The 115,343-nt window shown below is 66.7% G+C and carries 105 protein-coding genes and 1 pseudogene (2 of these 106 only partly in view); 47 read left to right on the top strand and 59 right to left on the bottom strand.

All coding sequences use genetic code 11. From position 1 onward, the window contains the following. From FB384_RS17590 to FB384_RS17580, 3 genes are all read right to left on the bottom strand, one after another. Positions 1-151, bottom strand: partial view of a sodium:solute symporter family protein gene (locus FB384_RS17590; RefSeq protein ID WP_183784462.1) — the beginning only. 1,349 nt of this gene lie to the left of the window's left edge; the window shows 151 of its 1,500 coding nt (coding positions 1-151); it begins with the start codon at positions 149-151; its stop codon lies beyond the left edge, outside the window. Next, on the bottom strand, positions 139-348 hold the full coding sequence (locus tag FB384_RS17585; RefSeq protein ID WP_221212777.1) for a hypothetical protein: 210 nt from the start codon (positions 346-348) through the stop codon (positions 139-141). Before FB384_RS17585 ends, FB384_RS17590 begins: the two co-directional genes overlap by 13 nt. 323 nt (positions 349-671) lie before the next feature. After that, positions 672-1,493, bottom strand: coding sequence for an IclR family transcriptional regulator (locus tag FB384_RS17580; RefSeq protein WP_258937673.1), 822 nt, complete (start codon positions 1,491-1,493; stop codon positions 672-674). A gap of 157 nt (positions 1,494-1,650) precedes the next feature. Between FB384_RS17580 and FB384_RS17575 the strand changes: the two genes are divergently transcribed. Both FB384_RS17575 and FB384_RS17570 read left to right on the top strand, forming a co-directional pair. Next, positions 1,651-2,886, top strand: coding sequence for a CaiB/BaiF CoA transferase family protein (locus FB384_RS17575; protein ID WP_183784458.1), 1,236 nt, complete (start codon positions 1,651-1,653; stop codon positions 2,884-2,886). Between the two features lies 1 nt (position 2,887). Then, entirely contained in the window at positions 2,888-3,811 is a 924-nt protein-coding gene (locus FB384_RS17570) for a hydroxymethylglutaryl-CoA lyase (protein WP_183784456.1), read from the top strand. A gap of 103 nt (positions 3,812-3,914) precedes the next feature. On the opposite strand, the gene FB384_RS17565 is transcribed toward FB384_RS17570, so the two are convergent. Further along, positions 3,915-4,973 (bottom strand): Lrp/AsnC family transcriptional regulator, encoded by a 1,059-nt coding sequence (locus FB384_RS17565; RefSeq protein WP_221212776.1) that lies wholly within the window; start codon positions 4,971-4,973, stop codon positions 3,915-3,917. 103 nt (positions 4,974-5,076) lie between these two features. Here FB384_RS17565 and FB384_RS17560 point away from each other — a divergent pair, with 103 nt between their 5' ends. Further along, a complete protein-coding gene (locus FB384_RS17560) occupies positions 5,077-6,303 on the top strand; it encodes a M20 metallopeptidase family protein (protein ID WP_183784455.1) in 1,227 nt (408 codons plus the stop codon). Continuing rightward, on the top strand, positions 6,300-7,685 hold the full coding sequence (locus FB384_RS17555; protein WP_183784453.1) for an MFS transporter: 1,386 nt from the start codon (positions 6,300-6,302) through the stop codon (positions 7,683-7,685). Before FB384_RS17560 ends, FB384_RS17555 begins: the two co-directional genes overlap by 4 nt. Positions 7,686-8,001: 316 nt before the next feature. On the opposite strand, the gene FB384_RS17550 is transcribed toward FB384_RS17555, so the two are convergent. From FB384_RS17550 to FB384_RS17510, 9 genes are all read right to left on the bottom strand, one after another. Next, positions 8,002-8,274, bottom strand: coding sequence for a DUF4242 domain-containing protein (locus FB384_RS17550; RefSeq protein ID WP_183784451.1), 273 nt, complete (start codon positions 8,272-8,274; stop codon positions 8,002-8,004). Between the two features lie 345 nt (positions 8,275-8,619). Continuing rightward, positions 8,620-9,996 (bottom strand): L-serine ammonia-lyase, encoded by a 1,377-nt coding sequence (locus tag FB384_RS17545; RefSeq protein WP_183785695.1) that lies wholly within the window; start codon positions 9,994-9,996, stop codon positions 8,620-8,622. 449 nt (positions 9,997-10,445) lie between these two features. Continuing rightward, on the bottom strand, positions 10,446-10,895 hold the full coding sequence (locus FB384_RS17540; protein ID WP_183784449.1) for a MaoC family dehydratase: 450 nt from the start codon (positions 10,893-10,895) through the stop codon (positions 10,446-10,448). Position 10,896: 1 nt separating this feature from the next. Then, positions 10,897-12,093: an MFS transporter gene (locus FB384_RS17535; RefSeq protein ID WP_183784447.1), complete on the bottom strand. Its 1,197-nt coding sequence runs from the start codon at positions 12,091-12,093 to the stop codon at positions 10,897-10,899. Then, positions 12,090-12,509 carry a Zn-ribbon domain-containing OB-fold protein gene (locus tag FB384_RS17530; RefSeq protein WP_183784445.1) on the bottom strand — a complete coding sequence of 140 codons (420 nt, stop codon included), beginning with the start codon at positions 12,507-12,509 and terminating at the stop codon, positions 12,090-12,092. The genes FB384_RS17535 and FB384_RS17530 overlap by 4 nt, the downstream gene beginning before the upstream one ends. After that, positions 12,506-13,057 (bottom strand): thiolase C-terminal domain-containing protein, encoded by a 552-nt coding sequence (locus FB384_RS17525; protein ID WP_183784443.1) that lies wholly within the window; start codon positions 13,055-13,057, stop codon positions 12,506-12,508. The genes FB384_RS17530 and FB384_RS17525 overlap by 4 nt, the downstream gene beginning before the upstream one ends. Positions 13,058-13,315: 258 nt before the next feature. Next, complete coding sequence (locus FB384_RS17520) at positions 13,316-14,485, bottom strand: alpha-hydroxy-acid oxidizing protein (protein ID WP_183784441.1); 1,170 nt, start codon at positions 14,483-14,485, stop codon at positions 13,316-13,318. Positions 14,486-14,685: 200 nt separating this feature from the next. Then, positions 14,686-15,510 (bottom strand): SAM-dependent methyltransferase, encoded by an 825-nt coding sequence (locus FB384_RS17515; protein ID WP_258937665.1) that lies wholly within the window; start codon positions 15,508-15,510, stop codon positions 14,686-14,688. Between the two features lie 340 nt (positions 15,511-15,850). Beyond that, positions 15,851-16,432 carry a PadR family transcriptional regulator gene (locus tag FB384_RS17510; RefSeq protein ID WP_183784439.1) on the bottom strand — a complete coding sequence of 194 codons (582 nt, stop codon included), beginning with the start codon at positions 16,430-16,432 and terminating at the stop codon, positions 15,851-15,853. A 110-nt stretch (positions 16,433-16,542) separates the two neighbouring features. Between FB384_RS17510 and FB384_RS17505 the strand changes: the two genes are divergently transcribed. From FB384_RS17505 to FB384_RS17495, 3 genes are read left to right on the top strand one after another with little or no spacing between them, the layout of a single operon-like run. Then, entirely contained in the window at positions 16,543-17,676 is a 1,134-nt protein-coding gene (locus FB384_RS17505) for an aromatic ring-hydroxylating dioxygenase subunit alpha (protein WP_183784437.1), read from the top strand. After that, on the top strand, positions 17,676-18,671 hold the full coding sequence (locus FB384_RS17500) for a PDR/VanB family oxidoreductase (protein ID WP_183784435.1): 996 nt from the start codon (positions 17,676-17,678) through the stop codon (positions 18,669-18,671). The genes FB384_RS17505 and FB384_RS17500 overlap by 1 nt, the downstream gene beginning before the upstream one ends. Before the next feature lie 35 nt (positions 18,672-18,706). Then, the gene (locus FB384_RS17495; protein ID WP_183784433.1) at positions 18,707-20,041 is read left to right on the top strand and encodes an MFS transporter; all 1,335 of its coding nucleotides are present in this window, start codon (positions 18,707-18,709) and stop codon (positions 20,039-20,041) included. Between the two features lie 244 nt (positions 20,042-20,285). On the opposite strand, the gene pqqB is transcribed toward FB384_RS17495, so the two are convergent. From pqqB to pqqA, 5 genes are all read right to left on the bottom strand, one after another. Then, a complete protein-coding gene (gene pqqB, locus FB384_RS17490; RefSeq protein ID WP_183784431.1) occupies positions 20,286-21,167 on the bottom strand; it encodes a pyrroloquinoline quinone biosynthesis protein PqqB in 882 nt (293 codons plus the stop codon). Further along, positions 21,164-22,249: a pyrroloquinoline quinone biosynthesis protein PqqE gene (gene pqqE, locus FB384_RS17485; protein ID WP_183784429.1), complete on the bottom strand. Its 1,086-nt coding sequence runs from the start codon at positions 22,247-22,249 to the stop codon at positions 21,164-21,166. Before pqqE ends, pqqB begins: the two co-directional genes overlap by 4 nt. After that, positions 22,240-22,491: a pyrroloquinoline quinone biosynthesis peptide chaperone PqqD gene (pqqD, locus tag FB384_RS17480; RefSeq protein ID WP_183784427.1), complete on the bottom strand. Its 252-nt coding sequence runs from the start codon at positions 22,489-22,491 to the stop codon at positions 22,240-22,242. Before pqqD ends, pqqE begins: the two co-directional genes overlap by 10 nt. Next, complete coding sequence (pqqC, locus tag FB384_RS17475) at positions 22,488-23,168, bottom strand: pyrroloquinoline-quinone synthase PqqC (RefSeq protein ID WP_228726059.1); 681 nt, start codon at positions 23,166-23,168, stop codon at positions 22,488-22,490. The genes pqqD and pqqC overlap by 4 nt, the downstream gene beginning before the upstream one ends. 106 nt (positions 23,169-23,274) lie before the next feature. Continuing rightward, a complete protein-coding gene (pqqA, locus tag FB384_RS17470; RefSeq protein WP_183784423.1) occupies positions 23,275-23,373 on the bottom strand; it encodes a pyrroloquinoline quinone precursor peptide PqqA in 99 nt (32 codons plus the stop codon). A 771-nt stretch (positions 23,374-24,144) separates the two neighbouring features. On the opposite strand from pqqA, the gene FB384_RS17465 reads away from it, so the two are divergent. Beyond that, positions 24,145-24,351 carry an RNA-binding S4 domain-containing protein gene (locus tag FB384_RS17465; RefSeq protein ID WP_183784421.1) on the top strand — a complete coding sequence of 69 codons (207 nt, stop codon included), beginning with the start codon at positions 24,145-24,147 and terminating at the stop codon, positions 24,349-24,351. Positions 24,352-24,456: 105 nt separating this feature from the next. On the opposite strand, the gene FB384_RS17460 is transcribed toward FB384_RS17465, so the two are convergent. The 9 genes from FB384_RS17460 to FB384_RS17420 all read right to left on the bottom strand — a co-directional run bounded on the left by FB384_RS17460 (position 24,457) and on the right by FB384_RS17420 (position 34,502). Further along, entirely contained in the window at positions 24,457-26,418 is a 1,962-nt protein-coding gene (locus FB384_RS17460; RefSeq protein WP_183784419.1) for an FAD-dependent monooxygenase, read from the bottom strand. A gap of 178 nt (positions 26,419-26,596) precedes the next feature. After that, positions 26,597-27,394, bottom strand: a complete 798-nt coding sequence (locus FB384_RS17455) for an IclR family transcriptional regulator (protein WP_183784417.1) — start codon at positions 27,392-27,394, stop codon at positions 26,597-26,599. A 385-nt stretch (positions 27,395-27,779) separates the two neighbouring features. Next, the gene (locus FB384_RS17450) at positions 27,780-28,544 is read right to left on the bottom strand and encodes an SDR family NAD(P)-dependent oxidoreductase (protein ID WP_183784415.1); all 765 of its coding nucleotides are present in this window, start codon (positions 28,542-28,544) and stop codon (positions 27,780-27,782) included. Beyond that, complete coding sequence (locus tag FB384_RS17445; RefSeq protein WP_183784413.1) at positions 28,541-29,965, bottom strand: MFS transporter; 1,425 nt, start codon at positions 29,963-29,965, stop codon at positions 28,541-28,543. The genes FB384_RS17450 and FB384_RS17445 overlap by 4 nt, the downstream gene beginning before the upstream one ends. Positions 29,966-30,133: 168 nt before the next feature. Then, positions 30,134-31,102, bottom strand: a complete 969-nt coding sequence (locus FB384_RS17440; protein ID WP_221212775.1) for a Gfo/Idh/MocA family protein — start codon at positions 31,100-31,102, stop codon at positions 30,134-30,136. A gap of 11 nt (positions 31,103-31,113) precedes the next feature. Next, on the bottom strand, positions 31,114-32,025 hold the full coding sequence (locus FB384_RS17435) for a sugar phosphate isomerase/epimerase family protein (protein ID WP_183784409.1): 912 nt from the start codon (positions 32,023-32,025) through the stop codon (positions 31,114-31,116). After that, the gene (locus FB384_RS17430; protein ID WP_183784407.1) at positions 32,025-32,564 is read right to left on the bottom strand and encodes a VOC family protein; all 540 of its coding nucleotides are present in this window, start codon (positions 32,562-32,564) and stop codon (positions 32,025-32,027) included. The genes FB384_RS17435 and FB384_RS17430 overlap by 1 nt, the downstream gene beginning before the upstream one ends. Further along, positions 32,561-33,550 (bottom strand): LacI family DNA-binding transcriptional regulator, encoded by a 990-nt coding sequence (locus FB384_RS17425; RefSeq protein WP_221212774.1) that lies wholly within the window; start codon positions 33,548-33,550, stop codon positions 32,561-32,563. Before FB384_RS17425 ends, FB384_RS17430 begins: the two co-directional genes overlap by 4 nt. A 1-nt stretch (position 33,551) precedes the next feature. Next, positions 33,552-34,502 carry a Gfo/Idh/MocA family protein gene (locus FB384_RS17420; protein ID WP_323985304.1) on the bottom strand — a complete coding sequence of 317 codons (951 nt, stop codon included), beginning with the start codon at positions 34,500-34,502 and terminating at the stop codon, positions 33,552-33,554. A 195-nt stretch (positions 34,503-34,697) separates the two neighbouring features. Between FB384_RS17420 and FB384_RS17415 the strand changes: the two genes are divergently transcribed. Both FB384_RS17415 and FB384_RS17410 read left to right on the top strand, forming a co-directional pair. Continuing rightward, positions 34,698-35,339, top strand: coding sequence for a bifunctional 4-hydroxy-2-oxoglutarate aldolase/2-dehydro-3-deoxy-phosphogluconate aldolase (locus FB384_RS17415; protein WP_183784403.1), 642 nt, complete (start codon positions 34,698-34,700; stop codon positions 35,337-35,339). Next, a complete protein-coding gene (locus FB384_RS17410) occupies positions 35,332-35,925 on the top strand; it encodes an AAA family ATPase (protein WP_221212772.1) in 594 nt (197 codons plus the stop codon). Before FB384_RS17415 ends, FB384_RS17410 begins: the two co-directional genes overlap by 8 nt. 429 nt (positions 35,926-36,354) lie before the next feature. Here FB384_RS17410 and FB384_RS17405 read toward each other — a convergent pair whose 3' ends face one another. From FB384_RS17405 to FB384_RS17395, 3 genes are read right to left on the bottom strand one after another with little or no spacing between them, the layout of a single operon-like run. Then, positions 36,355-37,074, bottom strand: a complete 720-nt coding sequence (locus FB384_RS17405) for a hypothetical protein (RefSeq protein WP_183784399.1) — start codon at positions 37,072-37,074, stop codon at positions 36,355-36,357. Next, positions 37,062-37,658, bottom strand: coding sequence for a TetR family transcriptional regulator (locus FB384_RS17400; protein WP_183784397.1), 597 nt, complete (start codon positions 37,656-37,658; stop codon positions 37,062-37,064). Before FB384_RS17400 ends, FB384_RS17405 begins: the two co-directional genes overlap by 13 nt. Then, positions 37,651-38,709, bottom strand: coding sequence for an NAD(P)H-dependent amine dehydrogenase family protein (locus FB384_RS17395; protein WP_183784395.1), 1,059 nt, complete (start codon positions 38,707-38,709; stop codon positions 37,651-37,653). Before FB384_RS17395 ends, FB384_RS17400 begins: the two co-directional genes overlap by 8 nt. 1,253 nt (positions 38,710-39,962) lie before the next feature. On the opposite strand from FB384_RS17395, the gene FB384_RS17390 reads away from it, so the two are divergent. The 7 genes from FB384_RS17390 to FB384_RS17360 all read left to right on the top strand — a co-directional run bounded on the left by FB384_RS17390 (position 39,963) and on the right by FB384_RS17360 (position 47,805). Next, entirely contained in the window at positions 39,963-40,907 is a 945-nt protein-coding gene (locus tag FB384_RS17390; RefSeq protein ID WP_183784393.1) for a LysR substrate-binding domain-containing protein, read from the top strand. Positions 40,908-40,999: 92 nt separating this feature from the next. Continuing rightward, the gene (locus FB384_RS17385) at positions 41,000-42,190 is read left to right on the top strand and encodes a cytochrome P450 (protein WP_183784391.1); all 1,191 of its coding nucleotides are present in this window, start codon (positions 41,000-41,002) and stop codon (positions 42,188-42,190) included. A 31-nt stretch (positions 42,191-42,221) separates the two neighbouring features. Then, positions 42,222-42,548 (top strand): 2Fe-2S iron-sulfur cluster-binding protein, encoded by a 327-nt coding sequence (locus tag FB384_RS17380; protein WP_183784389.1) that lies wholly within the window; start codon positions 42,222-42,224, stop codon positions 42,546-42,548. After that, the gene (locus FB384_RS17375; RefSeq protein WP_183784387.1) at positions 42,526-43,794 is read left to right on the top strand and encodes an NAD(P)/FAD-dependent oxidoreductase; all 1,269 of its coding nucleotides are present in this window, start codon (positions 42,526-42,528) and stop codon (positions 43,792-43,794) included. Before FB384_RS17380 ends, FB384_RS17375 begins: the two co-directional genes overlap by 23 nt. Positions 43,795-43,819: 25 nt before the next feature. After that, on the top strand, positions 43,820-45,019 hold the full coding sequence (locus tag FB384_RS17370) for a cytochrome P450 (protein ID WP_183784385.1): 1,200 nt from the start codon (positions 43,820-43,822) through the stop codon (positions 45,017-45,019). 82 nt (positions 45,020-45,101) lie between these two features. After that, positions 45,102-46,499: an MFS transporter gene (locus tag FB384_RS17365; RefSeq protein ID WP_183784383.1), complete on the top strand. Its 1,398-nt coding sequence runs from the start codon at positions 45,102-45,104 to the stop codon at positions 46,497-46,499. Between the two features lie 328 nt (positions 46,500-46,827). Further along, positions 46,828-47,805, top strand: coding sequence for an AraC-like ligand-binding domain-containing protein (locus FB384_RS17360; RefSeq protein ID WP_183784381.1), 978 nt, complete (start codon positions 46,828-46,830; stop codon positions 47,803-47,805). A 29-nt stretch (positions 47,806-47,834) separates the two neighbouring features. Here the strand turns inward: FB384_RS17360 and FB384_RS17355 are convergent, their stop codons facing one another. Continuing rightward, a complete protein-coding gene (locus FB384_RS17355; protein ID WP_183784379.1) occupies positions 47,835-48,137 on the bottom strand; it encodes an EthD family reductase in 303 nt (100 codons plus the stop codon). Beyond that, the gene (locus FB384_RS17350; RefSeq protein ID WP_183784377.1) at positions 48,137-49,396 is read right to left on the bottom strand and encodes a styrene monooxygenase/indole monooxygenase family protein; all 1,260 of its coding nucleotides are present in this window, start codon (positions 49,394-49,396) and stop codon (positions 48,137-48,139) included. Before FB384_RS17350 ends, FB384_RS17355 begins: the two co-directional genes overlap by 1 nt. A gap of 335 nt (positions 49,397-49,731) precedes the next feature. On the opposite strand from FB384_RS17350, the gene FB384_RS17345 reads away from it, so the two are divergent. From FB384_RS17345 to FB384_RS17325, 5 genes are all read left to right on the top strand, one after another. Beyond that, entirely contained in the window at positions 49,732-50,232 is a 501-nt protein-coding gene (locus FB384_RS17345) for a flavin reductase family protein (protein ID WP_183784375.1), read from the top strand. Between the two features lie 651 nt (positions 50,233-50,883). After that, positions 50,884-52,506: an amidohydrolase gene (locus FB384_RS17340; RefSeq protein WP_221212771.1), complete on the top strand. Its 1,623-nt coding sequence runs from the start codon at positions 50,884-50,886 to the stop codon at positions 52,504-52,506. 20 nt (positions 52,507-52,526) lie between these two features. Next, a complete protein-coding gene (locus FB384_RS17335) occupies positions 52,527-52,946 on the top strand; it encodes an ester cyclase (RefSeq protein ID WP_183784373.1) in 420 nt (139 codons plus the stop codon). A gap of 131 nt (positions 52,947-53,077) precedes the next feature. Then, positions 53,078-54,280, top strand: a complete 1,203-nt coding sequence (locus FB384_RS17330) for an MFS transporter (protein ID WP_183784371.1) — start codon at positions 53,078-53,080, stop codon at positions 54,278-54,280. Between the two features lie 66 nt (positions 54,281-54,346). Next, entirely contained in the window at positions 54,347-55,489 is a 1,143-nt protein-coding gene (locus tag FB384_RS17325) for an MBL fold metallo-hydrolase (RefSeq protein WP_183784369.1), read from the top strand. A 136-nt stretch (positions 55,490-55,625) separates the two neighbouring features. On the opposite strand, the gene FB384_RS17320 is transcribed toward FB384_RS17325, so the two are convergent. Then, entirely contained in the window at positions 55,626-56,273 is a 648-nt protein-coding gene (locus tag FB384_RS17320) for a TetR/AcrR family transcriptional regulator (protein ID WP_323985262.1), read from the bottom strand. Between the two features lie 112 nt (positions 56,274-56,385). On the opposite strand from FB384_RS17320, the gene FB384_RS17315 reads away from it, so the two are divergent. The 6 genes from FB384_RS17315 to FB384_RS17290 all read left to right on the top strand — a co-directional run bounded on the left by FB384_RS17315 (position 56,386) and on the right by FB384_RS17290 (position 63,244). Further along, positions 56,386-57,342, top strand: coding sequence for an AraC-like ligand-binding domain-containing protein (locus FB384_RS17315; protein ID WP_183784365.1), 957 nt, complete (start codon positions 56,386-56,388; stop codon positions 57,340-57,342). 627 nt (positions 57,343-57,969) lie between these two features. Next, entirely contained in the window at positions 57,970-59,280 is a 1,311-nt protein-coding gene (locus FB384_RS17310) for a flavin monoamine oxidase family protein (RefSeq protein ID WP_183784363.1), read from the top strand. A gap of 16 nt (positions 59,281-59,296) precedes the next feature. Beyond that, positions 59,297-59,593, top strand: a complete 297-nt coding sequence (locus FB384_RS17305; RefSeq protein WP_221212770.1) for a hypothetical protein — start codon at positions 59,297-59,299, stop codon at positions 59,591-59,593. Positions 59,594-59,879: 286 nt separating this feature from the next. Next, positions 59,880-61,328, top strand: a complete 1,449-nt coding sequence (locus FB384_RS17300; RefSeq protein WP_183784359.1) for an APC family permease — start codon at positions 59,880-59,882, stop codon at positions 61,326-61,328. A gap of 39 nt (positions 61,329-61,367) precedes the next feature. Continuing rightward, the gene (locus tag FB384_RS17295; RefSeq protein ID WP_183784356.1) at positions 61,368-62,177 is read left to right on the top strand and encodes a MoaF C-terminal domain-containing protein; all 810 of its coding nucleotides are present in this window, start codon (positions 61,368-61,370) and stop codon (positions 62,175-62,177) included. 239 nt (positions 62,178-62,416) lie between these two features. Next, on the top strand, positions 62,417-63,244 hold the full coding sequence (locus FB384_RS17290) for an SDR family NAD(P)-dependent oxidoreductase (RefSeq protein WP_183784354.1): 828 nt from the start codon (positions 62,417-62,419) through the stop codon (positions 63,242-63,244). Positions 63,245-64,514: 1,270 nt separating this feature from the next. On the opposite strand, the gene FB384_RS17285 is transcribed toward FB384_RS17290, so the two are convergent. From FB384_RS17285 to FB384_RS17255, 7 genes are all read right to left on the bottom strand, one after another. After that, positions 64,515-65,945, bottom strand: coding sequence for an aldehyde dehydrogenase family protein (locus tag FB384_RS17285; protein ID WP_228726056.1), 1,431 nt, complete (start codon positions 65,943-65,945; stop codon positions 64,515-64,517). A gap of 408 nt (positions 65,946-66,353) precedes the next feature. After that, a complete protein-coding gene (locus FB384_RS17280; RefSeq protein ID WP_183784352.1) occupies positions 66,354-68,321 on the bottom strand; it encodes an FAD-binding monooxygenase in 1,968 nt (655 codons plus the stop codon). Positions 68,322-68,375: 54 nt separating this feature from the next. Continuing rightward, entirely contained in the window at positions 68,376-69,842 is a 1,467-nt protein-coding gene (locus FB384_RS17275) for an NAD-dependent succinate-semialdehyde dehydrogenase (protein ID WP_183784350.1), read from the bottom strand. Next, on the bottom strand, positions 69,839-70,912 hold the full coding sequence (gene hpaD, locus FB384_RS17270) for a 3,4-dihydroxyphenylacetate 2,3-dioxygenase (RefSeq protein ID WP_183784348.1): 1,074 nt from the start codon (positions 70,910-70,912) through the stop codon (positions 69,839-69,841). Before hpaD ends, FB384_RS17275 begins: the two co-directional genes overlap by 4 nt. 29 nt (positions 70,913-70,941) lie before the next feature. Continuing rightward, on the bottom strand, positions 70,942-72,435 hold the full coding sequence (gene hpaE / locus FB384_RS17265) for a 5-carboxymethyl-2-hydroxymuconate semialdehyde dehydrogenase (RefSeq protein WP_183784346.1): 1,494 nt from the start codon (positions 72,433-72,435) through the stop codon (positions 70,942-70,944). Further along, positions 72,432-73,391 (bottom strand): 4-hydroxy-tetrahydrodipicolinate synthase, encoded by a 960-nt coding sequence (dapA, locus tag FB384_RS17260; RefSeq protein WP_183784344.1) that lies wholly within the window; start codon positions 73,389-73,391, stop codon positions 72,432-72,434. Before dapA ends, hpaE begins: the two co-directional genes overlap by 4 nt. Continuing rightward, positions 73,388-74,884 (bottom strand): fumarylacetoacetate hydrolase family protein, encoded by a 1,497-nt coding sequence (locus FB384_RS17255; protein WP_183784342.1) that lies wholly within the window; start codon positions 74,882-74,884, stop codon positions 73,388-73,390. Before FB384_RS17255 ends, dapA begins: the two co-directional genes overlap by 4 nt. A 114-nt stretch (positions 74,885-74,998) precedes the next feature. On the opposite strand from FB384_RS17255, the gene FB384_RS17250 reads away from it, so the two are divergent. Further along, positions 74,999-75,676 carry a GntR family transcriptional regulator gene (locus tag FB384_RS17250; protein WP_221212769.1) on the top strand — a complete coding sequence of 226 codons (678 nt, stop codon included), beginning with the start codon at positions 74,999-75,001 and terminating at the stop codon, positions 75,674-75,676. Between the two features lie 263 nt (positions 75,677-75,939). Here the strand turns inward: FB384_RS17250 and FB384_RS17245 are convergent. The 6 genes and pseudogenes from FB384_RS17245 to FB384_RS17220 all read right to left on the bottom strand — a co-directional run bounded on the left by FB384_RS17245 (position 75,940) and on the right by FB384_RS17220 (position 81,614). After that, a pseudogene (locus FB384_RS17245) lies at positions 75,940-76,576 on the bottom strand (maleylpyruvate isomerase family mycothiol-dependent enzyme). A 250-nt stretch (positions 76,577-76,826) separates the two neighbouring features. After that, complete coding sequence (locus FB384_RS17240; protein ID WP_183784340.1) at positions 76,827-77,627, bottom strand: crotonase/enoyl-CoA hydratase family protein; 801 nt, start codon at positions 77,625-77,627, stop codon at positions 76,827-76,829. A 54-nt stretch (positions 77,628-77,681) separates the two neighbouring features. Further along, positions 77,682-78,959: a TRAP transporter large permease gene (locus FB384_RS17235; RefSeq protein ID WP_183784338.1), complete on the bottom strand. Its 1,278-nt coding sequence runs from the start codon at positions 78,957-78,959 to the stop codon at positions 77,682-77,684. Beyond that, positions 78,956-79,654 carry a TRAP transporter small permease gene (locus FB384_RS17230; RefSeq protein WP_221212768.1) on the bottom strand — a complete coding sequence of 233 codons (699 nt, stop codon included), beginning with the start codon at positions 79,652-79,654 and terminating at the stop codon, positions 78,956-78,958. The genes FB384_RS17235 and FB384_RS17230 overlap by 4 nt, the downstream gene beginning before the upstream one ends. Beyond that, the gene (gene dctP, locus FB384_RS17225; RefSeq protein ID WP_183784336.1) at positions 79,651-80,742 is read right to left on the bottom strand and encodes a TRAP transporter substrate-binding protein DctP; all 1,092 of its coding nucleotides are present in this window, start codon (positions 80,740-80,742) and stop codon (positions 79,651-79,653) included. The genes FB384_RS17230 and dctP overlap by 4 nt, the downstream gene beginning before the upstream one ends. 122 nt (positions 80,743-80,864) lie before the next feature. After that, positions 80,865-81,614: an IclR family transcriptional regulator domain-containing protein gene (locus tag FB384_RS17220; RefSeq protein WP_183784330.1), complete on the bottom strand. Its 750-nt coding sequence runs from the start codon at positions 81,612-81,614 to the stop codon at positions 80,865-80,867. Positions 81,615-81,763: 149 nt separating this feature from the next. Between FB384_RS17220 and FB384_RS17215 the strand changes: the two genes are divergently transcribed. The 3 genes from FB384_RS17215 to FB384_RS17205 are packed head-to-tail and all read left to right on the top strand — an operon-like array spanning position 81,764 to position 85,229. Further along, positions 81,764-82,906 carry an acyl-CoA dehydrogenase family protein gene (locus FB384_RS17215; RefSeq protein WP_183784327.1) on the top strand — a complete coding sequence of 381 codons (1,143 nt, stop codon included), beginning with the start codon at positions 81,764-81,766 and terminating at the stop codon, positions 82,904-82,906. Further along, entirely contained in the window at positions 82,906-84,018 is a 1,113-nt protein-coding gene (locus FB384_RS17210) for an acyl-CoA dehydrogenase family protein (RefSeq protein WP_221212767.1), read from the top strand. Before FB384_RS17215 ends, FB384_RS17210 begins: the two co-directional genes overlap by 1 nt. Next, positions 84,015-85,229: a CaiB/BaiF CoA transferase family protein gene (locus tag FB384_RS17205; protein ID WP_183784325.1), complete on the top strand. Its 1,215-nt coding sequence runs from the start codon at positions 84,015-84,017 to the stop codon at positions 85,227-85,229. The genes FB384_RS17210 and FB384_RS17205 overlap by 4 nt, the downstream gene beginning before the upstream one ends. A 696-nt stretch (positions 85,230-85,925) precedes the next feature. On the opposite strand, the gene FB384_RS17200 is transcribed toward FB384_RS17205, so the two are convergent. The 3 genes from FB384_RS17200 to FB384_RS17190 are packed head-to-tail and all read right to left on the bottom strand — an operon-like array spanning position 85,926 to position 87,644. Beyond that, entirely contained in the window at positions 85,926-86,759 is an 834-nt protein-coding gene (locus FB384_RS17200; protein ID WP_183784324.1) for an SDR family NAD(P)-dependent oxidoreductase, read from the bottom strand. Continuing rightward, a complete protein-coding gene (locus tag FB384_RS17195; protein ID WP_183784322.1) occupies positions 86,756-87,496 on the bottom strand; it encodes an SDR family NAD(P)-dependent oxidoreductase in 741 nt (246 codons plus the stop codon). Before FB384_RS17195 ends, FB384_RS17200 begins: the two co-directional genes overlap by 4 nt. Beyond that, a complete protein-coding gene (locus FB384_RS17190) occupies positions 87,486-87,644 on the bottom strand; it encodes a hypothetical protein (protein ID WP_183784320.1) in 159 nt (52 codons plus the stop codon). Before FB384_RS17190 ends, FB384_RS17195 begins: the two co-directional genes overlap by 11 nt. Before the next feature lie 194 nt (positions 87,645-87,838). Here FB384_RS17190 and FB384_RS17185 point away from each other — a divergent pair, with 194 nt between their 5' ends. Then, on the top strand, positions 87,839-89,719 hold the full coding sequence (locus tag FB384_RS17185) for a helix-turn-helix domain-containing protein (protein ID WP_183784318.1): 1,881 nt from the start codon (positions 87,839-87,841) through the stop codon (positions 89,717-89,719). Between the two features lie 651 nt (positions 89,720-90,370). Beyond that, positions 90,371-90,667 carry a hypothetical protein gene (locus tag FB384_RS17180; protein ID WP_183784316.1) on the top strand — a complete coding sequence of 99 codons (297 nt, stop codon included), beginning with the start codon at positions 90,371-90,373 and terminating at the stop codon, positions 90,665-90,667. 291 nt (positions 90,668-90,958) lie between these two features. Here FB384_RS17180 and FB384_RS17175 read toward each other — a convergent pair whose 3' ends face one another. From FB384_RS17175 to FB384_RS17165, 3 genes are all read right to left on the bottom strand, one after another. Beyond that, entirely contained in the window at positions 90,959-91,228 is a 270-nt protein-coding gene (locus tag FB384_RS17175) for a hypothetical protein (RefSeq protein WP_183784314.1), read from the bottom strand. A gap of 242 nt (positions 91,229-91,470) precedes the next feature. Beyond that, complete coding sequence (locus FB384_RS17170; RefSeq protein ID WP_183784312.1) at positions 91,471-92,775, bottom strand: PucR family transcriptional regulator; 1,305 nt, start codon at positions 92,773-92,775, stop codon at positions 91,471-91,473. Between the two features lie 314 nt (positions 92,776-93,089). Continuing rightward, positions 93,090-94,742 (bottom strand): CocE/NonD family hydrolase, encoded by a 1,653-nt coding sequence (locus FB384_RS17165; RefSeq protein ID WP_183784310.1) that lies wholly within the window; start codon positions 94,740-94,742, stop codon positions 93,090-93,092. A 294-nt stretch (positions 94,743-95,036) separates the two neighbouring features. Between FB384_RS17165 and FB384_RS17160 the strand changes: the two genes are divergently transcribed. The 9 genes from FB384_RS17160 to FB384_RS17120 all read left to right on the top strand — a co-directional run bounded on the left by FB384_RS17160 (position 95,037) and on the right by FB384_RS17120 (position 103,170). Next, positions 95,037-96,254, top strand: a complete 1,218-nt coding sequence (locus FB384_RS17160) for an acyl-CoA dehydrogenase family protein (RefSeq protein ID WP_183784308.1) — start codon at positions 95,037-95,039, stop codon at positions 96,252-96,254. Between the two features lie 59 nt (positions 96,255-96,313). Next, positions 96,314-96,745, top strand: a complete 432-nt coding sequence (locus FB384_RS17155) for a nuclear transport factor 2 family protein (RefSeq protein ID WP_183784306.1) — start codon at positions 96,314-96,316, stop codon at positions 96,743-96,745. A gap of 41 nt (positions 96,746-96,786) precedes the next feature. Then, on the top strand, positions 96,787-97,341 hold the full coding sequence (locus tag FB384_RS17150; RefSeq protein WP_183784304.1) for a flavin reductase family protein: 555 nt from the start codon (positions 96,787-96,789) through the stop codon (positions 97,339-97,341). Continuing rightward, positions 97,338-97,970, top strand: a complete 633-nt coding sequence (locus FB384_RS17145) for a 3,4-dihydroxy-2-butanone-4-phosphate synthase (RefSeq protein WP_183784302.1) — start codon at positions 97,338-97,340, stop codon at positions 97,968-97,970. Before FB384_RS17150 ends, FB384_RS17145 begins: the two co-directional genes overlap by 4 nt. 45 nt (positions 97,971-98,015) lie before the next feature. Beyond that, complete coding sequence (locus FB384_RS17140) at positions 98,016-98,894, top strand: dioxygenase family protein (protein WP_183784300.1); 879 nt, start codon at positions 98,016-98,018, stop codon at positions 98,892-98,894. A gap of 36 nt (positions 98,895-98,930) precedes the next feature. Continuing rightward, complete coding sequence (locus FB384_RS17135; protein ID WP_221212765.1) at positions 98,931-100,076, top strand: CaiB/BaiF CoA transferase family protein; 1,146 nt, start codon at positions 98,931-98,933, stop codon at positions 100,074-100,076. Beyond that, complete coding sequence (locus FB384_RS17130; RefSeq protein WP_183784296.1) at positions 100,069-100,851, top strand: citryl-CoA lyase; 783 nt, start codon at positions 100,069-100,071, stop codon at positions 100,849-100,851. Before FB384_RS17135 ends, FB384_RS17130 begins: the two co-directional genes overlap by 8 nt. Positions 100,852-101,469: 618 nt before the next feature. Beyond that, complete coding sequence (locus FB384_RS17125; RefSeq protein ID WP_183784294.1) at positions 101,470-102,726, top strand: NAD(P)/FAD-dependent oxidoreductase; 1,257 nt, start codon at positions 101,470-101,472, stop codon at positions 102,724-102,726. 57 nt (positions 102,727-102,783) lie between these two features. After that, positions 102,784-103,170, top strand: coding sequence for a RidA family protein (locus tag FB384_RS17120; RefSeq protein WP_183784293.1), 387 nt, complete (start codon positions 102,784-102,786; stop codon positions 103,168-103,170). A gap of 51 nt (positions 103,171-103,221) precedes the next feature. On the opposite strand, the gene FB384_RS17115 is transcribed toward FB384_RS17120, so the two are convergent. Together FB384_RS17115 and FB384_RS17110 are read right to left on the bottom strand one after the other, a co-directional pair. After that, a complete protein-coding gene (locus tag FB384_RS17115) occupies positions 103,222-104,646 on the bottom strand; it encodes an amidase (RefSeq protein WP_183784291.1) in 1,425 nt (474 codons plus the stop codon). Beyond that, a complete protein-coding gene (locus tag FB384_RS17110; RefSeq protein ID WP_183784289.1) occupies positions 104,643-105,938 on the bottom strand; it encodes an Nramp family divalent metal transporter in 1,296 nt (431 codons plus the stop codon). The genes FB384_RS17115 and FB384_RS17110 overlap by 4 nt, the downstream gene beginning before the upstream one ends. A gap of 135 nt (positions 105,939-106,073) precedes the next feature. Between FB384_RS17110 and FB384_RS17105 the strand changes: the two genes are divergently transcribed. Then, the gene (locus FB384_RS17105; RefSeq protein ID WP_183784287.1) at positions 106,074-107,051 is read left to right on the top strand and encodes an Lrp/AsnC family transcriptional regulator; all 978 of its coding nucleotides are present in this window, start codon (positions 106,074-106,076) and stop codon (positions 107,049-107,051) included. A gap of 259 nt (positions 107,052-107,310) precedes the next feature. On the opposite strand, the gene FB384_RS17100 is transcribed toward FB384_RS17105, so the two are convergent. From FB384_RS17100 to pdhA, 4 genes are all read right to left on the bottom strand, one after another. Continuing rightward, positions 107,311-107,481 carry a hypothetical protein gene (locus FB384_RS17100; protein ID WP_183784285.1) on the bottom strand — a complete coding sequence of 57 codons (171 nt, stop codon included), beginning with the start codon at positions 107,479-107,481 and terminating at the stop codon, positions 107,311-107,313. A 201-nt stretch (positions 107,482-107,682) separates the two neighbouring features. Then, positions 107,683-109,023 (bottom strand): dihydrolipoamide acetyltransferase family protein, encoded by a 1,341-nt coding sequence (locus FB384_RS17095; RefSeq protein WP_183784283.1) that lies wholly within the window; start codon positions 109,021-109,023, stop codon positions 107,683-107,685. Beyond that, positions 109,020-110,006, bottom strand: a complete 987-nt coding sequence (locus FB384_RS17090) for an alpha-ketoacid dehydrogenase subunit beta (RefSeq protein ID WP_183784281.1) — start codon at positions 110,004-110,006, stop codon at positions 109,020-109,022. The genes FB384_RS17095 and FB384_RS17090 overlap by 4 nt, the downstream gene beginning before the upstream one ends. Beyond that, positions 110,006-111,082: a pyruvate dehydrogenase (acetyl-transferring) E1 component subunit alpha gene (pdhA, locus tag FB384_RS17085; RefSeq protein ID WP_183784279.1), complete on the bottom strand. Its 1,077-nt coding sequence runs from the start codon at positions 111,080-111,082 to the stop codon at positions 110,006-110,008. Before pdhA ends, FB384_RS17090 begins: the two co-directional genes overlap by 1 nt. Positions 111,083-111,242: 160 nt before the next feature. Here pdhA and FB384_RS17080 point away from each other — a divergent pair, with 160 nt between their 5' ends. Further along, complete coding sequence (locus FB384_RS17080; protein ID WP_228726053.1) at positions 111,243-111,695, top strand: Lrp/AsnC family transcriptional regulator; 453 nt, start codon at positions 111,243-111,245, stop codon at positions 111,693-111,695. Positions 111,696-111,814: 119 nt separating this feature from the next. Here the strand turns inward: FB384_RS17080 and FB384_RS17075 are convergent, their stop codons facing one another. Beyond that, positions 111,815-112,348: a GbsR/MarR family transcriptional regulator gene (locus tag FB384_RS17075; RefSeq protein WP_221212764.1), complete on the bottom strand. Its 534-nt coding sequence runs from the start codon at positions 112,346-112,348 to the stop codon at positions 111,815-111,817. Positions 112,349-112,485: 137 nt separating this feature from the next. Between FB384_RS17075 and FB384_RS27330 the strand changes: the two genes are divergently transcribed. After that, entirely contained in the window at positions 112,486-114,051 is a 1,566-nt protein-coding gene (locus FB384_RS27330) for a GMC family oxidoreductase (RefSeq protein ID WP_183784275.1), read from the top strand. Between the two features lie 32 nt (positions 114,052-114,083). Then, positions 114,084-115,343, top strand: partial view of an aldehyde dehydrogenase family protein gene (locus FB384_RS17065; RefSeq protein WP_183784273.1) — the 5' portion only. The gene runs 165 nt beyond the window's last position; only the first 1,260 of its 1,425 coding nucleotides appear in the window; the start codon lies at positions 114,084-114,086; the stop codon falls past the right edge of the window.

Below are 115,343 nucleotides of genomic sequence, written 5' to 3'. Positions count from 1 at the left end.
CGAGATTGCCCCCGGCCAGGTAGTAATTCTTCATGCTGTGCCGCATATTCGGCTGGCGACGGCCGGAGAAGTAGCCGATGAGCAACATGAGAACGGCGAAACCCAGCAGAACGCCGATCCCCGTCCAGCCGCCGAAGGTCAGGTTCTCCACGACTCGCTCCCGTCCGTCGATGCCTCCGCGGTGTCGGCTTCCTCGGCGTCTTCCACCAGGTTCCAGTGCTTGGACAGGGCCCAGTGCAGGAAGCCGCACACCCCGATCGACGACGCCACCGCGACCAGCGTCCACACGGGCAACCCGAACACGAGCGGGTGCAGCGTTCCCGGCGGTAGATACCACGGGATGCCCACCAGAACGATCGCGAGGAGGCCGATCCAAATCCACGGATTACGGATCGGCTCCCTCCGCCGCGATGGGGCCGATTGAGACACAAGGACTCCTCTCCTGCTCGGACTGACGCTGTCCGGCGGGCGGATCCATCACAGTCCTGCACTACGGGTCACGCGGAACGTCGAACGTGACCTCGCAACCGACGCCACCGCGTTACTGCCGACGACTAGCCCGCGATGTGAGCTAGCACTCCATGATGTAGGGGGTTAGCATGCGGCGATCGGGACCTGTAGTCAAGGCGCAATCTTCTCGCAACGTCGACGGCCGCGTCCACAATGCGGGACTACTCGCGATAGCCGATGCTCGCCGACAGCCGCTTCGCTGCGCTGATCACCAGTGGTGCGATCCGTTCGGCGTCGGCCTCGGTGAAACGTTGGATCGGTGCGCCGATTCCGACAGCCGCGGCGATGGTGCCCGCCATGTCGAAGACCGGAGCGCTCAGCGAACCGGCGCCGGCGGCGCGCTCCTCGAACGTCGCCGAGTAGCCGGCTTCGCGAACCTCGGCCACTTCACGCTGCAGGTCTTCCAGCGACACGACCCGGTTGTCCTCGGGACTCCGCAGCCCGCTGTCGATGGCGTCGCGCCACGCGTCCGGGTCGTGCGCGAGAAACACCTTGCCCGCCGAGCCGACGTGCAGCGGCATGACCATCCCGACCATGAACCGCCGGATCACCACGTTCCGGACCTCCGAGAGCGACACGATGGTGCGATGGGGGCCGTCGCGCACCTGCAGGAAAGAGGTCTCACCGGCGGCATCGCGCAGCTCCTCCAGAACCGGACCGGCGAGCTTGACGAGGTCCAGCCCGTATGTGCCGGGCGCGGCCCAGCGCACCATCCCGAGCCCGATGCGGTAGACATCGCCGTCCTTGCTCAGAAAGCCCTCACTGACGAGGTTCTGGACCAGTCGCTGACACGTGCTCGGCGGCAGCCCGGTGCGGTTGACGATCTCGCGCAGTCCGAGCTCGGGTTCGTCGAGCGTGAAGCATTCGAAGATCCGTCGAAGCTTCTGCAGCACCAGGATCGGGCGCGCCGAGCCTGCGGAGGTCTCCGTTCCGCCGGAGTCCGTCCCGCCGGGGTCCTCGGGCGCGTTCGCGGCGTCGGTCACGGACTCTCCTCCCCATGGGCTGCGGTGCCGACCGTACCGCAATGTGGGATTGCCATGACGAACGACGACGTCACCCACTCCCATTGACACCCAGAAGCAACCTGCATTCTAATTCAACAACCCACATTGTGAGCACGACGCCCGGAAGGGTGGTCCGATGGACGACTCCGCAACGTCGCAATCCGATTCCCGGTCGGGTCCGCTCGCCGGTATCACCGTGCTGGAGATGGGCAACTTCATCGCCGCACCGTCGGCAGGTCGGTTGCTCGCCGATTTCGGCGCCGAGGTGATCAAGATCGAACGCCCTGGTACCGGCGACGAACTGCGCAGTTGGCGGCAGCACGGGGCGGACACGTCCCTGTTGTTCCGGGTTCTGGGCAGGAACAAGAAGTCCGTGACCCTCGACCTGCGTACCGAACAGGGCCGCGACATCGCGCTGCGACTGGCCCGGCGGTCCGACGTTCTGTTGGAGAACTTCCGGCCGGGAACCCTGGAACAGTGGGGCCTCGGCCCCGACCGGCTGCACGAGATCAATCCGGAGCTGGTGGTGACCAGGGTGTCGGGGTACGGCCAAACCGGACCGTACCGGGATCAACCCGGCTTCGGCGGTGTCGCCGAAGCCGTGGGCGGCCTGCGCCACCTCACCGGCTATCCGGGCATGCCACCGGTACGGGTGGGAGTGAGCCTGGCCGACTCCGTCGCCGGGCTCTACGCCGTCATCGGCACCCTGATGACACTGTTGCGGCGCCATCGCGGCGGCTCCGGTGCGGAGATCGTCGACGTCGCGCTCTACGAGGCCGTCTACAGCCTGACCGAATCGCTGGTACCGGAGTTCGAGGCCTTCGGCGTGGAACGCGGCCCGTCCGGCAGCACCATTCCCGGGGTGGTCCCGTCGAACAGTTATCTCTGCTCCGACGGGAAGCACATCGTGATCGGCGGCAACAACGACGGCATCTTCCATCGCCTCATGCACCTGATCGAACGGCCGGACCTGGCCGACGATCCACGACTGCAGGACAACCGCGGGAGGGTGGCCCACGTCGAGGAGGTCGACGACGCCATCGAGGCGTGGACCGGGCAGCGCGACCTGGCGGGCGCACTCGACGAGCTCCGCTCCGCGTCAGTCCCTTGTGGACCCATCTACACCGCACAGGAGATCGTGAACGACCCCCATTACACGGCGCGGGGCATGCACGAACAGCACACCGTACCCATCGACGACGAGCACAGCACCGACATCTCGGTACCCGGTGTCGTGCCGAAGCTCGCGGGGACGCCGGGTGGAACCCGGTGGCTCGGCCCCGAACTCGGCCGTCACACCGCCGAAATCCTGGCGGGAATCGGCATCGAGGAGTCCGAACAGGACGAACTTCGTGCGGCGGGAGTGATCTGACGTGGCCGACGTACTCATCACCGAGACGGCGCTGCGCGACGGGTTGCAGAACGAACCCGGGATCGTGCCGACGGCCACCAAGGTGCAGCTCGCCCGGCTGCTGGTGGAGGCCGGGTTCACCTCGCTCGAGATCGGCGCCTTCGTGCGCCCCGACCGGGTCCCGTCGATGGCCGACACCGACGAGCTCGTCACCGCTCTCGGCGCCGTTCCCGGTGTGGCGCTGCACGCTCTGGCCTTCAACTCGGCCGGTGCCGAGCGAGCGGTGGCGTGTGGAGTGGACAGCGTGAGACTCACCGTCTCGGCCAGTGACGGGCACAGCCAGGCCAACACCGGCGCCGCCACGGCACGGGCGCTGGAACGGTTGGAGCGGTGCGCGGGGACGCTCACCACCGCCGGTGTCCGGGTGGAAGCAGCCGTCGCGACCGCATTCGTGTGCCCGTTCGACGGCGATACCGACCCTGCGCGGGTGTCACACGTGGTCGGCGAGCTCCTCGAGATGGGGGCCGAGCGGATCCACCTGGCCGACACCATCGGCGCCGCGCACCCGGCCCAGGTCTGCCGCACGATCGCCACGGTCCAGGACGCCTACCCCGAGCTGGAGCTGGGCTTGCACCTGCACAACACCTACGGCATGGCACTGGTGAACGCCCGTGAAGCCCACCGAGCGGGCATCCGCAGGTTCGACGCCGCCGTCGGCGGGATCGGCGGCTGCCCGTTCGCTCCCGGCGCAGCGGGCAACATCGCCACCGACGACCTGGTCAACCTGTTCCACCACGACGGCATCGACACCGGAATCGACCCGGCTGCACTCACCGAAGCTCGAACGCAGCTACGCACGGCGGTCGGCCGCGAACTCGACTCGGCCCTGGCGGCCGTACCCGCGGCACCCGTGCCCCGGCCGTTGCGCGGCGTGGGTGCCACATGACATGACCGCCGAATCCACTGTCGTTGTCAGATATCCGCAGACGTGACCGCACGTGGAGGTATCGGCTCCACGCAATGAGGACCCCCGCGCACTCCCGGTCGCGTCAGCCACCGCCGGGCTCCGGCCGGACGAACGGCGCGACGTACGACTTCGCACGGCCGTGCTCGTCCAGCACCCAGCCGAGCCGCTTCGGCGTACGCAACACGAGCGCCGATTCCACCACCGTCAACGGCGCCAGGTCCTGCTCCAGGTACTCCTGCATCTGCATCGACTCCTCGATCGAGCGCATCCAGGTGGTCACCAACAGGTTGGCCGGACCGGGCAGGCTGACGATCTGCCGCACCGTCGACAGCGTCCGGAGCTGGTTGACGCATCCGGGGACGTGCCCGACCGGCACCCGGCACCACCAGTTGTGCACGATCGGCGATGGGGTGTGTCCCTGAGCGATCTCGCATCGGAACGTGGTCGCGTCGGCGGCGAGGAGCCGGCCGAGCTGGCGCCGCACGGTCGCGACCGGACGCCCGACGAGCCGGGCCAGCTGTGCCGCGTTCCGGCGCCCGTCCATTCCCAAGGCCTCGGCTAGGTCGGCGTACGGCCGCTCCCAGGGCGTCACGCTCGCCGGTCGATCCGCTCCGCCCTGGCCCCCGCCGGAGGCCGGAAGGGTCGTCAGTGCCTGGACGCGCGCCTTGTCCAGCGCACCCACCCGCCAGCTACTCCCCTCCAGATGCATACGCGCGGCCAGATGGGAACGGGTGTTGAGGACCCCGGGAAGGCTGGGGAGTTGGTCGAGCAGCAGTGCGGAGAGCTCGGCCATCCCGCGCCCGAAGAGGGTGAGCACCAGGCTGTATTCCCGAGAAGACTCCTCGATGGTCATGACCGCCGGCCATCGGACGAGTTCCTCGACCAGCTGTCGCACCTGCCCGCTGGCGCACCGCAGCTCCACGTAGGCGACGCGGAGCTCGTAGTACACGCTCACCCGCGGATAGGCGGTCACCCACGCGCTGCCGTCGTTGCGCAGCCGCTCCCACCGACGCGCCAGTGTCACCGGCGCGACGTCCAACACGGATCCGAGCTGGGTCCAGGTGGCCCGCGGCCGCACCTGGAGAGCGTGGATGAGCGAAAAGTCCTCTTCATCGAGATGCGCGTCCACTTTCTCTCCCAAGCCTCTCCATCAGTGAGCGGATCCATCGATTTTACGTTCCTTACGACGTGGATTCTCACACTCGAGGGCACCCCGTCCACCGACGAACGAGGAGCGCGACACCGTGGATCTCCACGACGACGCACGAGGCCAGCAAGACGAGCTCGAACGCCTTCGCCGCGAACTGCACCGCGAACCCGAGGTCGGGCTCGACCTGCCCCGCACCCAGGAGAAGGTGCTCAGCGAGCTGGACGGCCTCGGCCTCGAGGTCACCACAGGGGACAAGACCACCTCGGTCACCGCGGTGCTGCGCGGCACGGGTCCGCGCCGGGACGCGGCTGACCCGAGGACGGTGCTGCTGCGCGCCGACATGGACGCCTTGCCCGTGGCAGAAGCAACCGACCTGGAGTTCGCCTCCCGCAACGGCGCAATGCATGCCTGCGGGCACGATCTGCACACCACCTCGTTGGTCGGTGCCGCGCGGCTGCTCCACAGCCACCGCGACCGGATCGACGGCGACGTGGTGCTGATGTTCCAGCCCGGCGAGGAAGGCTACGACGGCGCCGCGGTGATGATCGACGAAGGCGTCCTGGACTCCGCAGGCCGCCGGGCCGACGCGGCGTACGCCCTCCACGTGTTCTCCTCGACGCTGCCGAGCGGCCAGTTGGCCGGCCGCCCCGGCCCGATCCTGTCGGCGTCGAACCGGCTGCGCGTCGTGGTCCACGGCGCGGGCGGGCACGGTTCCATGCCGCACCGCGCCCAGGACCCGGTGACGGCTGCGGCCGACATGGTCGGCGCCCTGCAGACCATGGTGACCCGGCGCTTCGACATCTTCGATCCGGTCGTCATCTCCGTCGGGGTGCTCCGCGCCGGCACCGCCCGCAACGTCATCCCCGACCACGCCGAGTTCGAGGCGACCGTGCGGTGCTTCTCCACCGAGACGATCGCCCGGCTCGACGAGATGATCAACGAGACCCTCGGCGGCGTTGCCCGCTCCCACGGCGTCACCGCCGACATCCGGTTCGACGCCGAGTACCCGGTGACCGTCAACGACGCCGACGAGGCCGGCTTCGCCGCAGGCGTGATCCGCGAGGCGATCGGCGAGGAGCACTACACCGAGTTGCCGACCCCGGTGGCCGGGTCGGAGGACTTCTCCCGAGTGCTCGACGAAGTTCCCGGCGCGTTCCTCGGTCTCGGCGCCACCATGCCCGGCCTCGACCCGGCCGACGCCCCGAACAACCACAGTCCACACGCAACATTCGACCCGGCCACGCTCTCCCGCGCGGCCACCGTCTACGCCGAGCTCGCGATCCGCCGGCTGGACCGCTTCACCGAAGGAGCACCGCGATGACCGACTCCCCCGTCTCCCCCACCGGCGGACACGTCACCGAAACCGACGACGACACCGTGCCCGACCGCGCCCGTACCCTGTTCGGCCTCGGCGCAGGCAACGCCATGGAATGGTTCGACTGGACCGTCTACGCCACCTTCGCCTCGTTCTTCGCCGGGCAGTTCTTCAACAACGAGGACTCGGTCTCGGCGCTGTTGAGCACGCTGGCCGTCTTCGCGGTCGGCTTCGCAGCCCGCCCGCTCGGCGGCTTCGTGTTCGGCTGGGTCGCCGACCGCAAGGGCCGCCAGGTCTCGATGGCGCTGTGCCTGGCGTTGGCGGCAGGCGGCAGCCTGGTGATCGGACTGTCGCCGACGTACGAGCAGATCGGGCTCGGCGCCTCGGCACTGCTACTGCTCGCGCGACTGGGCCAGGGCCTCGCGCACGGCGGTGAACTGCCGGCGGCGCAGACCTACATCGCCGAGGTCGCGCCCCGGAAGCGCCGCGGCCTCTGGTCGAGCCTGATCTACTTCTCCGGCACGTGCGGTGTGCTCGCCGGAACCCTGCTCGGAGCGCTGCTCTCCGGGGTGCTCACACAGGAGCAGATGTACAGCTACGGCTGGCGGGTGCCGTTCATCCTCGGCGGTGTCTTCGGGCTCTACTCGCTCTACGTGCGGCTGCGGATGCGGGAGACCGAGGTATTCCTCGCCGAGAACGACGAGGAAAACTCGGCGGAGCCCAAGGGCCGGATGTGGGACACCATCAAACAGCACCCGAAACTGCTGTTCCAGGTGATCGGGATGACCGTCGGCGCCACCGTTCTCTATTACGTGTGGGCGATCTCCGCGCCGTCCTACGCGATTTCGGTGCACGGCATCGATCCGACCAGCGCGCTCTGGGCCGGAGTGGGCGCCCAGGTCCTCTTCCTGATCTCCCTGCCGTTGTGGGGCATGCTCTCGGACCGGATCGGCCGCAAGCCGGTGCTGTTCATCGCGTCCGGCGGGCTGCTGGTCACCTCGATTCCGCTGGATGCGCTGCTCGGCGACCAAGCCTGGCAACTGTTCCTGGCCATGTCGATCGCGCTGCTGCTGATGGGCGGGTTCTCGTCGATCGCGCCGGCGATCTACGCCGAGATGTTCCCGACCAGGATCCGGGCGGTAGGCCTGGGGCTCCCGTACGCGATCGCGGTGGCGGCCTTCGGCGGCACCGCGCCTTATCTGCAGACGCTGTTCGCCGACCTCGGAAACCCTTCGCTGTTCCTGTTCTACGCGATGGGACTGATGGTGATCACCATCCTGGTGCTGTTCACCCTTCCCGAGACCCGCGGCATCGACCTGAGCAGCGACGACGTCGGTGCCCACGGTCGACGCAAGTCGGCCGTGGGCGCTCACGCCGGTACGCGGTGAGGGACGGCTGATTCCGCGAGGAATCCGGCGGTGGAAGACTGCGTGCGTCGGCGATCCCGGGAGGGCTCGGTTCTCCCGGGATCGCCGAGTTGTCCCGGGAGGACCGACCGCCGGTATCGCTGATCGCTCGACGGTCCGTTCGGCGGACCCGGCTAGGGCTGATCGTCTCCCCGTACGACCCCGTTCACCGAACGCGGCCGGGAGGACCCGGCCGCCTCGAACGGCAGTCACCACCACGGCAACCGCACCACCCATCGTGAGACCGGGCGCGGCATGCCGGTGACACGCGCCGCGGCGGGGAAACCCGGGCGCTGCCTCAGGATCCGGTTCCCGGGTTGATGACCCCGCGTACCGGAGCGACCTGGTCGCAGGGAAAACCGCCGCGCCTGGCGTGTTCTTCGATCAGTTCGGGATCAGTCGCGTCGTAGACGCAGTAGAGCTTGTCGTCGGTCACGTACGACTCGACCCAGCTCACGTCCTCTCCCATCTCGGCGAGCACCTCGTTCGACTTCGCCGAGACGTCACGCAGCTCCTGGTCGGTCAGTTTTCCCGCTCCGGGCAGTGTCCGCTCCACAACGTAGCGACCCATGGCGGCTCCTCCGGTCTCGGTGACGTCCGATGTCCGTGATTCCTCCCCGTGCCGGGCTTGTGACACGCGGCAACTGTGAACGTTAATCGGCGCGGCGGATGTCGTAACCGACCGAACGGTCGCCCCGACCTGCCCGAGCGGGCAGGCCCCGGCCCATGAGCGTTTATCTGCTCCGGCACGCCGAACTCGGCTCGGAGGAGGGATCTTCCGCGGGCCGCGGCATCGTTCGTCCCTGCCGGCTGGGATTCGGCGGGAAAACCGCGGAAAGAGGCCGCGGATGAGGCCGCACCGCACGGTGTCGACGACGTGGCGACGGGTTCGCCGCAGCGCAAGGTTCGCCGGCCGTCAGCACTCGATGACGTTGACGGCGAGGCCGCCGAGCGAGGTCTCCTTGTACTGCGAGGCCATGTCGGCACCGGTCTGGCGCATGGTGGCGATGACCTGGTCCAAGGAGACCCGGTGTTCACCGTCGCCGTTGAGGGCGAGCCGGGCGGCGTTGACGGCCTTGACCGAGGCCATCGCGTTGCGCTCGATGCACGGGACCTGAACCAGACCTGCCACCGGGTCGCAGGTCAACCCGAGGTTGTGTTCCATCGCGATCTCGGCCGCGTTCTCGACCTGGCGCGGGGTACCGCCGAGCACCTCGCACAGCCCGGCCGCCGCCATCGACGAGGCCGAGCCGACCTCACCCTGACAACCGACCTCGGCACCGGATATCGACGCGTTGCGCTTGTAGAGGCTGCCGACCGCGCCGGCGGCAAGCAGGAATCGGCGTACGCCGCCGGCGTCCGCACCGTCGCAGAACCGCACGTAGTAGTGCAGCACCGCGGGAATGATGCCGGCCGCGCCGTTGGTCGGTGCGGTCACGACCCGCCCGCCCCCGGCGTTCTCCTCGTTGACGGCGAGAGCGAACAGGTTGATCCAGTCCACGACGCGTAGCGGATCACGGTCCGCGCCCTCGTCGGTGAGCCGCCGGTACAGCTGCGGCGCCCGCCGGCGTACGGCCAGCCCGCCGGGGAGGGTTCCCTCCGTCGCGCAGCCGGCATCGACGCAGTCCTGCATCACCGACCAGACCCGGTCGAGGTGAGCGAGCACGTCGGCCTCCGAGCGAAGGGCGCACTCGTTGGCCAGCATCACCGCGCTCATCGGCAGCTGCTGGGTAGCGCACCACCCGAGCAGTTCACCCCCGGAGGCGAAGGGGTAGGGCGGCGCGTCGGCCTCGGCGGAATCCCCACCGGCGTCGTCCTCGGAGCCGCCCTCCACCACGAAACCGCCGCCGACGGAGTACATCGTCGCCTCGTGCACCGCGTCCCCGCCTGCGGTGTATGCGGTGAACCGCATGCCGTTGGGATGCCGCGGCAACGTCTCGCGGGCGAGCATGACCAGGTCATGGTCGATCTCGAAGCCGATCCGTTCGGTGCCGAGCAGGTCGAGTTGTCCCTGCTGGCGCACCAGGGTCACCACCGCGGCGGCCCGGTCCGGCTCGACCGTCTCGGGATCCTGGCCGGCCAGGCCGAGCAGTACCGCCCGGTCGGTGCTGTGGCCGAGCCCGGTCGCGGCCAGTGAACCGAAGAGCTCGACCTGTACGCGAGCCGTCCGGGTGAGCAGACCGTGGTCGGCCAACGCCGTGACGAACCGTCCGGCGGCCCGCATCGGGCCCACCGTGTGCGAACTGGAAGGCCCGATGCCGATGCTGAACAGATCGACCACGCTGACGTTCATGGGGGTATTCAACAACGCCTCCTCACCCGATCGCCAGCACGGCGACAGCCGCGATCTTCGCGCACCCAGAGATGCGACCACGGCCTCACGCACATCGGCAGCTGGATGCCGACACGCTCTCGGAACCTGACACCGGCATCGCGCCACAGCCTCCGCGTCGGGCACCCACACAGGATTCGCGTCGACATGCGCCTCCGGCTGGCCTCATTGGCCTCCGCGACGGACACCAACGAACCTAGGGGCGGTGGATGAGCGTGTCAGTGCGGGGAAACGAGCCGCCGGTTCTTGCCGAACTCACAGGGTCCCCCCGACCAGCGGTCGTTCTTCATGCCGAGCACGATCTGGTCGGGCACAAGGTTTCCCGCGCGGTCTGTGGCGTCGATCGAACGCAGCCTCCCCCGAACCGGCCGACCGGCGTGCGCGCCGCCGAGAGCAGCACCACTCGCCGATCAGACATCATCGCCGCCTCGCCACTCCGGCATCGCCATCGTCCAGCACACGGCGGTGCCTTCCAGTGCCGTGGTCCCGTCGTCGCGGATCACCTGCGTGACCAGCCTCGTGATCGGCTTGTCATCCCTGACCTCGGTCACCTCGACGCGGCCCGTGATCGTGTCGCCCGGCCGGACCGGGGCCGTGAAGTTCCACGACACGCTCAGAAAGACCGTCCCCGGGCCGGGCAGTTTCTCGGCGACCACCGCGTTGAGGACGGCACTGGTGATCCCGCCCTGCACCACGATCTCGCCGAAACGGGACGACTCGGCAGCGGCCTCGTCGTAATGCAGCGGGTTGCGATCGCCGCTCAGCTCGGTGAACAGGGGGATGTCGTTCGGACTCACCCGACGGGACAGCTCCGCGCTGGAACCCACCTCTGGCTTGCCGTTCGGCCACACAGCGGACATGTCACTCCTTTGTGGATAGAATCGTGGGGCGGGTTCGGGAACCGTAGGAACGCATGGCCAGCACACCGATCACCGGCCCGGGCACCAGGGCGAGGAACGCGAACTGCCAACCGACCACGGCTGCGGCCAACGGCACCACCTGGATACTGACCACGGTCAGCGCGAAGCCGATCGCGGTCTGGGCGGTCAGCGCCGTCCCGACGTAGCGGGAGTCGGCTGTTTCGCTCAACGACACCGAGAACACTCCCGAGTCGGCGATGACGGCAGCACCCCACACGGCGCAGAACGCCACCAGCACCGCCGACGGCGCGGCGAGCGCCAGGGGCGAGAGCAGGCAGCACGCGCCACTCACGGCCAGCGCCGACACCGCGGCCGGGGACCGGCCGAACCGGTCGGATATCCAGCCACCGAGAAAGCAGCCGGCCGCACCCGCGACACCCATGGTCGCGAACACCACGAGCTCGACCACCTGTGGCGCGTCCGCCGCGTCGCGTGCCAAGAGGAAGGTCGGGATCCAGGTCCACAGTGCGTACAGCTCCCACATGTGGCCGAAGTAGCCGAGGTTGGCCAGCCGCGGCCCGCGTTCGGTGAACATCGTGAGGGCGTAGCGCGGATTCGGGAGCGGGCTTCCGGCACCGAGATGCGGCCCAGGCCGCACGATCGTGATCGCGACGAGCGCACCGAGACCGCCGAGCGCCGCTGCGGCCAGCAGCACCGAGCGCCACGGCAGCGAGCCGAATCCCGCGATCAGGTGGGGCACGGACGAGCCGACGGTCAGCGCGGCGATCAGCATCCCCATCGACATGCCCCTGCCGGACTGCCCCGACCAGGACACCATCAGCTTCATGCCCACCGGGTAGACACCCGCCAGGAAGACACCGGTCAAGAACCGCAACGGGAGCGCGGCCGCCATGCCGCCGGCCAGCAGTGCCAACACCAGCGTGCAGAGCGCCGCCAACGCCGCACTAGCCGCGAGAAGCAGATGCGGCCGCACCCGATCGGCGAGGTTCAGCGCGGCCGACCCGACCGCGCCCACGACGAACCCGATCTGCACGGATGCCGTCAGCCACACCGCCGCGGCGGCCGAGATGCCCCACTCGCCCCGGAGCGTGGGCACCACCGCCGACATGGAGAACCATACCGCTAGGCCGAGCACCTGCACGGCCGCGATCGCGATCCTGCGCTGCAGCGGCGTCATGACTCGGCGGGGACGAAGTAGGGAATCGGGCCCGTCGGGTCGCCGTTGGCCTCGGTGACCGCGCGCACGCGTTGGCCGATACGGACGTCGTAGGCGCGCTGTTCCAGCAGTCCGCTGAGTAGTCGCGGACACTCGTCGAGTTCGACGATCACCACGGCGTACGGCGTCATCGACCGCCACGCCGGGTGGCCCGGAACCTCGATCACCGTGAATGCCCACACCGTTCCGGCACCCGCGGCCTCGTGCCACCCGAGGTCTTCCGACCAGCAGCGCACGCACATCGAACGCGGGTAGAGCTGCCGGTGACCGCAGGTCCGGCACGTCCGGAGGAGTAACCTGCCCTCGGCCGCGGCTCGCCAGTACTCGGCCGTCACCGGGGTCGACAATCTGCCGGGCCGTGGCACTGCCTCGTTCATCGCTCCGCTCCCATCACCAGCGCCACCTCTTCGCCGAGCGTCGCGCCGTTTCCGGTGACCAGCGCCAGTTCCGCGTCCGGCACCTGCCGCGGGCCACCTTCGCCACGCAACTGTCGCACGGCCTCCACGAGGTGGCTCATCCCTCCGGCCAGGTCGGCCTGCCCGCCGTGCGTGTTGGTCGGCACGTTGCCGGTGTGGGAGAAGTCCTGCTCCAACAGCCACGGCCCGACCTCGCCCTTCGCGCACAACCCGGCGTCCTCGAACGTGAGTGCGAGCATGATCGAGTAGCAGTCGTAGAGCGCGAACAGGTCGATGTCACCGACCGATGTGCCCGACATATCGCAAACGTCCGAGATGGCCGCAGCCAGCGGTGTCGCCGTCAGCCCAGGTGACAACACGTCATCGACCTCGGCCGGTTCCAGCCCCGCATCGGCGACGGCGGCCGCGGCCAGCCTGCCGATCAGTCCCAGCGTGGTCTGACCCGGGGTCGTCCGTCGTGCTGCGAGCACCGACGCGCCGGTGACGGCGCAACCACCCGACAACGTCATCCGAACCGTCCTGGCCTCACCGGCGAAACCTCCATCGGCCTGCCTCGCTCGCGGATGACGGTAACCACCGGTAGCCACCCGCGAAACTGGTGAGAACGAGAACTCACGGGGCCGAACCTCGTATGATCTACAAGCCACGATGCGCCACGATCGTCGACGTCAGCGCGCCGGACACCGAGTGCGCCCGAGGTCCGACTGCCGACGGCCACCGGTGGGGTCCGCGCTATCGCGGGATCGGGTTTCCGAGTCCCGTTACCGTCAGTGCACGCGTTCCAAGCCCGCCGCGCGGAGCCTGTCCAGCGTCGGGTAGCCGTCGATGGCCATCAGCAGATCGGCCTCGGCCAGGAACGAACGGAGATGATGCACCACACCGTCCTCCCCGCCGACCGCGAGCGCGTGCACGTACGGCCGTCCCGTGCCTACCGCCGTCGCCCCCATCGCCAACGCCTTCACCATGTCCGAACCGCTCCGCACGCCCGAGTCGAACAGCACCGGGATCTCGTCGGCGGCGGCCTCGACCACCTTGGGCAGGGTCTGCAACGCGGGAAGTCCGCCGTTGGCCTGACGGCCACCGTGGTTGGAGCAGTAGACGCCGTCGACCCCCAGGTCCCTGGCCTTGCGCACATCGTCGGGATGACTGATGCCCTTGAGCACGATCGGCAGCGACGTGGCCTCCCGGATCCAGTCGAGGTCGGACCAGGACGTCGCGTAGCCGAACACGCTGGCCCACAACGCCGCCGTGGCCAGCGGATCGGCGTCGGGATCATTACCGAGTCGGGAACGGAAGTGCTCGTCGGTCACGTAGTTGGCCAGGCAGTATCCGCGCAGTTGCGGGAAGTTCGCCGTGTTCAGGTCGCGGGGGCGCCAGCCGGTGACCCACGTGTCCAGCGTGACCACGAGGGCCGAGAACCCCGCGCGCTCGGCCCGCTGAATCAGACTGATCGCCAGGTCCCGGTCGTTGGGCGGGTACAGCTGGAAAAACCCCGGCGTGTCACCGAGCTCGGCCGCGATGTCCTCCATCGGATCCTGCGACAGCGTCGAGGCGACCATGGGAACCCCCGTGCGCGCGGCGGCGCGGGCGGTGGCCAGGTCACCGTGGAAATCCTGCGAGCAGATCCCCAGCACGCCGATCGGGCACAGGAACAACGGGTGCTCCAGCTCGATACCGAACAGGGTCGTCGACAGATCCCGTTCGTAGGCGCCCTCCATCATCCGCGGAACCAGACCCCACTTGGCGAAGGCCTCGACGTTGGCGCGCTGCGTACCCTCGTCCCCGGCACCCGATTTCACGTACGACAACACCCAGGGCGGCAGCGCCTCGGCCGCGCGTCGTTCCATCGTCGCTGCGTCGGCCGGATACCGGGGCTGCAGACCCCGCATCCCGTTCAGGTAGATCTCCAGCTGGTAGTCGCCGTAACGCGGGGACATGACCCGACCTCCCGAGCACACCGCCCACGATCGCGGGCGAACGAACCGTCCTACGCGCATGGCCGCGCGGTGTCCCCAAGATCGCCGGTGCGGTGCCACCCGTCAACCGCGACCGCTCGGACCGGTCTCCGGCACCGCCGCGATCGCGCCCCACGGACTCCGGGCACGTGCGCCTGTGCACCACGGGCGCGGTGCCGGCGTCACGACGTGTAGCCGACCACGGCGAGCACACCGGAGAGTTCGGGTGTCTCGCCGACGTCCTCCGGGGAGTCCGGGTGCCATTCCGGGGTGAACACGATTCCGGGCTCGACGATCTCGAATCCGGCCATCAGTTCGTGGACGTCGTCGCGACTTCGCAGGTGGATGGGTTCGCTCGTGTCCTTGCTCAGCTCGACCGCCCGGAACATCTCCTCGTCCTGCTGCTCGTCGGTGAAGCTCGACAGCGCGAGGTAACTGCCGGGAGCGAGCGCGTCGCGGTAGCGGGCGATCATACTGCCGGCATCCCGCTCGTCCGGGGAGAAGTAGTGCACGAGCGCCGACATGAGCACCATCACCGGCCGGTCGAAATCCAGCAGCCGCTTCGTCGTCGGGTGGGCCAGGACCTCGTCGACCCGCTCGGCGTCGGCGCCGATCATCTCGGCTCGGTCGTTGCCTTCCAGCGCGATCTCACTGTGCGCCACGGCGATGCGCTCGTTGTCGACGTAGACGACGTTCGACTCGGGGGCGACCTGCTGCGCGATCTCGTGCACCTGTCCCACGGTCGGCATGCCCGAGCCCAGGTCGAGGAACTGCCGAATCCCCTGCCGCGCACCGTAGCGCACGGCACGGCGCAGCCAGTAGCGATTCAGCACAGCCGTATCGCGCGCGCGTGGCATGGCGGCCAGGACCTCGTCCACGAGCCTGCGGTCCATCGCGTAGTTGAGCTCGCCGCCCAGGACGTAGTCGTACATCCGCGCAGGATTCGGCTTGTCCAGCTCGAGATCCTTACCCGCGAACCTGTCAGCGTCGCTCCCGCCCGCTGTCACCGGCACCCCACCCTTTCGATTCCGGCATCGTCGCCGCACATCGTAGAGATATCACTCGGACGGTCGAATGCGCAGCCACCCTGCAGCGACCGGATGCGATCGTCACCGGCGCGCCGCTCCGTCGGTCGCAGCCGAAGCCGAGGGATCGACCAGGCGCCACAAGTCGCGGTTTCTCCGCTCCCAGCCGTGCGTACAGCTGTCCCGTGTGGACGCACAGCTTGCGGACGTCGGTGTCGTGCAGCACCCGACTGCTCGACGACGGCTGCGACAGGGCCTTCGAAATCCGTTCGGCCCGCGCCGAGGAGGCAACAACCCACGCGACTCCCGCGGCGGCCTGTGCTCAGCCGTACAGCTCGTCGACCAGTGTGAAGCCGTCGTCGATCCACGCCAGCTCGGCGCGCGCGCGAGCGATCAACCCGTCGTACGCGTAGATCTTGCAGCGGACCGCGAGTTCGGCCTCGCGCTCGTTCAGCTTCTCGATTCTCGCCGCCAGCGTGGGATGGCTGCGGTCGACGAGGCTCGCCCGGGTGCGCTCGAGCATCGCCAGGTGGTCCTCCCAGTACGCCTGTTGCTGCCGCAGTTGCTCGCGCACCGCCGCCGGGTCGGCGAAGTCGAAGTAGGCGGCCTTCAGATAGGCCGGGTCTCGCTGGCGCTGCGGCACCAGGGGCGATTCCATCCACTCCCGGAACTCGGCGAGCCCCTCGTCGGTGACGTGGTACTCCTTCTTGGTGCCCTTCTTCCCCCAGGGAACCTCGACCGAGGTGAGCAGTCCGTCTCGCTCCATCCGGTTGAGCTCGGGGTAGATCTGCGAGTCCGGAGCGTGCCACACGTGCGCGACCGACGTACTGAAGCTCTTCGAGATGTCGTAACCGGTCATCGGACGACCCGTCAGCAGCGCGATCAGCGCCCACCGCAGCGACAAGGTCCCCTCCTCTCCGAGTCAGTCACGCTATCCACTCTTGCCAACTCACTATATAGATAGATACTTTGTGGCTCGCGCAACAGATACCTATATCCATAGGGAGTTGACCAATGACGCTCACTTCTCCGCCGCCGACAGCGGCCGCAGCACCGACCACAGCCGCAGCCAAGATCTTCAACCACCCCCGCAACGCCTGGTATGTCGCAGCCTGGGACCACGAGGTCACCGGCAAGCAACCGCTGGCACGCACCGTCGCAGGCGTTCCGCTAGCGCTGTGGCGCAACAGCGAGGGCCGCGCCGTCGCACTCGCCGACGCCTGCTGGCACCGACTGGCACCTTTGTCGCAGGGCAAGATCCTCGGCGACGAGCTGCAGTGCCCCTACCACGGTCTGCGCTACAACTCGACCGGTCGCTGCACCGCCATGCCTGCGCAGGAGACCCTCAATCCGAGCGCGGTCGTGCCCTCGTACCCCGTCGTCGAGCGCTACCGATACGTCTGGGTATGGGTGGGCGATCCCGACCTGGCCGATCCGACGACCGTGCCCGACATGCACCAGATGGACGACCCGTCATGGGCAGGCGACGGCGAGACGATTCACGCCGACTGCAACTACCAACTCGTCCTCGACAACCTGATGGACCTCACCCACGAGGAGTTCGTGCACTCCTCGAGCATCGGCCAGGACGAGCTCTCCGAGGCCGAGTTCGACGTGACACACGAGGGCGACACGGTCACCGTCACCCGCTGGATGCGCGACATCGATGCTCCGCCGTTCTGGCTGAAGAACCTGCGCGACAAGTTCCCCGGCTTCGAGGGCAAGGTCGACCGCTGGCAGATCATCAGGTTCCAGGCGCCGGGCACGATCTGCATCGACGTGGGTGTCGCCAAGGCCGGCACCGGTGCCCCCGAGGGCGACCGCAGCCAGGGCGTCAACGGGTACGTGATGAACACGATCACGCCCGAGACCGACCGCACCTGCCACTACTTCTGGGCTTTCATGCGTAACTACTGCCTGGACAGCCAGACCATCACCACCCAGCTGCGCCAGGCCGTGCACGGCGTCTTCGGCGAGGACGAGGACATGCTGCGCGCCCAGCAACGTGCGATCGACGCCAACCCCGAGCACGAGTTCTACAGCCTCAACATCGACGCCGGCGGGATGTGGGTACGCCAGATCCTCGAGCGGATGCTGGCAGCCGAAGGGCGGCCCTCGACGGCTCCCGCTGCAGGGAAGGGGGCCTGATGGCGGTCCAGGCCCAGTCCCGCTGGCAGCAGGCACGGGTCGTCGAGACCGACGACGCCGCCGACGGCGTCCGCCGGATCGTGCTGGAGGTCGAGCACCCCGAAGCTGCGGCCCCCGGTACGCACCTCGATGTCGCTCTGCCTACCCCTGACGGGCGACTGACCCGTTCCTACTCCATCGTCCGATCCGAGGACGGCGGCCGCCTGCTCACGCTCAGCGTGCAGCTCTCCCCCACCTCGCGCGGCGGTTCGAAGGCGATGCACACGCTCGCCGTCGGTGACGAGCTGACCGTCACCGGCCCGCTGCAGAACTTCCCGCTCGCGGTCGGCGCCGGTCGTTACGTCCTCGTCGCCGGCGGCATCGGCGTCACGGCACTGGTCGCCATGGCCACCTCGCTGCGCCGCCGCGGCGCCGACTACGAACTCGTACTCGTCGGCCGCAGCCGCCGCCTCATGGCCTACCTCGACGAACTCTGCGCCGAGCACGGCGATCGGGTCCGCGTTCACGTCGACGACGAAGGCACGCCGCTGTCGGTTCCCGACCTGGTCGGCGACATCGCGGCAGCGCCGAAGACGGCCGAGCTCTACATGTGCGGTCCGATCGGGCTGATGGACGCGATCAGGTCGAGTTGGCACGAGCACTCGCTGCCGGAGACCAACCTGCGGTTCGAAACCTTCGGCTCCAGCGGCCGGTTCGGCGCCGAGGAGTTCCGGGTGCGTCTTCCCCAGTTCGACCGCGAGGTCGTCATCGCGCCCGACACCTCGATCCTGGACGCCCTGAACGCGGCCGGGATCGACACGCTCTCGGACTGCCGTAAGGGCGAATGCGGGCTCTGCCTGGCCAAGGTCGTCGAAGTGGACGGGACCATCGATCACCGCGACGTCTTCCTCAGTGAAACGCAGAAGGAAAACTGCGCCAACCTGTGCCTCTGCGTCTCCCGCGCGGTGGCCGGCGACAACGCCGACCGTGCCACCGTCACCCTCCACCTCACCTGAACCGGCTCACCGGTCCCTCACATCTGGACGCCTGCATGAACATCACTGAACGTATCGGCGCGGCGCCGATGTCCGGCTATCAATGGCTGATCGTCGCGCTCTGCACCTTCATGAACTGTCTCGACGGCTTCGACGTCATGGCGGTCGCCTTCACGGGTCCCTCGGTAACCGACGAGTTCGGCCTGAGCGGTTCGGAGTTCGGGCTGCTGGTCTCGGTCGGGCTGATCGGTATGGCACTGGGTTCGATGCTGCTCGCGCCCTTCGCCGACCTGATCGGCCGTCGCCCGCTCATCCTGATCAGCCTCGCCCTCGGCACGATCGGCATGTTCGGTGCCGCCATGGCCCCGTCCATGCCGGTGATGGGCGTGTTCCGCCTGGTCACCGGTATCGGCGTCGGCGGTATTCTGGCCAGCTCCAACGTGATGACCAGCGAGTTCTCGAACACGAAGAATCGCGGGCTCGCCATCGGCATCTTCACCGCCGGCTACGGCATCGGCGCCACCGTGGCGAGCGTGGTCGCGAAGGCGGCAGTGGGCGGTGACTGGCGGATCGTCTTCTACGCAGGCGGGTTCGCCACCCTGCTCGCTCTCGTGGTGATCGCACTCCTCCTGCCCGAATCGGTCGCCTACCTCGAGCAGCGTCGCCCACAGGGCGCTCTGGAACGCATCAACCGGACGCTGGCACGGATGAAGATGGGTTCCGTCAGCTGGGCCGAACTCGACGAGGCCGCCTCGGCGCGGGAGACCGCCGGGCGGACCGGCTCGGGGTGGCTCAAGCAGTTGCTCACCCCGACGATCCTGCTCTGGGCTGTCTTCATCACGATCATGTTCGGCTTCTACTTCGTCAACAGCTGGACTCCCACCCTGCTGGTCGAGGACGGGCTTTCGGAAAGCGCCGCGGTCACCGCCGGGATGGCGATCTCGATCGGCGGCACTGTCGGCTCGGTGCTCTACGGCGTCGCCGCCCGGATACGTACGCCACGGGTCGTCCTGATCGGGTTCTCGCTGCTCGCCGCCGCGATGATGGTCGTCTTCATCTTGAGCACCTCGGTCCTGTGGCTCGGGTTCGGAATCGGCGTACTCGTCGGTGCACTCATCAACGGCTGCATCGCCGGTGCCTACACCGTCGGACCGCCGCTGTATCCGGCACACCTCCGCAGCGTCGGCATGGGCTGGGCGCTCGGCATGGGCCGGATCGGCGCCATCCTGTCGCCGACCGTCGCGGGGATGCTCAACGACGCGGGCGCCTCGGCGACCCAGCTCTACGTCGGTGCCGCCGCCGTGGTTGCGATCTGCGCCATCGTCCTGGTCGGGCTACGCCGCCACGACCCGGAGTCCGCGCCGGCGATGAAGGAACGCGATGCGGTCTGAGTTCCGGCGACCGGCGGAACGTCACCTCTGATACCGCCGGTGAGGTGCCTCGGGCCGAACGCGGTCCGAGGCACCTCACCGGACGAGGTTCCCGTGTTCGTCGACGCCGGTGCGCGTCTGCCGGACCGCCGCGCGTGGAACAGCGAGCGGCGGCGGGAGGCACCCGGCTCAACGGCGGGCGCGATCGGACGGGTCCGGCACCGGGCGACTAGTCGGCGGCTCCGACAGCCGAGGGGTATTGCGGTCAGAGGATCAGTTCCGTGCCGTCCGGTGGCAGCTCGGCGCCTGCTTCGACAAGGGCCGCGTGCTCCGGCGACGCCGGGTTCAGCACCGGATTCGTGTTGTTGAGGTGCGTGTACAGCCAACGGGTGCCCCGCGAACGCCGGATGCGTGCGAGGCTGCCGTGCTCGCCCGCCATCGGCAGGTGACCCATCGCGAGCTGGGCGCCGGAGCCGACGCCCCCGGCCGTCGCGCCCGCCATCTCGTCCGGGGCGAAGAAAGAACCGTCCAGCAGCACACAGCTCGCCCCCGCACAGAAGTCGTCGAACCCGGCGGGCCACTGCGCCACGCACGGCGCGTACACGAGCGAGCCACCGGTCGCCGGGTCCTCGATCCGGTACGCCACGACCCACGGACCGTCGAGGGTCGATTCCCCGGCGTACTTCGGGCGTTTGTCGCTCACCGGCAGCACCGTGACCACCAGCTGGTCGAGTTCGAACTTCTCCTCCAGCCGAGGCCATTCCCAGCCGTGGTAGCGCGCCACGATCTCCCTCGCCGGCACGGTCGCCGCTACCGCGTCGGGGGCCCACACGCGGAGGCCGGCGGCTTCCTTGAGCTGGAACAGTCCCAGCGTGTGGTCGAGCTCGCCGTCGGTGAGCAACACTCCCCGCAGCGGCGTCTCCCTCGGCCCCGGCCCCGGCCGGAAGGCCGCGCAGGAGGTCAGCTGCGTGCGGATGTCCTGCGACGCGTTCAGCAGGTACCAGGCTCGGCCGTCGGCGCTGACCGCGAGACAGTCCTGCGTGCGGGCCGGGGCACTCCCGTCGCGCACGGCCTCGCAGTTCGCGCACGCGCAGTTCCATTGGGGGACCCCGCCGCCCGCGGCCGTGCCGAGCAGGACCGCTCTCACCGCATACCCCGCATCACGAACTCGTTGGAGCCGTGCGGCGCCTCCAGCAGCGCGTCCACCAGTCCGCGGTCGGGCGAGCGGCGGCACACCGGGTCGGCCGCCGCCGCGTCGCCGGTGAGCTGGAACGCCTGGCAGCGGCAGCCACCGAAATCGATGGTGCGCCGCTCGCACGTTCGGCACGGTTCGCGCATCCAGTCCTCACCCCGATAGGCGTTGAAGGACTCCGAGTCGTACCAGATCTCCGCCAGCGGCCGCTCCCGCACGTTCTCCAGCGACAACGTCGTGATGGTCGTGGCCGCGGGGCAGGGCAGCACGGTGCCGTCCGGAGCGACGGTCAGCTGCTGCGCGCCCCAGCCGGACATGCACGGCTTGGGGTACTGCTCGTAGTAGTCGGAGAGCACGTAGACGACCTGCATCGAGCCTCGGAGCCGCTCGGTCGCGGCCCGCACCACCGGCTCCGCAGCCGCGAGCTGCTCCCGGGTCGGCAGTAGCGCGTCGCGGTTGCGCAGGGCCCAGCCGTAGAACTGCGTGTTTGCCAGTTCGAGCCGGTCGGCGCCCATGCGCTCGGCGAGCGCGATCATGCCCTCCAGCTGGTCGTGGTTGGCCCGGTGCAGTACGACGTTGACGCTCAGCGGCAGCTCGAACCGCTTCACCAGTTCCGCGGCGGTGAGCTTGTGGTCGTGGGCCTTCGTGCCCGAGAGCAGGTTCGCCCGCTCGGCGTCGGCGCCCTGCACGGACAGCTGGACGTGCGCGAGTCCCCGGTCCACGAGGTCGGCGAGGCGTGCCTCGGTGAGCCCGAGCCCGCTGGTCACGAGGTTGACGTAGCAGCCGAGGTCGGACGCGCGGGTGACCAGCTCGGGCAGGTCGGGCCTGGCCAGTGGCTCGCCGCCGGACAGGTGCACCTGCAGGACGCCGAGGTCGCGAGCCTGATCGAGCACCGAGCACCACTCGTCGGTGCCCAGTTCCCGTTCGCGCGTGACCAGTTCGACGGGGTTCGAGCAGTACGGACAGTGCAGCGGGCAGCGGTGGGTCAGCTCGGCGAGCATGCCCAGCGGCGGCTGCACCCCTTCGGTCACGCCCATTCGACCACCCGCCGATCGACGAGCCTGGCGAGCACGTCGCCGACGTCGTCTTCGCGCACCTCCGCGTAGCGCTCGCCGAGCGCCGCGGCGATGTCGGGCACCGTCCGCTCGCCGTCGCACAGTTCGAGTACGGCGGCCGCGGTCGCGTTGGGCATCAGCACCCCCTCGGGGAACAACAGCACGTGGGTCTGCCTGGTGTGGTCGTAGGTCAGCCGCACGCCGCGGCACAGGCGGGGCGTCACGCTTTCCCCGCCGCGTGCTCGATGGCGGTGAGCATCGACCACAGCACATCGCACTTGAACGACAGTGCCGCCACGGCAGCCTCCTGCTGTTCGCGGGTGACGCAGTGGGCCACGACGATCGCGAGTGTCTCCTCGCCCTCGCCGCTCACGGCGTCGATCCGGTTCGTGAAGTAGGCCAGGTCCTCGCTGCGGATCCACTCGTAACGCGCCAGCATGTCGCCGACCCGGCGGCGCATGAGGTGCCCGGAGAACATCTCCGTGAGCCCGGAGGCGACGGCCTCGACCCATGGCTTGGTGCGCGCGAAGTTCACGTACGCGTCGACGGCGAACCGCACGCCCGCCGCGACGTGGCGCTCGTCCAGCACCTCCCCACGGTCGAGGCCGACCGCCGAGCACAGGCGCAGCCAGCGCTCGGCTCCGCCCTCGCCCTCGGCGCGGCCGTCGTGGTAGACGATTCGGTCGAGCCACTGCCTGCGCACCTCCGGCAGCGGGCAGTTGCTGATGATCGCCGCGTCCTTCTGCGGCAGCATGCGCTGGTAGTACCAGCGGTTGGCGGCCCAGATCCGCAGCTCGTTCTCGGTCAGCTCACCGGCGTGCATCCGGTGATGGAACGGATGGGCGCCCCAGTAGCGGTGCGAGAGTTCCTTGAGCTCCGCGACGAAGGCCTGCTCGGTCATCGGTGACTTCGGCTCCATCGGCCGCACTGCCGTCCTTCCGGGTCGGTGAGGCGTGGCCGACGGGAAACTTGTAAGCGCTTTCCTGTCGGCCACGCCAAAACACTCGTCACTCCATACGGCCGAAGTATGCCGTGACCTCCGGCGAGGTCTCGTACTCCTGGAAGTCCGGAGTGGTCCAGACCTGAAGCTCGCCCGACTCGACCATGGTGCGCCTCCCTCCATTGGGATTCTTGAGAACGCCGCCAGCGTAACGGGATCATCGCTGAAAGCGCTATCCCTCGGGCGGCAGATACTCCGACCGAGCCACCACGCAGGAGTGGTCCGTACCGGGGCTATCGTGCGAACGCGGCAGTTCACAAGGGTGGACCGGATCAGACTTGCACCGACGGTGTTGCGAGCCGCCCGCAAGTTCTACCGCGGCGCCGACGAGACGCCGGCGTGGTGGTTCACGCCGACCGTGACTGGTCCAGGCGAACCCACCACTCATCACCGTCCAGCACAGCACGCGCACTCACAGCCTGTGTCAACGAGCCGGACGGCGCCCTCTGGTTCACCATCGGTGTTTCCCGGCGAGCTGAGGATCAGCAGTGCAAACGCCTCGGCGGCCAGGAGTATGCCGGCGGCGACGAGCAGGGCCGTTCCGTAACCGGCGACGAGCGCGTTCGCGGTGTCGAGAGCTTCGTTCCGCGGCTGCGCGGTGACGGTCGCGGCGACACCGGCCAGGACAGCAAGGCCAAGTGCAACCCCGATGTGCTGCGCAGAGTTGAGGATCGCCGAGGCGATTCCGGCCCTGTCGGGGCGACGCGATAGACGGCAGCTTGGGTGAGTGCTGTGATCGACGTGATCCCGGGCGAGATCGCCCCCGCGCTGTCGGCCGGTTGCACGACGGTTCTCAAACCCACAGCCGAAAACACCCTCACGGCGCACGGACCGGCCCTGCCGAGAACCGGCACCAGGTGCGCGAGATGATGACCGAATGGAAGACGTTCCGGTCAGCACCGACTCCATCCGACTCGGCCAGTTCCTGAAACTCGCAGGCCTGATCGACATCGGTTCCGACGTGCGATCACTCCTGGAGGACGGCCGCATCCACGTCAACGGCGAAACCGAACACCGCCGCGGCAGACAACTCGTGCGCGGCGACATCGTCACCGTCGACGACACCGAACTCCGCGTCGCGTGACTCACCGAGCACACCCGGAAACTCCTCGACGATCCACATCCGGCACGCCCTCCCGCGATCCCCACGTCGTCGCCTCCGCAAGAAACGACACCGCCGACCTGGCCGTCAAGACGTTGTCACTGCGTCGAGCTCGTCCTGGCCGGACGGAGCCATCGGCGTTGCGACCTCGACCAGCGCGGAGCGGAGGAACTCGATGAGTTCGTCGTGTGCGTCGAGAGGCAGGACGTTGGCGACGTACTGATCCGGCCGAACGACGACGAGGGCTCCGCGATCCCGGTCCAGGCCGCGCAGGTCGAAGATGTCGTCGGCCGAATCGGCGCAGAAGACCTTCTCGTAGTCGACGAGCTCGAACGGCCCCTTGCGGGGCAGGAAAACCGGCGGCAGATCGTCGACGGTGACGTCGCGATGCCCTTGCTGCAGCACGGCACGGACATCGATCACCGAGTCGGGGTCGGCGCCGGGCGGCGTGAACCGGGTGATCGGCGATTTCGCCGAGGCCAAGAACCCGGCTACATCCCGCAGCCGTGAGTCGGAGCTGGCCGGGTGTGCCCGGTCGGCGAACACGTAGAGGCGCCACGCACCGTCGGCACGGGCCGCGTGCCCGAGGTGCACGGGCTTGGCGTCGGCCAGCCGGATGACCGGCGCCGAGTGGAACCGCATTCCCAGCGAGAACCCGTCCGCCAAGCTCTGGTGAGGTGATGCCGCGGTGAGGATGGACGGCCCGTAGCGCACCGCGACCCCGGCGGTGAACCGGCCCTGCTCTCGGAAATAGCGCTGGAAACGCTCCGGGTCCGCTCCGCCCTCGCCGTCATCCGAGTGGGCGCTGAACAACGCCGCGAACTCTCGGTCGAAATCGATGAGCTGCTGAGCAACCCGCTGCCGCTCCTCGGAGTAGGTGCGCAACACCTCGGCGGGTGACGTCCCGCGCAGCACCGTCCCCAGCTTCCACCCGAGGTTCCAGGCGTCGGCCATCGACACGTTCATGCCCTGCCCTGCCTTCGCACTGTGCGTGTGGCAGGCGTCGCCGGCGATGAACACCCGCGGCAGACGGGTGCCCGATTCGCCGTCGGGGACGTCGTCGAACCGGTCGCAGAGTCGCTGGCCGATCTCGTAGACCGCCCACCAGCCGACGTGCTTCACGTCGATCGAGTACGGGTGCAGGATCCGGTTGGCGACCGCGGCGAGTTTCTCCGGCGTCGCGCTGCGATTGCGCAGCATCTCGCCGTCGCGGTCGTTGTCGAGCTCGATGTAGAGCCGGACCAGGTACCCACCTTCTCGCGGAATGATCAGGATGCTGCCCTGCTCGGAGTGGATGGCCGACTTGAGCCGGATATCGGGGAAATCGGTCACGGCGAGGACGTCCAGCACACCCCAGGAGCTGTCGGTGGCATCGCCCTCGAGGCGGCGCCCGATGGCTTCCCGGGTCCCATTGCGCGAACCGTCACAACCGACCACGTATTTCGCGCGGATCGTCGACGTCTCACCGGTCGGCTCGAGATTCTCGACGTGCTGCAGCTCGACTGTGACCGGGTGCTCATCGGCGTCGGCGGTGTCGACACGCACGTCGGTCACGTGCAGCCCGTAGAACGGCTCGGCGCGGGCAGCCGACCGGCGCATGTGCTCACGCAGGTAGGCCAGCATCCGAGCCTGGTTGACGATCATGTGCGGCATCTCGGAGATGCCCTCCTCCACGTCGTCGACCCGGCCGGTGCGCACGATCGACCCGCTGCGCTCGGGGTCCGGCCGCCAGAACGTCACCTCGTTGACCTGGTACCCCTCGTGGACCAACCGGTCGGCCAGCCCGAACGCCTCGAACATCTCCACCGTGCGGCAGGCGACCCCGTCCGCTTGGCCCACCTCGAGCGGTCCGTCCCGCCGGTCGACGATCACCGTGCGCAGCTCGGGGAACTGGGCCAGTTGAGCCGCCAGCACCAACCCGGCAGGACCACAGCCGATGATCACCACATCAGCTTCCTCCGGCAGGCCGGACGGGCGCTCGGCCACCGACGGATGGGGCTCCTCGACGAACGGATCCCCCGGCTTGTAGCCGTCAAGATAGAACTGCACTGGACTGAACTCCTCCTGGCATCCAACCCCGCGGAACCCCGAGCGAAGGGGCCGCAGTGCTGCCTACGAACTACCGGATGGCTCGGTCCATCCTCCGCCGGTTACGCACTGAGGAACAGAGAGTTCTGCTGTAAAGAACTACCACGAGGGCCTGCGAACGCTGAACCGACCCGACGCCTCACTGACGATGCGCCGACTCCTGGCGTTGTACCCGTAGCTGCTCGTGCAGGTCCGCTTCCAGCGCACGCACGGCCGAGGAGAGGTCCGCGACGATCGCGCGCAACCGCCGCCGGTCGTACCGCACGCTCGGCATCGACACCGACACCCCCGCGAGCGCTGCGCCGTCCGGAGAGCGAACGGGCACGCCGACGGCGACGACTCCGCGCTCCGAACGGCCCTGGTTGAGCGCAAATCCGTTGCGGCGGACCTTTGCCAGCTCCCGGCGCAGCTCGTCCATCGCGGGTACCTCGCCGCGCCCCGCTCCGGCGTAGACGGAATCGAGTTCCTCGTCGGTGAGCTCGGCGAGCAGCAGCAGTCCCGCGGTGGTCTGGTGCGCGGGGAAAACCATGCCCTCCCGGGAACCCACCCTCAGGGCCTGCTGGCACTCGACGCAGGCGATGAACCGAGCGGTGTCACCGGTGCGCACCGTCAGGTTCACCGACTCCCCCAGCCTGTCGACCAGCTCGCGCAGCTGCGGCAACGCCGCCCGCCGCAACAGCGACACCGTCGAGTGCGAATGCGAGCCGAGTTCCAGGACAGGACCCGCACGATAGACCTTCGTGTCGTCCTGCACTGCGAAGTCCCGGTAAACGAGCATCGCGAGCAGCCGGTGGGCGGTCGATCGCGCGACACCCAGGCGGGCAGCCGCGTCGGCCACGCTCAGGCTTCCTTCGAGCTGGAGGATCGTCGCAAGCCTCAACGCGTGATCGACACTGGCGATGGCGTAAGGCGGGGGCTGTTTCATCTCCGTCGCCATCGAACCTCCCAGCGTACTGATTCTGGCGTGCAGAATACTGGATTCTCCAAGTGCTGCTGCTCGCGGGAGCCTCGAGCTCGCAGCACGTGCGGGCCGGACCGGGCACCGGACGTCTCAGCCGCCACCGTGCGGTACTGGATACCGCACCGGCGCAACGGAAAAGGCATCCGGCAGGAACAGGCCATCCGGCGGGAACAGGCAGTGCGCGCAGGGTCTGCGCCGGCATCTTCTCGTTGCCCCGCCGATGGTTCGGCGCAACTCGCAGAAACGGCGGGTCTCGCCCGGACGTGAACGGCGCAACATGTCCCTCGCGCAACCCACCGTCGATCCCGCCGCAAAGCTGCGGCGGGATCGACGTCACCAGGACTCAGGTGTATTCGGTCCCTCAGCTGCCCATTCCGAGTCGGGCGCCGCCGGCGACGTCCATGCTCAGTCCGGTGAGGTACCGGTTCGCCGGGTCGGTGAGGAACGCGATGGTCGCCGCGACCTCGTCCGGCTCGGCGAACCGGCCCATCGGAATCTGCGCCGCCCGGGCTCGGCGGGCCCGCTGGTCCCCTTCGGGGGCTCCTTCGCCGGCGCGGGTGGCGAGCTGATCCCACATGGCGGTGTTGACCGGCCCGGGGCACACGGTGTTGACCGAGACGTTGTCGGGACCGAGTGTCAAGGCCAGTGACCAGCAGACGTTCAGCACTGCGGCTTTGCTGGCGTTGTACGGCACGTAAGCATGGCGGGCCTCCTTCGCGGCGACCGAGGCCACCGCGACGATCGAGCCGGATCGCTGGGCCTGCATGACCAACCCGACTTCCCGCAGCACGGAGAAGGACCCTGTGGCGTTGATCGCCATCACCCGGGCGAACTCACTGCTCGGCGTGGCCAGCAGGTCCGGGACCTCACCGAGGACTCCGGCGGCGTGAACCAGAACGTCGATGGCCCCATAGTCCTCACGGATCCCGGCAACGGTGGCTTGCACGGCCTGTTCGTCGGTGACGTCGAGTTCGCGGAAGTCCGCGAGCCACGGTGGCCGCTCGTCGGGTGCGGTGCGGTCACACCCGACGACAACCGCACCCGAGCTGTGCAAGCGCTCGGCGGTGGCCGCACCGATACCTCCACTGGAGCCGGTAACCAACGCGATCCGAGACGCGGCTGTCATCGGGTCTCCTTCTCCGTCGACGTCGTCGTGTCCGAGTCGGCGGTCGCATCCGAGGCATTCGACGCCTCGGCCGGCGCAGCGGTGGGGCGCTTCGCGGCGGTGCCTGTCTCCGGCAGCGTCACGTACACGATGAGGCAGAGCAGGACGACGATCGTCATGTACACCGCCACGCCCATCGGGTGCCCAGCGTCGACGAAGGCACTGGCGATGAGTGGGGCCGTTCCACCGAACGCGGCGATCACGAGTTGATGGGCGACACCGATACCGGACACCCGCACCGATGCGGGGAACAGGTCTGCCTGGATCGTCGGGTATACCGCCTGCCAGATCGCCAGGACCACCCAGCCCGAGGCCGTCACGATCACGTACACACCGAACCCGGGCTGCTGCAACAACAACAGCAGCGGGTAGAAGAGCACCACCATGCCCGCGGCACCGATGATCGGGAAGGGCTTGCGCCGGCCGAGACGGTCGGACAGGGCTCCGCACGCCGGCACGATGATCACCAGCAGACACAACCCGATGACGTTCCCGGTCAGAGTCGAGCCCAGATCACGCCCGGTGGTCAACTGCGCGTAGGTGGGCAAGAAGGTTGCCCATGTGTAGTAGGCAACGGCAGGGGCCGACAAGGCCGCCGTTTGCAACAGCGCCTTGCGGTGATCACGCAGTAGTACTCGCAGTCGTGAACGGGCCGGCCGTCGACCGCTGCCGGAATCCTGGGCAGCCTCTTCGAATTCCGGCGATTCGTCTGCTCGCGACCGCAGCAACAGTCCCACCAGACCGAGAACACCGCCGATGGCGAACGGGATTCGCCAGCCCCAGGTGGCGAGGTCATCGCTGTCCAATGTCGAGGTGACAATCGCCGCCGCCCCGGTAGCCGCCAGCGTCGCCATGCCGCTGGCCACGTTCGACAGCGATCCGAACAGCCCACGCCGGTTGGTTGAGCCGTTCTCCACCATGTAGGCGATCGCGCTCTGAATCTCACTGCCGGCCGAGATTCCCTGCAGCACACGGGCGAACAGGAACAACAGGGGTGCGGCGTAGCCGATGACGGCGAACGGCGGAGTGAGCGCGATGATCAAGCTGCCGGCTGCCATACCGCCGATGGTGACGGCCAGGACGGCACGGCGGCCGTAACGGTCGGCCAGGGGCGAGATGATGATGCCGCTCATCGGCCGCACCACGAACCCGATCGCGTAGGTGATCAGTGCGGCGAACAGCGATGTGAGCGCGCTGCCGCTCGGAAAGATCTGGTCTGCGAACACCGCAGCCAGCAGGCCGTAGATGTACCAGTCGTACCACTCGACGAAGTGGCCGATGGTGCCTGCCAGAACATTGAACGACCTGCGGCGTTCCGGGATTCCCGGTTGGTTGGTATCCGATGGGGACCCCGGTGAGGTCGTTTTTCGTGCGGTCGCCATTGAGCGCTCCTCTGGGGAAGGGGATTGTTTAGCGAACGGGCGATCAGGTCACTGCGGACCGAGCGAGATGGTTCGACATTTCAGGACGGCTTCTGACGTGTTCTTTCACGATCGCTCTCCACGGCGCCGGCAGCGGCGTCGTCGAGGCCGGTCGAGGCTGCTGGAGGGTCAGCGTGTCGCGTGGCTGGACCACGTCCGCCCAACCTGCTCTTCCGTGGGTAGGCCGGCGGCCCGGAGAATCCGGTCGAGCAGCGCTTGGGTGCGCGCGGCTTCCCGCCCCGATGTCAGTGGTGTGGCGCGGTCACGTACGCGGTCGAGGAAGTGGTGCACAGCAGCGGCGAAACCGAAGGTCTTCGTCGCCGTTGCCCACCCGAAAGCCTCGGGGCTCATTGAGCGGACGCTGCTGACTCCGTCGCGGGTCAAGGTAACCGTGTCCGGAGCGACCACTTCGGCGGTGCGCTCGGCGCCGTAGGCATCCAGTTTCTCCGCCCACGATCCCGCGTTCCGCGCCGCCATCAAGACGCCCGTACCGCCGCCTGCGAACCGCACCAAGGCCGACACGCCGTCCTCCTGCCAGGGGTCGTCACCCGCGGAGTGGGCCGAGACATCCACCGGTTCACCCGGGCAGAACCAACGCAGAAGGTCCACCATATGGATGGCGTTCTCGAAGGTCGCGCGGTATTCGCTACCGCGACGGTTTTTCTGCGCCACGCAGAAGGAGGCACCGGTGTCCCCGAACTGTTCACGGGCGGCGACGTAGGTCGGCGCGAATCTGCGGTTGAGTCCCACCATCAGCACGCGTTCGCGCTCGTCGGCGAGGTCGGCGAGGCGTTCCGCCTCCTTGGTCTCGGTCGCGAGTGGCTTCTCGCAGAAGACGTCGACTCCCGCCTCCAACGCGCGACTGACCCCCTGCACGTGCTCCGACCTCGGGGTCAGGACGAACAACGCGTCCAAGTCGCGCTCAAGCGCTTGCTCGACGGAGGAGACCGCCGTGGTGAATCCCCAACGGCGGACCAATTCGGACGGATCCTCGCGCCGGGAGACCAGAACGTCGAGGACGACGTCCTCTCGCTCCACCAGGGTGGGCAACTGTGCGACGTGCGCGATGTTCCCGGCACCGACCACACCGACGCGCAAGGTAGTACGGCTCATCGTGGGTCCTCCGCTCCTACGAGCCCAGCCGCCTCGGCGACGAGCGAACGCAGCACGCGCGCCGACCGGGCGAATCCTTCCGCCGGCTCCGGGAGGTCCTGGGGGTGCCAGCGATACTCGTACTCGAGACTCAGGACGTCGCCGTAGCCCTGCTGCTCGACGGCGTGCAGGATGTGCGCCCAGGGCAGAATGCCCTCCCCCACGACGCGGGAGCGCACGGCACGCTCTTCGGCTTTCACCCGGGCGGTCTCGGAAGCGACGAAGGGCGCGTTCGGATCAGTGAAGACGAGATCCTTCACGTGCACGTGCCCGATCAGGTCGCCCTGCTCGTGCAACGCCTCGGGCCAGGCTTCGTCGTGTGTGAAGGTGAGGTTGGCCTGGTCGTAGAGCACCCGAACTGCGGGCGAGTCGACCTCACGCACCAGCCGGGCTGTCTCCCTGGCCGATTGCGTCATGGTTCCGAAATGGTTCTCCACGCACAAGGAAACACCGGCATCGGCAGCGCGAGGTGCCAGTTCCACCAGCGCCGAGCGCAGCCGCTCCCAATGCCCGGCGTGATCACTCCGGTCCGGCGCCCAGGAACCCGCGTACACCCGGATCCGGGTCGCGCCCACTCGATGAGCGCAGTCCACCGCTGCTCGCAGTTCATCGATCGCGGCGCGGCGTTGCGTGGCATCCGCGTGGTTGATGCCCGTGGTGTAGGGAGCAAGCCCCACGACCGGCACGCCGAGATCGTCCGCCACCCGGGCAACCTCGGCCGCGGCGTCATCGTCCCCGACCGGAAGTCCGCTCAGGTAGTCGTCTTGATAGATGACCTCCGCACCGTCCAACCCCGCGGCGGCGAAGAGTGCGAGCGCCTCGGGGACGGAATGCTCCGGTGTGCCCAAGGTATGGCCAGCGATGCGCACTACGAGTCCTTTCCAGTGACAGCGGGGTCGGCCCATTCCGCGGGTCCGACCAACGGTGGCGGGTTCTTCACCCGTGACCGGTCGACCAATTCCAGAAGCAATCCCCACGGAGCCTGCAGGTAGGTCCACCGGTTTCCGGCGACGACAGGGCTGTCCGGGCCGACCTCCTTGGTTCCGCCCAACACCCGGGCGCCGTGTGCCTGAAGATGCGCGACGGCTTCATCCACGTCCTCGACCGCGAAGCACAGGTGGTGGCCGCCGAGATCGCAATGACGCGGCAAGTCCCGCCGTTGATCCGTGGTGTGCCACTGGAACAGCTCCACGTTGAGATTCGGCGGCATGCGCAACATGACCAGTTCCAGACGAGCATCGACCGGAACCGCGAAGTGCTCAGGCATGAAGTCGGCGTCGGGCCCTCGCTCCGAGCGGTAGAGCTCCTCCGCCCCCAAGGCGTCGACGAAGAACGTGACGGCCTCCGTGAGGTCGGGCACCGTGAAGGCGACGTGATCGACATACCGGAACCCCTTGGGAAGACTCATCGAGGTACCTCCGCGGTCGAGGCGCGGATCAGCAGATCCGGCGTGAGAACGACATGTTGCGCTTCCCCGTCGTTGAGGAGCTGTTCGGCCAGGTCGATCGCGATGGCCCCCATGTCGGCGATGGGCTGGCGCACCGTGGTCAATCGCGGATTGGACCGCGAGCCGAGCTCCAGGCCGTCGAAGCCCATCACCGACACCTCGCCCGGGATCGATACGCCTCGAGCCCCAAGGGAGGAGATGAGCGCGAACGCGACCATGTCGTTGGCCGCGATCACCGCGGTTGGACGCTGCTCGCGCGGCATGTCCACGAAAAGCTCAGCGGCCCGCTCCCCAACCTCGGGACCGGTACCCGCATCCAGGATCGTCGCCGGCATTTCCAACTTCTCGGCCAGCCCTTCGTAAGCAGCCAACCTGTCCCTGGACGTGTACGTTCCGGAGATGCCGGAGACGTAGGCGATGCGCCGGTGACCCAAGCCGCGCAGGTGATCCACCGCGAGGGCGATTCCTTCAGCGCTGTCGACCGTCACCGTCGGCACGTTGGCCTTCTCGACGCGGTCGACGACGACGACTCTGCTGCCGAGCGCGACACTTTGCAGCTCGTCGAGATCCACACTGGTCGACGGCGCGACGATCCCGAACGGCGCGTACATGCCTTGGAGCGCTGTCAGGTACCCGCTCGTCTGCGCCACCTCACCGTCGGTCACGCACAACACCAACTGATAGCCCTTCCCTGCCGCGGCTGTGGCCATGGTCTTGGCCAGCTCGCCGTAGAAGGGATTGGTGATGTCCGGCACGATGAGCGGGACCAGGTTGCTCGTCTTGCGGCGCAATGCTTGGGCCAGCGGACTCATCTGGTAACCCAGGCTCTCGGCGACTTCCAGGATGCGTTGCCTGGTCGTCGGGTTCACGGCTTCCGGCCGGGAGAACGCGCGGGACACCGTGGAGCGATGGACTCCCGCTTCGGCGGCGACGTCGTCAATGCTCATCTCAGCCAAGGCTGACCTCCTGGGACGGAACGGAAGACCGCCCATACGCGGTCCAGATGAGCTCCATTGTGTCGCCGAGGTCGGCCAGACTCGGCAGCCCGGCGAAGTCGTCCTCCCAGGTATCGGCCACTCGTCGGACGAACGAGTCGTACAGCGGGTCGCTGTCCACGTCGATCACGCTCGGCTCGCAGACGCCGTCGGAGGCGCGCGTGAACGAGATCTGCCCCGAGGTGGCTACATCGACGAATCCGCTGCTGCCGACGCTGGTGTACGAGCTGTACCGCTTGGCAGGGCTCGCCGGGAAGGCGTAGCCAACCTCGATGATCGCCTCGCTGCCGTCGTCACCTGCGAGTATCAGGGTGGCGTGGTCCTCGACGTCGCTGCCGTGCAGGCTTGCCGAAAGCCGGGCCTGCACGAGCTCGACATGCCTGGCACCGCTGCGCTGCAGGAAGAGATCGACGAAATGCGGCGCCAGGTTGACCAGGCACCCACCACCGGAGCGACCGGGCTGGAGCATCCAGGAGCAGCCCGCCTCTCGATAGCGCTGCGGCGGGCCGGCCACGAAACTCGCGCGGTAATACGTCGGGGTGCCGGCCAGAGACAAGGCGTGATCGACCGGCCCGCCGCGTTGAACGAACGGAACGGTCGCCGCGACGCCCGCCGAGGCCGCTGCCTCCCGAACCCGCTTCAGATCAGCAGAGCCCAGACCGCCCGGCTTCTCGACCACGAACGCCACGCCACGCTCGATCAAGGCCATGCAGGCGTCGGCCATGCGGTCGTGCGGCCCGAAGACATAAGCCACGTCCAGCGGCCCGGCGTCCAGTGCGGCCTCGACCTCCCCAGACACCGGCGCGCCGAGACGTCGTGCGATGTCGGTGACCTGGTCTGGTTCCTCGTCCTGGACCGCCACGACATCGTGCGTGTCACCCCAGGCATCGAGGTACAGGGGCACATGCCAGTGGCGAGCACCCAGAACTGCTGTACGCGGACGTCTCACCGCGCGCCTCCCCACTGCGTCGTGGATCTGTTACTGCTGCTCATCGTACTGAGATCGATTGCTGCAATCGGTTGCTGAGATCGGTTGCATTACCGAAGCAGAAGGCCCTAGGGTCTGTCAACACCGACGACAACCCAGCGAGGTGACTCGATGCGCAAGATGCGCACCCTGACTGCCGTGCACGACACCGGAACCGTGCTGATCGTGCGTCTCCCCACGGCCGAGGAGTCCTACGAGGTGGCCCGCGAGGCCATCGCCGGTGGGATCCGGGCGGTCGAAGTAACGCTCACGACGCCGGGGGCGTTGGACGTGATTCGCCGGCTGAGTTCGGAGCACCCGGATGCCGAAGTCGGCGCCGGCAGCGTGCTCGACGCCACCTCGGCGTACGCAAGCATTCAGGCCGGCGCACGTTTCCTGGTCAGCCCCCACCTCGACCACGGCATGCTCGAGACCGCCGGCCGCTACCAGGTCGTCAGCATCTGCGGAGCGGCCACGCCCACCGAGATCGTCCAAGCAGCCACCGCGGGAGCCGACCTGGTCAAACTGTTCCCGTCGTCGGTGCTCGACCGCGACTACGCCCGCGCAGTACTCGAACCGCTCGGCCACATCCCCCTGGTCCCGGCCGGTGGGGTCTCGCCGGACAACGTGTCCGACTGGTTCGATGCCGGAGTCGCAGCGGTCGGCGTCGGCAGCTTCATCACCAAGGCCGCACGGCGGGAAACCACCGAGCAACACCCTGTACGTGCTGCGGCCCGGTCGTTCCTCGAGGCGGTGGCCGATGCCCGTGCCTGAGCCACCGCACACGATCACCGAGCCGCCACCGGCTTTCGTCACGATCGGACCCGCGGGTTCGGGAAAGTCCCATGTGGCCCAGGAACTCGCGCGCAAGTTCCGCGCGGTCTATCTCGACAAGGACTCGATAGCCGGCGAGATCGTCGACGCAGCACTCGAACTCGCCGGCCGACGAGCCGGAGGACGGGAAGACGACCCGACCTACGTCGAACAGCTCATGCCTGCCGAGTACGCAGCCCTGTTCACGACCGCGGCCGACAACCTCCGGCTCGGACTCCCGGTCGTCCTCGACGCTCCGTTCGCGGCCTACCTCGGCGACCCGGATTTCTTGACCACCTCCGCGGACCGAGCCTCGTGGCCCGCGCGAACACCTGTCGTCGTGGTCGACGTGCGGGCTTCCGCAGAGACGGTCCGAGCACGCCTCACGCGACGAGCTCTGCCACGTGACAAGGCCAAGCTCGCCGCCTGGCCCGCATTCTGGCAACGACTGGGAACCCGAGACTGCGCGTGGTCCGGCGCTCAACGCGTCGTTGTCGACAACGACGGCGAACCCGACCTCGACGCCGTCGTACGGCTCACCAGGTAGTCGGGGGCTGCCGCGGACGGTGCAGGCAAACGGAGAAACAATGTCGTTCCGCCGGTTGGCCCGGCCCGTATTCAGGACCAACGGGGCGGTTCTCCACGGGGCTCGTGCCGCCGAAGAGGTGCGCCGGACAGGCCTCCGACACTGCCAACGGCGTTTCAACAAGTGCCGACGCGCCGGTGACTTCCGCGGACGACCATTTCGGAAAGCCGGCATAGTCGAAGCGGCCTCACCTCCATGACCGCTTCAACCTCGTTCAACCGTCTGGAAAGTGCCGGTCATACGACGTCTCCGCCGGACTTCGATACTGGCGGGTGCCGTTCCGTGTGGCGCTCCAGGTCGGTAACGGAGCCTCCCGTCGACCATGAGGCCGATGTATCCGTCGTGGGTCACGATGCGGGCGAGTAGGGACTGTGGTGACGGCGTGTGTGCTTATCGGAGGAACTCGTAGGAACCGGTGTCGATCAGGACGATGCTGGCGATCAGTCCCCATGTCGGCGCGAAGATCCACAGGCTGTTCGTCCCGCCGATGAAGATCGCGAGGTTGCGTTTGGTGTGCCCGACGTATTCCTTGTTGAAGAAGTAGGCGGCGTAATAGATGACCGTGCCGTAGAACATCATCCAGAAGATGATCAGCCCCATGATCCCCAACGTGCGCGCCGGCATGATGTCGAAGGTGAGACCGTAGATGAACAGCAGCGACGGGATCAGTGTCACGTACCCGTTGCCGGAGTCGACCCAGAATCCGAACGACTTGCGGTTGGCATAGGCGGGATCGAACAGCGAGTACGACGACCAGACCTGCGCCCAGGTGCTGGGCCGCACGATCTCGCGGAGTCGGATGGGGGCGTTGAAGAAGTCGATCACCCGGTCGAGTTCGCGTCCGCGGTAGTCCGCGGCGAACTGCGTGTGCTGACGTTCGACCAGGGAGATGCGGAGGTTCAACGAGATCTCCCACAGGGCGATCATCACGTTGATCCAGGTGAACGTCACCAGAATGATCTGCCCGACGTTGAGGCCGTATCGCGCGATATGCAGGGCGATCGGTACCGCGGCGCCGGCCAGGACGAACGCGGCAACCACCATCCAGACGCGGAGAATACCGGCGCTGCGCACAGGGTGCGCCGCCGTGGACTCGGTTACTTCCAACATTGGGTCCGGGCTCCTTCGAGTGCTTGTTCGGTGAGCTGATGCAAGGTGGGGCCACGGGGATCGTCGGTGTCGAGCCAGCGCAGGAGGGCGAACTCGGCGGCAGCGAGCACCGTGTGGACGAGCAGGCCGGGCCGGATGTCCTCGTCGGGGCGCGCGCCCATCCGGTCGCCGAGAAGCTTGGTCAGCTGCGCGCGCTCGAATGCGCCGACCACCGCGACTCGGTCGAGTACATGCGGTGCCCCCCGAATCGCCGCACGCCAGTTGCCCAGTGCCTCCTCCTCGGCGATGAATGCTCGGCTCCACCGCAGGCTCGCCTGGCACAGCGCTTCTTCTGCCGACTCGCCGCGAGGTCGTGCCTGCAGGTTGTCGACGATGGCCGCACCTGCCCGGCGCAGAATGCCGAGCAGCAGGTCGTCCTTGCTGGTCACATAACGGAAGTAGGTGCTGTGACCGATACCTGCGGCCGCCGCGATCTCCTCGGTGGTCACCGCGTCGAAACCGCGCTCGGCGAACAGTCGCACCGCTGCCCGTTGAATGTCGCCGCGGATCTGTGCCTTCTGTCGGTCTCGTAATGATTCAGACACGCGCGACCCCCAGATCCGGATGTGCACGCCCGGCGACAACGGGCAGGTCCAGGCTGGATTTGATCCCGGGTGCGGCTGCGCACACGTACGGGATCGAGTTGACGCAGCGGTTCGCGGTCGCCACGATGCCGGGATTGCGTCTCAGCCCTTCCGCGACGGTCCCGGGCTGCCAGCCCCGAATGGTCACGAAGGTGTCGGGATCTCCCCTGATCTCGATCTCGTAGCGGTCCCCGTCGGACCCGAACTCCCAGGCCGGCTCCAGGTTCTGGTCTCCCATCAGCCAGTTGACTGCGATCCGGACGACCGGCTGATCGCCGGCCGTCGCGTCCCACCCGAAGCGTTGCCCTGCGACCTGGCCCGGCTCGATGATCCCTATCGGGGATTCGATCGGCGCAGTGGCCACGGCGATCTCGTGGGAGGTCTGGATCGGGGCCCCGGCGATTCCGAGTGTGTCCAGACACATCCGCATCGACTGGGTGAACCCACCGGTCAGCAGACCGCGCATCGGGGATTCGCGCGCCTGCTCAGGGGTGCCACCGAAGCCCATCACCCACCGCAACACGTCGGGGGCGTCGTAGCCGCGCATGTCGGAGAACTCCTCGGCGCGCACGAACGTCACCTTCGACGACATCGCCGAGAACACCAACGGATGCAGATCGGTCGTCCCACCGGGGTTGATGCCGATGCCGTGCAATGTGACGCCGCCGTCGATGCACGCCCGTGCCAGTTCGGCATCACGGTCGCTCGGATAGAACCAGCCGATCGGGGTGACCACGTTCTTGCCTGATCGCAAGATGCGCGCCACCTCACCGGCGTTCGGGATCAGCGGGGCATACACCACCGCGTCCGCGTCCAACGCCAGGACGTCCTCGACGTCGTCGGTGGCGATTACACCCACCTGCTGCGTGCCGAGGATGTCACCGACGTCCAAGCCGCGCTTGGCTTCGGAATGGACGTAGCAACCGACCAGATCCAGCTCGGGATGAGCCCACACCGCTTCGATAGCGGCCTTGCCGACTCCGCCCGTGGCCCACTGGGCAACCCGCAACACAAACCCTCCTCGAAAGAGAGGCTCTCAACATGAGAGAGTCTCTCTCAGAGGGTCGTGTATCGCAACATGTCGGAGCCAAAGCAGCTCCTTGGCTCGGCCGCGTGCCTGTGGTTGGCACGGAGAACCTGCCTGAGCGAGCACGACAGCCTTCGCCCCACCGCGCGGACCCGCAGGTCCGGACGTTCGGCACTCACAGCGCGAGCCCGCCGCCTACGATCAACTCTGCGCCGTTCGTGAACGGGCAATCCTGTGCCGCCCCAGCGGAGCCAGAAACGCCAGCCTCCTCGATCCCGGTCACGACATGAGCGAGACCAGCGTCCACAACTTCGACCGGCACTATCGGTTCAACCAGCTCGGGGGTGTTCCTCGGTATGCGTGCGGTCCTGAGCCGGCGAAGCGCGCGAGGGCACGGACAAACGACCGTGACCTCGCGAGTCGCGTCATGACCATGCAGGGTCACAAGGATGGGCCGGATCGGACTTGAACCGACGGCCAACGGCCTACGAGGCATCCGGCACACGTCGCGCAGCAACCTCACCAGCAGAAACACTGGTATGAGACGTCGCGGTGGGTGCGAACGAGGCACCACGGCGAATCGTTTCGTACCCAGATCCGCAACCACGTCGTTCCTGTGCCCGAGCTTCGGCAGCAGCTTGCCTAGCGACCTTGTCGAAGATCCAGCTGCCCGCTCACGTAGCTCGGACAGATAGCGGTCCGACGTACGCACCGACATGACTCCGTCGGATCCGCCTGCACTGCCTGCACCTTCGGGCGGAGCAGGACGACGAGATTGGCCCTCGCAGCTTCCAGTCCGAGGATGGAGCGCAGGTCAGCATCTTCCGGAGATGACAGTCCGGCCGCGGCACCGGCGTCCTCGGATGACGCAGATGGTCAGCACCGTCATGAGCGTTGACGTGCAGGTTCCAGCTGTGACTCCCATGGGGTTGTTGACGCGTGCGACGGGTGATTGTGGTTGTCCGCCGAGCACAGCGTGGTGGAGCCCGTCGCTAGCGAAAGCCCGTGGCGAAGCGGGACCGGTTGGCTTGCGACGACCGCCATCTGCGCTGCACGAGGCGCATAGCCGCGCCCCGTCTCGATCGAGCGACCTTGCAGCCAAGACACGCTACGGCTGCGACCGATTCGGACGCGCGAGGCCGAGGGCAGCAGCCACCATGGCCACGAAAGTCGACCGGATAACGTTAATTCCGCACCGTGCTTTCAAAGACGAAGCCGACCGAACACCTGAGGTTCACATGCCGAGCTATACGCTGCGCCAGCTCGAGTACCTTGTCGCCGTCGCGGATGCGGGTTCGATTTCGGCGGCCGCGGGCGCACTCCACGTCACGCCGACGGCCGTCGCCTCGGCGATCACCGAGCTCGAACGCACGCTGCACACGCAGCTGATGGTCCGGCGCAAGGCTCACGGGGTCGTCCTCACCCCGACCGGGACGTTCCTCTACAACCGCGCCACCACGCTGCTCCGAGACGCCGACGAGCTACAGCTCGCAACGGCGAGCGGCGGGGCCGAACTGGTCGGCCCTCTGGTCCTGGGCTGCTACGCCACGCTGGCGCCCACCATCGTTCCAACTCTGATGCGATGGGTCGCTGAGCAGCACCCTTCCGTCGACTTGACCGTCGTCACGGGCAGTCAGGCAGAGCTGCCACACCGGCTGCTCGCCGGGTCGCTGGACCTGGCGGTCGGCTACGACATGGGCCTGCCGGCGGGACTCGACTCGGTCGTACTGTACGAAGCACCGCCGTACGTGCTCCTGCCGGAGAATCACCCCGCCGCGTCGGCGGAGTCGGTCAGCCTGGCCGACCTCGCCGCGGAGCCGATGATCCTCCTCAACTTCCCGCCCGCACAGGAGCACACGCTGATGCTCTACGCGGACGCGGGAGTCACGCCGACCATCGTGCAGCGGACCACAGACTTCGAACTCACCCGCTCGCTGGTCGCACACGGTTTCGGGTACACGATCCTCATCCAGCGGCCCGCTTCACCCACGACGTACGACGGCATGCCCCTGGCAGTCCGGGAGATCAGCCCCTCCGTCCGACCCGCCGTCGTACGAATGATGTGGCCCCATGACGTGCGGTTGACCGATCGGGCGAGGGCTCTTGTGGACTTCGCTCAGGCGAACGGTCACCTGCTGGACCCGCGCACTCGCCAGACCCGGACCGCCGTAAACCAAACCTGAAGTTCGGTCCTTGCCAATTTTTTGGAAGTTTACTTCGGGAGGCAGTCGAATTCACACTTCTGACCAACGGAGTCAGAAGGGACACGTCAACGATGACCGTGGACACGACGCACCCGCGATCCATTCCCTCGGCGGACTGGGTCACCATCCCCGATCTCTACGCGGACCCGTACCCGATTTACCGGCGCCTCCGTGCCGAGGCGCCCATCCACTGGGTCCCCGCGGTCAATCGCTACCTGGTGATCGGGTACGAAGCCTGCCACACCATCGAGCTCGATCAAGAACGCTTCACAGCCGACGAGACCAACTCGCTCATGAAGCGTTCGATGGGGCACAGCATGCTCCGCAAGGACGACCCGGAACACGACGTCGAACGTAAGGCCTACGGCGGCGTACTCCGCCCCAAGGCGATCAAGCACGAGTGGAGCAGGGTCTTCGAGCAGAGTTTCGCGACCTACCTGGAACGGCTCCGCGAGGCCGGCCCCGGCGCGGACCTGGTCACGGAGTTCGCCGCACCGTTCGCCGCGGAGAATCTCCGCGTGATCATGGGTTTCGAGAACGCCACGCAGGAGGACGTCCAGCGGTGGTCGCAGACCATGATCGACGGAACCGGGAACTACGCCGACGACCCCGATGTCTGGGCCGCGGCCGAACGCTCGTCCCACGAAGTCGATGTGGCCATCGACGAAATGCTGCCGATCCTGCGCGACCGTCCGAACGGCAGTTTGTTGTCGGCGCTCGGCGCGTCCGGTATGCCGCTGGAATCGTTGCGAGCGAACTTCAAGATGACGATCGGCGGCGGGCTCAACGAGCCTCGGGACGCGATCGCGACGACGGCGTGGGCTCTCCTCGGCCAACCCGCGCAGCTCGCCTCCGTGGTCGCCGACGGGCGCTGGTCCGATGCCTTCGAGGAGTCGATCCGCTGGGTGGCCCCCATCAGCATGTACCCGCGAGAGGCAACCCGGGATACCGAGCTTTCCGGCCTGCACATCCCCAAAGGCGCGCGCCTCGGTGTCGCGGTCGGCGCTGCGAACCGTGACCCGGAGATCTTCGTCGATGCCGAGTCCTACGACATCGACCGCCCCAGGAAACCACACCTCGCCTTCGGTGGCGGCAACCACTTCTGCGCGGGGGCCTGGGTCGCCCGCGCCTCCGTGGTGAATGTCGCGCTGCCGGGGCTGTTCACCGAACTGTCCGGCTTGCGGCTCGATCCCGCCCGACCCGCGGTCTGCGGCGGCTGGGTGTTCCGCGGCGTGACCTCGCTGCCCGTTCTCTGGGACTGACCGCCGAACCCGATCCTCTCGAGGAGTTCCCGTGCCCAAAGTGATCTTTCACCGCGACAACGGCGAGACCGATGTTGTCGAATCGCCCGACGGCGCTTCCGTGATGAAGGTGGCTCTGCAGAACAACGTCGCCGGCATCGTCGGTGAATGCGGCGGCCAGGCCATGTGCGCGACCTGCCACGTCTACGTCCGCGACGACTACCTGGATCGGCTACCGGAAATCAGCGAGGACGAAGAAGAGATGTTGGAGTGCACGGCCGCACCGCGGGACGAGACCCACAGCAGACTCGGGTGTCAGGTGGTTCTCGGCCCAGATCTCGAGGAGGTCGAGGTCGATGTGCCCGGCTCACAAGTCTGACGCGGCCACTACGAGCGTTGTCGTGATCGGCGCCGGCCACGCGGGCGTCCAGGTAGTCGAGGCCCTCCGAGCAGCGGGGCACACCGGCCCGCTGACGCTGGTCGGTGACGAGCCGAGCCCGCCCTACCAACGGCCTCCGCTGTCGAAGGAACACCTCGGCACGGCCGGCATTGAACTCCTTCCCTTGCGGGGCACGCAGTTTTTCGCCGAGCAGCGGATCGAGCTGTGCACGGGCGTGTCGGCCACGATGATCGACCGGTCAGGCAGAAGGGTTCACCTGTCCGACGGGCGCGAGCTGCCCTACGACAGCCTCGTCATCGCGTGCGGTGCCGCGAACCGCGGCCTGCCGGTACCCGGCTCCGACCTCGAAGGCGTCCACTCCTTGCGCACCCTCGCCGATGCCGAGGCCGTACGAGCCGCGATGGCCGGGTGCGAATCCGCGCTCGTCGTCGGGGCTGGGTTCATCGGGCTCGAATTCGCCGCCGCCGCCCGGAAGCGCGGCCTCCCCGTCACCGTGGTGGAGGCAGCCGAGCGGCCCTTGGGCCGTGCGCTGTCGGCCGAGATGGCCAACCACATCGCCGAGGCTCACCGCAACAACGGTGTTGACCTGCGGCTCGGCACGGGCGTGACCGCCTTCCTCGGCGACAACGGTCGCGTCCGCCGCGCGATCGGGACGGACGGCACCGAGTACACGGCCGACCTGGTCCTCGTGGGCATCGGTGTCGTCCCTCGGGACGACCTCGCCACAACGGCGAGGTTGGCAGTGGACAACGGGATCGTTGTCGACGAGCACCTTCGCACGAGCGACCCCGACATCTACGCGATCGGGGATTGCGCCAGCTTCCCGCATCCGTTCACGGGCACCCGGATTCGTCTCGAGTCGGTTCAGAACGCAACCGACCAGGCCCGGCACGTGGCGGCGGCGATTCTGGGCCGCGAGGAACCCGGCGGATATCGGGAGCTGCCGTGGTTCTGGAGCCATCAGGGGTCGATGAAGCTGCAGATCGCCGGCCTCCGGCGGCCCGACGACCGTGCCCTCGTCCTCGGTGATCCAGCCGACGGGAAGTTCTCCGTGTGCTCCTACCGCGGCGAACGGCTCGTCGCAGTGGAATCACTCAACCGGCCTGCCGACCACATGGCCGCCCGCAGACTGCTCGTCGAGGGACGCGCACCCGCACCGGAACAACTGGACGATCCCGGCTTCTCGCTGAAGACCTTCGCTCGAGCGCTCACCCCCACACCCTGAGCACATCACACCACGAGGAACCGCTATGACGACGACCACGGCCGCGGCACCCATCGCCGACTGGGTCGATCCCGCGGATCTGATGCTTGACCCCTACCCCACCTACCGGCGGCTTCTGAGCGAGGCACCCGTTGCCTGGGTGCCCGTTCTCGGCAGGTATCTGGTGACCTCGTCCGCGGCCTGCCGCGCCATCGAAGAGGACCAGGAGACGTTCTCCGCGGCGGTACAGGGCGGCGGCGCGACCATGGCCAGAGCCATGGGCTCGACCCCGATGCTCCGCAAGGACGACCCCGACCATGCCCGGGAGCGGAAAGCGATCAACGCCTCACTGCGCCCGAAAGGTCTTCGGGCGCACTGGACTCCGATTTTCGAGCGGAACGCCCGGAACCATCTGGAGACCCTGCTCTCGCACGGCCCCGACGAGGCCGATCTCAACGGTGACTACGCAGCCCCGGTGGCATCGCAGAACCTCATCGACCTGCTGGGGCTCGCGGACGTAACCGTCGATGATCTCCGCCGGTGGTCGCACGCGTTCGTCGCCGGCACGGGAAATCTGCTCGACGACGCAGAGATATGGCGTCGCTGCGACGCCGCACAAGACGAGGTCGACGCGCTGCTGAACGAGCTCATCCCCTTCTATCGCGAGGCTCCCGACGGATCCATCACTTCGGCGCTGATCGCGAGCGGCCTCCCTTCCGAGCAGGTCGCCGCGAACGTCAAACTGGTTATCGCCGGCGGCATGAACGAGCCGCAGCACGCCGTGACGAACACGGTGTGGGCACTGTCCCGCTACCCCGAGCAGCGCCGACGTGTCCTTGCCGACCCGTCCCTGTGGGCGTTGGTCTTCGACGAGGCGGTCCGCTGGCAGTCCCCGATCGGCATGTATCCGAGGGAGACCACGCGGGCGGTCAAGCTGCAGGGGGTAGAACTTCCGGCCGGAGCACCCGTCGGGGTGGTCGTCGGTGCGGCGAACCGCGATCCTGCGGCGTTCGAGCATCCCGACGAGTTCGACATCGACCGTGAACGCAGGCCGCACCTCGCGTTCGGCAGCGGCGTACACCTCTGCGCCGGCCACTGGGCCGCCCGGATCGCCATCGGTGAGGTCGCGGTGCCGTTGCTGTACGCAGAGCTCCCCGGCTTACGCACCGACCCGAGGCGCCCCGAGGTCTGGGACGGCTGGGTCTTCCGCGGCTTGACCACGCTGCCCGTGACCTGGGACGCGTGACAGCGCGCCCCGCACATCCCCTTCTGTCGTCCGCCGGGACCCACCGGTGGCGCCGTTTCGCCTCAACGAAGAGGAACAGAAAATGACGACATCCCCACCCACTGCAAGCGCGACAGCACGAAACTCGCGGCGAGTCGCCTTCGCGACGGTCATCGGTACGACCATCGAATGGTACGACTTTTTCATCTACGGCACGGCCGCCGGGCTCGTGTTCTCCCAGCTGTTCTTCGCTCCGGCGGGATCGGAGATCGGACTGTTGCTGGCGTTCGCGACCGTCGGTATCAGCTTCGTCTTCCGGCCGCTGGGCGCCTTCCTCGCCGGCCACTTCGGCGATCGCATCGGCAGACGCGCGATGCTCGTCGTCACCCTGGTGATGATGGGCGGCGCGACGACCCTCATCGGCCTCCTGCCGACCTATGAGAACGCAGGCGTTCTTGCCCCGATCCTGCTGCTACTTCTTCGCATCTTGCAGGGAATCTCGGCCGGCGGAGAATGGGGCGGCGCCGTCCTGATGGCCGTCGAGCACGCGCCGCGGCATCGCCGCGGTCGAGCCGGCGCGTTCCCGCAGATCGGGGTGCCGCTCGGAATGCTCCTCGCTTCCGGTGTCACTGCGTTGATGACCGGCGTCATCGCGCCCGGACAAGCCTTCCTCGACTGGGGCTGGCGGATCCCGTTCCTGCTGAGCGCGGTGTTGATCGGCGTGGGCTACGTGGTCAGGCGCTCCGTTGACGAAAGCCCGGTGTTCGCCGAGATGGCGGCGAAGCGGCAGCAGACCAAGGCCCCGATCATCGAGCTGTTCCGCAGGCATTGGTTGCTCATCGTCCTCGCGGCCCTCGTCTTCGCGGGAAACAATGCTGCGGGCTACATGACCACCGGCGGCTTCATCACCAACTACGCCACCGACCCGGAAGGAGCCGTGGCCCTCGAGCGAACCCCCGTCCTGCTTGCCATCACCGGTGCCGCCGCCCTGTGGACACTCACGACGTTCCTGTCGGGCATCATGGCCGATCGACTCGGACGCAAACGCACATATCTGATCGGCTATGCGAGCCTGATCCTGACCGTGGTCCCGATGTTCGCCCTGGTCAACACCGGCCACATCTGGCCGCTCTTCCTTGGCCTCGCACTGTTCACGGTCGGACTGGGTCTCGCGTACGGTCCTCAGTCCGCGTGGTATGCCGAGATCTTCCCGGCTTCGGTCCGGTTCTCCGGCGTGGCGATCTCGTACGCACTCGGCGCGATCCTCGGCGGCGCATTCGCACCGATGATCGCCACAACGCTCGTCCAGGCGACCGGAAGCATCTACTCGGTCGCCGCCTATCTGCTCGCCATGTTCGCACTCGCCGTCGTCGCTTGCTCACTCCTGCGGGACCGCAAGGGAATCGACCTCGGCGTGGACAATCAAGCCGAGCAGGAGCGCGGAGCAACCGTGTTCTCGGCGGCACACCTATCGACCGACGAGCCCGCGCACGTGCGATGAGAGCCGGGCCGCCCCGCCAGGTACACGCCGACATTGCCGACGTCTGGGCGCGAACACCACGAGCGCGGTGGGCTCACGGTGCCAGGCCGAGCCTTCCAGGACGTTTGCCTTGACCAGCGGACCCGGCCTGGCGGCCCCTATTGGACACCGACACGCCGACCAGGGTGCCGACGATGTGACCGCGGCGCGTGTAACGGGAAGCATCACGGTGCCGGCCCGTTCCAGGGCGGCCAACGACGGTCTCGGCGCTCACCGCGGCGCCGAGACCGGTCGTGCGCGATATTGTCCGAGCTCAAGCGCCAGCGTTGTCGCCATGGAAGGAGGGTGCATGCCCGGATCACCGGTAGCAGGCCCGCGCCTCGAATCGCCCCTGCCCCCGATTGCGTTCGCCACCGAATCGGTGCTCGCCTGGCAACGTGTGGTGTCGTCGTCGTTCGTGCCCCTGGTGGTCGACGACCTCACCGACGGGCGATTCGCAGGCACCATTCGCGGCCGGGTCATCGACGGCGTGTTCTTCTCCCGACTGCGTGTCAGTCCGCACGAGGTGCACCGCACGCCGGCCCTCATCGACGCCTCCGAGCGGCTCTTCTACAAGATCATGCTGCTGGTCAACGGCAGCGGCGAGCTCACGCAGGACGCGCGCAGCGCGACGATGGTGCCGGGAAGCGTGAGCGTCTACGACACCGCGCGGCCATACGATCTGCGCTTCCCGGATCACGTGGACGCCGTGGTGATCATGTTCCCGCGCGATCTGGTCGACCCGAGCCCCGACCACGTCCGCGCCATCACCGCGATCTCGCTGGGCCCGGAGGAACGGCTGACCAGACTCGTCACCCCGCTGTTGACTGAGATATCCAGCGACTTCACCGCACTCGAGGGGCCCGTCGCCGCGCGGGTGGTGCGCACCGCCATGGAGCTGATCTCTGCGCTGCTGAGCACCGCGGCCCTGGCGCACACCGCGGAAGCAGACCACGAGCATCTGTCGCTGATGCTGCGCATCCGCCAGTACATCACGGACAATCTGGGCGACACCGACCTCAATCCGGACAGCATCGCCCGCGCGGTCTACATCTCCACGCGTCACCTGCATGCCCTGTTCCACGAACAGGGCACGACCGTCTCAGCCTGGATCCGCCAACAGCGCATCGAGGCAATCCGGCGCGAACTGGCCGATCCGCTGCACGCCAACCGGCCGATCGCCGACATCGCGACGAGCTGGGGCTACCCGGACGCGTCACACTTCTCGCGCACCTTCCGGCAGCAAGTCGGCGTATCCCCCAGCGCGTTCCGCCGCGCCGCGCGGTAGCACGCGCGGCGCGGCGAACCACTGCCGGCTCAGGGAGAGGTCACCGGATAGTCGAGCACGATCGCGCCACCGGTGGCGTAGTTGGGCACATCGGCCTGCACCGCTTCGCCCTCCGGTGAGGACAACGCGGCCGCCAGCGTCTCGGCGTCGGGGAAATCGGCTTCGAACACGGCGAAATAGGTTTCCTCCGACGCCGAACGCACAGTGAAGCTGTAGCGCCAGTCGAGCAGTCCCGGCAACTGCGCAGCCAGCGGCAGGTGGGTGTTCTCGTAGTACGACCGAAACGCCTCGGGGTCGGTCGGGTGCGGATAGAGGACCAACAGTTTGTGCATCAGTGCGCCTTCGCGTCGGTGGGGTCGTGGCCGATCTCGGTGTGCCGGGCGATCGCGGCGTCCACTCGCTCGGGAGTGGCCACCAGGTCGCCGTTGCGGTGCGGATAGCTGAAGTTCTCGGTGAATTCGTCGCACAGCGTGCGCATCTGCGACATCGCGCCGATCAGCTTCTGCAGATGCGGCGGTGTGGGCGTCTCGATCATGGTGTTCACCCACGTACTCAGCCCGTCGACGCGTTCCCTGCGGCGCAACGCGACCTTCTGCGCGAAACGCTCGTCGACCACGCCGTCCTCGATGATCGCGTCGGCAGCCACCTGTGCCTCGAACGAAGCGGAGTTGGCGCCCTGCCCCGTGACCGGGTCCACGGTGGCGTGCGCGTCGCCCAGCGCCAGCACGACGGTCCCGTCCGTCAACGTCCGGTAGTCCTCGCGCACCACCGGACGCACCGCACCCTGCAGGATATCGCCGGGACGCATCAACGCGAACCGGGATTCGTCGATGCGTTCGTGCACCGTCGGGTGGTGCTCCTTGAGCTTCTCCAGGGTGAGCCTGCGGTAAGCCTCGGGGTCCTCGGACTCCTTCTGCGTCATCAGCACCTCGAGATCGCCGCCAGGAACGTTCTCGCACAGCAACGCGCTGGCCCAGCCGTCGAAGGTGGTGATGGGCAGGTCGAGCAGTTCGCCGTGGCCCGGCGAGATGCTCATGGTCACCGCGCGCGGTTCGGTCTGCGCCACGCCGTCCCAGAAGCCCACCGCCAGGTGCCGCTGCGGCTTCGCGTACGGCGAGACGTCCGGCCGTTCACCGAAGTACTCCGCGAACGAGCGTTTGCCCGCGGCGACCACGATCAGGTCGTGCCTGCGGGCGAGCTGCTCGAAATCGGCCGGTTCGACCGAGCGCTGTTCGATGGTGCCGCCACGCTCCTCGTACTCGGCCATCAACCGCGGCAGATAGATCCGGTAGTCCAGCACCCGCGAGGGGCGCAGGAAGTCACCGCGGAACACGGGAGGACCGTCCGGAACGTTCAAATGGTGGTAATGCACCTGGTACCCGTACTCGTCGACGGGCCAGAAGTTCACCCCCATCGCGTTCTCCCTGGCGATGGTCGGCGCGTGGTGCGAGACGCTGTTCTGCGGCGGTCCCGACGCGACCTGCTCGGCGGTCTGATTGGTGTAGATCCGGGTGGGAACCCCGGCCTGCTGGAGCAACAGGGCGAGGTGCAGCCCCGCCGTACCCGCTCCGATGATCCCGATGTCTGGCATCTGCGTCTCCTCGTTGAGCCGTGCCCGTGGTAGCGCCGACGTGGTCGGCTCGTGTCATCCTCGCGCACGGGAAGCCGCGGCTCACAGCGTCGCGGAGCCCTGTTCGCTCAGGCGCAGAACCGATGCACTGGCTGTCAACTCACCGATCCGATCAGCGGGGACGGTCTGAGACGCACTGTCCAACGGGCGCACGAGTCTGTGCAACCGCGGCAAGGTGCCGTTACCGGGGTACACGGCCGTTGCCGCCGGTTTCGGGCGCTGCCTAACGTCGGTGTACATCCGGCGCCGAGCCCACCGAATGTCGGCGACCCCGAACAGACGAGGAGCGATCGACGATGACCGCACCTTCCACTGCAGCTGCTGCCTACGAGGACCCGGCCGAGCTCGCGCAGGTGCTGCGCGGCTGCCTCGGCCGGTTCGCCACCGGCGTCGCCGTCGTCACCTTCGACGGCGTGTCCAAACGACACGGCTTGACGGTCAACTCGTTCACCTCGGTCTCGCTGGACCCGCCGCTCGTGCTGGTGGCCATCCAGCGTTCGGTGCGCGCCCATGCACTGCTGAGCGGCAGGCCATTCACGGTCAACGTGCTCGGTGCCGACCAGCGAGATGTGGCGATGCACTTCGCGGGGAAGCCGAACATGGAACCCGACTGGGTCGAAGGTGCATACGCTCCCCGGTTGGCCGGCCCTGCCTCGTGGTTCGAATGCAGCCCGTGGACCGAACACGAAGGCGGCGACCACACCCTGTTCTTGGGCCGCGTCGAGCACTTCGGCCATCGCAGCGGCGATTGTCTGGCTTTCGTCGACGGTGGCTTCGTGACAATCCCCGAGCCGTGAACACACGGAAGTCCCCGGCACGCGGTGCCGGGGACTTCCGTGTGTCGGCGCTCGGTCACCCGCTGATGACCTGCGGCTGGCCGATACGCGGCAGAACCGTCGACCACGCCGCCGCACCCGGTAGTACCGCAACTTCCGGTGTTACCTTCCTACGGAACGGCGTTCACACAGCTGAAGAAGCCCCTGCAGACAGAGCTGCCGAACCTGATTGCCCCATCCCAGCGAGCGCCGGCCGGCCATGCCGGAACGCCCCACGAATCCCCGACGCACAAGTGCTGCACACCGCCGCCTTTGACGTCCCATCACCGGTGGCCTGTTGACGTAGCCACCATCGAACAAGGACTCCGCGGATAGAAGGCACACCTCCTCAGGTGCTGACGCCGGAAGCCGCATCGACGGCCGAGCTTCGAACGAAGAAAACGGGCGACACGGGCGATGCCCTGTCGCCGACTACCAACCTCTGCGTGCCCGGTCAATCATCATGCCGGTGTCGTCAACCACAGGCTGTGCGTCGCCAGCACCCTGTGGAGACGCTGCACAGCGCGCCGCTGCAGGCCAGTTGCGCTGAGGAGTCCGCAGATGAAATACCACCGATGCGGTTGATCGGCCATGCCGAACCAGCCTCACACATCCGCGCTTAGGGGAGGAACAATGGCTACCGCGTTGCTCAACGGTCGCATCTACACCGTCGACCCAACCACCCCCTGGGTCGAGGCCGTGCTGATCGAAGACGGTTCCTTCACTGTCGTAGGTTCCGACGACCAGATCCGTGCCGCTGCGCCGCACGACACCGAGTTCATCGATCTCGACGGTCACCTCGCGATGCCCGGTCTGCACGACGCCCACACCCACCTACTCTTCAGCGGGTTGAAGTTCCGCTATGAGGCCCGCCTAACGCCGAACGGCACGACAGCTGAGATCGTGCACGATCTTCAGCAATGCCAGTGTGGCAAGCTCGTCGACCAAGGGGAACAGGCCTGGATTGTTGGCGGGGAATTTGTTCCGTCGGTATTCGCGGATCAAGAACTGGACCGTTCGTTCCTGGACAAGGCGTTTCCCGACCAACCCGTATTTCTCTATGACTACACAATCCACCACGGTCTGGCCAATTCCAAGGCACTCGAAATCGCCGGCCTCTCCGATGACACGCCCGACCCACCCGGCGGTCGATTGGTCCGTCGAGCGGACACGAACGAGCTCACCGGTGAGCTCGTGGAACAGGCCCGATGGCCTGTAATGCGGGCCATACCGGACTACCGGGCTGAGGTTTACCGGGACGCCGTGAGCTGGGCGGTCTCGACCTGCCACCGCTACGGGATCACATCGGTCCAGGAGGCGTCCGCGTCCCCACAAGCACTGGCCGCGTTCCGGAACCTCGACGATGCCGACTCCTTGAACTTGCACATCGCCGCGCACCTGGTCTGGCGAGAAGAAGGTTTCGGCATGGCCACGACCGCCGAACTCGACCAGACCATCGTGGACCGCGCCTCGTACGCGAGCGCGCACGTAGACACCGCTCGCATCAAGATCTGGCTCGACGGTGCACCGTTGCCGCCGCACATGACCCAAGCAGACCTGGACGTGAACGGGAACACCGATCCCCGCAACATCCTGGTCGCGCCGGACGAGCTCACCGAAGCGTTGTGCAGGTTCGATGCAGCGAAGATGTCGGTCAAGATCCACTGCGCCGGAGAGGGGTCCGTTCGCGCTGCGCTAGACGCCTTCGAAGCCGTCCGCAGCATCAACGGAAACCGCGCGACCACCCATGAGATCGCCCACTGCACTTTCATCCAGGACCAGGATTACGAAAGGTTCGAACGCCTCAACGTAGTGGCCGAGATGTCACCGGCGATCTGGCACATACCCGATTACGGACTCGACGACGGCTTCAAGTTCCGCACAGCACTTGACTCCGGCGCAACCATGACAATCGGCTCCGACTGGATCATCACTCCCAATCCGAACCTCTTCCCCGCACTCCAAGGAATGCTGCAACGCGGACCGGAGTCCATCGACCTCACCACAGCCGTACAGCTACTCACCCTCGACGGCGCAAAGGTGGTCGGCCGGGCAGACCGGCGAGGAAGCATCAGCCTCGGAAAGTCCGGTGACCTGATCGTGCTGGACCGCAACATCTTCGAGGTACCTACCGACGAGATCAGCGCCACCCGCGTGCTCCGCACGATCTTCGAAGGACGCACTGTCTTCGTCGCCGATGAAGCTCAATCGCGAGCCACGATTGACGCCCCCGGCGACCGTGCACGGCGCGGTTAACCACAACCCTAGGAGTCACCGTGTCCGACAAGGACGCCGAGGTCGTAGCCAAGTTGTACGAAGCGTGGAACAGTCGAGATATCGGCAGCTGGGTGGATTGCTTTTCGCCGGACGCGACCTGGACCAACCTCCCCACCGGCGAGGTGCACACCGGCCACGATGGCATGGCACGGAATTACCACAATTGGGACGGACCATTCCCTGACGGCAAGTGCGCCGAACTGACCATCAGCGGCGGCTTCGGACTGGTCGTCGCCGAATTCACCGCCATCGGCACGCACACAGGGACGATGGCAACACCGGACGGATGCATCGAACCGACAGGGCGCACCCTCCTGGTTCCCTTTTGCGATGTGCACCACCTCGAAGCGGGCCGAATAACCGAGACCCGGCGATACTGGGACCAGCTCACCGTCAGCGCCCAATTGGGCCTTTCCTAGGGCTCCTCGCCCGTTCCACGCCGAGCTGCGGCTCAAGTCCGGACCCCCGGAGCCGAGCTCTTTTCATCGCACCCATTCCCAGTAACATCCTCCCCGGAACGGGGTCCTCCCACAGCCGAAGGAATACTCCGATGCCTCGCACCCTGGATGAGCAACGAACACCAATCGACGAAAGCGGACCGAACTCAAAAGGCCGGTTGACACTGATCGTCCTCTTCTCATCCGTGGTCGGCACGCTCTTGCTCATGGCACCAGCGGTAGCTGGCCAACTCCAAGAACAGCTGGGTCTGACACCGTCTCAGACTGGTGATCTGTTCTCGGCCGAACTCGGCGCGATGAGTCTCGCCTCCATCCCCGCGCTGTGGTGGATGAAAAGGCTGAACACCCAGAAGGCATCGATCTTTTTCGCGGCGGTCTTCGTTGTGGGCAACATAAGCTCTGCCTACATCGACCAGTACGGCCTCCTGCTGGCGACACGGTTTCTGACGTCCCTCGCAGGCGGATCGCTAATGGTCCTGTGCATGTCGCTAGCCGCGCAGGCGGACAATCGCAACCGTGTCTACGGACTCTGGGTGATGGGACAACTGCTGTTCGGTGCAGTCGGGCTTGCGGTCCTCCCGCACTTCTTCAGCTCTTTCGGTATTGGGATCGTGTACTGGGTCCTAGCCGTGATGATGGTTTTCGTCCTGCCGCTGGCCCGCTTCTTACCGAAGCGCGCGGTAGTGATCGAAGCCGCAAGAGGCCAAACCCGGCTCAATACCGGCTACGCCCTGCGAGCGACGCTCGGCCTGCTGGCCGTGCTCGCCTTCTACATCAGCCTCAGCGGTATTTGGACGTTCGTCAGCGGTGTAGCGAGCACGTCGGACATCGACGCCCAGACGTCGAGCTTCGTCCTATCCGTCGCCACCGTGCTGGGGATCGCGGGCTCGGCCGTGGCCACAGTCCTAGGAGCACGCCCCGGAACGCGCACCAATCTTTTGGTCGGGTATCTCGCGATGGCGTTGTCGCTCGGATTGCTGGTCGACGTACCAGGACTGGTGCGATTTACGGTAGCCGCTCTGCTGTTCAAGTTCACCTGGACATTCATCCTTCCGTACATCTTGGCCACACTGTCGGAACTCGATCGCTCGGGCCGACTGGTGAACGTGGCGAACATCGCGATCGGCGGCGGGTTTGCCCTCGGCCCGCTGATGGGTGGCCGACTGGTCGAGAACACAGGTGGATACGGCGCGCTGATCGCGGTGAGCACCGCCGGACTGCTGCTTTCTTTGGCCATGATCCTCGCCGCCCAACCCCGTAACTCCTCGAACTTGAACTGCGAAACAGCCAGGTGACCTCGGCACCGCCGATGATCAGCTCCCTCCCCGAAAGTGCAATAGATCGAGCAAAAGGAGAATTGGATGCCGCCCCGCAGCGGACCTTTGTCGCGACGTACCGTTCTCGCCTCGGCGGGTGTCGCAACAGCCTTTCTTGCCGGCACCCCGGCCGGGGCCGCTCCGGCGGCAGCGCCCGTTCGCCCACCCACAGGCACCGGGCCGCACGCGTTGCTGCTCGGCGTGTCTGGCGGCCCAGGTTGGTACCCAGGCACCACTCCGGCAGGGATCTCGACCGCTGTCGTTGTCGGTGACGCCGTCTACCTTGTCGACGTGGGCAACCGTGCACTCGAGCAGCTATTCCGCGCCAATCCGACGGGGACGGCCACGTATCAGGAACTTTCCCAGGTTCGAGGTGTTTTCCTCACCCACCTGCATTCCGACCACATCATCGACTACGGCCAGTTGCTCGTGATCGCGTGGTGGCAGGGACTACAAGCGATGTCGACCCCGCTTCCGGTGCGCGGCCCGGGCAGGCGCGACACGTTGCCGCCGGTTTTCGGCGACAGACCCGAACCGCCTGTGGTGCATCCCGACAATCCAGGCCCGGGCACCGAGGACATGACCGCCTCGTTGATCCAGGCCTACGCCACAGATATCAACGACCGCATTCGTGACAATCACTTCCCGGATCCCCGAACGCTCATCGATGTCCGGGACATCGGTATTCCAGGGCATCGTCCAGAGTGGGAGCACGCGCAGCCGATGCCGAGAATCGATCCGTTCGTGGTCTTCGAGGACGACCGAGTCCGCGTAAGCGCCACCTTGGTCGAGCATCAGCCGGTCTACCCGGCATTCGCCTACCGATTCGACACTGACGAGGGCTCGCTGGTTGTATCCGGCGACACTGGTACGAGCGACAACCTCGTCGCGATGGCCACAGGTGCCGACCTGCTGGTTCACGAAGTGATCGACGAGGAGTACGTCGATGCCGAGTATGGCGATGACGAAGCTGTCCGCAACCACCTCCTGACCGCCCACACGCCCGCGAACAAAGTTGGGCAGGTGGCTCAAGCGGCCGGCGTGCCGCACCTCGCCCTGAACCACCTAGTGCCGGCCCAGCCACCGGTCTCGCGTTGGCGCAACGCCAAGCGAGGCTATGACGGCCGTCTGACCGTCGGAGAAGACCTCATGTGGCTTTCGTTCAATCGCCGCAGACCGACAAGCTGAGTCCCCGCTTCGAAGGGCTCCCACCCGGACGGGCGCGTAGATAGGACGCTCATCGGCCTCCGCAGCTGCCGTTTCATCGTGGCAGTCGCAGAAGCCGATGAGCGTCTTTCGTCTGGCGCCCCGATTGCATACCCGGTCAGGTTCTGGCGCTGGCGCTCAGCAGCGAACGAAGATGCTGCAGAGAACGTTCGGTATTCTCGCCACTGCCGACTGCGAGCTGGGCGAAGACGAGCCCGTCGGCGGCCGCGTAGACGAGTCGGCTCAACGCCTCATCAGGTTGCGCACCGGCGCGTTCCAGTTCGATGTGAATCGCGCCAATGTAGGCCTCGTAGATGGCCTCGACGTAGGGGCGCAGTTCGGTACGACGCCTGGATTCGAGAATCAACTCATACTGGAACGCCAGGTCATCCGGGTACTCCTCGATGAAGCCGGACAAGCCGTCGAAGAGCGCATCCAGGTCCCCGCTACCGGGTTTGGTACTGATGGATGCCACGCTGTTGTTCAGGGAGAAGCGAAGGGCTTCGGTCAGGAGCGAGTCACGGTCACCGAAGTGGTGGGCGACCAACGCGTGCGACACCCCGGCTTCGCGCGCCACTGATCGGTACGTCAGATTGCGCAGGCCTTCGTTGGCGACGACGTGGACTGCGGCACTGAGTAGGGCGGCACGTCCCTCGCCGTACCCGCGCGAGCGATGGGAACCGGTCACGCGCACCGACGCGGAACCATCGTGCGGCGTTCCCACCGTCGACTGCCGGGCGTCACTTCCTTGACCAGAAGGATTCACAGGTGCATAGTACTTGCCACCCACTAGAACTGTCCACCTGTTCAGTTTGAAACTGCCTCCGCCTCGTCGGCGAGGCAACACGGGGAAGACATGTGACAAGGAGGTCTCTGTCATGACTACCGTGCTCGCTCCCGAGGCTGACCGGACTCTCGAGTTCGACACGTTCGCATCGACAGTGTCCAAGGCGTTCGTTCCACTCGAGACAAGGGATGCCGCCCCCGGATTCCGCGGCCGCGTGCGGGGGGTCCCCGCAGGCTCGTCGCACGTATCCGAGGTAACAGCCGACGCGCACACGGTCCAGCGCACCCAGCGCACGATCAGCACCTCGGACCCCGGCTATCTGAAGGTCGGGCTCCAGGTCCGCGGCCACGGATTCGTGACGCAAGGAGATCGTCTCGCATGCCTCAGGCCAGGCGAACTCGCGCTGTACGACACTGCCCGCCCCTACCGGCTCCGATTCGACCAATCATTCGAAATGCTGGTGCTGATGTTTCCGCGCCAGCTGCTCCGCCTATCGGACGGCGAGCTCTCGTCGCTCACCGCTAGGCCGATGGGCGGCGAGAGTGGCCTCAACACTGTCGCAGTACAACTACTGCGCAGACTGTCGGACAAAGTCACCCGACCCGATCCAGCGGTGGCCGCTCATCTCGCAGACTCGGCCATCGAGCTACTTGCGGCACTGTTCGTCGAGCACCTCGGTCGCACGCCCGACGTCGAGCTATCTAGGCCGCACGGTGCTCTTCGTGCTCGCATTGGCGCCTTCATCGAGGCCAACCTGTGCGATCCCGACCTGGATGTACCGACCGTCGCGGAAGCCCATCATATCTCCGTGCGTCAGCTGCAGAAGATCTTCGAAGGAGAGCACGCCACCGTCAGCGGCTGGATTCGCGAACGACGTCTCGAACGATGCCGACGCGACCTCACCGACCCAAGGCTGGCACACCTGCCGATCTCAGCCGTTGGCGCCCGCGCCGGGTTGCACGACTCTGCCCATTTCGTGCGCGTGTTCAAGGCACGGTACGGCGTCACGCCAGGCGCCTTCCGACGGAGCCAGCAACCCTGCACCTAGGGTGCGTCTTCGAATACCAACTCCTGCGCCTCCGGTCAACGGCTGTGCCGGTGCTGTCAACAGCAGCGCACGGGGCCCGGGCACTCTTGCGAGGCACCGCATTGCACATCAATGCGGGCCAGGATTAGAGGGAGTTCGCGCATGCAGACCCGTGAACAACTGTTGATCAACGGCTTCGGCTTCTCTCGGTCTGCCGCAGGCCGCCACCGCAGGCCGTCACCAGCTCGTCGTTTCACGGTCGCACCACGACGACCCCGTCGGGACCCATCAGGACGTCGCCGTCTCGCCGTGTTCTCCGGTACCACAACGACCTGGCCGTTGCCCATGCGAAGCATTTCGAGGGCGAGTTATCGATCGCGTTGTACACGACCGTACACGACCTCGCTCTGACGGCTCGCTGAGCACTGCTTTCCTCCGACAACCCTCCACAGTGACTCGGTTCGACGACCTGTCCGCACGCGGCAGCCAGATCAGTTGCTCTTTCAGAGATCGGGTCACACCAGGGGTATTTCGGGGGCAAGGCACTAGATGTGAGACATGCGCGAACGCGGTCCCTAAATGCATCAATTCTCAACGGTGTTTGGCTCACCTTGTCCTGATCCTGCCTTCGACGCGAGGAGAAACAGCATGCAGAATGACAGCGACGTCATCGTCGTCGGCGGCGGATTCGCCGGCGTATGCGCTGCACGCGAACTGTCTCGCGCCGGTCTGCGCACCACGGTCCTCGAAGCCCGCGACCGGCTCGGTGGCCGAACCTGGACCCGCCACTCCACGCTCGGTCGCGAGCTCGACATCGGCGGTACGTGGGTGCATTGGATCCAACCGCATGTTTGGTCCGAGATCACGCGGTACGGCCTGGATCTGATCGCCAGTCCTGAACCTGAGAGGGCCTACTGGCGCATCGGAGACGACCTACGGAGCGGTCCTGCTGATGACATGCTTGCCTTGCTGGACGCTCCCATGACCGAGCTCCTCGACCGGGCACGGGCCGTTTTGCCTCAACCCTATGACTACCTGCCCAAGTCCGACGAGCTACGGGCCCTGGATCACATCAGCGTCGCTGACAGGATCGCCGCACAGGGCCTCGATCCCGAGCAGTCCGCGCTGTTCGACGGGATGTGGGCGTTGAACTTCAGCGGTGTCCCGAAGCGCGGCGCGTACACGCAGGCACTGCGTTGGTGTGCACTCGCGGGCGGCGACTGGCGGTTGATGTTCGAGGCGTGCGCGACCTACAAGCTGGCCGGAGGTACCCGCTCGTTGCTAGACGCCATCGCAGCCGACGCGGCACGAACCGATATTCGGCTGAACACGACCGTCACTCGGATCCGCGAACACTCCGGTGGCGCCGAGGTGACGTGCGCCGATGGAACCCGAATGCGCGCTTCGCGTGTCATCGCCACGATCCCGATCAACGTCCTGAACAGGATCGACTTCGAACCACCGCTCAATCATGACCTCCACAGAGTGGCCGCCGAGGGACAGGCATCCACCGGTCTCAAGGTCTGGATCCGCGTGCGTGGTGACACCGGCCGGTTCGTGGCACTCGCCGACAGCACCGCACCCCTCAACTTCCTGCAGTACGAGTACGCCGACGACGGTGACAGCCTCATCGTCGGATTCGGCCCATGCTCCGACGCCCTGGACTTTCACGACCCGCAGGCCGTCCAAGCCGAACTTCACAAGTGGCGCCCCGACCTGGAGGTCCTGGGTGTGGACGGGCATGACTGGACCGCCGACCCACTCTCAGGCGAGACCTGGCCAATGCTGGCACCTGATCAACTCATGCCGGTGCAAGAGGCCGCCGCCGACATAAGTCGAGCCGTGCGGCTTGCGGGCAGCGACTACGCCCGCGGCTGGGCCGGCTTCATCGACGGAGCAATTGAGTCCGGGCTGCGCGCCGCGCGGCAAATAACAACCGAGATCGAATGCGAGAAGTGAAACAATGGGCTACTGCGTGGAATTCGTTCGATTTACAGTCGCCGAGAGTGATGTCGACACCTTTCTGGCTCGTCGACAGGAGGCCATCGGGGAGGTCAAGTCAGCGCACCCCGAACTGTGGTCAGTACCGCTGTGCTCGCTCCGCGAGGACGGTACGTGGATTGATGTATGGATCTACACCAGTAAGCAGGCCGCCGACGCCGCCAACGCCGACGTCGAGAACCTTCCCCGATTCCGAGCCATGGTCGAATTGCTCGACAATCTCGAGATCGAGGCGACCGACATGCCGGAGCAGGCAAAAAGCGACATCTAACAGAGCCAACGTCCACCTGGACGCGTCGCCACTCTCAGGAAAACTGACAATCCGGCATGCATCACTACAACTCGGGAACCGAAGTGCGCGGGCGGTCAATGGCAGTGCCGCTCAAGTCAACTGCACTTGCTGCCGCACAACGATACTGGCGAAACCGTCCCCGGCCTACCACGCACCATTCAACGCAGGAGGGCCCCTGATGGCTCCCGTTGAGGGCCCTCGAAGCTTCGGGGGAATTGAAGCGATGCCGTCCTAGCAGGATGGGCTTCGAAAGGACCGACCAGCCATGAAGCACACCGAATCATCACTGACGGCGGGCGACACGACACCTGGTACGCAGGATGCAACCCCGGGATTGCGCCCGAACCGGCTGGGCGTGGTCGCGATCGCGTTCTTCGTTATTGCCGCGGCGGCACCCATCGCCGCTGTGGTCGGCGCGAGCCCTGTGCTCTTCTCAGCGATCGGCCCAGCAACACCGGTGATCTACACGGTGGCCGCCCTGGTGATCGCGCTCTTCTCTGTCGGATACCTGCGGATGAGCCGCGACATCACAAACGCCGGCGGATTCGTCGCCTACATTGCGACGGGTTTGGGTACACGATGGGCTACCGGCGCCGCAGGTGTCGCCGTGCTCACCTATGTCTGCCTCCAGGCCGGCCTGTGGGCGCAATTCGGTGTCTTCGCAGATCAGCTCCTCACCGATCTGGCGGCTATTGACCTGCCCGTCTATGTGTGGGTCGCCCTCCTGCTCGCCCTGACAACGCTGCTCACCATGCGGGGTGTCGACGCAAGTCTCAAAGTTCTCGGCGTACTGATCGTGGGCGAGACGTGTGTGATCGGCGTTCTTGTCGCCTCGACGATCGCGCAGCAAGGGTGGGAGATCTTCTCCTTCGGAGGGTTCACGACAGAGCACCTTCTCGCGCCGGGTTTGGGTATCTCACTTCTGTTCGCCTTCACCTGCTTCACCAGTTTTGAAGCAACGGTGGTGTTCGCCGAGGAGGCCAGGAACCCCCGCAGAACGATTCCCCGTGCGCTCTACCTCGTCATCGCGTTCGTCGGGTTCTTCTACGCCATCTCCACCTGGGCGATCAGCGGCGCAATCGGTATCGACAACATCCAGACCGCAGCCACTCGCGACCCATCCGGCTTCATCTTCCGGCTCGCCAGCCACGATGCAGGGCAATGGCTCAGTATCGCCATGCAGATCCTGATCGTGACGAGCTTCGTCGCTATGCTGCTGGGCCTGTCGAACATGTTCGCCAGGTACCTCTTCGCCCTCGGACGAGCTGGGAGCCTACCTCGCAGGCTCTCCACCACGAGCCCTACCGGAACACCCACCAACGCTGCACTCGCGAATGGCATTGCGATCCTGGTGGTGATCACAGCCTTCTTTGCTCTGGGAGCCGACCCCATCACGACCGTCTACGCCTGGCTGGTTGCACTCGGCACCGCCGGATTCATCACCATCCTGATTCTCGCCTCGTTGGCGATCATCGTCTACTTCGCTCGTCAACGACCGAGGACTGAGATTTTGGCGACGGCGATCGCCCCCATCCTATCCTGCCTCATCTTCATCGTGATCGGATACCTCACGATCTCCAACTACGACGCGTTGCTCGGCGGGTCTGGAGGCATCGCCATGTGGCTCCTGCTGCTCATCCCCGCTTCCTTTGCCGCGGGACTGATCGTCGCGTCGTTCAAGAAGTCGATCAGTTACGACTCCTCCGGCATCTAAGCCGCACCAAGATTTGCACTTACACCAGAGAGGGAAACAATGAGCTCCACGCCCATCATCGACTACGTCCCGGAGGACGAATGGCCCACAGTCTCAACGATGCTCGACGGGTTCGGACAACAGACACTCGAGGCGTCGTCTTCCCTGTCCGGCACATCGCTCGTTCTCATCGATGAGAACGGTTCCTCCACCGAGTACATCTTCGAAACGGGCACCACACTGCGCTGGAGGAGCGACGCCACGCACGGCGCACCGACGGGGACGGCCACCTACAAAGCCATCGAAGCCCGGCAGGGCATCTTCATCGTCGACTTCGTCGTCGGCGACGGAGTCGACGCCCGGAACACCACGTTCGTCTACGACACGAGCACAGGTGTCGCAACGAGCGGCTTGTCGACTTTCTTCAAGGGTGAGGACAAGGTCCGCGGCAACACAGAATTCATCCATGCCACCACACCAGACAGTACGAACGCCCCCGCCCACCGGCGTTCCAGCAAGCTCGTCGGCAAACGCATCTACTACCGATACAGCGACACCGAGGCCTACGAACACATCTACCTCACACCCGGTGCATTCACCTGGCACTGCATTCGCGGCGGTGAACAAGGCCTGGCTGACACAGAGCGATGCATGGTCTTCGACGTAGCTGAAGACCTCTATCTGTTTTTCTGGACCGAGAAGGTCATGGCGGTCGAGGCCGTCTTGCTGGTGGACCTGGGGGAGGAACGCTCAATCGGGCGTATGTTCGGCTGGGACGACAGCTCTCACGAGCCAGTGATCTTGCCGTTTAACTCCCGCCTTTCAATCTTGAACACCACCAACTACCCCCAGGACCACAACAAACACTAATCGATTTCTGACGAAGCAGAATTCTCAGGTTAGCCACAAGCCACAACGCCGCAGGCGTGCTGCCCACATGCGACGCCGCGGACTGCTAGCAACTGCAGGATCGTGCGCGCACACCCCGTAGTTCTGAATACCTACGGGGTGTGCGCCTCAGCGTGAGCCCCTGTGATCCCCGCCGTGACTCGGCGTCGACCACGCTTATTGAGTGGACATACTAAGGACCTCTGAAAGGCAAGCATTTCATGGCCGACAGCGTCGCCTCTCCTACCCGTGGCAGCAACCCTGTGATTCTCATCACCGGCGGAGGAAGCGGCATCGGCGCAGCGGTTGCCAGAGCGCTTGCAGCGATGAGCTGGACGGTCGTCATTTGCGGACGCCGATCAGCTGTCCTCGAGCAGGTAGCTGATTCGCCCAGAATCCATCCCGTAGTCACAGATATCACGGATACGGACGCCGTGCGTACTATGGTCGACGGAATTGTCGACCGATTTGGCAGGATAGACGGCATTGTCCTCAACGCCGGTCTCGTGCGCTCTGCACCAGTATCGGAACTTAGCGAGCGCGATTGGTCCGCCATGTTGGAGACAAACCTGACGGCACCGTATCGACTATTGCATCTCACGCTTCCACACCTCGTGAAATCGCAAGGGGCTGTCGTTGGCGTGTCCTCGGTCGGTGCACTCCGCGCTTCCGAGGGTAACTGTGGCTATAACGCCACCAAGGCTGGCCTCAACATGCTGTTGCAGTCAGTTGCCGTCGACTACGGACCGCAAGGGGTTCGCGCGAACGTGGTCTGTCCAGGATGGACTCGAACCGAGATGGCTGACGAGGAGATGGCCGACCTAGCACAGAAGCATGGCCTTGACGTTGATCAAGCATACGACCTCACCACCTCTCTCACGCCGCTTTCTCGTCCAGCGACATCCGCGGAGGTGGCTGCTGTTATCGCCTGGCTGCTATCCCCAGCGGCTTCTTACGTAAACGCCGCTGTGTTGCCGGTAGACGGCGGGCACAGCGCCGTCGATGTGGGGACCGTCGCGTTCAACTCACGATTCTCAGTGCACCCATGACCCCGCGCTTATCCGAGAATCCCGATCGGTTGGGAGTTGTCGGGGCAGCCACTCCGCTCCTGTATCCAGAACTCCATCGTGGCCAATTCGACCTCTTCGTGCTGGTGCGCCCCTTCGGGAACTAGCGGAGTTGAGCGCCTGGCGAGAACGTTTAACAGTCACACATCATCCCAACGGCACACGGCGAGCACTGATCAACCAGCTGAGCCAGTTCAGCGTTCCTCTCCGATGTCGAGCTCCACGGTCGATAACTTGGGTCTGCGTCTTCGGCCCGTTGATCTGGTGCCGGTCGGCCCCCAGCCCGGACGTGTCATGACGCGTTCTCCCGACCTGTTCGACATGGCCCACATTTTCGGAGCTCACCTCGTGTTGGCAGACTCCGTCGCCCGCTGGGTTTGGTCCCGGGCGACCGAGTACGACCCGGATCATCTGGAGGGGCCGGCGGGGAGTGGAATCCGAGCTGGCGCGGCACGACCACGCCGGCGTTTCCCGCAACGAGCTCCAGGCTGCATCGACTCGGGAGACACATTTCCCGACGACGAGCACCTCGAACAGCGAGCCGCTCAGGGCCCAGCCACCAAGAACCAGCTCGGGTCTAGGTCCTTCGGCAGCCATCGACCGGAGCGACCTCGCCGGGAATGACTCCAGGTGAACGACCCTACCGTGCCCCGTTACCTTTTTCGTGGCTCCTGGTCGGGGGCTGTGGTCGCTAGGTCCGGCATGGCTGATGCCCCATTCGTAGGATGATCCGAGGTGGTGCCACCGGGCCTGGTGGCACCGAGGGACCGCTGAATAGGGACACGACGGCCTTGGGCAGGTCTCCTCGCAGGCGTGGGTGCCGGCCGTCGATACTCAGGCTTGCGACCACCTGCGACGGACGGAAGGCCCGGCAAATGACCAGCGGTTATGGCGTGGTCCTCGGGTTGGATGTCGGCAAGGGCGACCCATGCGATGGGCCCTGAGCCCTGCCGGACGGCGGCTGCGTGACGGACTGCTGTCCAACAGCGAACCCAAGCTGCGGGCGCTGTTCGACAAGCTCGGTTCCCACGGGCCGCTTGGTGATGGTGGTCGATCAGTCGGCCACGACCGGTGCCCCGCCGGTCATGGTGGCGCGGGCTTCCTATACGCCATGCTTCGCAACCACACCCACTACCGACACCCCAGCCCGTCCCCACCGCCGCGGCCGCAGTTTGACCAACCACATAGGGACACCCCCAAACTCAATGCGAGGGCCCAGAATCCTCGTACTCACCGGGCAAAGCGCCGCGAGCTAGTAGCTAATGACCTGCGGTTGGGCGAGGTGCTTGAGCCCTTCGACCCCGAACTCCAGTCCGTAGCCGGACTGCTTGGCACCGCCGAACGGGATGCGGGGGTCTACTGCACCGTGCTTGTTGATCCACACGGTTCCGGCTTCCAATCGGGCCGCTACTGCGAGCGCGCGATCCCGGTCCGACGACCACACAGACGAACCGAGACCGACCTCGAGACTGTTGGCCATTTCCACAGCTTCGTCAATCGTCGAATACTTGATGATCGGGAGAGCCGGACCGAACTGTTCGCGGGTCACGAGCGGGTTTTCGTTGCTGATATCCGCGACGAGGGTCGTCGGATAGAAGTAACCCGGCTGGTCGTCGGCGGGGTTTCCACCGACGACGACTCGGGCGCCCTCATCCTTTGCCGACTCGACGAGCTCGGCAACGATGTCGTATTGGGCCTTATTTTGCAGCGGGCCGAGCACGTTCCCCTCGTCGAGGCCGTTTCCCATCGACATGGTCGCGGCCACCTGAGCAAGAGATTCGACGACCCCTTCGTACACATCCTCGTGAACGTAGAGTCGCTTGAGCGCTGCGCAGGTCTGACCGGTATTGATGAACGCGCCCCAGAACAGGTCCTCGGCGACGGCCGCAGGGTCGACGTCGGGCAAAACGATGCCGGCGTCGTTGCCGCCGAGTTCGAGGGTCAACCGCTTCACGGTGTCTGCGGAAGAACGGATGATGGCCTTGCCGGCGGCGGTCGACCCAGTGAACATGACCTTGTCGATGCGGGGATGGGAGGCCAGCGCCTGACCCACCTCGCGTCCACCGGCGACCACGTGAAGTACATCTTCCGGTAGTGCGGAATTAAGCACATGTGCGAGGCCCAGCACTGACAGCGGCGTGTTCTCGGACGGTTTGATTACCACCGTGTTGCCCATCCGCAGCGCCGGGGCGAGCTGCCAGATGCTGATCATCATCGGCCAGTTCCACGGGCCGATCGCACCGACTACCCCGAACGGCCGGTAGTGCAGCTCCGCGCGTCCGCCATCGTCGTCGACCACCAACTCCGGCGCGAGTTCGAACGCTGCGGTGGTCCGTAGCCACGCTGCACAGGCACCAACCTCGAAGCGAGCGTTCGGTCCGTTGAGTGGCTTGCCCTGTTCTCGGGACAACAGGACAGCAAGCCCCTCGGCATTCGCCTCGACCGCGTCCGCAGCACGGTTGAGGCAGGCGCTGCGCTCGGAGTGCCCCAGTGCTGCCCAGCCCGGCTGGGCAGCGTGGGCAGCAGCAATGGCGCTGTCGAGGTGCCCTTCCTCATGTTCCGGGGCACGTCCGACGGTCTCACCGGTGGCCGGGTCCTTGATCTCCTTACCACCGGCCTCCGCCTGGATAACCCGCAGCAGCTCGTCGAAGGCCATCTGCTCGATACCGGTATGGGCGACCATCTCTGCACTCCCCTGTCGTAGCCCGACGTCTCGGCCGGGCGTCCCTCGTACATCTCGTATGATGAACCAAAGTGGGCGTTCTGACCTTGCATTACTACGCACACTTCTAGTCGTCTCGTGCACGCTGCTTGGAGATGACTACACCTCGCCGCAGCGCACACACTCGACGAGGACAGCGCTGAAGGGCCCGAGGGTGCTGGTTCTCTGAGTGTCCTGTGGACCCACCACGAGATGAAATCCGGCGGCCACCACCTGACAGTGGCCAGCCTCGGGACGAACGCCTCCATGGCCACCGTCCACGTCCCGGCCTCCTCACCGAGGCAGTGGTCGCCACTCGCCTCATGCACACCGCGACAGGGGCGCAGTACACCTACGGCGCCTCATCCCTACACCGCATCGCCGCGATGTTCACGACATCGTTCGAGCTGACACGAAGTGGGTGTCGTCCTTTCCCCCGGCTTTTGCCGTAGTGCTCACATCGGGAGTGTGTCCCTTGGCTCCGAAGATGCCGGCGAAGAACAGCGCGAGTTCGTCGGTGGACTCCAGCGGCAGCACATGGGCGACATAGTGGTCGGGGCGCACGACCACGAGCGCGCCGTCCCGGTCGATGCCGCGCGCGTCGAAGATGTCGTCGGTCGTATCGGCGGCGTAGACCTTCTCGTAGTCGACGACGCCGTAGGGGCCGACCTTCGGCAGGTACGCCCGGGGCACCGATGCCAGGTCGACGGCGGCGTAGTCCTGCTGGTAGATCACCTTGACGTCGAACCAGGCGTCGACGTCGGCATCGTCGGGTGTGTAGGCGAGCGGCGACTGCGGCGACCCGGCGATCCACTCGGCGAAGTCCCACGCCCTCGAGGGCTGTCCCGCCTGCGGGCGGTCAGCGAAAACGTAGATCCGCCAGCGCCCGTCCGCACGGTGGTGGTGACCGAGGTGCACCGGGTTGGCATCGCACACCCGCGTCACGGGGTGAGATTTGAAGCGTTTGCCAACCGGAAACCCTGTTGCCAGTTCCTGGTGCGTGGCCGCGCAGGTGATCAGCGACGGTTGGTACTGGGTCATCAGTCCCGCAGGGAACTCGGCGGTCTTGACGTAGAAGTCGGCCAGTGCCCCGGGTTCACCGAGCTCTTCGGGTTTGGCGGCCATCATGCTGGACCATTCTCGGTCGAAGTCGATCAAGTTCTGCGCGATGACCTGGCGTTCGGCGGAGTAGGTGTCCAGCAGCGATTCCGGGGCGCGGCCGTCGAGCACGTGTCCCAGTTTCCATGCGATGTTCCATCCATCCTGAATGGACACGTTCATGCCCTGTCCGGCCTTTGCACTGTGGGTGTGGCACGCGTCGCCGGTGATGAACACGCGCGGCGTTCGGGTACCCACGAGTTCAGCGGGGACGTCGTCGAACTTGTCGGCGAGCCGGTGCCCCACCTCGTAGACGCTGCGCCAGGCGACGTGCTTCACCGTCAGGGTGTAGGGGTGCAGGATTCGGTTGGCCCGCGCCTCCACCTCAGCCTGGGTGGTCTCGCGGACCTTGCCGTGGTCGACCTCGGCGACCTCGCCGAGGTCGACGTACATCCGGAAAAGGTGGTTGCCCTCGCGCGGGATGTGCAGGATGCTCCCTCCGTCGTGGGACTGGATGGCGCATTTGGTGCGGATGTCAGGGAAGTCGGTCTCGGCGAGCACGTCCATCACACCCCAGGCGTGGTTGGCCTGGTCGCCGACCAGTTCCCGTCCGATCGACTCGCGCACCCGGCTGCGCGCGCCGTCACAACCGACCACGTACCTCGCGCGCACGATCCGCTGCTCGCCCTCGTTCGGGCCCGTGCTGCGTCGCAACGTCACCGTGACCGGGTACTGCCCCTCGTCGACGACCTCACAGGTGACGAACTCGTAGCCGTAGTCGGGTTCCAGCCTCGCCGGTGCGTTGCGCGCGGCCTCGGCGAAGTAGTCCAGCACGCGCGCCTGGTTGACGATCAGGTGCGGGAACTCGCTGACGCCCGTCGCGTCGTCGGGAGCACGGGATGTACGCACGATGTTCTCGGGGTTGTCCGGGTCCGGCGCCCAGAAGCACATCTCTGTGATCCGGTAGGCCTCTTCTGTGATCCGCCCAGCGAACCCGAAGGCCTGGAACGTCTCGACGCTGCGCGCCTGAATGCCGTCGGCCTGCCCGACCTCCAGTCGCCCCGGTCGACGTTCGACTACCCGCGTCACAATATGTGGGAACTGGGCAAGCTGAGCGGCGGCGATCATCCCCGCGGGACCACTGCCCACGATGAGGACGTCGACCTCGTCGGGAAGCTCAGCTGGACGATCCACACCGGTCCCGGCAGCCGGCTGAACGCGGGGATCACCCGACACGTAGCCGTGGTGGTGAAACTGCACGATTTCTCCTCACGTCATTGCGAGAAAGTCGGTCCTTCCGCGATGGAACAGGCCTCACGCGTAGGGGCTGGGCATCAGGGTGTACTTGGTTTCCAGGTACTCCAGGATTCCTTCCCGGGCGCCCTCGCGGCCGAGACCGGACTGCTTGACTCCACCGAACGGCGCGGCCGCGTTGGAGACCACTCCGACGTTGAGGCCCATCATCCCGGTCTCGATCTCTTCGATCAGGCGTTGACCGCGGCGGGTGTCACGTGCGTAGGCGTAGCCGACGAGGCCGTAGGGCGTCGAATTGGCCAGTTCGATCGCTTCCCCCTCCGAGGCGAAGGTAGCGATCGGCAGCACCGGTCCGAAGATCTCCTGCCGCATCACCTCCGCGTCCGGTGGCACGTCGGTGAGCACGGTCGGAAGGTAGAAGGTGCCCGGGCCCTCTCCTCGAGCCCCACCGGTGCGGACACGAGCGCCGCGATCGACCGCGTCGTCAACGAGGGCTGCAACGCCGTCGACAGCCTTGGGCTCGATCAGCGGCCCTATGTCGACGCCGTCGTCTGTGCCGCGTCCCGTCTTCATCGCTGCGACGCGCTCGGTGACGCGCCGGCTGAACTCCTCCGCAATGGTCTCGTGGACGTAGAACCGGTTGGCTGCGGTGCAGGCCTGTCCGATGTTGCGGAACTTGGCGGCCAGCGCGCCGTCGACCGCCGCGTCCAGGTCGGCGTCCTCGAAGACCAGAAACGGCGCATTGCCGCCGAGTTCCATGCTGGTGCGCAGCACTCCCCCGGCCGCCTGCTCCAGCAGCCGCACGCCGACCTCCGTAGAGCCGGTGAACGACAGCTTCCGCAGTCGCGGATCGCTTATCAACGGCCCGCACACCGCACCCGACTTCGTCGTCGTCACCACGTTGACCACACCCTCCGGCACTCCCGCCTGCTCCAGCAGCCGGGTCAGCATCAGGGTGGTCAGCGGAGTCAGGGCGGGTGGCTTGACCACGACCGTGCAGCCGGCGGCCAGGGCCGGTGCGATCTTGCGCGTCGCCATCGCCAGCGGGAAGTTCCACGGCGTGATCAGCAGCGAAGGACCGACCGGCCGATGGGTCACCACCATCTGACCGTTGCCCTCAGGGCTGGCACCGTAGCGGCCATCGATGCGGACCGCTTCCTCGCTGAACCAACGCAGGAACTCGCCGCCGTAACCGACCTCGCCGCGTGCCTCCTGCAGCGGTTTGCCCATTTCCAGGGTCATCAGCAGGGCGAGGTCTTCGGCGTGCTCCTGCACCAGGTCGAAGGCGCGGCGAAGGATCTCGGCGCGGCGCCGCGGTGCGGTGCGCGCCCAATCCCGTCCCGCGCCCACAGCAGCGTCCAACGCGGCGGCACCATCCGAGGGTGCGGCATCTGCGACCTGGGCAAGCACCACGCCGGTCGCGGGGTCGTGCACCGGAAAAGTGCCGCCACTTCCCGGGAGCCATTTTCCGGCCACGAACAGTTCGGTGGGAATGCGTCCGAGGAGGTCGCTCTCTGTCGCGTTCATAGCGAGGTTCCCAGCTTGAAGCCCTTGTCCTCGCCGCCCTTGCGGGTGTAGGAGAACCCATCAGCACCGACGGTGACGGCCATCTCGCTGCTGTCGGTGCGCTCCTTCAGTGGCTGGGGGTTGCCGTCCAAGTCCAGCACCGGGGATGCCTCGGTGTACCAGGACGGCACCACGGGATTGCCCCACCAGTCGCGGCGCTGGTTGTCATGGACATCCCAGGTCACCGTCGGGTTGTCGGGGTCACCCGTGTAGTAGTCCTGGGTGTAGATCTCGATCCGGTGACCATCGGGGTCGCGGATGTAGAGGTAGAAGGCATTGGACACCCCGTGCCGTCCGGGACCGCGTTCGATGACGTCCGACATCCGCAGTGCGCCCAGCTTGTCGCAGATCGACAGGATGTTGTGCTTCTCGTGCGTGGAGAACGCGATGTGGTGCAGCCGCGGCCCGTCGCCGCCGGTCAGGGCGGTGTCGTGCACGGTGTCCTTGCGCCGCAACCACGCCGCGTAGGTGGTGCCCTCGTCGTCCTGGATGTCCTCGGTCACCCGGAAACCCAGGTCCTCCAAGTACTTCCGCCCCGTCGGGACGTCGGGGGTGACCTGGTTGAAGTGATCCAGCCGCACCAGTGCACCCGGGGTGTAGAGGTCGTAGCGCCACGCGAGCCGCTCGACATGCTCGACGTCGTAGAAGAACTCGTACGGGAACCCGAGCGGATCGGTGACGCGCACCGAGTCGCCGATGCCCTTGGCGAACCCGTCGGCCCGGCGCTCGGTACGGCAACCACGCGCGGCGAACCACTGCTCGGCGCGGTCCACGTCCTCCGGCGTACGCACCCGGTAGGCGAACGCCGCGGCGGCCGCGACCGGTCCCTTACGCAGCACCAGGTTGTGGTGGATGAACTCCTCCAGCGTGCGGAGGTAGATCGCCTCGTCGTCCTCCTCGGTGACAATCAGGCCGAGCACGTCGACGTAGAACTCGCGCGCCTTGGCCAGGTCGGTGACCACCAGGTCGAGGTAGGCGCAGCGCACGATGTCGGGAGGAGCCAGCTCCGCCGGAGATTCCGAGACAGTCATCGTTGAACAGTCCTTCGCATGCGTGGCGCTCAGGCGCCGAACTTGGGGGTGTGGGCGGGAGCCAGCGAGATATGCATGGCCTGCTGGTCGGAGTAGAAGTCCAGCGAGCGGTAACCGCCCTCGTGGCCGAGGCCGGAGGCCTTCACGCCACCGAACGGGGTGCGCAGATCCCGGACGTTGTGCGAGTTCAACCAGACCATGCCCGCATCGACGCGCTGGCCGAAATTGTGGGCCCGCTCCAGGTTCGTGGTCCACACATAGGCGGCCAGCCCGTACTTCACGTCGTTGGCCAACCGCAGCGCTTCCTCGTCGGTGTCGAACGGAGTGATCGCCACGACCGGACCAAAGATCTCTTCTTGGAAGATCCGCGCCGTCGGCGGCACGTCCACGAACACCGTGGGCTGCACGTAGTTTCCGGACTCCGAACCCGCTGGGCGTCCACCGCCGGCGGCCAGCGTGGCTTCGGTCTTGCCGATCTCGATGTATTCGGTGACCTTCGCGTAGTGCTCAGGGTGCACCAACGCACCGATCTCAGTGGCCGGGTCGTGCGGATCGCCGACCTTGATGTTCTTCGCACGTTCGACGTACCGGCGCACGAATTCGTCATAAACGCCGCGTTCAACCAGGATCCGGCTGCCGGCGGTGCAGCGCTCGCCGTTGAGCGAGAACACTCCGAACACAGTCGAGTCGATCGCGGCGTCCAGGTCCGCGTCGGCGAACACCACCGCCGGGCTCTTACCGCCGAGTTCCATCGACAGGCCCTTGAGCGTCGGAGCCGCGTTGGCGAAGATCAGACTGCCGGTGGCCGATTCGCCGGTGAACGAGATGAGCCGCACGTTCTCGTGCTTGACCAGCGCGTCCCCGGCCTGCTCGCCATAGCCGTGCACGATGTTGAACACCCCGTCGGGAACTCCGGCCTCGCGGAAGATCTCCGGCCACAACCCGGCCGACAGCGGCGTGAACTCAGCGGGTTTGAGCACCACCGTGCATCCGGAGGCCAGTGCCGGTGCGAGTTTCCAACTCTCCAGCATGAACGGCGTGTTCCAAGGAGTGATCAGCCCGGCCACGCCCTTGGGCTTGCGGTTGACGTAGTTGATCTGCTTGCCGGGCACCTTGTAGGTGTCGTCGGCCTGCGCCACGATCAGGTCGGCGAAGAACCGGAAGTTCTCCGCGGCCCGCTTGGCCTGCCCGAGCGCCTGAGTGATCGGCAGGCCGGTGTCGAAGGTCTCCAGCTCAGCGAGCCGCTCGTTGCGGGTCTCGACGATGTCGGCGATGCGGTTGAGGATCCGGGCGCGTTCCCGCGGCAACATTCCCGGCCACGGCCCCTCCTCGAATGCCTGGTGGGCGACGGCGACGGCGCGGTCGATGTCGGCCTGCTTGCCAGCGGACGCTTCCAGGTAGGTCTGGTTGGACACCGGGTCGAGGACCTCGAAGGTGTCGCCGTCGAGGCTGTCGACGAATTCCCCGCCGATGAAGTGCTGAATACGCTTGGGCAGGTTCTCCGGTACGTGCTGAATACTCATGCTCGGTTCCCTCCGGCGATGGTGTCGGTGTCCTCGACCGGCGACAGATAGTCGGCGCCCTCGTCGAGCAGGGCGCGGATCTTGTCCTTGCCCGCATCGGTCGGGGTGATCAGCGGCGAGCGGACGTGGCCGGAGCGAATCAGGCCGCGCTGGGCCAGCACCCACTTCACGGGCGCCGGGTTGGTCTCGACGAAGATCAGGTCGACCAGCGGGTGCACGCCGTAGTGGATGTCCAGTGCCTCGTCCATGCGTCCACTGTGGAATGCCTCGTACATCTTCTTCGTCGCCCCAGGCGCGATGTTGGCCGTGGCGCTGACGAAACCTGTGCCGCCCAGCGCCAGCAGCGGCAGGCACAAGAGCTCGATACCCGACCACACCAGCAGATCCCGACCGGCCGCCTTGATCACCCGCGAGAAATGCTCGAAATCCTTGGTGGTTTCCTTGATCCCCACGAAGTTCGGGACGTCCCGGTGCAACCTGGCCACCGTCTCCGGCGCGATCTCCACCGCCGTCCTGCTCGGCACGTTGTAGGCGATGATCGGCAGCTCGGGGTATTCCTCGGCGACAGTCTTGTACCAGACGTACAGCGCTTCCTGGGTGGGACGCGCGTAGTACGGCGTGATGATCAGCGCCGCGTCCACGCCCGCCTCGTAGGCCGCGCCGGTGAGCTCGATCGTCTCGTCCAGCTTGGCCGATCCGGTTCCCGGCACGACCGGTGCGCGCCCGTCGACGGTCTTGAGGACGGTGCGGATCGCATCGGCGCGCTCGTCGATCGTCTGCGCGCTGGGTTCGCCGGTGGAACCACCGATGGAGATCCCGTCGGAGCCCTGCTTGAGCTGCCAGTTCACGAGGTTGGCCAGGGATTCGTGGTCCACCGCACCGTCGTCGGTGAACGGGGTGATCACCGGGGCGATCGATCCTGTCAGTTGCTCGGGGCGGGTGCGCCAGTTCGTCATTGCGTTCCTTCCTGTCCTGTTCGCTCCGCCTCGTAGCGGCGACGCCATTCGCCGGTCAGCGGATAGAGCCCGTCGACCGCCGCGCCTTCGGCAACACGGGCGGCGATCCACTCCTCTTCGGCCTCCTGCTCGAGGGCGGCGTCGAGTACGTCGTCGAGCAACTCGGGCGGGATGACCAGTACGCCGTCGTCGTCGCCGACGATGACATCGCCCGGCTGCACGGTCGCGCCGCCGCAGGCCACGGTGATGTCGCTGTCCCACGGCACATGCTTTCGCCCGAGTACCGCGGGGTGCGGACCGTTGGAGAACGTGGGGATCTGCAGATCGGCGACGGTGGTGTAGTCACGCACACCACCGTCGGTGACGATGCCCGCCGCTCCCAACACCTGCGCACGCAATGCGAGGATGTCACCGACCGTGCCGCTGCCGCGTTCACCTCGCGCCTCGACGACCAGCACGTCACCCGACTCCAATGAGTCGAACGTGCGTTTCTGCGCGTTGTAACCACCGCCGTGATTGCGGAACAGATCCTCCCGGGCGGGGACGAAGCGCAGCGTGCGAGCACGTCCGATGAGCTTGTTGCCGGGCTTGTTGGTGCGTACGCCGTCGATGGACAGCTGGTTGTAGCCGTGCTTGCGCAGCTGGGCCGACAACGTGGCCACCGCGACCTTCTGCAGCTTCGCCCGAATCTCGTCGGTGAGTTCGAACGGAGCCGGCAGGCCGGCGGCCTCGCCACTTCCCCACGCCTCGGCGCGCTGGTGGTCGTCGACCGCCGGCTGTGCGCTGAACTCCGGCAGCCGCTCGGTCCCCTCGACGACGGTCGTGCGCAGCCTGCCGGTCGTGTAGTCGGTGCCGGGCACGTCCACCTCGACCTCCACGACGTCACCCGGCTCGACCACCGACGCACCGGCGGGCGTGCCGGTGAGCACGACGTCGCCGGGTTCGAGGGTGATCAGCTGGGACAGATCGGCAACCAGTTCTCCGAACGGAAACACCACGGTGCCTGCTGAGTCGTCCTGGACCTGCTGGTCCCCGACCCAGGTGCGCACCCGCAGGTTCGTCGGGTCGATCTCGGCGGCGGGGATGAGATCCGGACCGAGCGGTGTGTAGCCGTCGCCGCCCTTGGAACGCAGGTTCGACCCCTTGTCCGCGGCGCGCAGGTCGTAGAGGCCGAGATCGTTCGCCGCTGTCACGGCCGAGACGTACGTCCAACCGTCCTGCTTCGACACCCGCCGGGCGGTCCTACCGACGACCAGCGCGATCTCACCCTCGAAGGCCAACAGCTCGGCACCCGCCGGGCGTTCCACGGACTCACCGGTGACCGCCAAGGAGGTCACCGGCTTGAGGAAGTACGACGGCTTCGACGGCACCCGTCCCCGCTGGGCGATCCGCGACGGGTAATTCAGGTGCACCGCGATGACCTTGCCCGGCCGCCCGACGAGCGGGTGGTGAGCGAGGCCATCAGCTGGAGAACGAACTGCATCGGACGACATGACACAGGATCGTATACGATGACATATCTGATCTCAACAGGAGATGGACACGCATCTCCGGGCACGGACCACGGTCCGGCAAAATGGAGCGTCACATCGTCGAAATGAGGGCTCATGACTAGCGATGCACCGGCCGAAGGCATGACCGCGAGCAAGTCACAGCTGGCTTACGAGTGGCTCCGCGACCGGATCGTCTCGCACCGCTTCACGCCCGGCTACCGGTTGGTGCTCAGCCAACTCGCCGCCGAACTGGGCGTGAGTACCGTCCCGGTCCGCGAGGCTGTCCGCCGGCTGGAAGCCGAGGGACTGGTCACCTACGAGAAGAACGTCGGCGCACAGGTCGCCCTGGTCGACGAGGGCGAGTACGTCACCACCATGCAGACTCTCGCGGTCGTCGAAGGCGCCGCCACCGGATTCTCCGCACCACTGCTGACCAGCGACGACGTCAGCAAAGCGCGCGAGATCAACCAGCGCATGCGTGACAGCCTCGAGCACTTCGACCCGCGCCGCTTCACCGAGCTCAACGAAGAGTTCCACAAAGCCCTGTTCCTGCACTGCCCGAACGAGCACCTGATCAGCCTGGTGCACCGCGGCTGGAGCCGGCTGCGCATGCTGCGCAGCTCGACCTTCAGCTTCGTTCCCGGCCGCGCAGTCGAATCAGTCGCCGAGCACGACGAGCTGGTCAACCTGATCGAGAGCAAGGCCGACCCGATCGAGATCGAACTCGCCGCCCGCCGCCACCGCACCGCGACCATCGACGCCCTGCTGAAATTCCAGCACGCCCCGAGCTAGCGCTACGTCACCGAGCCCGAGGCCGCCGGGAGTGCTGCCGGTGCCGTTGCGCCCGGTGCAACCCCATGAACACGATGCCGGTGGATCCGGTGACCCGCGGTCGTCGACCGTCTCGATGGCGCTTTCAGTCGTGGCAAGCCGCTCCCCGCAACGAGGACACGGCAGCTGGAGCTCGGACGGAACACTCGCGGGGCCATGCACGCGCGGACCACCGCTGCCGTGATCGTGTCCAGCCTCGGTTTCTTTCCGGAAGCCGCGATGCGCTACGGCTCCGACCGGGGCACAACCACGCGGGAACCGTGGGCAGATCCGGGCGAGGCACCCGCCCCGTCAGCCAGCCGGCGAGCTGCCGTTTCCGTGACGGTGGATCCCGCCGGGGCGTCACCGAGGTCCCAGCTGGTCGAACGGTCCTCCGGCGCCAATGTCAGGTTCGGACACCCTTCTTTCCTCGACAACGCGGCCGTCACGTCGTCGAGGAGCACATCGATCAGCGCAGGAGGTAAGGCGTCGACCGTCACGCCGGCCTCGAGGTCGACCGCGTGCAGCCACACTTCCCGCACCCGCATCCAGGGAATCTCGGCCGCCGGGATCTCACGGCCGAGCGCGCTGCGCACCCGAGCCTGCCACTGCGGTTCGGTCAGCGCGTCCAACGCGGCTTCGAGGCCGATCGCCGCGTCCCGCACCTCGGCACGCAACGGGTGCACGCGTTGCCGTCTCCTCGATCTTGGCATCGCGCTGGTCGCGGTCGATGTACATCGGCGTCTCGACACCGGAACGCGCCCAGGTGGCAAGCCGTGTCAACGCCTCGGCGTTCCGGGCGAGATGGCCGAGAACGTGTGCCCGTGTCCGACCGGGAAGCAACGTCGGTGCACCGAACGCGGCGTCGTCGAGCGTCTCCATACAGCCGATGAGTACGGCCGTGCCGTCCCGCATCCAGGCCCGTGTCAGCGTCGTGTCGCGCCGCGCGTTCACACCGTTGCTCCTTCCGCGAGACGAGTCGCGAGATCCGACCCGGCACCCTCCTGACCTGCACGTCCGCAAAATCGCGCCAGGTCGGAACCGTTTGTCCGTGGCCGCGTTCCCGGCCGGGAGCGTCCGGGCAGCGAAGCCGGGTGGACGACGCCGGCCCGCCTGCACGATTGGCTGCTGGTCAGCGACCGTCGAATCTGCCGACTCTCTTCTCCACCATCGCACTCATGGCTTCCTCGTGGTCGGCGGTGTGGTGCGACAAAGCCTGCATGGTTGCCGAGAGCTCCAGAACCTGGCGTAAGCCCTGCGTGCGCGATTCCGTGAGCAGCCGCTTAGCCATCCGTGTCGAGTGCGCCGGATTCTTGGCGACGCGGGCGGCCAGTGCGTTCGCCTCGTCGAGGAGACGCTCCGGATCGGCGACGCGAGCCACCATTCCCCATTCGAGTGCCGTGGCTGCGTCGACGCGGTCGCCGGTGAGCGCCATCTCAGCCGCCCGCTGAGGCCCGATGGCGTGAGTGAGGAACCATGCGCCGCCGTCACCGGGGATGATGCCGAGCTGGACGAACGACTCGGCGAACCAGGCAGTGGTCGAGGCGACCCGCAGATCGCACATCATTGCGAGATCGCATCCCGCTCCTACTGCCGGGCCGTTGATCGCCGCCACCATCGGCACCTCGCACTCGGCCAGCGCCAGGGGGATCCGCTGGATACCGTCCCGGTAGCCGTTGCGCATCTCCCAGGGGTTACCGCGGAACATGCCTCGTTTCTCGCGCATGTCAGTCACATTCCCGCCCGCCGAGAACGCTGAACCCGCCCCCGTCAGCACTACGCAGCGGACGTCCAGATCCTGTTGCACACGGCAGACGTTGGTTTCGAACGCATCGATCATCTCTGCACCGGAGATCGGATTGCGCTGATCGGGAAGATTGATCGTCCATGTTTCGACGTGCTCGGCACGTTCGATCAACAACACATCGCTCATGAAACGGATTCTCCAAGTGGGCGCGGGCAGAACGGGCTGTTGTTCACTCCGGGATCATTCGAGTACCCAGAGCACGAGCTCGGGAATGAAGACAAGGGCGACGCCGATCGCCATGATCGCGCCCGCGAATGGCAGGGCGCCACGGAACACCTCGCCCGGTGTCCGGCCGGTCACCCGTGAAACGACGAAGACGTTGAGTCCCATCGGGGGACTCACCATGCCGACCTCGGCCAACAGCACCACGAAGATGCCGAACCAGATCGGATCGTATCCCAGCTCGGTGACGATGGGCAGCACCACCGGCACGGTCAGTGCGATGATCGCGATCTGGTCCATGAAGAACCCGAGCACGACATAGACGAAACCGATCATCAGCATGATGGCGGCAACGGGCAACGAGAGTCCGCTGATCGCGGTGACGAGCGAGTCGGCGACTCCCGTCTCAGTGAGGAAATGGCCGAAAACCTCCGCACCGACGATGATCGCGAAGATCATCGCACTGGTCTTGACGGTGTCCACGACAGCTTTGGTCAGCGCAGCACGCGTCACCTTCCGTCGGAGAGCTGCGAGCACGAATGCCGCGAGACAGCCGACGGCCGCTGCTTCCGTGGGAGTCGCGACGCCGGTGTAAATGGCACCGACGACCGCGCCGAACAACACGAGGATCGGCAGCGCCGGGAGAACCGCCTTCGCCTTGACGGCCAGTGCGGTCGCCTCGCCCCGTGGCGCCGCGTCGGGTCGCAACGTCATCAGCACGTACAACACGACGACGAGGGCCAGGGCGACCAGCAGCCCGGGCGTCACGGCCGCCACGATGGTGTCGCCCACGCTGACCTCGGCGGTGATCGCATAGAAAACGAGGATCACACTGGGCGGGATCATCGCCGCCAAGGTGCCGACGACGGCGATCATCCCCGTGGCTGTACGGGGCGCGTACCCCTCCCGGATGAGTTGACCGGACGAGGTGGAGGCGAGAGTGGCGGCCGACGCCGTACTCGAGCCGGATACGGCTGCGAACGCGGTGCCCGCAGCGACGGACGCCAACGCCGTGCCACCCCGGACACGGCCGACCACAGTCCGGGCTGCGAGGAAAAGCGAGTCGACCAGGCCGGACATGAGAATCAGCTGTGCCATGAAGATGAACAGTGGCGCAGCGGAAAGCGTGTAGCTCATCACCGAGCTCGGAGCCGCGGTCTCGATCACGCCAATGACCTGCTGGTCGGTGCCCAGGTAGAGCAGCCCCACGATGCCGGTCACGAGGACGGCGAACGATACCGGAACGCGAACGATGATGAGTATCAGCAGGAGTGCGGTAAACAGGAGGGCAGTCATCGGCTGTGGCCTCCCTCGGCGATGGCGGCGTCGACCTCTGTCGGCACGTCACTCGGTGTGTAATCGGTGCACGGTGCGTTCCACGGCGAGATCAGCTCGCGGTAAAGGTCGATGCCGACGATGACCAGCCCGAGCAGGGCGGCCAGCGGCATGATCGATTTCCACCACCACGTGGGCCACGGCAGGTCGGCCGACCCGGGGACGGGCTGCTCCTGCGTCTGGAACGCGAACGCGGCGGAGTCGATACCCGCGACCAGCAACCATGCCAACCCGAACACGATGACCAGCTCGCCCAGCAGGGTCAGTGCTTTCTGGCCCATCGCGGGCAAGCGGCCGTACAGAGTGGACACCGCGATATGTGAGCCGGTGCGGTACGCGGTAACGAGACCGAAGAAGGCCATCGCCATCATCAGGTACTGCTCGACAAGGCCGACGTTCCATCCGAGTGGGCTGTCGAAGAGGTTCCGTACCACGACCTCCGCCACGGTCAGCACGGTGATGGCGACCAGAGCGGCCCCGGCGAGTACGGCGCAGATGCCCGAGACCGCGTTCTGTACACGGTCCAGCCGGGGGTGGTCGTGGGTACGGAATCCGGTCGTCGTCTCGATGGCGGTGCCGGGTTGACCATTGACGCGTACCAACGTCGGGGACGTCTCGCCGGACACGCGGGCAACGTCGTTCTTCGCGATGTTCACCGGCTCTCCCCCTGCCGCGCCTGCGTGGCCAACGATTGCTCGAATTCGGCCAGTACGCGTCGGCCGGGCAGGCCGATCGATTCGAGGTCGGCCGCCCAGTTCTGTTGCACGGGCTCGGCAACGGCATCCCACTCGGGGCGCTGCTCCGGACCAACCTCGACGAGTTCCACACCCTGGCGGCGCATTTCCTCAACTGCATTCCCACCAGCCTTGGTCAGCGAGCGGCACACCCCGCGCTGTGCCACCTCGGCGGCCTCGCGGACCACCCGCTGCTGCTCCGGGTCGAGCTGCTGCCAGATTCCCTCGCTCACGGAGAACGTGACCGTGAACGAGCCGAGTCGGGCGCCGACGGTCGCAAAGTCGAGCACCTCGCCGAGCTTGTAGGACGCGATACTCACCGGACTGGCGATCGTTCCGTCGACGGTGTCTCGCGAGATGGCTTCGAAGAGCTCACCGAGCGGCATCGAGACGCCGGACGCCCCTACATGGTCCACCACCCGGTCCGCGACGCCGCCGGTACTCCGGATCAACCGGCCCGCAGCCTGTTGCGGACGTTCGATCGGCCGCTTCGTGCCGAGGATCTCGTAGTCCGGCACCAGCGCCACCCAGAGTGGCCGGACGCCGTGTGGTTTCAGCTCCTCCTCGAAGAGGGTCTTGCCAGGCTGCATGGCGTCGAGAACGGCGTCTGCTCCGGTGCAACCGTCGGGAACCAGCCCCGGAAGATCGCCCACATTGGACATCGGAAGCTCGGTGCCGACATAGGCCGGCGACACGGGCGCGAAGTCGACGACCCCCTTCCGCAACAAGGTCGGCATGTCGCCCTGCTCGCCCATCTGGCCGTTCGCGAAGTACTCGACGTCCAGTCCGACCTCGGGGCCGTTCTGCTCGAGATACTCCCGGAACGGGATCACCCCGCCGACATCGATCGGATGACTGGCCGGAAAGCTGTCGCCGATCCGGAGGACCGTGGTCCCATCCTCGGCCGTGTGCGGCCCAACCTGACCGCAGCCGACGAGAACCCCACTTGCGAGCGCGACCGCCAACGACGCCGCAGCCCATCGGCGTCGGCGGAAAGAGGGTCTGATCACCATTGAACACCCCGATTTACGTGAGGAAGTACGTAAATACGTAATAATTTTGCGCTCACGTAAGCTACGTCGGACACAACTCCGTGTCAACGCTCATCAATGCCGGAGACCCCGGCAGGGAATCAGCCCCGGCTGTGCCAACGGCCGGAATGCCGACGGAGCGCGTCGACGATCTCCGCGCGACGGGGCTGCAGCACCTCACGCGGCCCCACGACACCAACCGCGGCGACGACGCGTCCGCGCTCCCACACGGGCACCGAAATGCCGTCGATCTCCATGTCCTCCGCAGCGGCAGGCAGGGCCGCCACCCCGTCCTCGCGAATCTTCTCCTGTTCCACCAGGAACCGCTGGATGCGATCTTCGTCTTCGGGGGCGAGCGTTTCGAGGTAGGCCCACAAGTCCCGTTGCTCCCAGTCCGCCAGCAATACCCAGCCGGTGGAAGTGCGGATCAGTGAGCGACGAAAGAAGCGCTTGGCGAGGTAGGCGGTGCGGGGATCGGTTGAACAGTGGTCGATGTAGACCACGTCGGACCCGACCGCAACGCCGAGAACGACCGTCGTGCCATCGGTCTCGGCGTGAAGTTCGACCAGATCCTCGTGGACGATCCGGTTGACTACCCCACGCCCCGCCAGCAGGTTGAGGAAGTACGGAGCCACACCGAGCCGATAAGTACGCGCGCGCTCGTCGAGGTAGCCCGCGGCGACCAAACCATTGACGAGCCCCTGCACCGACGACACGGGCGCACCGACCTTGTGCGAGATCGCGGTGAGCGACAAGCCGTCGGATCGTGCGACCACCTCGAGGATCTCCGCGACACGGTCGACCGTCCGGTGTCGCGGCCGGACATGTGTCGGCCGCTCGGACTCCGTCATGACTCTCCTTCCAACTGCGCGCGACCACATCTTCCCTTGTCGACGGGTGGCCGTGACCGCGGGCAAGGCCTGTTGACCGTGCGAGCGACACAGTCTACCGTGAGCTACGTATTTACGTATAACTCTCCCGGTTTCCGTACAGGAGTGCCATGCCGACCCTGATGCCGCCGCCGGTCCGCGAGGACGACAACTTGCGAGCCCTGCGCCGGGAAGTTCGCGCCTTCCTCGCTGACGAGCTCGCCGTCGGCGCGTACCAACCCACCGTCGACACCTGGCTCAGCGGCTGGGACAAGGCGTTCACCGGCAAGCTCGCCGAGCGCGGCTGGCTCGGCATGACGATCCCGGCCGAGTACGGGGGTCACGACCGGACGTTCTTGGAACGGTTCGTCGTCACCGAAGAACTCCTCGCCGCGGGCGCGCCGGTCGCCGCGCACTGGATCGCCGACCGACAGGTCGCCCCTACCCTCCTGCGTTTCGGCAGCGAGCAACTCAAGCGCACCTACTTGCCACACATCGTGGCGGGCACCGTGTCGTTCGGCATCGGGATGAGCGAGCCGGACTCCGGCTCGGACCTCGCCAGCGTGCGCACCCGCGCCGAGCGTGCCGACGGTGGATGGCGGGTGTACGGAACCAAGTTGTGGACGTCCGGCGGCCATCTGGCGGATGCGTTCATCGCACTCGCCCGCACCGCACCTCCCGCCGAGAAGGACGGCCGAGTGGATCGCCACGCCGGACTGAGTCAACTACTCATCACGCTGAGCGAGCCGGGTGTCGAGATCCGTCCGGTCGTGTCGGCCAATGGCCTGCACCACTTCAACGAGGTCTTCCTCGACGGCGTTTTCGTTCCCGACGACCACGTGGTCGGCACACTCGGCGACGGCTGGCGCCAGGTCACCTCCGAACTCGCCTTCGAACGCTCCGGGCCGGAACGGTTCCTGTCCACCTACCAGCTGGCACGCACCGTCACCGGTCCCGATGGCGAGCTGGACGTTGCGGAGTCCGGCCGGATCGCGGCCAGGCTCGCCGGCCTGCACCAGATGTCACTGGCGATCGCTGCTGCGCTCCAGCGCGGCGAACGGCCTGATGTCCCCGCGGCCCTGGTCAAGGTGCTCGGAACCACGCTCGAGGGCGACCTCCCGGATCTGGTCGACCTCGCCATTCCGACGGGCCGCACCGGCGACACCGCCGCGCTCACCCAGCGGGCCGTGCAGCAACGACCGGGGTTCACGCTGCGCGGCGGTACGAACGAGATCCTCCGAGGCGTCATCGCACGCGGATTGGGAATGCGCTGATGACCACCGACCCGATCACTGCCGACCCCGACCTACGCAAGGTTCTGCGTGACATTCTCGACGGTGACCTCCACGGCCGCCTCGACCAGTCCACCACCGGGGTCACGCTCGACGTCGCATTGTGGGAACAGCTGAGCGAACTCGGATTCACCGCATTCACCGCGCCGGAGGCGCACGGCGGTGCCGGCGCCGGCTGGCTCGAAGCGGCGGCGTTGCTGGGCGAGAGTGCCGCGGCGGCACGCCATCTTCCCCTCGCGGAGAGTGATCTCCTCGCCCACTGGCTGCTGCGCGAGGTCGGACTCCCGCCGGCAGATCCGATGACCGCGCGCACCGTCGCGATCGTCGAACCGAACGGCACCGCCGTGGGCGTGCCATGGCTCGGCCGGCTCCCGGTGGTCATCGCAGCTCGAAGGCAGGACGGCACACTCGCCGTTGCCGAACTCACCGCCGACGAACTCGCCGACCATGCCATGATGACAGCCGTTCCCACGCTCTCCGGGCAGCCCCTCGGCGACCTGACATTCACCACGGACGTGCCCGAGGCAACCGTCCTCGACGCCGGCACCGGTGGCACTCTGCTCGACCAGCTCGCTTTGCGAGGAGCGTTGGCCCGTGCCGTCCAAATCGCCGCGTCGCTGGACAAGGCCGTTGATCTGTGTGTCGAGCATGCCAGCGTCCGAGCCCAGTTCGGTCGGCCCTTGGCGAAATTCCAAGCGGTGCAACAGCTTGTGGCCGACGCGGCCGCCGAAGCCGCGCTCGCTCGGGCCGCCGTCGACGCCGCGGTTCTCGACGCCGCCGCGACAGACCTCATTGGACCGGCATCCGCGACCCTGGTGGCAGCGGCACGCTCCTGTGCCGGCCATGCGACATCCGTCGTCGTGCGCAACGCCCACCAAGTCCACGGCGCCATCGGAACCACCCAGGAGCACCCGTTGCAACTGTTCACTCAGGCCGCGCTCGACTGGCGCGGCGAGTTCGGCACCACCCGAAGCTGGGACCGGTTCCTCGGGGAGGCGGTTCGGACCGGTCCCGCCGCATTGTGGAACGCCGTGGTCGGCGCACCCATCCCCGACGCAACCGCGGTCCTACCGGGAATCGGGAGGCGCCGATGAACAGGGAAACGTCACCGTCTCTCTTGTGCGGAGTTCGAGTGCTCGACCTCTCGACGGTGTTCATGGGTCCCTATGCGGCGCAGATACTCGCCGAGTGGGGAGCCGATGTCATCAAGGTCGAAGCCCCCGGGGGTGACCAAATCCGCGGAGTCGGCGACATCGCGAACGCCGGGGTGGGCCCGGTCTTCGTCAACGCCAATCGGGGCAAGCGCTCCGTTGCGCTCGACCTGAAGACCGACGCCGGCCGGGATGTGCTCCACTCGCTCGTACGTGGGGCCGATCTGTTGATCCACAATGTTCGTCCTTCGGCAGCCGTGCGGTTGGGAATCACTTGGGAGGACCTGCGCGCCGTCAATCCACGGCTGGTCCTGTGCGCATTCCGTGGCTACGGCGCGGGCGGCCCCTACGCCGACCGGCCTGCTTACGACGACGTCATCCAGGCGGCCAGCGGCGTCGCCAGCGCCCAGGCTGCCGCCGGAGGCGAACCCGGGTACTGGCGTTCCGCGGCCTCGGACAAGGTCATGGGAATCTACGGTGCCGCAGCGGCATGCGCCGCCCTCCGCGCCCGCGAGGCCGATGACACCGGACGAGCAGTCGAGATTCCGATGTTCGAGGGGATGGCCTCGTTCATGCTGCTCGACCGGCAGGGTGGCTGGCTGAGCGATCCGCCGACGGGGCCGACCGGATACCCACGGACCGACTCACCCCACCGCCGACCCTACGCAACACAGGACGGCCACCTCGCCGTCATGATGTACGCCGACAAACACTGGACCGCGTTCTTCGACCTGATCGGTCGCCCGGAGCTCGCCGAGGACCCCCGCTTCCGCGATATCGGAGCGAGGACCCGGCACATCAACGAGCTGTACGGGCTGCTGGCCGACGAGATGGCCACCCGCACCTCCGCGGAATGGAGCACGATCCTCGAACGTGCCGACATCCCGCACGGTCCGGTCAACACGATCGAGGACCTCTTCTCCGACCCGCAGCTGACGGCGACCCAGTTCTTCCACACCGTCGAGCAGCCTGGGCTCGGCCCGGTCCGGCTGGCCCGGTGTCCGATCGATTCGACAACGTCCCGACGGCCACCCAAACCGGCCCCGCTACTCGGACAGCACACCCGAGAGGTCCTGGCAGACGCTGGGTACCCCGCGCAGCAGATCAGCGACCTGCTCGCCGCCGGCGTGGTCCGCGCCGCACAGCAAACGTGATCGCGGTCGGAATCCCATGGCCTGAACACATCTGACCTCGCGATCGCTCGCGCTTCCTCGGCGTGCCGCTCGAGTTTCTCGCGTGGTCCGCGGCTGCGGGCAGCTCCTCGGCTGCCCGCAGCCCACAGCTCCACGGCGGCTTCGCCGAGCAGGCTGTCCCTGTGCCGTTCTCGCGGGCCAGGTCGACGGCGATCCGTACGTCCTGAGGCAACAACCGGAGCCCGAACCCGGAGCCGATCGCTGTCGACCATCAACTCACCGGCCAGCACATCACCAGCAAGCAGCCCTCCTCAGCCGACCGCACCACCGTTACGGTCATCGACATGCCGCTCGCGGAGACCATCGCGACGAACACTGATCGATCCGCGTGCGGGCGACCAGCGGGGTCCCGCCCCGACTACGACGGCTGAAGGACCGACGGCGGCACACCGGAGTCAACTGAAGCCGCGGAAATGGAGTCCACAACGGACGGTCGTGCAGGGTCCGTCCGCCGTAAGCTGGCGGCGCAGTTCAGTCGACGTCGCCACGGGTTCCCGGTGGAGCAGAGCCTCTCCGGATCAAGTGCGGTAGGTCATACTTTGCACCGCTCGCCGCGCCATCAATCGGCGTGAAGATTCTTCATCGAGAATTCCTGATGCGAATGAACCTCTGGACTCGCCGGACGGAACATCCCGGCCGCAGCGGGACCCACCTCGGTCACGCATCCGCGGCCGGAGAAACCGCCTGGGCCGCGACCCACTCGGGGCTCGGGGTACCCGGATTGATCTTGCCCATTCCGGGAAAACCGGTGGCATAGCCGCCATCGACAGGAAGAACCGCACCAGTGACGAACGAGGCTTCGTCACTGGCCAGGAACAGTACGGCGTTGGCGATCTCACTGGCGAGTCCCCAACGATCCATCGGCACGCCGGCGGGGCGACCGATGCCCGGCGGCGGTTCGGCAGAGGTTCCGCTCAGCGGGTGCAGGCCGGTCCAGATCGAACCAGGCGCGACCACATTGACCCGAATCCCGTCCGGCGCGTAGTCCAGGGCCGCGGAGACCGACAACTGATTCACGCCTGCCTTCGCCGCCCCGTACACGCTGTGGTGCCGGTACCCCACCAGTGCGGACGCCGACGACACGTTGACGATCGAACCACCGCCCGCCTCCCGCATGGGAACGATGCCGGCCTTCATACACAGGAACACCCCACGCAGATTCGTGGCGTGCACCCGGTCGAAGTTCTCGCTGCTCTGCTCGTGCAGCGGCATCAGACCACCGCCGAACCCCGCGTTGTTGACCAGCACGTCGAGCCTGCAGAATCGACCCACGGTTGCGTCGATAACGCGCTGGACGGCGTCCTCGTCCGCGACATCGGCCTGTACGCCGAACGCGGCGTCACCGATCTCGGCGGCGACGTCCAGAGCGTTCCGACTACGGCCGACCACCACCACGCGGGCGCCTTCGGCGGCGAACCGGGTCGCGGTGGCCTTTCCGATGCCGGAACCCCCGCCGGTGACGACGGCGACCTTGCCACGCAAGCGTGTCATCCGAAGACCCGCCCGCCGTTGACGCTCAACGTATGCCCGGTGACGTAGGCCGCCTCTTCGGACGTCAAGTAGGCCACCGCGTACGCGACGTCCTCAGCTCTGCCGGCACGCTGCATCGGCATCCGCGCGGCTGTCGCAGCCGGGTCGGGAACGTTGCGACGCATCAGAGGAGTATCGACGAACCCGGGCGGCACGTTGTTCACCGTGATCCCGCAGGCCGCGAACTCGGTGGCGAGCGCCTTGGTGAATCCGATCACCCCGCCCTTCGCCGCTACGTAGTGCGCCATGTTCGGCGACCCGCTCTGCGCCGACGACGAGGAGATGTTCACGATCCGGCCCCAACCCACGTCGAGCATGCCCGCCACAAGCGCCTTGGTGACCAGGAACGGCCCTTTCAAGTCGATCCGGATGGTTTCGTCCCACTCTTCCTCGGTGAGATCGACGAATGCCTTGTACTTGGTGATACCCGCGTTGTTGACCAGGATCGTGACCGGCCCCAGCTCGGCACGCGTCCGGTCGGCAGCCTCCGCTACCGCTGCCGCCGCGGCACAGTCCGCGTGGACCACCAGACCCTTACCGCCCGCATCACGAATCGTTGCCACGGTTTCCTCAGCGCCCTCACGGTCCAGATCCCACACGGCGACCGCGGCACCTCGTTCGGCGAGTACCGTCGCACACGCGCGGCCGATCCCGCTTCCTCCACCGGTGACGACGGCATTCCTACCCTCAAGAGACATATCCGTTCCTCCTCATCGAGCGGTTTACGGCGTCGGTTCTCACCGAGCGCAGCACGTGCGGCGGTGCGCGCCGCGACGGCGCGAGGAAAGCCCGCATACCCCACTGGCCCGCCACGACGCATGCGTCCTCGTCGATGAGGATCTTCATTCGGTGTCCTCTCCTGAGTGGGAGCAATGATCGGCCCTGGAGGCGTGTGGTGACTCTGTCGGCGGATTCCGCGGTGTGTGAGCAATGGTGTCCCCCATGTGACCACAGCCACGCGGACGCAACGATGGATAAAGTGCACCGTTTTCAGGATCGGGATGGTGGAAAGTGTCCACCCCGCGAGGCATACTCAGGGCGTGACCACCGCAGACGTCGGCACCTGGCTCCGCCTGCTCGACGAGCACGGCTCCACCGAGGCCATCGAGGACCTTCGGCGCGAGCTGGTCGCGGGCGGCTCGGCCGAGGACGCGATCGAGGGCGACGCCGAGCGGGCGCGCCGGATCCACCGCAGGCTCACGGCACATCAACGCTACATCGACGGGCTGGCAGCACTCGACGACCTGGCTCGCAGGCTCGCCACCCTGCACGAACCGGCCGACGTTCTGGAAGAAGTGGCCGCCCAAGCGCGCATGCTGCTGTCGGTCGACGTCGTATACGTGATGCTCGAACAGCCGGACAACACACTGCGCACCGAGGTCGTCTCCGGGGCGTACGGGACTGTTCTGCGCGGGGTCGTGTTGGCTCGAGGTATCGGGATGGCAGGCGAAGTCCTGCGGACCGGCAGCCCTTGGACCACCGAGGACTACCTCTCCGACACCTCGTTCCGGCACGACGAAGCTGCCGACCTGGCTGCAGAAGGCGAGCGCATCGGCGGGCTGCTCGCCGTGCCGCTGCTCGCGGGAGACACCACGACGGGAGTGCTGTGCGCAGCGGTGCGCGGTAAACGCGCGTTCGGGCAGCACGACGTCGAATTGGCCGCCCGACTGGCCTCGCACGCGGCGGTCGCCATGTCGAATGCCCAGCTGTTGCAGCAGTATCGCGACGCGGTCGACGAACTGGAGCAGGCCAACGCCTCGCTGCAGCGCACGGTCGAGTCCAGGCAGGCCGTCAACGACCTGCGGGACCGGCAAAGCAGACGACTCATCGGCGCCGGCCGGTTCGCTGACTTCCTGCAGGACCTTCGCCGCTCGATCCGGGGAACCGTCGCCGCTTTCGACCGCGACGACGTTCTGATCGATGGTGAACCCGGACTCGATCTCTCCACCATCACCGGAGGCCTGAGCGGGTCGGCGATCGCCGCAGACCCGTCCGCACAGCTCTGCGTGGACGGGTCGCACGGCCCCGTTGTGGTCTCCGCGATCGGGCTCAGCACCGGCTACACCGGCTGCGTGGTGGCAACGGTGACGCCCGAAGAGAACGTCGACGACATCGCGGGACTGTCCGCGGTCACAGCCATGTCACTGGCCGTGTACGTGGCCACACAGATGTCGATCTACGAGGCGGACCGGCGGACGAGAGTCGAGCTGTTGGGCGCCCTGATGTCGGCGGAACAGTCGGAGGAGACGATCCTTCGACGCGCTGTGAGCGCCGGCGTCGGGTTCGACGGGCTCACCGCGGTGGCGGTGTTCGATCTCGGCGGGAACGCCAGGGCCGTATCCGCGCTGGCCCAGCAGATGGCGGACGAGCTGGGAGGATGGAGTGCGGTGTACTCCGGCACGGCCGTGACCCTGCTGACCGGGGCCACCACGGACCGCGCCCGCGCCACGGTCCGCAAGCTGACCGGCGCCGCACCGGCGCCAACCGTCGGCATCAGTACGGCGTCGAGCGGAGTGGCGGGAGCACGCTCAGCGGTCGAAGCCGCGCGGCAGACGGTCGCGGTGCTCGAGGCGCTCGGCCGCGAGGGCGAGTGCATGCTCGCGGGCGAGCTCGGGATCTACCGGTCCCTGTTCAGCACCGCCGGACGCGGTGAGATCCGGACGTTCGTGGAACACACCGTCGGACCACTCCTCGACCACGACCGTCGCCACGGCACAGACTTCGCTCTCACGCTCGCCACGTTCCTCACCATCGGGCAGAACCACCGAAGAACGGCGGCGGAGCTGCACGTACATCCGAACACCCTGTATCGCCGACTGGAGCGGATCACCGCCCTGCTCGGCGGCGACTGGCGGAGCGCTCCGCGCACCCTGGAAGTGCAACTCGCGTTGCACCTCCGCAACCTGCTCGACAAGGTCTGACCGGGCTCGGCGGAGCCCAATCGGAGACCACTGGGAGCGCTTGGCATGACACCTTTGCGCCCATGCGTTGCGTTGAGGAACAGGTCACGCTTCCAGCCATCGAAGGTCTAGTGTCCACAAGGCGGTAGGGCCGCGAGGGCTGTCGATCATCAACGCACCGGCCAGCACATCACCAGCGAGCAGCCCGGCCTCCCGCACTCACATCCCCCACGTCAACGGACTCGCCAACACCGGCGCCGCCAGAAACCGCTCCAACAGCACCGACACCGTCCACCGCTCACCCACAGCCCACCCCACCGCAACGGCGAGACAGGTCCCCACGACAGGTCGCAACAGCCACTGCGAGGGCACAGCAGACGAGGTGCTTCGGCCTGCAGGGATCCGTGTTGTCTGCGGTCGAAACCACCGGCGACGGACGTGGCGCAGCCGGTGTCGTGGATCGGCCAGTTCGATGATCGCGCATTCGCGTCCACTCACTACGACGAGCGCGCCAACGTTCAAATGATCCGCGACCGTCCTACATGCCGCAGCGCCCGGGCCAGAGCATGTCGGACACGAACTAGCCGCTGTGATCCTGACATGCAGGATCCGCCATGTATTTCTATGCTCAACTGCGGAATGGCCGATACGCACGAGAAGATAGAGGACGACATGACGACTGCACATCAGACCCACGCCGCTCACGAACACACGCACGGTGAAGGGTGTGGACACGTGGCCGTACCCCACGGAGACCACGTCGACTACGCACACGATGGTCATCTGCACCGTGCACACGACGATCACTACGACGAGTGCGAGTCGTCCGAACACACCACACACGAGTCCCACGACCACACCCACGGGGACGGCTGTGGGCACGTAGCTGTCCCGCACGGCGACCACGTCGACTACGTGCACGACGGTCATCGGCATGCCGCCCACGGAGACCATTACGACGAGCACTGATCGATCTGTGTGCCGGCGACCGGCGCAGTCCCGCCCGACGACTGCGGATGGCGGACCGACGACGGCAGACCGGACTCAACTGAATCCGCCGCCGCATTGGACGCCAAAGGATGGTTGCGGTGCCGGGTCCACCGTAGGCCGGCGGCGCAGTTCCGTCGGCGGCCGCTACGAACTCCCGCGGCCAGCGTGAAGGTGGCCAGTCCGGGATCGCCGGCCCAGCCGAGCCGAGGTGCTGGGTAATCGTCCTTCAGGTCATCCGGGCGCCTGGGCGGCGGGCTCGGTGGTGATCCGTCAGGCGGGACCACTTGTGGTCGCGGCGCCAGGTTTAGATGTGCGCCACCACCCGGCCGGTGTCGGGTTCGAGCTCTCGCGCGTGACCGAGGTCCGGTCCTGCAGAACGAACTCGCCGAAGTATGGCGGCGTCGCTACGACGTACGTGCCGTGCGCGCCTCCGTCGGCACGACCTGAACAGCGGTCACGGCTGACCTCATCGACACGATCATCACGCTGGTCGATGACAGCGATGCGCAGACCTTCTGAAAGTAGATCGATGCCGCTCACGCGAAAGGGATCAGCGCTGACGGGGTTCGCGACGTGCCAGCCATCGACGCCGGAGTGCTTACGACCGGCAACCCCGCCCGCGCGTCCTACGGGCGCGACATCGAAGCAACTCGCCCGGCGCTGGGACGGCATAGGTGCCACACCGTGACCCGCTGAATATCCGCCGCACAAACCAGTGGCCGATCCTCGTCCGCGACCTTCCCGTAGCAGCACATTCTGGACGCTCGTTCTCGAGCTTGTCATCACGATTCCGGCAGGACGGCATCGCCCAGTACTTGGGCAAGGAGTAAGGCGGCGTGCAGCTCGAAGCGCCGCTGCCCTACTTCGTGGCCGAGCATGGCCTCGGCCTTCTTGACGCGATAGGCGACCGTTCCCCTCGCTAGATGTAGGTACGTGGCGACGGTGCTGATGCTGCGCTCCTGCTCCAAGTATTGCAGGAGGGTTTCGCGGAGGGCAGAGACCTGACTCGTCGAGTCGGCCAGCGGACCCAATTCGCGTTCTACGAAGTTTCGGGCACTGTCGATGTCCTCGGCCAGCATGGCAATGGCAGATATCTCCGCGTAGTCGGTCACGCGGGTGGCTCGGTCGCCGGCGAGCCGAGCCAGCCGCTCTGCGCGAGTAGCCTGCTCGTGGCTGCGGCGGAAGCCGTCTACCCCACGCCCGGGCAGACCCAGTGCGATTCTGATGTCGGCGTGGACCGGTGGCGCGGGCTGGGGGGCCGGGTCCGCGTCGTTGGCAATGCTCCCCCAGGCCCAGAGCGCGGAGCTCCCGATCGGCACGGCGAGCGTGGCCGTAGCTCCCCGAGCGCGAAGCTGGGCTTCGGCGATACGTTCCAGGTCGGACACCTCGCCGGGCGAGTTGGCCCAGGCGATGAGCGCGAGGTGGCAGCGGTCGAGGTCGTAGCCCAGCACCGACGAGGCTGCGCGCACCTCGATCTCGTCGCCGGCGAGGATCTGGTTGACGGTTTCCGCGCGGGCCGCTGCGGCACTGGTGATCCAGCGGTCTCGCTCGGCGAGGAACTCGGTGACCATGGAGCCGGAGAAGGCGTCGATGTATCCGAAGAGGTCCTCCGATACGGCTTTCATTTCATCGGCGACACGGTCCGGGCCGACGAGTGATTCACAGGCGGTGAGGAATGCCTGGGCCATGCCCGCGTGGCCGAGTCGGATCCCGCGAAGGACCTTGTCCAATGCGATGCCGCGGCGCACGAACTCCCGGTCGCCTTCGAGGGCTTCCTCGGTGATCGGGCTCAGCTGTACGTCAGGGAACGCAAGTAGCACCATCGCGCGCAGGGTGGAGGACTCGGTGCCTTTGCGCAGGGTTTGGAAGGGCCCTTCGCCACCTCCGAAGGCGGGGATCTCCCGGATGATCGTTGTGGCCATCTCCCGGCCCACCTCTATGGCCCAGCAGACCGGGGTCTCGCCGACGTGCGAGATCGTTTCGGCGACCGTCGCGGGTGAGCTCGCTGCGGTGCTGGTCGTGTCAGGACCGCGGGGTTTCAGGTCGAGCAGCCATTCCCGACCAGCCGCGGGACGTTGTGGTGTCATGACTTCGAGACTCTCTGGGCGGAGGGCGTTTCGACCATGTCGCCTCCCACTTGTGGTTCCGCTCATCCAGGCGCCCACGAACACATCGCCTGACCAGGTGCAGCATAGGCGCGCCACGGTCCCCGGGCATCCGCGCGTTTCTCCCCCGGGACAGAGCCGCCTGGTCAGTTCGCGACAGCAGGGTGCACGGTACCGAGCGGCTGCGATTCACACGTCCGCGCGAATCGCGGTGGCAGTAGGGGCTGACGCTAGCCGGACCTCGCACGATGAACGGTCGAATCGTTTCGTGCGAGGCCCGGAGGGATGGGTCCTGGTCAGGCAGCCGGCGGGACGCGGGGGATCAACAGGCGTGAGGCCCGGTCGCCTCCGGTGTGGAGGACGTGGCGGCCGGTGTTGACCAGGGCAGCGTGCCGCTGCGCAAACAGGCCGTCGTCGTAGGCGTTGAGATCGTGCCCCTGGACGACCAGGCGCAGGGTCTCGCCTGCATGGAAGAGCGTGCCGGAAGGCCAGATCTCGATATCGACGGGCACGACCTCGCCGGGGCTCAGCGGTAGATCTCGCTGGTGGCGCAGCACGGGGCGCTCGGGGGTGGAGACGGCTTCGTCGAGCTCGCGCCGCGACACCCGTAGCCAGCCCAAAGCGACGTGTCCGTCGTCGAAGGTGGAGAAGAATGGGAAGTTGACCTCGTTGCCGTCGGTGTCGAGTTTTTCCACCCCGACGAAGAGGTCCATATCGGTGGCGCCGTCCGCCTCCACCCAGAGCCGTAGTGCCATTCCGCCGACCAGTTCCGTGTCCTGTTCAAACCGGTGGTCGAACACAGCTCGGCCTTCGAGGGCCTCGTATTCGAGGCGGCTGCTCGCAGCTGGAACATCAGAGAGCAGACCTCCGTTGTCCGCGTCCAAGTACAGCGGGGTGTACTCGACGCGTTCGAGTGGCCACTCGCTCTCAGCTCGGACCTCCCCTGTATAGGCCCGGTCCCGGATCTCGAGACGGACCGTGGGCCACTGCGCGACCTCAGTGGCGTTGCCCTTCAGCATGTGATCGAAGAAGGCGAGCTGACGAGCCAGGCTGTCCTCGGAGTAGTAGTAGGCCCACTTCTTGCGACCGTGGACCTCAAGCCATTTGTGCGGCGAAGAGATGCGGCGGAAACCGTCGAGCGTGCCTCGGGTGTGCAGCCCGTGATCGGACCAGCTGGCCACGACGTAGGCGGGGACGTCGATCTTTTCGAGATCGGCAACCTTGGACTTCCAGTAGTCGTCGTAGAACGGGTGATTCATGGCGTTGGTGGCAACGTCCTCGACCTGGCCGTGAGTCTTGGCGATGAGTGGGCCGAGCAGTGGCAGGAACTGGGTCTCCGGGATCCCGCCGTGGGTGGCCACTTCGTAGTACGGGTCGTGGAACCCCTCGAACGGGTTGATCGCGGCGAGATGCGGCGGGCGCAGCGCGGCGACGTTCCACTGGATGACCGAATACCAGGACACCCCTGACATGCCCACCTTGCCGGTGCTCCATGGCTGCACGCCGGCCCATTCGATGAGGTCGTAGCAGGCAGCGGCTTCGCCGGGGCCGAACATCTCGACGTCGCCCTCCGAGCCCCAGGCGCCGCGCGCGTCCGCGAGGATGACCGTGTAGCCGTGTGCGGTCCAGTACGCCGGGTCGGGCGTTTCGAACGCGGTGCAGGGAGAGAGCCGGTCGAGGTCGATGTCGTGACCGGGCCAGCTGCGCCACTCGAGCGCACCGTGCTTGCCGTAGGGCGACCAGGCGATCAGCACCGGTGTCGGTCTGTCGGAGTCGGCTGGGGCGTACCGGTCGACCAGCAGCCGCAGACCGTCGCGCATGGGAACCGAGATGTTGCGCTCGATGCGCATCCCGTTCTCCATCGAACTGCTCGGCTCAGCTCCCGGCCAGCCGGCCTCCTCTGGAGGAATACCGCGTGTGAAGACGTACAACGACGGCTCGGCGTTCATGATGGCTCCTGCTCCCTCGTTGGACCTGGATGCGCTGGGCGCCCAGTAAAGGGCGCAACCCGGCGAGCACGCTTGGTCTGCCGATTCAAAGCTCACGCGACCGCTTGTATCCGCGTTCAAGTCAACTAGCGAACAAGAACAGCAGCACAACACGCGAGCCGAAATCTGATCCCCCGGGACAAGCCCCCGGACGGCTCGGAGCCCTGTACTACGTCGCAACCCGTTGTGCAGCTCACCGGTCACTGCACCGCGGCCCTCACGACCGGTCACAGCTACTCGAAGAGGAGAAGCCTGATGACGACCTCTGCTGAAGCCGCGTCCTCGGCGAGCGTCGACGAACCGACCACCCAAGAATTGGTGCGTCGAGTCGCCGAGCTCCAGCCGCTGCTACGTGCCAACGCCGCTCGGGCTGAGACCGACCGACGGGTGCCGGACGAGAACATCGAGGCCCTGCGTGAGGCGGGGATCTTCCGGATCATGCAACCGCGCCGCTGGGGTGGGCTCGAGACCGACTTCACCACCTTCATGAAGATCAGCGAAGAGATTGGTCGGGGCGACGGCTCGACCGCTTGGGTCAGTGCACTGATGAACGTGTGCAGCTGGTTGATCGGGCTGTACCCGGAGCAGGCCCAGCGGGAGGTGTGGGGCGCCGACCCCGAGGCCCGCGCGTGCGGCGTGGTCGCCCCCACCGCGGAGACCCGCGCCGTCGACGGCGGCCAGATCGTCTCGGGATCGTGGGGGTTCGCCTCGGGCTCCGCGCATTCCTCCTGGGCCCTGCTCGGGATTCCCGTCGTCGATGCCTCAGGACAACAGATCGACCAAGGCCTGGCCTTGATCCCGATGAGCGACCTGACGCTCAAGGACACCTGGTTCGTAGCCGGTCTCCGGGGCACCGCGAGTAACACCCTGATCGCCGAGGAGGTGTTCGTGCCCGACCACCGCATCCTGTCGGTCGGAAAGGCCCTCGGCGGTGAGTACGGCACCGAGCACAAGGAAGAGGCGCTCTACCACTCCGCTTTCGTCCCCGTCCTGGCGCTCATCCTCGTCGGCCCGCAGATCGGGATGGCACGCGCAGCGCTCGATGTCGTCTCCGAGAGCCTCGCCAAGCACAAACCGATCTCCTACACCTTCTACGAGGACTCGGCCGCGGCGCCCACGACGCAGCTGAACCTCGCCGAGGCCACGCAGCTGATCGACACCGCACACCTCCACGCGATGCGCGCGGCATCCGACGTCGACGAGTGGGCCTCCTCGCTGGAGCACATGGACCGCATCACGCGCACCCGGGTTCGGATGGACACCGGATACATCGCCCGCCGCTGCCGCGAGGCGATCGACCTGTTGGTGAGCACCGCGGGGGCGAGCACGTTCGGCGAGAAGAACCCGCTGCAGCGCATTTGGCGAGACCAGGAAACCGGCAGTCGCCACGCCGTCGTCAACCCCTCGATCGCCGCCGAGATCTACGGACGCGAGCTGCTCGGCCAGCAGGACCAGATCACGGCGCTGATTTGACGAAAGGACGATCCGTTCCTGGCCAAGGACTCAAAGTCACGCGGAAAGAATAGGCCGACATGAACCCGATCAGCAAAACAACAGCCCGCGCGGAGACCCGGGCGGCGGCGGAGCAACTCCTGTACGCCTACGCCGCTGCCGCCGACGAACTGGACATCGAGACCCTGACCGAGTTGCTGTCCGAGGCTCAGGTCGATTTCGCAGGCCGCGCCGGAACAGGTGCGGAGTTCGTGGCGAGCCTGTTCGGTGACTTGTTCGCGAACGCTCCCCGCGTACGCCACCTGGTGAGCAACGTCAGGGTGTGGGAGGCAGTGGATACCGCCGGGGCGATCAGTTGCTCGGCGACGTGCCGATACACCCGGTGGCGCTACGAACCGCAGCCCGAGCTTCTCAGCATGGGCGACTACTCCGCGCTCCTCACCGAAGCGAACGGGCAGTGGTCGTTCCAGCACTTCCAAGTCGAGCCCTTGTGGAGCGCTCCGCCTCGTTGAAACGACAGGACTTGTCATAGGCGGCGAGCTCAGGAGGATTCATGAACACACCTTCCCGCACCGCGCCGGATACAGTGCACCCCAGCGAATTCCGGCGGGCGATGCGCAACGTTCCCACCACGGTGACCGTCGTGGGCACCATGAACGGCGACCAGCCGGTCGGCATGGTCGTCGGCACGTTCACAGCCATCTCCATGGACCCCCTCCTCGTGGGGTTCTTCGGTGATCAGCGTTCCAAGACGCTCACAGAGATCACGGCCGCCGATCGCTGGAGCTTCAGCATCCTGCATCAGGACGATGGCTTGGTGGCCGAGGCCTTCCGCGGGCCGGCGGAAAGCAGGTTCTCGGCACTCGACTGGGATGTCTCGGACTTCGGAACGCCGTTGATCAGGGGCGCGGTGATCACCATCGAGGCGATCAAGGACTCGGTCGTCCGCATCGGCGATCACGACCTGGTGACCGCTGAGGTGACATCCCTTCGTGAGGGCGATCGTTCGCGGTATCCGCTCGTGTACTTCCAGGGCGGGATGACACGGCTCGATCCCGAACACGCCTCCCATTCCGGAGACACGATCCCGGCGGGGAGCCCGCGATGACTGCCGTGGCTCCCGCGGAGGCGTCGATGGTCAAGGACCTGCCGGTGGTCGCCGACCTCGCCGGCGGAACGCCCGTCGTGCTGTACGACCGTACCGAGCGCGCGGCCACTCTCGTCATCGCCGCAGCCACAGCGTCACCGGACGTGATCGCCTTCGCGGTGCGGCACGGTTCGGGCCTACTCGCCGTGGCACTTCCGGAACAGGACTGCGATCTTCTGGGACTGCCACGCATGATCGGGGCCGGACATCGCTCCTCGTTGGGCGATGCACGGGTCACCGTCGACGCGGCGGAGGGCATCAGCACTGGTATCTCGGCCACTGACCGAGCGCGCACCATTCGGCTGCTCGGCCGACCTGAGACCGCGCCGGACGACCTCCAACGCCCCGGCCACGTCATGACGACCGCAGTTCCGGCCTCCTGCTGTTCCTGCGGCCAATCACCGGCACCGTCGATCGCGGGTGTCGCACTCAAGCTGGTGCGCACGACCGGACTGCACCCAGCCGCCGCCCTGACCCACCTCGTGCATCCCGATTCCGCAGAGTTGCTCGACTACCACGACACCATCCGATTTGGACATACCTACGGGTTGCAGGTCGCCGACTCCCTCGACGTCCTCAACCACAGCTGAGCAGGCATTGCCCTGCACGGCCCGCCACGACCGAGGAGCACCAACATGGCCTTCGTCAATGAAGACAATCTCACCGAACTGGCCACCACACGCTGGGCCACAGCCAAATCACCCCGCCTCGCCGAGGTGATGACGGCACTGGTCCGCCATGTCCACGCCTTCGCCCGCGAGGTGAACCTCACCGAGGAGGAATGGCAGGCGGCAATGGACTGGCTCGCGGCGACTGGACGGATCAGCGACGAGAAACGGCACGAGTTCATCCTCGCCTCGGACGTCGTCGGTCTCAGCACGCTCGTCGTGCAACTGAACAACCAGTTCTCAGCCTCCGCGACGCCCGCCACCGTGCTCGGCCCGTTCCACATCGACGGATCGCCCGCACTGTCCTACGGCGAGGACATGTCCGACGGACTTCCCGGGACTCCCCTGTTCATCACCGGCCGCGTCACCGACCTCGACGGCAATCCCGTGCCGAACGCACTGCTGGACATCTGGCAGGCCGACTCCGATGGCTACTACGAAGCCCAACTGTCCGAAATCGACGAGGCACGGCTTCGTTCGAAGTACCGCACACGAGAAGACGGCACCTACTGCGTCCGCACCATCGCCCCGCTGGGCTACTCCATCCCCCTCGACGGCCCCGTGGGGGACCTGATCGGCAAAACCGAGATCAGCCCGTTCAGGCCCGCGCACATACATTTCCTCATCGACCAGCCCGGCTACCGCAAGCTCATCACCCACTTGTTCCAGGAAGGAACCGACTACCTCGAGTCCGACGTGGTGTTCGGCGTGAAGGACGCGCTGATCGTCCGGTTCGAAACCAAGCAGCCCGGTACAGCACCGGACGGCAGCCAGATCGACACACCCCACCTGCACGCCACCTACGACTTCGTCCTCGAGCCCACCTGCGACGCGGCGACACGCTGAGCACACCCACGACAACGACGCATGAAGGATGAACTGATGACTGGTCCGCTCGAGGGCCTCCTGGTCGCGGATTTCTCGCGGATCTTGGCAGGCCCGTACGCGACGATGTTGCTCGCCGATATGGGTGCCGACGTCGTGAAGGTCGAAGGGCCACGCGGTGATGACACGCGCAGCTGGACGCCTCCGGTTCGCGACGGGGTGTCCACCTACTATCTCGGCATCAACCGAGGTAAGCGGTCGATCGCACTGGACCTGAGCGACGAAGCCGACGCGCAAGTCGCGCGGAGGTTGGCCGAGCGCGCGGATGTGCTCATCGAGAATTTCAAGCCGGACGGCCTCAGTAAATATTGCCTGGACTTCGACACCGTGCGCGAGTCCAATCCGGGCATCATCTACACGTCGATCACCGGTTTCGGCTCGGGCGCGGGCAAGCACGTGCCTGGTTATGACCTGATGGTCCAAGCGATGTCCGGTCTGATGAGCTTGACCGGCGAGCCCGACGGCTCACCGTATCGGGCCGGGATCTCGGTGTTCGATGTGATGGCCGGCAACCACGCGGCCATCGGCATCCTGGCAGCACTGCGCCACCGCGATGCGACCAACGCTGGCCAGCACGTCGAAGTCAACCTGTTGTCCTCGGCGCTGACGGGCTTGGTCAACCACAGCTCCGCCTACGTAGCAGGCGACACGGTGCCCTACCGGATGGGAAACGCGCATCCGAGCGTCTTTCCGTACGAGCCGCTGCCCACCGCGGACAACGAGCTCATCGTCGCCGCCGGCAACGACGCTCAATTCCGCAAGCTGTGCGATGTGCTCGGAATCCCCGACGTCGCCGACCACCCCCGGTTCGCCCGCAACGCCGACCGCACCGCCAACCGTGAAGAACTACGCCCGATCCTCACCGCGAAACTCAGCGAACGCGGCGCACTGGAATGGTTCGAGCTGCTGACCGAGGCCGGCATCCCCAGCGGGCCGATCAACACCATCGATGGTGGCTTCGCGATGGCCGAGCGGTTCGAACTCGACCCCATTGTCGAAGTCGGCGACGGGGATCGCGCCGTTCCGACCACGCGGCATCCCATCCGGTTTTCCGAAACACCGGCATCCTACCGCTTGCCACCGCCGGAACTGGACGAACACAGCGCAGAGATCCGCACATGGCTGGAGGAGACCGATGCCTGAATACCCGACCGCATTAGGCGCATCATCACTGGAAAAGATCACCTTGCTGGGCCAGGACCTGGCCCAGGACGTCATGGGCAACACCTCCTTTGGTGAGCTGGCATTCTGGCTGGCGACCCAACGCAAACCCCAACCCAGCGAAGTTCGCGTGTTCGAAGCGGTACTCGCCGCCCTGGCCGATCACGGCTTCACACCCACCGCGATCGTGACCCGCCTGACCCACCTGTCAGCCCCCGACTCGATCCAAGGTGCACTCGCCGCAGGACTACTCGGCGGCGGCTCACGCTTCCTCGGTGTCACCGAGGACACCGGTCGGTTCCTCCACGACGTACTGGCTGCAGCGGACCAACAACCCCGCGACGAAGCCGGCTGGGACGAACTCGCCCTTCAAACCGTGCAAGCCGAACGGGCAGCCCACCGCATCATTCCCGGCCTGGGACACCACGTACACAAGAACGGCGACCCCCGCACCCCTCGCCTGTTCGAAATAGCCCGCGAGGAAAACCAGTTCGGTCCCCACCTGGCGCTGTTCGAAGCCATCGGCCGCACACACCCACAGGTCCTCGGCAAGACACTGCCCCTCAACGGCGCGGGTGTCTGCGGCGCCGCACTGGCCGACCTGACCCTCCCGCTAGAGCTCCTGCGTGGCTTCGCACTGCTGGCCAGAACTGCCGGACTCATCGGCCAACTCGCAGAAGAGCTCCACACACCAGTCGCCAACGAGATCTTCCTGTCCATCGACCTCAACAACCGCCCCATCCCCCCTCGGGAGTGAGGGACACTCGCGAGGCAAGCACGCCGCCCAGATCACCACCGCCGCCAAGCCAAGCCTGGCTCGCTCGGCCGGACAGCACACGTGTTCCAGCGCCCGATGCCTTGTTCAGGACGGGGTCGACCTCGACGAGATTCAGATACTGCTCAGGCACACGTCGGCGCAGACGACCCAGCGATAGGCGCACCGCCCGCTGGGGCACCATCCGCACCGCACTCCGCCAAGAACCCGAGCCCGAAGCCACCCCGGGGCGCCCAGCTGGAGGCGCTGATCAAGCTGGCGAGGCCGACCTCGACCGGTGGCGACCAGCGCTCGAGGCGGCCCGCGCGGCGGTCGAGAACGACGGCAGCGACAACGCTGCATGGCCGAATCCGGCCCGACACTCGGACCGAGATGTCGGCGTCGCAATCACTCCGATGGGCGATGATTCCGTCGAGGCCAGGTGCGTCGGTCGAGGCCACAGGGCGCCCGCCGTGCGTCGGATCCAGCCGTATTAGCGGCGAGGACCGTCGGCTTCGGTCCTGACCATTGATCAGGACAACGATCTGGAGCAGGTTGAGCGCATCCGGTCGGGACTAACGGTCGTCGAACCCTGACCACTCGTGGCATGGAGGTGGCCTGATGGCTGGTGCAGGAGTAAAGCGGCGCACTGCCTTGGTGGTTGGAGGCGGCATCGCCGGATTGTCAATCGCCCACTATCTCCTTCGCGAAGGAATCGGCGTGACCGTGGTCGACCGCGACACCGATGACGCGGCCTCGTGGGGAAACGCCGGGTACCTGACTCCTGGCTTCGCCGTTCCGCTACCCGAACCCGCAGCACTCCGGGCCGGACTGAAGGTCCTCTCACCGGCATCGCCGGTGCAGGTCTCGGGCATTCCCGACACGAACCTGCTTCGTTTTGCCACACGATTCTTGCCCCGGTGCTCACACCGCCGTTGGGACCATGCTCTCCGGGCGATCTCGCCCATCAACCGGATCGCTCTGCAGGCTCACGAGGAGCTGGACGCCACCGGTACGGCGGCGGCGGTCGTTCACCGGGATCCGATCCTCGTCGGGTTTCGTGACTCGGCGGACTTGAAGGCCAAGCTCACCGAGTTGCGGCATGTGGTGGCCAGCGGCATGCCAGTTCGGTCCGATGTTCTCACCGCAAGCGAGACTCGCTCGCTTGAGCCGACTTTGTCGGCGGAGGTCAGCTGCGGGATGCTCCTCCACGATCAGCGTTCGATCGATCCGCCGATGTTCCTCCGCTTGCTACGCAAGACCGTTCTCGACGAAGGCGGCCGGATCCTCGCTGGGCAAGATGTCGTCGCCTTGAACGTGTCAGGCCGCGGCGTGGCGGCGCGCAGCGCCGACGGCGCCGTCACCCAGGCCGACATCGCCGTGCTGGCATGTGGTGCCTGGCTGTCACCGCTCGCTCGGCAATTCGGTGTCAGGCAGCCCGTGCAGGCCGGGCGCGGATACAGCTTCCGGATGCCCCCCGAAGCCAACATGCCGACCCGCCCGACCTACCTGCCCACTCAACGGGTGGTCTGCACGCCACTGGCGGACGGCGCGACACGCGTGTCGGGGATCATGGAGTTCGCCCGCCCGAATCACCCCCAGAACCCGGACCGGTTCACCACCATCGCAGCAGCGGCCGACCCCATGCTCAGCACCGTGGACTGGACACTGCGGACCGAAGAGTGGTGTGGTTCCCGCCCGTGCACGGCCGACGGCCTACCGCTCGTCGGTGCCTCACACTCGGAGCGCGTCTTCGTGCACGGCGGGCACGGCATGTGGGGAATGACCCAGGGGCCTGCCACAGCGAAACTTCTTGCTCGGCAGATCGCCACCGGCAACCCGCCGAGCGAGCTCGCGGCGCTCAACCCCCTGCGCTGATCCCCGCCGCCCTGCACCAACCAATACACTCGCCACACGGAGAAGGAGACTCTGCCCATGAGCAAGCGTGGCCACCCCATCGACACCGTCGACGCACCGCAGATGCCTCACCTGTTCTCCCAAGCAGTCGTCCACCGAAGCACCGTCTACACCGCGGGTGTGGTCGGCCTGAACCCGTTCGACATGACGAGACCGGACGAGTTCTCCGCCGAGGTTGACCAGGTCATCAACAACCTGGCCGCAGTGCTGTCGGCAGCCGGGGCATCACTGGAAACGGTCGTCAAGACGACCTGTTTTCTGACCTCCCGTGAGCTTTACAGCGAGTTCAACGAGTGCTACGCCCGCCGCTTCGACCGGCCGTTACCGGCCCGCAGCGTCGTATTCTGCGAACTCGTCGCGAATCTTCGTGTCGAGATCGAAGTCGTCGCCGCGATTACCGAGTAGGAGCCAGCCAGCAATCTCGCGGGCTTGCCTACGCTGTCGCGGCACCGTGCGCTAGGACAGGCTGCCGCGACAGAACGCGGGGCGACGTGCGCCGAAATTGAACTGCTCCTCGATGGCCGCCGCGAGCGGGAACAATCGTTCCTCCCGGCGGTAAGGGCCGATGACTTGGAGTCCGACGGGTAACCCCGCCTCCGTGAAACCCCCTGGTACGGACAACGCAGGACTGCCAGTCGGCGAGATCAGGTATGCCGACTTCATCCAGTCCAAGTAGGTGTCCATCTCGACCCCGCCGACCGCGCGGGGATAGTCGAGTTCCACCGGAAAGGGAGCGATCTGGCTGGTAGGTGCAACGAGCAGATCGTACCTTTCGAAGAACTCCCTCATCCGGTGGAACAGCTCGGTTCTGCCAGCCTCGGCCCGTGCGATATCCGCACCGGACAGCGAGCGTCCGATTTCGACATTCCACCGGACACTGTCGCCGATCTGATCGGCGTGCCGTTCGACCAGACCGCCGAGACTTGCCGTCATATGCCAGGCTCGCAACGTGAGGAAGACATCGTCAGCCCCGGTCAAGTCGGGCTCGTCGAGCTCTACATGACAACCCAACCGGTCGGGAAGCTCCGACACTGTGGCCGTGAGCGCATCGACCACATCGCGATCGACCGGGATGCCGCCGATCGACGGCGCCCACGCGATCCGTAAGCCACGCACGGCCGATTCGTACTCGAATCGTGGGTTGTCGGTGTGGATACCGAGCGGACTACGCGGGTCGGGACCGGCCATCACACCGAGCAACAGCCGCAGGTCTTCCACGGTGCGGGCAAGCGGCCCCTTGACCGATATCTGGCCCCACGCCATTGAATCCGGCCATGTTGGCACCCGGCCCGCGCTCGGACGGAGTCCGACCACGTTGTTGAACGACGCCGGGTTACGCAGTGAGCCCCCTGTGTCGCTGCCATCCGCGATCGGGATCATCCCCGACGCCAAGGCAGCGGCGGCACCTCCGCTGCTGCCCCCTGCACTACGGTCGAGATCGTAGGGATTGCGGGTGGCACCGTAGACCGCATTGACGGTGTGCGAGCCGGCACCGAACTCGGGTACGTTCGTTCGGCCCACACTGATCGCGCCCGCAGCCCGGGTCCGCTCAACCACGATCTGAGTACGCTCCGGAACGTTGGAGGCGAGCAGTGTTGAACCGTGCGTCGTCCGCCACCCCGCCAGCTCGAGCGTGTCCTTGTGAGCGATCGGTAGGCCGTGGAGTGCTCCGAGCGGCCGGCCGGACATGACAATATCGTCCGCTTTTCGGGCCGCGTCGAGGGCCGCCTCGGCATCCACCGAAACGACCGCATTGACCTCGGCGTTGACCTGTTCGATGCGGTCGAGATGCAGAGTCACGAGTTCGGTCGCGGACACTTCCCGCCGCCGAACCGCCTCAGCCTGCCGTGTGGCCGTCCAGTAGTAAGGATCCTCACTCATCCGACAATCTCCATGATCTCGACAACGGCTAGCAGCGCGAACAGCGCGAGGGCGACTCCCTGAATCAAGTTGGTCACAGCGCCGTTGCGCAGCGGGCCATCGATATCGCGTCTGTTCATCCGGAACAGCAGGAACGCCGCCACAATTGGCATGATCAGCGAACCGACCGCCGCATAGGCCAACAACAGCGTGACCGGGCGGCCGGCGAACACCATCACGAGCGAGCTGACCAACATGCCCAGGACGAACAGCCGGAACACTCCGCTGCCCTCCACATCAGACACACTCACACCGCGGCGGCCACGCACTGTCCTCGCGGAGTCACTGAGCATGTGGGCAAGTCCGTTGAATCCACCGACCAGGGCACTGAAAGCGACAACAGTGAAGGTGAGAAGGAAAACCACCCGGGCCACGGCGCCAAGCTGCAGACCCATGGGCTCAGACAACGCACTCAAGCCTTCGGTACCACGGACAGAAGCCCCGGTACCGTAAACCAGAACCGTGCCGACGATCGTGGTGGCAACCACGAACACGAAGATCATCACGTAACTCAGGCCCGAATCGAAACGGATGACCGGCAACCAAGACGGATCGCGCCAACCCTTCTCCCGGACCCAATAGCCGTACGCGATAACGCCAGCGGTGCCACCGACCCCGCCGATCAAGGCAACGACGTCGACGAGTGAGCCGGCGGGCAGTTGCGGCACAAGCGAACCGGCGAAGCCGGCCCAGTCGTCGATGCTGGCCAAGGCGATCGCCGCGAGAGTTACCATCAAGCCGAATTTGAGGATCATGAAATACTTCATGATCGACTCGAAGGTGTCGTAACGGCCGAGAAGCACGATCGCTGCCGCGGCCACCGAGGCGGTGGCCGCGACCGGCACGAGCGGCAGGGTCGGTATCAAGGTCGTCAGCGCCAAGGCCGCGACCGACGACAAGCCTGCACCGTACAGCAACCCGATCACCAAGAAGACGACGAGCAACAGGCCGGCACCGACTCGGGAACGCTCTCCAATGTCGGCCAGGAACGTCCGCCCAGTGGCAAGGTAGTGGCGGCCCACTCCTTCCGTAAGAACGAACTTGATCAGAACGCCCAGTGCAGCGGCCCACAGCAGACCCATACCGAACTGGGCGGCTCCGTTGATCGAGGTGACCATGTCGGCAGCACCGACGCTCGCGGCTGCCAGCACGAGGCCCGGGCCGACGCGAGAGAAGCGTAACCGCATTCCCGGACGATCCGGACGAGAGAATTCGACGTCGCTCGGACGCGATGCATCTGACTTCTCGGCCATCGTTGCTCCTCCACGGTGAGGGCCTGGACGTCGCCGGCACGGTCTCGCACGACGGACGCCACTACGGTGTCCACCGGTGCCCTCGACAGCAAGAGCCGACCAGGCAACGCGTGGTGAGCGCCGTATACTTGGCGGATGTCCGAACGAACAGGATCTGCGAAGGCGAATTTCGACACCCTGGATCGCCGGATCGCTTGCGCACTCCAGATCGATGGTCGCGCTCCCTGGACCACGATCGCGCACGCACTCGGCGAATCGGAACGGACTGTGCTGCGGCGCGGCACTCAACTTCTCGACGCACGCATGGTCGTTGTAGCGGGCCGCCCCGCCGCCGCGACCATCACGCTCGTCGGGGTCCAGTGTGAGCCCGGGCGGGCGCGGACCACCGCGCACGCGCTCGCGCAACGACCGGATACCGTCATCGTTCACCTCGTCACCGGCGACCCTGACTGCGTCGCGGTGGTCAATGGCCGACCGGGTGAACTCGCCCGGCTCGTGCTCGATGACCTGCCGGGTATCCGTGGCATCAGCCGCACCACCAGCCAACCCGTGCTACGGCACGTACACAGCATCGCCGAGTGGCGGCCGGGCGAACTCACCGATGCCGAAGTCGCAGCGCTCCGGCGGGAGCGCCCTTGGGACGGCGCAACGCCCCACCGCGGAACGCAGTTACCAGACCGGGCGGACGAGCTGATCCTGCGCACCCTCGCCGACGACGGGCGCACCACCGTCGAAGAACTCGCCCGACTCACCGGCCTGTCCGACACAACAGTCCGCCGGAGAATCGAGGCACTGACACGCACCGGAGCGCTGACGATCCGCGCAGTTGTCGACCCGGCGCTGTTCGGGTATCCCGTGGAGGCCGTGCTGCGGCTGACCGTGCCCCCCAACTACATCGACGACGTGGCCGACGAGATAGCCCATTCCCCTCACACCCGATACGTGGCGATCACCATGGGAAACGAACAGATCTTCGTCCTTGCCGCCTTTCCCGACACACAAGCGTTGCAAGATTTCATCACGACCTCCCCCTGGGTCGAACGGGTCCGCAACCTGACCATGTCGCAGATCCTGGCTACGGCGAAGCGGGGCGGTGTCGTCACTCCGACGTAGTCGTCGTTGTGCGATCTTGGCGGGGCTCGAGTCGATCCACTCCCACCGCACCGCCGCATTCAGCACACCACTGATGATCGCGTGAATCTGCCTCACCGACGCCTGAGCCATCGGCCGACACTCATGGGGCTTGCACTTGGACTTCTTGCAGTCGTGCTCGTCGCCGGACTTGTGCTCGATGTACGGCAGACCGTCACAGCGGCGGCGGCACCGACGCAACTCCCGTGCAACGTCTCCAGGTTCCGCGCGCTCAGCTTGTTCACCGACATCTCACCGAGCGAGGGCGGATCCGGCGCTCGATGTAGCCCACGTACGCATGCCGCGTCGTCGACTCGGTGCCGCTACCGCGCAACCACTCGTCGATGGCATACGAGAACGACACGTTCGTACTCGGCACCCACTGCTTGTCGACCTGCGACTGCAGCTTCATCACGTCACGGTGGGTGCGAACGAGGCACGATACCCACCGTACGGGCAACCTCTTGCGAGTAGATGCATCGACACAGTCCCATCGGGCGCGACGCGCCTCACTCGTCACCGATGGATGCGTTCGATCACCACTACCGTCCCAGTCCTCGGTAGTGGCGTGGTCCACTGCTCACGAGCCGGCCGGGAGTCTCCAAGCCTGCACTCACAGCTCGGCCAGCGCGAACACCGGTGATTCGATGGCGTCGGCGACGAAGCGGAGGAATCCGCCCGCGGTGCCGCCGTCGCAGACGCGGTGGTCGAAAGCGAGTGACAGCTGCAGGATGCTGCGCGGTACGACATCGTCGCCGACGACCCATGGCCGGCGGATGATCCGTCCCATCCCGAGGATGGCCACCTCGGGATGGTTGATGATCGCCGCGCTGCCGTCCACGCCGAGCACGCCGTAGTTGTTCAGCGTGAAGGAGCTGGTGGTGAGCTCGTCGGGCTGCACCGTCCCGTCGCGGGCCGCTGTCGTGAGTCGCCGGATCTCGGTATCCAGTCCCCGCATACCGAGGCGGTGCGCGTTGCGGACGGCCGGGACCATCAGTCCGCGGTCGGTCTGTGCGGCCAACCCGAGATTGATCCCGTCGAAGTGGGTGATCTCCTGCCGCTCGGTGTCCACTCGCGAGTTCAGTTCCGGGAATCGGGTCAGGCCTGCGACGACGAAGCGCGCCACCATGGCGAGGATGCCCGGCGCCGGTTCCGGGTGGCCGAGTGTCCGGCGCAGTTCGAGCAGCTCCGTGGCGTCCACGTCCACCCACGTGGTCGCTTCCGGTATCTCGCTGCGGCTCCGGCTCAGCGTGTCTGCGACTGCCTTGCGTAGCCCGGTCAGCGGCACTCGCGCATGGATCGGGAGTCCTGTCCGGCCGTCGGTGTCCGCATCGACGCGTGCAGCGTGCGACGCTGCCGACAAGACCGACGGTTCGACCGGCCGGCCCGCTGCCTCGACGTCGCGGCGGGTGATCAGCCCGCCGCGACCGGTTCCGGCTACCGTGGTCAGATCGACGCCGCGCTCGCGGGCGAGCTTACGCACGATGGGCGATTGCACAGGTCGCCGCGGCGGGGCCGGTGCGGCCGTCGACGCCCGTGGGCCCGCATCAGCGGGAGCTGACGGTTGCGGCGCAGGTTCACGCTTCTTCGCGGTGCGGCGACGTCGTCCGGGGCCGTTGCCGGTGCCGTAGCCGATGAGCACATTGCCGGACCCGGCGCGCTCTTCCTCCACGTACCGGTCCGCGTCCGCCGAGTCGGCTTCGCCGACGGGGGACGAGACGTCGACCGTGATCAGCGGCTGGCCGACCTGTAGGTTCGCGCCCTCGTCGCCGTGCAGCTGCGTGATCCGGCCTTCGAAGGGTGAGGGAACCTCGACGGAGGCCTTCGCCGTCTCGACCTCCGCCACCGGGGCATCGACAGCGACGACGTCGCCCACCTTCACGAGCCACTGCAGCAGCGTCGCCTCGGTCAATCCCTCACCGAGGTCGGGCAAGGTGAACACTTCTTCGCTCACAGCTGCTCCTCCCACTGAAGCTCGTCGACCGCATCGAGAATCCGCGCGGTGTCCGGCAGGTGAAAATGCTCGAGTTTCGGCGCGGGATAGGGAATGTCGAAGCCGGTGACCCGCCGAACCGGCGCTTCCAGGTAGTGGAAGCAGCGCTCCGTCACGCGCGCCGCGATCTCCGAGGCGACCGACGCGAAGCCCGGCGCCTCGGCCACCACGACGGCTCGGCCCGTGTGCTTGACCTGCTCACACACGGTGTCGTCGTCGAACGGCACGATCGACCGCAGGTCCACGACACCGAGGTCACGTCCCTCGGTCGCCGCCTCCTCGGCTGCGGCGAGCGCGACAGGAACCGAGGGGCCGTAGGCGATCAGCGTGGCGTCCCGGCCCTTGCGCACCACGGCCGCGCGGCCGATCGTCGAATCGGCCGCGGCGAGATCGACCTCTTCGTTGCTGAAGTAGTGACGCTTCGGCTCCAGGTACACGACCGGGTCGGGCCACTCGATCGCGGCACGAAGCAGCGCGTAGGCATCGGTGTTGTCGGCCGGGGCGACGACCGTCAGGCCCGCGGTATGGGCGTAGTAGGCCTCCGACGAGTCGCAATGGTGCTCGACACCGCCGATCCCACCGGCATACGGAATCCGGATGACCATCGGCAGTCGGAGCTTGCCCCGCGTCCGATTGCCGAACTTCGCGACGTGACTGACGATCTGTTCGAACGCCGGGTAGGCGAAGGCGTCGAACTGCATCTCGACAACCGGACGCATGCCGTTCATGGCCATCCCGGCGGCCATCCCCACGATGCCCGACTCGGCAAGCGGAGTGTCGAAACAGCGGTCCTCACCGAAGTCGCGCGTCAGGCCCTCCGTCACGCGGAAGACACCACCCAGCGGACCGACATCCTCGCCGAACACGACCACCGACTCGTCCGCGGTCATGGCATCCCGCAACGCACTGTTGATCGCCTGCGCCATGGTCATCTTTGCGGTCATCACGCCTCCTCGACGTCGAACTCGCCCTGCAGCGCGGCCCGCTGCTGCACGAGCTGCTGGGTCGGGGTGGCGTAGACGTGCGCGAACAGCTCATCCGGGTCCGGGGCGACGTCAACGCCGAGCTCCTCCCGAACCCGGGCGGCCATGCGGTCGGCGTCGGCGGCGAACTCCGCCTCGATGTCGTCGTCGAGCGCACCCACCCCGCGTAGATAGGCAGACACGCGGGTGAGCGGGTCCCGCCCTGCCCACTCGTCGACCTCGTCAGTGGTCCGGTAGCGCGTCGCATCGTCGGCGTTGGTATGCGCCTCCACGCGGTAGGTATCGGCTTCGACGAGCGTCGGACCGCCTCCCCTGCGCGCCTGTTCGACCGCTTCACCGAGCACTGTGGACAGTGCACCGAGGTCGTTGCCGTCGACCCGCACACCCGGCATGCCGTAACCGACGGCCTTCGACGCCAAGGACGGTGCTACCGATTGGCGTGCGAGCGGGACGGAGATCGCGTACTTGTTGTTCTGCACGAAGAACACGACGGGTGAGGCGAACACGGCCGCGAAGTTGCAGGCCTCGTGGAAGTCACCTTCGCTCGTCGCCCCGTCGCCGCACAGCGCCATGACAACGGTGTCCTCACCCTTGAGCCGCGCCGCATGAGCCACCCCGACGGCGTGCAGCAACTGCGTAGCCAAGGGCGTGGCCTGCGGAGCCACACGATGCTGTGCCGGGTCGTAGCCGCAGTGCCAGTCGCCCTTCAGCATGCTGAGGACCTCGACCGGATCGACACCTCGCGTGGCGATCGCGACCGCGTCCCGATAGGTCGGGAACAACCAGTCGCCTTCGGACAGTGCCGTGACACAAGCGACCTGGCATGCCTCTTGGCCCCGCGACGACGGGTAGACGGCCAATCTGCCCTGCCGGACGAGCGCACCGGCTTGCTCGTTGAGCCTGCGGCCGTGTACGAGCTGACGGTACCCCGCCAACAGCGCATCCGAATCCGGCCGGTCAGCCCCGTCGACGAGATCGCCCGCTTCGTCCAGGATCCGCACCGTGGCCACCGCTGCGCCGAGCTCGTCGACACTCATTCCACTCCTCCACCGCGAGACAAACGTATCGAGAGCGTGGCAGCATGGCGTGCCAGATAGCTACAGACGACGACAAAGTTGAGATGGTCGTCTTTCATAGGCGGCACTGCCATGCCAATTGGCACACATCCCACTCAGCCGACCATGGGAAATGAGACCATTGGAAACCGACATCGATGAGACGGACCGCCGCATCGTCGCCGAACTACAAGCCGACGGCCGCCTGTCGGGCCGAGCGCTCGCCGAACGCGTCTCCATTTCCCGCGCCAACGCCTATACACGCCTCGAACGGCTCGTGCAGAACGGCGTCATCACGGGATTCACGGCCACCGTGGACCCGACGAAACTCGGACTGACCACCTCGGCCTACGTCACCCTGACCGTCCGACAGAACAGCTGGCGCGATCTCAAAGACCGGCTACGTGCCATCCCCGAGGTCCACCACATGGCACTGACCGGCGGCGAATTCGACGTGATCCTCCTGATCAGAGCAGCCGACAACGACGCACTCCGCCAGGTCGTACTCGAGCAACTGCAAGCCATCCCCGGCGTGCTCGGCACCCGCACCTTCCTCGTCTTCGAGGACGACACCAGCCACCGGCCAGCCGACTGAGTTCGCGTGAAGGAACGGCGGAACGGCCCTTTCCGCAGCTCGAATCCGGGAGTGTTGCAAGCCCGTTGCTGCCGTCGCAGCCGACGATGCAGGGTTGTCCGACCTCACCGCGCAGGTTCTCAGCCGTCTCCGCCCGCAGCGCGGTCTCGAGCAGCCACGTGGTCAGGGTCGCCGTGCTCGCGGAATGCCCTGTACTCGGCGAGGAGCGTTTCGAGGCGCTGGACCATGAAGGTGTAGAACTCGTGCATGTCGCGTAGACGTGCGCGCTGCCGCTCGGGCAGCGCCGCGTCGCGTGCCTGCGCGTTCTCCGCCAGCGCCAGCAGATCGGTCGTTCCCTCGATCTGGTGCTGCAAGCAGCCGATCCAGGCATCGTCGCGCCATTCGTACACGTACCGGCGAGACCCCGGTTCCTTGAAACGCCGGACGGTCCCGCTTAACACCAGCAGCCTCGTCGTCTCGGACATCGAGCCCTTGCTCGCATGAAGAGCGTCTTGGAGCTGCGTCATCGTCATGGGGCTCTCGCTGAGCATCAGCACCCCCGCGGCACGCCCGGCCATCGGCGGCCAGCCCATTGCGCGCCCGATGTACAGGCCGAAGTCGTCGATCAGAGAGTTGGCATCGTCGGGAGGACCGTCGCCGGCACGGCTGGACACCACCGAAACTCCAATCGGTCAATCAGAAATGAAAATTCACTATTGACTGAACGTGACTCGGGGGACAACTATACGGTCCAGCAACGGTCCGGAGATCCCCGGGCTCGTACTCCTGATCCGAACACAGGAGGTTCACCGTGACAGACCCGGGCTGGGACATCATCGTCGTAGGAGCGGGCTCCGCGGGCGCGGCCCTCGCCGCTCGCTCGGCCGAACGCGGCAAGCGCGTCCTGCTCCTGGAGGCCGGCCCCGACTATCGGACCGCGCAGATGCCTGAGGCGTGGCGGTCACCCAACCCCGCCCGCGCGCTGATGGATCCCACCGCCGTGGCGGGCCTGGTCTGGGAGGGCGTCAACTCGGCTCGGACGGACAAACAGCCCCAGGCACCGTACTGGCGCGGCCGGGGCGCGGGCGGCAGTTCGTCGATCAACGGGCAGATCGCCATTCGCCCGCCGATGGAAGACTTCGAGGACTGGGCCGCCGCCGGATGCGCCGGCTGGTCACCCGAGGACGTCCTGCCCTACTTCGCCAAGCTCGAGGACGACGAGGAGTTCGGCGACGAGCCCTACCACGGGCGCGGCGGACCGACGCCGATCTTCCGGACGCCGCAGGAACAGTGGGGCGGGGTGGACGGCGCACTGTCAGCGGCCGCCCAGGCCGCCGGGCACCCCTGGGCGCCGGACGTGAACGCGCCCGGTGCGGCCGGGGTCTCGCCATACCCGATCAACTCGCGCGGCGGCCGCCGGGTCACGGTCAACGACGGCTATCTCGAACCGGTTCGGTCGCTGACCGGGCTCACCGTCCGCGGCGACGCGCTGGTCGACCGGGTCGTCGTCGAGGGCGGCCGGGCCGTCGGCGTCCGCGTGATCACCGGCGGCGCGGCGACGACCGAGTACGCGGACGAGGTCGTGCTCAGCGCCGGCGTGGTCCACTCACCGGCGATTCTGTTGCGCTCGGGCATCGGCCCGGCTGCGGACCTGCACCGTCTCGGCCTCGCGGTCGTGGCGGACCTCCCGGTCGGCCGCGGTATGCAGGACCATCCGATGGTGGTCATCGGGCTGCCGCTGACCACGGAGGCCGCGATCAAGACCGACGACGACCGCCACACCAACGTCTGTGTCCGCTACAGCAGCGGTGCGCCCGGCGCCGCCCCTCACGACATGATGTTGGTGTCGCTGAACATGAACGTGCTGTCCATGGCCAGTGCTGACACGCGGTCGCCGATGGGCGGCTTCGGGGTGTGGCTGAACCACAACCACTCGCGCGGAGTGCTGTCGCTGACCTCCACCGACCCTCAGGCTCAGCCCGAAATCCGGGAGCGGATGCTGTCGGACGACCGCGACCTCGCGCGACTGCGTAACGGTGTCCGCACCCTGGTGGAGATGGCCCGCAGCCCTGAGGCGGCGACCGTCGTCGACGGGTCGGTCGAGGACGCCAACAGCGACCTGTTCGCGGTGCTGGACAACGATGCCGAACTCGACGACCACCTGCTGGCGACCGCGGTGGACGCCCAGCACGGCACCAGCACGTGCCGAATGGGGGCGGCCGACGACGACTCCGCGGTGGTCGACCCCTCCTGCCGCATACGCGGGGTCGAGGGCCTTCGCGTGGTTGACGCATCGATCTTCCCGTCCGTCCCGCGGGCCAACACCAACGTCGCATCGATCATGCTCGGCGAACTGATGGCCGACCGTCTCGACTGACCGTCCGCCGCCCCGGCGAAGGAGCACACCCTGTGAAAACCCTGCAGAACCTGATCGGCGGACACTGGCAAGACACCCGCGGCGAGGCGTTCCACGACGTGATCGACCCCGCCACCGAGGAGATCACGGCCCGTTGCCCCAGCGGATCACCTGAGGACGTCCGTCAGGCAATGGGAGCGGCCGTCGAAGCACAGCCCGCCTGGGCGGTGCTACCCGTCGCGGAGCGTGTAGCGCGGTTGACGAGGTGGGCGGACGCCGTCGCCGAGCAAGCATCCGAGCTGGCGGAGATCGAGTGTCGCGAGATGGGCAAACCCGTCTCCCTCGGCACCGGCTTCATCGGCGCCGCCGCACAGCTGTTCAAGACCACCGTCGCCGAAGCCCTGGACTACCCGTTCGACAAGACGGTCGCCGGTCCGGACGGGAGCAGCACCACCCTCCTGCGCCATCCGCTCGGAGCCGCCGCCGTCATCGTCCCCTGGAACTTCCCGGTACCCATGACGCTCGGCGCGATCGGCCCTCTGCTTGCCGCGGGCAACACCGTCGTGCTCAAGCCGTCCGAGCGGTCGCCGATGTCGGCGGCGCGGCTGCTGGAACTGGCCGATCTGCCACCCGGGACGGTCAACCTCGTGCACGGCGACTCCCGGGCCGGTGTGCCGCTAGTCGCCGACGAGCGGATCGGGCTGGTGCACTTCACCGGCTCGGTCGAGGCGGGCCGGGCGGTCGGCCGGGAAAGCGGAGCTCTGCTGCGCCGCTCGATCCTCGAACTCGGCGGTAAGGACCCCGTCGTCGTCGACGCGGGCGTCGACCCGGCCGCGACCGCCGCGGCGGTCGCCTTCGGCGCGTTCGCCAACTCCGGCCAGATCTGCACGTCCATGGAACGCATCTACGTGCACCGCGACATCGCCGAGGAATTCATCGACGCCCTCGTCGACGTCGCGGGAACGTACACCCTCGGAGACGGACGCGACGAGACCACCGTTCTGGGCCCGCTGGTGGACCAGCGGCAACGCGACATCGTCGCACGCCACGTCGCCGACGCGGTCGAACGCGGCGCGACCGTCCGCACTGGCGGGAAGGAGCGGGGTGGCAAGGGCTTCTTCTACCCCGCCACCGTCCTCACGGACGTGGACGACTCCATGCTGGTCATGAACGAGGAGACCTTCGGCCCCCTCGCCCCGGTAATGGTTGTGTCCTCCTTCGAGGAAGGACTGGCAGAAGCGGCCAAGACGCGCTTGGGGCTCGCCGCCACGGTGTACACCGCCGACCCCGAGCACATGGTCGCCGCGCGACGC

The organism is Prauserella sediminis, assembly GCF_014195435.1.
In the GTDB taxonomy this organism is placed as follows: domain Bacteria; phylum Actinomycetota; class Actinomycetes; order Mycobacteriales; family Pseudonocardiaceae; genus Prauserella; species Prauserella salsuginis.
Note: the sequence above shows the minus strand (reverse complement) of the source record. Positions and strands in the feature narration are given on the sequence as shown.

Coding starts and splice junctions, on each gene's coding strand:
- FB384_RS17100 (WP_183784285.1), bottom strand. CDS start 107,481: ATGAAGCTGCAGTCGCAGGTCGACAAGCAGTGGGTGCCGAGTACGAAC.
- FB384_RS17180 (WP_183784316.1), top strand. CDS start 90,371: ATGACGACTGCACATCAGACCCACGCCGCTCACGAACACACGCACGGT.
- FB384_RS17235 (WP_183784338.1), bottom strand. CDS start 78,959: ATGACTGCCCTCCTGTTTACCGCACTCCTGCTGATACTCATCATCGTT.
- FB384_RS17090 (WP_183784281.1), bottom strand. CDS start 110,006: ATGACCGCAAAGATGACCATGGCGCAGGCGATCAACAGTGCGTTGCGG.
- FB384_RS17360 (WP_183784381.1), top strand. CDS start 46,828: ATGCCCGGATCACCGGTAGCAGGCCCGCGCCTCGAATCGCCCCTGCCC.
- FB384_RS17240 (WP_183784340.1), bottom strand. CDS start 77,627: ATGAGCGATGTGTTGTTGATCGAACGTGCCGAGCACGTCGAAACATGG.
- FB384_RS17345 (WP_183784375.1), top strand. CDS start 49,732: ATGACCGCACCTTCCACTGCAGCTGCTGCCTACGAGGACCCGGCCGAG.
- FB384_RS17375 (WP_183784387.1), top strand. CDS start 42,526: ATGTGCCCGGCTCACAAGTCTGACGCGGCCACTACGAGCGTTGTCGTG.
- FB384_RS17405 (WP_183784399.1), bottom strand. CDS start 37,074: ATGTTGGAAGTAACCGAGTCCACGGCGGCGCACCCTGTGCGCAGCGCC.
- FB384_RS17500 (WP_183784435.1), top strand. CDS start 17,676: ATGGCGGTCCAGGCCCAGTCCCGCTGGCAGCAGGCACGGGTCGTCGAG.
- FB384_RS17215 (WP_183784327.1), top strand. CDS start 81,764: ATGCCGACCCTGATGCCGCCGCCGGTCCGCGAGGACGACAACTTGCGA.
- FB384_RS17150 (WP_183784304.1), top strand. CDS start 96,787: ATGAACACACCTTCCCGCACCGCGCCGGATACAGTGCACCCCAGCGAA.
- FB384_RS17290 (WP_183784354.1), top strand. CDS start 62,417: ATGGCCGACAGCGTCGCCTCTCCTACCCGTGGCAGCAACCCTGTGATT.
- FB384_RS17325 (WP_183784369.1), top strand. CDS start 54,347: ATGCCGCCCCGCAGCGGACCTTTGTCGCGACGTACCGTTCTCGCCTCG.
- FB384_RS17145 (WP_183784302.1), top strand. CDS start 97,338: ATGACTGCCGTGGCTCCCGCGGAGGCGTCGATGGTCAAGGACCTGCCG.
- FB384_RS17330 (WP_183784371.1), top strand. CDS start 53,078: ATGCCTCGCACCCTGGATGAGCAACGAACACCAATCGACGAAAGCGGA.
- FB384_RS17535 (WP_183784447.1), bottom strand. CDS start 12,093: ATGACGCCGCTGCAGCGCAGGATCGCGATCGCGGCCGTGCAGGTGCTC.
- FB384_RS17135 (WP_221212765.1), top strand. CDS start 98,931: ATGACTGGTCCGCTCGAGGGCCTCCTGGTCGCGGATTTCTCGCGGATC.
- FB384_RS17415 (WP_183784403.1), top strand. CDS start 34,698: ATGCGCAAGATGCGCACCCTGACTGCCGTGCACGACACCGGAACCGTG.
- FB384_RS17110 (WP_183784289.1), bottom strand. CDS start 105,938: ATGGCCGAGAAGTCAGATGCATCGCGTCCGAGCGACGTCGAATTCTCT.
- FB384_RS17170 (WP_183784312.1), bottom strand. CDS start 92,775: ATGACACCACAACGTCCCGCGGCTGGTCGGGAATGGCTGCTCGACCTG.
- FB384_RS17115 (WP_183784291.1), bottom strand. CDS start 104,646: ATGAGTGAGGATCCTTACTACTGGACGGCCACACGGCAGGCTGAGGCG.
- FB384_RS17385 (WP_183784391.1), top strand. CDS start 41,000: ATGACCGTGGACACGACGCACCCGCGATCCATTCCCTCGGCGGACTGG.
- pqqE (WP_183784429.1), bottom strand. CDS start 22,249: ATGGGCGTGACCGAAGGGGTGCAGCCGCCGCTGGGCATGCTCGCCGAG.
- FB384_RS17190 (WP_183784320.1), bottom strand. CDS start 87,644: ATGAAGATCCTCATCGACGAGGACGCATGCGTCGTGGCGGGCCAGTGG.
- FB384_RS17130 (WP_183784296.1), top strand. CDS start 100,069: ATGCCTGAATACCCGACCGCATTAGGCGCATCATCACTGGAAAAGATC.
- FB384_RS17205 (WP_183784325.1), top strand. CDS start 84,015: ATGAACAGGGAAACGTCACCGTCTCTCTTGTGCGGAGTTCGAGTGCTC.
- FB384_RS17455 (WP_183784417.1), bottom strand. CDS start 27,394: ATGGCGACGGAGATGAAACAGCCCCCGCCTTACGCCATCGCCAGTGTC.
- FB384_RS17340 (WP_221212771.1), top strand. CDS start 50,884: ATGGCTACCGCGTTGCTCAACGGTCGCATCTACACCGTCGACCCAACC.
- FB384_RS17220 (WP_183784330.1), bottom strand. CDS start 81,614: ATGACGGAGTCCGAGCGGCCGACACATGTCCGGCCGCGACACCGGACG.
- FB384_RS17310 (WP_183784363.1), top strand. CDS start 57,970: ATGCAGAATGACAGCGACGTCATCGTCGTCGGCGGCGGATTCGCCGGC.
- FB384_RS17125 (WP_183784294.1), top strand. CDS start 101,470: ATGGCTGGTGCAGGAGTAAAGCGGCGCACTGCCTTGGTGGTTGGAGGC.
- FB384_RS17425 (WP_221212774.1), bottom strand. CDS start 33,550: ATGAGCATTGACGACGTCGCCGCCGAAGCGGGAGTCCATCGCTCCACG.
- hpaE (WP_183784346.1), bottom strand. CDS start 72,435: ATGAGTATTCAGCACGTACCGGAGAACCTGCCCAAGCGTATTCAGCAC.
- FB384_RS17555 (WP_183784453.1), top strand. CDS start 6,300: ATGACCGACTCCCCCGTCTCCCCCACCGGCGGACACGTCACCGAAACC.
- FB384_RS17285 (WP_228726056.1), bottom strand. CDS start 65,945: ATGGTCGCCCATACCGGTATCGAGCAGATGGCCTTCGACGAGCTGCTG.
- FB384_RS17275 (WP_183784350.1), bottom strand. CDS start 69,842: ATGAACGCGACAGAGAGCGACCTCCTCGGACGCATTCCCACCGAACTG.
- FB384_RS17465 (WP_183784421.1), top strand. CDS start 24,145: ATGGAAGACGTTCCGGTCAGCACCGACTCCATCCGACTCGGCCAGTTC.
- FB384_RS17450 (WP_183784415.1), bottom strand. CDS start 28,544: ATGACAGCCGCGTCTCGGATCGCGTTGGTTACCGGCTCCAGTGGAGGT.
- FB384_RS17550 (WP_183784451.1), bottom strand. CDS start 8,274: ATGGGTCGCTACGTTGTGGAGCGGACACTGCCCGGAGCGGGAAAACTG.
- FB384_RS17530 (WP_183784445.1), bottom strand. CDS start 12,509: ATGAACGAGGCAGTGCCACGGCCCGGCAGATTGTCGACCCCGGTGACG.
- pqqC (WP_228726059.1), bottom strand. CDS start 23,168: ATGACCGAGCAGGCCTTCGTCGCGGAGCTCAAGGAACTCTCGCACCGC.
- FB384_RS17295 (WP_183784356.1), top strand. CDS start 61,368: ATGAGCTCCACGCCCATCATCGACTACGTCCCGGAGGACGAATGGCCC.
- FB384_RS17575 (WP_183784458.1), top strand. CDS start 1,651: ATGGACGACTCCGCAACGTCGCAATCCGATTCCCGGTCGGGTCCGCTC.
- FB384_RS17495 (WP_183784433.1), top strand. CDS start 18,707: ATGAACATCACTGAACGTATCGGCGCGGCGCCGATGTCCGGCTATCAA.
- FB384_RS17300 (WP_183784359.1), top strand. CDS start 59,880: ATGAAGCACACCGAATCATCACTGACGGCGGGCGACACGACACCTGGT.
- FB384_RS17365 (WP_183784383.1), top strand. CDS start 45,102: ATGACGACATCCCCACCCACTGCAAGCGCGACAGCACGAAACTCGCGG.
- FB384_RS17445 (WP_183784413.1), bottom strand. CDS start 29,965: ATGGCGACCGCACGAAAAACGACCTCACCGGGGTCCCCATCGGATACC.
- FB384_RS17315 (WP_183784365.1), top strand. CDS start 56,386: ATGACTACCGTGCTCGCTCCCGAGGCTGACCGGACTCTCGAGTTCGAC.
- FB384_RS17155 (WP_183784306.1), top strand. CDS start 96,314: ATGAACCCGATCAGCAAAACAACAGCCCGCGCGGAGACCCGGGCGGCG.
- pdhA (WP_183784279.1), bottom strand. CDS start 111,082: ATGAGTGTCGACGAGCTCGGCGCAGCGGTGGCCACGGTGCGGATCCTG.
- FB384_RS17370 (WP_183784385.1), top strand. CDS start 43,820: ATGACGACGACCACGGCCGCGGCACCCATCGCCGACTGGGTCGATCCC.
- FB384_RS17165 (WP_183784310.1), bottom strand. CDS start 94,742: ATGAACGCCGAGCCGTCGTTGTACGTCTTCACACGCGGTATTCCTCCA.
- FB384_RS17200 (WP_183784324.1), bottom strand. CDS start 86,759: ATGACACGCTTGCGTGGCAAGGTCGCCGTCGTCACCGGCGGGGGTTCC.
- FB384_RS17390 (WP_183784393.1), top strand. CDS start 39,963: ATGCCGAGCTATACGCTGCGCCAGCTCGAGTACCTTGTCGCCGTCGCG.
- FB384_RS17195 (WP_183784322.1), bottom strand. CDS start 87,496: ATGTCTCTTGAGGGTAGGAATGCCGTCGTCACCGGTGGAGGAAGCGGG.
- pqqA (WP_183784423.1), bottom strand. CDS start 23,373: ATGGTCGAGTCGGGCGAGCTTCAGGTCTGGACCACTCCGGACTTCCAG.
- hpaD (WP_183784348.1), bottom strand. CDS start 70,912: ATGACTGTCTCGGAATCTCCGGCGGAGCTGGCTCCTCCCGACATCGTG.
- FB384_RS17505 (WP_183784437.1), top strand. CDS start 16,543: ATGACGCTCACTTCTCCGCCGCCGACAGCGGCCGCAGCACCGACCACA.
- FB384_RS17545 (WP_183785695.1), bottom strand. CDS start 9,996: ATGAACGTCAGCGTGGTCGATCTGTTCAGCATCGGCATCGGGCCTTCC.
- dapA (WP_183784344.1), bottom strand. CDS start 73,391: ATGACGAACTGGCGCACCCGCCCCGAGCAACTGACAGGATCGATCGCC.
- FB384_RS17210 (WP_221212767.1), top strand. CDS start 82,906: ATGACCACCGACCCGATCACTGCCGACCCCGACCTACGCAAGGTTCTG.
- FB384_RS17120 (WP_183784293.1), top strand. CDS start 102,784: ATGAGCAAGCGTGGCCACCCCATCGACACCGTCGACGCACCGCAGATG.
- FB384_RS17140 (WP_183784300.1), top strand. CDS start 98,016: ATGGCCTTCGTCAATGAAGACAATCTCACCGAACTGGCCACCACACGC.
- FB384_RS17255 (WP_183784342.1), bottom strand. CDS start 74,884: ATGTCGTCCGATGCAGTTCGTTCTCCAGCTGATGGCCTCGCTCACCAC.
- FB384_RS17250 (WP_221212769.1), top strand. CDS start 74,999: ATGACTAGCGATGCACCGGCCGAAGGCATGACCGCGAGCAAGTCACAG.
- FB384_RS17525 (WP_183784443.1), bottom strand. CDS start 13,057: ATGACGTTGTCGGGTGGTTGCGCCGTCACCGGCGCGTCGGTGCTCGCA.
- FB384_RS17520 (WP_183784441.1), bottom strand. CDS start 14,485: ATGTCCCCGCGTTACGGCGACTACCAGCTGGAGATCTACCTGAACGGG.
- FB384_RS17430 (WP_183784407.1), bottom strand. CDS start 32,564: ATGAGTCTTCCCAAGGGGTTCCGGTATGTCGATCACGTCGCCTTCACG.
- FB384_RS17540 (WP_183784449.1), bottom strand. CDS start 10,895: ATGTCCGCTGTGTGGCCGAACGGCAAGCCAGAGGTGGGTTCCAGCGCG.
- FB384_RS17160 (WP_183784308.1), top strand. CDS start 95,037: ATGACGACCTCTGCTGAAGCCGCGTCCTCGGCGAGCGTCGACGAACCG.
- FB384_RS17105 (WP_183784287.1), top strand. CDS start 106,074: ATGTCCGAACGAACAGGATCTGCGAAGGCGAATTTCGACACCCTGGAT.
- FB384_RS17350 (WP_183784377.1), bottom strand. CDS start 49,396: ATGCCAGACATCGGGATCATCGGAGCGGGTACGGCGGGGCTGCACCTC.
- FB384_RS17355 (WP_183784379.1), bottom strand. CDS start 48,137: ATGCACAAACTGTTGGTCCTCTATCCGCACCCGACCGACCCCGAGGCG.